Here is a 115343-nt window from a genome sequence, read left to right on the forward strand (position 1 = left end):
GGCGCGCGCCACCGGTGCGGCCTGCGCCGCCGTGACCATCGGGTCCGTGCTGGCCGCGCCGTCGCCTTCCGGATTTTGCGTGCTCATGACGCGGAAGCGCAGCAAACGCCCTGCCGTGGCCGGGAAATTGATCGTCTGCATGCCCTGCGCCAGCTTGAGGGTGCCGCGCGCCAGCGGCGCGCCCCATTCGCCGTTGTTGTCGCCGATATAAATCTCGTAGTCGCGCACCTGGCCATGTTTCCAGTGCTGGTCGTTGCGCGGCGCCAGTTCGATGCCGTCCACCAGGCGCCGCTCCGTAAAGCCGATCACCCATTCATGCGGACCGCTCTTGACGGCCGGGCTGCGCACGGTGCGGAACCAGGTCTCGGGCTTGCCGTCGAAGGCGTTTTCCAGCGCATAGCCGCTTTCTTCAAGGGGACGCGCCACCACCTGCATGGCGTCGGCCGGCAAGGCGCGGCCCGGCACCGGGGCGGCCGGGAAATCGGCATCGGTCCTGGCCACGGCCAGCGCGCCGGCGACCTGCAACATCAAGGCCTGGCGGATATCCTGCGCCGCCACCTTCACGTGCAAGGTGCCCTGGCGTTCGGCCGCATCGAAGAACCAGCCTTCGGCCGCCCGGTCGTAGGTGGCGCGGTCGGCTGCGGCGGCAAGCAGGCGCTCGCCGGCATGCACGGTCGCCGGACGCTGGCCCGCCAGCATGCGCAGCGCATAGCTGCGGCGCGCTTCCTGGCCCTGGTACTTGCCGTCGACGGCGCCAATCTCCACGCGCACATCGGCGCCGCTGGCGTGCATGCGCATCACTTGCTGGCTGAAGGCGCCGCCCTGGTACTGGCGCGTGTTGCCGTCGTCTTCATACAGGGTGTATGCCGAGTCGCCGTGCGGATAGATATCGAGCGTGAGTTGGTCCTTCGGCTTCTGGCCGTCGTACAGCATTTCCGGATACATGGGCAGGATGGCGCCGGCGCGCACGAACACGGGCAGCTTTTCCAAGGTCACCTGCAGGTCCAGGTCGCGCCCCCTGGCGCCGGCCGTGGCCTGGCGGCCATCCCAGTAGTCGTACCACGTGCCCTGCGGCAGGTGGATGCCCTTGCGCCAGCCGCCGCTGACGGCCTGGCTGCGGTAGACGGGCGCCACCAGCACGTCGCGGCCCAGCAGGAACTGGTATTTGTAGGCTTCCGTGTAGGCGGCCGGGTCTTGCGGGTAATCCCACATCAATCCCCGCACCAGCGGCGCGCCCGTCTGCTCCGCTTCGCGCGTCAGCGTATACATATACGGCGTGAGGCGCATCTTGAGCTTCAGGTAGCGGCGGTTGATATCGCGGTACGGCTGCTCGAACCACCATGGATGCTTGCGCTCGGCCGCGGCCCAGCCGGACATGCCCATCAGCACGGGCGTGAAGCTCTTCCATTGCAGGTCGCGCAGATAGGTTTCCGGGCTGCCGCCGAAGATGGCGTCGACGTCGCCGGACGCATACGCCTGGCCGGACAGGCCCGAGCCGATCAGGGTCGGGATGTGCCAGCGGATATAGTCCCAGCTGGCGCTCTGGTCGCCCGTCCACGCCACGGCGTAGCGCTGGATGCCGGCCCAGCCCATCACCGTCCACAGGAAGGGACGGCTGTCGGAATTGTTCAGGATGCCGTCGTAGGCGGACTTGTTCGCATCCATGGCGAACTGGTAGCCCTTGCCCGTCCACGCCACGTCCAGCTTTTGCACGCGGCTGCCCGCCTGGCCCACCTCCCAGGCGATCTTGTCGACGCCGTTTTCCGTCCACAGGCCCGTGCGGAAGCCATAGCCGGCCAGGCCCTTCACGGTTTCCGGCAGCTGCGTATAGCCGCAGCCGTAGCCGTCGTTGGGCAGGATCCAGCCGCCCGGCATGTCATGTTCGCGGTACTGGCGCGCCACGGTTTCCACCACGTCCGGCGTCTTGCCCGTCGGGCCATCGCTCCAGCCTTTCGGCACGGAGCCGGGCTTTTTCACGTTGTCGCCATCGTTGTAGCAATCGGCGTCGCCGTATTCCAGCGCCCAGCGTGGCAGCATGCGCGCGCGGCCCGTCAGTTCCGTGTAGCGGGCGACGACGTCGCGCACGTCCTTGCCGACGAAGAAATAGGCGTCGAAACGGCCTTCCGCGTGCTGCAGCGAGATCTGTTCATTGTCGCGCAAGTCGTAATTGCCGTCGGACCAGGTGTTGCGCAGCATGCCCCAGCCCCGTGAGCTCATGAGAAATGGCGCGGGATTCGGGCGGTCACCCTCTTCCCAGCCGCCCGAATAAGAGACGGGCACCTGCCTGCCCTTGAATTCGAAACGGCCGTTTTGCTGGCCGCCGCCGAAATAACGTTCGCCGGGCGCGCTGGACAGCACCTGCACGCCCTGCTTGGCGTCCAGCGACAGCGGCTGCACTTCGCGCCACAGCGGCACGCTGTCGCCGGCGCGGAACAGGGTAAAGCGCAGCGGCTTGCGGTCGATGCGCAGGCTCAGCGCCTCGGTGGAAATCAGGATATGGTCGGCCTGTTCGCTGACTTTATACGCCACCTGCGCGGCCGGCTGGCCGACGACGATGGGCGCGGCCTTGTCGCCAGGTCCCGTCAAGCCCGTTTTCGGCCCGGCCCAGATGCGCAGCACGTCCGCCTGCGGCAGGCTGACACGCAGCTGCACGCCCGTGTCGCTGCGCACATCCCAGCCCAGCCCTTCGCCCTTGGCCACGTCGGCCGCATGCACGGCGCTCAGTGCCTGCAGGTTACCGATGGGAGCGGCATGCGCCCCGTGGAGTGCCAGGGTGGACAGGGCGGCAAGCACGCAGGCGGCGATGGCACGGCGGGGAAGCGGGAGTGGTTTCATCTGGCAAGCTTTCAGAAAAGTGCGATGCGATGGGAATACTTTAAGAAGAAAAATAAACATCGTCAATAAAAAGAAAGTTATTGCGTGAAATTATTCTAAAAAAGCCCAAATATGGCGTATTTATCTTTCGATTCACCAAAATGTCACACTATGCACTTTCGTTATCGTCGTATATCGGCGACAAATCGTCTCGACATGGGCTTGTGCACTGCAAAAAACCGCCATTGCCGGACACATGAACGCAGACATATCGCAAGACAACAAAGTATTTACTTTCGTTTTACTTTCGTATTTGACTTTTCGAAATTTAGTATTTATGCTTTATCACAACAAACACTTTACTGACACTTCCATGACTACCCTTCTTCAGCGTGACATTCAAACCTGGCGCGACATCGGCGGCCTGCATACGGCCGAGGAGATCGCCCATCAGCCAGCCATCTGGCGCGCGCTGGCCGGCATTTTGCGCGCCGAGCAAGCCAGCCTGGCCGCCTTCCTCGGCGACGCGCTGCGCAATCCCCGGCAGCGCGTCATCCTGACGGGCGCCGGCAGCTCGGCCTATGTGGGCGAGATCGTCGTCGATGAACTCAATGCCGCCTGGCCGGCGCAGATCCGCGCCATCGCCACCACGACTTTGCTGACGCACCATGAGCTGTACCTGGAAGCGGATGCGCCCACGCTGCTCGTGTCGTTTGCCCGCAGCGGCGACAGCCCGGAAAGCCTGGCCGCCGTGGAATTGCTGCGCCAGGTCGTGCCTGGCGCGCGCTTCCTCAATATCACCTGCAATGCGGATGGCAAGCTGGCGCGCCAGGGCGCCAATGACGCCCAAACCTACAACCTGCTGATGCCGGCCGGCAGCTGCGACCGCGGCTTCGCCATGACCAGCAGCTTTAGCAGCATGCTGCTGGCGGCCCTGGCGGTGCTGGGCAAGCATACGGACCTGGCGCGCCTGGATACCCTGGCCAGCCTGGGCGAACAGGCGTTGCGCGACTGGTCGGCGCCCGTGGCGGACCTCGGCTCGCAGCCGGTGCAGCGCGTGGTCTACCTGGGCAGCGGCCCGCTGGAAGCGCTGGCCAAGGAAGCGGCCCTGAAAATCCTGGAGCTGACGGGCGGGCGCGTGATGGCGATGGCGAATACGGCGCTGGGCTTCCGCCACGGCCCGAAATCGGCCGTCACCACGGAGTCGCTGGTGATCCTGCTGCGCAGCAGCAAGCCGCTGGCGCGCCAGTACGAGGACGACTTACTGAAAGAACTGCAGCGCGACAGCGTGGCGCAGGCATGCCTGACCGTGGGCATCGGCGGCGACCTGTCGGCCGACGCGCCGGCCTGGCCCGACGCCTGGCTGGCCCCGCTGTGGCTGCTGATGGCGCAGCAATACGCGCTGCACCAGTCCGCGCTGCTGCAACTGCGCCCCGACAATCCATTCGCCGGCGGCATCGTCAACCGTGTCGTGCAGGGCGTCACCATCTATGGCCATGAGCAATTCTAATCCTGAGCAGCACGCGCAGCGGCGCGGCTACCACGGCATCGACATCGGCGGCAGCAAGATGGAGCTGGTGGCGTTTGCTGACCGCGATGGCGCGCTGGAAGAAGTATTCCGCGAGCGCGTGGCCACGCCCGGCGACGATTTCCCCGCCTTCGTGCAAGCCATCGTCGACCTGGTGGCGCATGGCGACGCGGCGCTGGGCAGCGCCGCGCCCGTCGGCATCGGCTTGCCCGGCGTGATCGACAGCGCCAGCGGCCGCCAGCTCAGCTCCAACGTGCCGGCCCTGAACGGCCGCCTGGTGGCGCAGACCTTGCAGCAAACCTTGCAGCGCCCCGTCGCCATCGGCAACGATTGCCAATGCTTCGCCCTGTCCGAGGCGCAGGGCGGCGCGGCCGGCCATGTCGCCAGCATGTTCGGCGCCATCCTCGGCACGGGCGCCGGCGGCGGCTATTGCGTGGGCGGCCAGCTGCTGCGCGGCTTTAACGGCGTGGCCGGCGAATGGGGCCACTGGAGCCTGCCGGCCGCCCTGCTGGTGCAGCACGGCTTGACGGACTACGCCTGCCCCTGCGGCAAGCAGGGCTGCCTGGAGCGCTATGTCTCCGGTCCGGCCATGAGCAAGCTGCACGCGCATTTCGGCGGCGACGGCGCCGAGCCGCTGGCCATCATGGCGCGCGCCAACATGGGCGACGCCGTGGCCCAGCGCACGGTGGCCGTGCACCTCGACATCCTCGGCCACGCGCTGGCCGGCCTGGTGCTGGCCTACGATCCGCACGCCATCGTGCTCGGTGGCGGCCTGTCCAAGCTGCCGCACCTGTACGACAAGCTGCCGGCCGCCGTCAGGCGCCACCTGTTCCCCGGCGTGCACGTGCCGCCCATCCTGCCGCCGCGCTTTGGCGACGCCGGCGGCGCACGCGGCGCCGCCCTCCTGATCCGACAACATACGAAGGCTTGAGAACGATGAACCAAGTGGAAACCCCGTCTTTTACCTTATCGCCCGTCCAGCAAGTGATCAAGGCGCACCGCCGCGGCGAAGTCGTCGGCCTGTATGCCGTCTGCTGCAGCCACCCGAGCGTGCTGCGTGCCGCCATGCGCGTGGCCAGCGAGTACGACACCGTGCTGCTGGTCGAGGCGACCTCGAACCAGGTCGACCAGTTCGGCGGCTACACGGGCATGACGCCGGCCGTCTTCCGCGACACCATGCTGGCGCTGGCGCGGGAACAGGGTTTTCCGTCCGAGCGCCTGGTGCTGGGCGGCGACCACCTGGGACCGAACGCCTGGCAGCACCTCGATGCGGAGACGGCCATGGACCACGCCGAAACCCTGATCGCCGCCTACGCGGCGGCCGGCTTCCATAAAATCCACCTCGATTGCAGCATGCGCTGCTTGGATGACCCCTTGCTGCTCGACGATGAAACCGTGGCCGCCCGCTCGGCGCGCCTGTGCAAGGTCGCCGAAGCGGCGGCCGCCGCGGCGGGCTTTACGCCGCCCGTCTACGTGATCGGCACGGAAGTGCCGATTCCCGGCGGCGAAGCGTCGCTGGCGCAGGCCGGCGCCGTCACCAGCCCGCAGGCGGCGCGCCGCACGCTGGACGTGCACCGCCGCGCCTTCCTCGACAACGGCTTGCATGGCGCCTGGCGCCGCGTGATCGCCATGGTGGTGCAGCCGGGCGTCGATTTCGACCAGAGCAGCATCCAGCACTACGACGCGGATGCCGCCGCCGAACTGTCGGCCTTCGTCGCCGAGCAGCCCGGCCTCGTGTTCGAAGCCCATTCCACCGACTACCAGCGCGAATCGGCCCTGCACGCCATGGTGCGCGACCATTTCGCCATCCTGAAAGTGGGTCCCGCCGCCACCTTCGCCCTGCGCGAAGCGCTGTTCGCCCTGTGCCAGATCGAGGAAGAACTGCTGCCGGCGGCGGCGACCTCGCAACTGATGCAGGTGCTCGACGACGTCATGCTGGCCAAGCCGAAGAACTGGATCAAGCACTACCTGGGCACGCCGGAAGAACAGCGGCTGATGCGCCGCTATGGCTTGAGCGACCGTTGCCGCTATTACTGGGGCGAGCCGGAAGTGGCGGCCGCCGTCGACAAGCTGCTGGCCAACCTGCAGGACCTGGCGATTCCGCTGCCGCTGCTGAGCCAGCACTTGCCGGAACAGTACCTGGCCGTGGTAGAGGGCAGCCTGGCCGTGGCGGCGCCGGCCTTGATCGAGCACAAGATCGGCAGCCTGCTGGCGCAATATGCGCGCGCCTGCAACCGCAATGCGGCGGTGGCCATCGTTGCCGAAGCGGCAATCTGTTAAGCTCGGCATTTTCATTTTTTACTGAGCCCGCCACCATGCGAAATACCAGCCAACGCCGTGAATCCATCCTCCAAATGCTCGCCCAGCAGGGCTCGGTGCAAGTGACCGATTTGGTGGAAAAGCTCGGCGTGTCCGCGGTCACCATCCGCAGCGACCTCAATGCGCTGGAAGCGCAAGGCATGGCCACGCGCAGCCACGGCGGCGCGACGTTGACGCGCACGCCGCCGCCCGAGCACACGATACGCCAGAAGGACGCCATCAACCACGAGCAGAAGGAGCGCATCGGCGCCTATGCGGCGCGGCTGGTGCAACCGGGCGACAACATCATCATCGACTCGGGCACCACCACCATCTCGCTGGCGCGCCACCTGCGCGACGCCACCGGCGTGACGGTGGCCACGAACGGCCTGAATATCGCGTGGGAACTGGCCGATGCACCGGGCGTGGACCTGATCCTGACGGGCGGCCTGCTGCGCAAGCAGTCGCTGTCGATCCAGGGCAGCCAGGCCGAGACCTGCCTGCAAGCCTACAGCTTCGACAAGCTGTTCCTCGGCGTGGACGGCTTCGACCTGCAGTTCGGCGTCACCACCCACCACGAGGCGGAAGCCAGCCTGAACCACAAGATGGTGGAACGGGCAAAGAAAATCATCGTCCTCACGGACGCCTCCAAGTTCGGCCGCGTCAGCCTGCACCGCATCGTGCAGCTGGACCGCGTCGATACCGTCATCACCGATGCCAGCATCAGCCAGGAGTACCGCGAAGGGCTGCAAAAGCTGGGCATCGAACTTTTCATAGCGGAATAACACATGCTGAGCGGCAGAATCCTTACCCCATCTGGCTGGATCACGGGCACCATCACTTTTGACCAGCGTATCGTCCAGATACAGGAAGACCCTGCCGCCGACAGCGCGCTGACCATCCTGCCCGGCTTCATCGACCTGCACGTGCATGGCGCGGCCGGCGTCGACATCATGGAAGGCGGCGACGCCGGCGCCACCGTGGCGCAAGTGCATGCGCGCCATGGCACCACGGCCCTGCTGGGCACCACGCTGACGGCAAAGGAGCCGTCGATCCTGCGCGCCCTGCAAGGCTTGGCCGGCGTCATCGCGCAGCGCCCGGCCAACGGCGCGCGCATGCTGGGCGTGCACCTGGAAGGCCCGTTCCTGAATTTGCACCGCCTCGGCGCGCAGCCGCCCGACGTGGTGCAGGCCAGCCTGGCGCTGGTGCAGCGCTTTCACGCCATCGCCCCCATCAAGGTGCTGACCATGGCGCCGGAAATCCCCGGCCACCTGGAGCTGATCCCCCAACTGGCGGCGATGGGCATCCGCGTGCAGATCGGCCACAGCGCCGGCACCTATGACGAAGGCGTGGCCGCGCTGAAGGCCGGCGTCTCCGGCTTCACGCACCTGTACAACGGCATGACGGGCATGACCCATTACGATCCCGGCATAGTGGGCGCGGCGCTGGCACATGCCGAATACGCGGAAATCATCCCCGACCTGCAGCACGTGGCCAAGGGCGCCCTGCGCGCGGCTCTGCGCGCCATCCCGCGCCTATACGGCGTGACGGACGCCACCTCGGCCACCGGCATGCCGGACGGCGAATACGGCCTGGGCACGCAGCGCGTCTACAAATGCATGGGCTGCGTGCGCCTGGCCACGGGCTCGCTGGCCGGCAGCGTGCTGACCATGGACCAGGCCCTGCGCAATTTCGTCGACCTGGGCCTGGACCTGGCCGACGCCTCGAACCGCCTGTCGCTGTACCCGGCCGACTACCTGGGCGAATCCGAACGGGGCCGCCTGGCGCCCGGCGCCTGGGCCGATATCGTCGTCCTTGACGCCAGCCTGCAGCCAGTGTCCGTCTTCGTCGAAGGCACGGCCATCGATCTTTCCACCCGCTAGACCACTTCAACCCCACCTCCGGAGTTTCCATGCACGACACGTCACACAAGGCCCCCGTGTGGGCCATGCGCTACCTGCTATTTATTGCCGGCATGGGGGGATTGCTGTACGGCATAGACATCGGCATCATCGCCGGCGCCCTGCCCTACCTGGAATCGACGGCCTCGGTGGCGTGGAAACTGACGGCCCAGCAGCTGAGCTTTATCGTTGCCGCCGTGCTCCTGGGTTCCGTCCTGTCGTCGCTGTTCGCCGGCGCCCTGGCCGACCTGCTGGGGCGGCGCTGGGTCATGTTCTGGGCCGGCGCCCTGTTCAGCGCCAGCATCCCCCTGATCGCCCTGGCCGACGGCTACACGCCGCTGCTGCTCGGTCGCTTGCTGCAAGGCATCAGCGGCGGCTTGATCGGCGTCGTCGTGCCCCTGTACCTGGCCGAATGCCTGCCCGCGCAACAGCGGGGACGGGGCGCGGCCCTGTTCCAGCTGCTGCTGACCATCGGCCTGGTGGCGGCCGCCCTGATCGGCCTGGTGCAGGCGCAGACGGTGGAAACGGCCACGCAGGTGGCGCAGGCGCTGCCCGAGGCGGGCCGCATTGCCGCCATCTTCACGGCCAAGGACCACGCCTGGCGCAGCATCTTCTGGGTGTGCCTGACGCCGGGCCTCGTGTTTACCATCGGCGCCCTGCTGCTGGCCGAGTCGCCGCGCTGGCTGGCCCGCCGCGGCCGCGTGGAACAGGCGCGCCAGTCGCTGCTGCGCACGCGTTTGCCCCATGAAGCGGACGCGGAACTGCGCGAGATCCTCGATACCCCCGAAAATGCGGCCAGAGTGGACGGCAAGGGCAAGGCCAGGGACCCGCTGCTGAGCCGCCGCTACGTGCTGCCCTTCCTGCTGGCCTGTCTGATCCTGGCCTGCACGCAGGCGACGGGCATCAATTCCATCCTCGCCTATGTCGTCAACATCCTCAACCAGGCCGGCCTGTCCGGCGCCTCGGCCAACATGGCCGACGTCCTGCTGAAAGTGCTGAACGCCGTGATGACGGTGGTGGCCGTGCTGCTGGTGGACCGCAAGGGCCGCAAGTTCCTGCTGATGCTGGGCACGGGCGGCATCATCGTCTCGCTGCTGGCGGCGGGCCTGCTGTTCCGCGGCGCCGAAGCGGGCCTGGCCGACGTGCGTCCCGCCATCGCCGCGCAGATCCGGAACGATGGCCTGGCCCTGCGCCTCGATGCGGCCACCCTGAGCGCGCTGGGCGCGGCCGCCGACGGCACGCCGCAGCAGCTGACCATCGCCTACGCCTACGGCCCGTTCACCAACGTGAAGAGCCTGCGCAGCGACGATCCCGTGCTGCGCCAGGTGACGATCGCCCGCGAGGATGCGGTGCAGGCCGACAGCGTCATCGGCGTGTTCTTCCGCAAGCTGCACCTGAATCCGTTCGCCGACCCGGCCGCCGGGCGCGAGGCGCCGCTGCGCATCGAGAAGGCCAGCCTGGGCCCCGTGCCCTCGTCCACGCACGGCTGGCTGGTGGCGGTCGCCATCTGCGTGTTTGTCTCCAGCTTTGCCGTGGGGCCGGGCGTGTGCGTGTGGCTGGCCCTGTCCGAGCTGATGCCGACGCGCATACGCTCGAACGGCATGAGCATCGCGCTGCTGGTGAACCAGTTCGTCTCGACGGTGATCGCCGCCATCTTCCTGCCGACGGTGGGCTTGCACGGCTATTCGACCCTGTTCTTCTTCGGCGCCGGCTGCACCGTCGTGTACTTCCTGGCCGCCGCGTTTTTGTTGCCGGAAACCAAGGGAAAGACCCTCGAGGAAATCGAAGCGCACTTCGCCAAGTAAGTCATTAAGCAGGCAAGGCAGTCTCCTTTACGGCCCCGGTCCATCATCCCGGGGCTTTTTTTTGCCTGCTGGACAAGCTTGCAGCGCTGGCGTGCACGGCAAAGTACATATTTCCTTCTAGAATGCCTGCAGGCTGGGCTAGAATCTGGCTGCGTCGTGCTGCCCACGAGGCGGCAATGGCGCCATGACAAAAACACACAGGAGAGACAGTGAGCTTATTTAGAACCAAGAATTTGGATGATATGATCGCCCACAGCAAGAAGCCGGGAGGACTGGCAAAAGTGCTGGGCCCCTTCGACCTGGTGCTCATGGGCATAGGCGCCATCGTCGGCACCGGCATTTTCGTGCTCACCGGCACGGGCGCCCTGACGGCTGGCCCCGCCCTCTCGCTGTCCTTCGTCGTGGCGGCCGTCGCCTGCTGCTTCGCCGCCCTGTGCTATGCGGAATTCGCCTCCACCGTGCCGGTGGCCGGCTCCATCTATACCTACAGCTATGCCACCCTGGGCGAGCTGGCCGCCTGGATGATAGGCTGGGACCTGCTGCTCGAGTACGGCCTGGCCGCGGCCGCCGTCTCCGTCGGCTGGTCCGGCTACTTCCAGTCGCTGCTGTCGGGCTTTGGCATCGTGCTGCCCGTGGCCTTGACGGCCGCCCCCGGCGCCCTGCCTGGCGTGACCACCTTCATCAACCTGCCGGCCCTCGTCATCATGCTGGCCCTGACAGCCATGCTGGGCTGGGGCGTGCGCGAATCGGCGCGCCTGAACAACATCATGGTGGCCATCAAGGTGGGCGTGGTGCTGCTGTTCATCATCTTCGGCGCGCGCCACGTGCAGCCGGCCAACTGGCAGCCTTACATGCCGTTCGGCTACCACGGCATGCTGAGCGCCGCCGCCCTCGTGTTCTTCGCCTTCATCGGCTTCGACGCCGTCACCTCGGCCGCCGAGGAAGTCAAGAAGCCGGCGCGCGATCTGCCGATCGGCATTATCGGCTCGCTGGCCGTGTGCGCCGTGCTGTACGTGGTGGTCTCGGCCATCATGACGGGCATCGTGCCATACCAGAAATTCCTCGGCGTCGACCATCCCGTCTCGCTGGCCCTGCAATACGCGGGCGAAAAATGGATCGCCGGCTTCGTCGACCTGGGCGCCATCCTCGGCATGACCACCGTGATCCTCGTGATGGCCTTCGGCCAGACGCGCATCATCTTCGCCATGTCGCGCGACGGCTTGCTGCCCAAGCGCCTGTCGACCGTGCATCCGCGCTTCCACACGCCGTTCTTCGCCACCTGGCTGGTGGGCATCGTGTTCGGCCTGATCGCCGCCGTGATCCCGCTCAACATCCTCGCTGAGCTGATCAACATCGGCACCCTGGCCGCCTTCACCATGGTGTCCGTCGCCGTCGTGGTGCTGCGCAAGCGCCGTCCCGACCTGCCGCGCGCCTTCCGCTGCCCTGGCGTGCCGTATGTGCCGGCGCTGGCCGTGATCCTGTGCGTGGGCCTGATGACCTTCCTCAGCTGGGTCACCTGGGTCGCCTTTTCCATCTGGCTCGTGCTGGGCCTGATCATCTACTTCGGCTACGCGCGCCGCCGTTCGCTGCTGCACCCGCCGCAGTAATCCTTCACGCCGGCGACACGTTTCGCCGCCGGCGCCTTAAGATGGCGGTCTCGCAACCCAAGCAGGCCGCCATCCATGCAACGCTCCCCCGACCTCATCGAACAGCTGGACCGCAGCACGGACCAGCTTCAGCGCGCGCGCCTGCGCAATATGCAGCTGCTGGCCGCCGGCTTGCTGCTGCTGGCGGCGCTGGTGTTTGCCGTCGCCCGCGCGCAGCGCGGCGGCCACCCGGCCTGGGGCTATGTGGAGGCGTTTGCCGAGGCCGCGATGGTGGGCGCGATTGCCGACTGGTTCGCCGTTGTCGCCCTGTTCCGCCACCCGCTGGGCATTCCGCTGTGGCACACGGCCATCATCCCGAACAGCAAGACGGAAATCGGGCGCAGCCTGGGCGCCTTCGTGGAAAACCATTTCATCACCGAGCAAGGCATCGCCGAGCGCATCGCGCAAGCCGATCCGGCCGGACGGCTGGGCGCCTGGCTGGACGACCCGCAGCATGCGCGCCAGCTGGGCATGGCCAGCGCCGGCGTCGCCAAGCAGCTGCTGGCGATGGCCGACCATGAAAAACTGGGCCGGCTGCTGCGCGCACAGGCCAGCGCCTACCTGGGCCAGTTGAACGTGTCGGACGTCGCGGCCGACTGCATCGATGCGCTGGTCGCCGACGGCAAGCCGCAGGAACTGGTGGATTTCCTGCTCGACCGCAGCGCCGCCTACCTGGCCGACGAGCGCCACCACGCCGCCATCGGCGACTTCGCGCTGGGCGCCTTCCAGATCGAGAACGCGCTCGTGAAAAAGGCCTTGAAGGCGTATGAACCGCGCATGATCGCCTCGCTGCAAAAGTTTGCCCTCGCCGTGCGCCTCGACCCCGGCCACCCGCTGCGCCAGCGCATCGCCGGCTGGATCGCCGACAGCGCGCTGCACCTGAAGGCCGATCCGCACTGGCAGGAGACCGTGCGCCGCTACCAGCAGCAGCTGGTCGCCAGCGACACCGTGCAAGCCATGCTGGGCGAGCTGTGGGACACCATCCACGCGCGCCTGCTGGCCGACCTGCACGCCGACCGGCCCGTGCTGGCGGAGGCCATCGCCGGCCTGGCGCAGAACACGGGCAAGGTGCTGGGCAAGGACGCGGCCGCGCGCGCCTGGCTGAACGACGCCATCGTCGCCGGCAGCGGCACGCTGGTGCGCCGCTACCGGGGCGAAGTGGGCGCCTTCATCGAAAACCGCCTGGCCCTGTGGAGCAAGGAAGAAATGAGCAGCCGCATCGAGCTGGCCATCGGCCGCGACCTGCAATTCATCCGCATCAACGGTACCGTCGTCGGCGGCCTGGCCGGCCTGCTCATTTACGCCGCCAGCCAGGCGTTCTAGCGGCCCCTCACCACTGCGGGCCGCGCGCCGGCACGCCCGCATGCGAGGGAAAATGCGGCAGCACCTCCTCGGCCAGCTCCTGCAGCACTTGCGCCGCCGGCCGCTGCCCGTGCTGGATGCCCAGTGCCGCGTGGTTGACGCCCGCGTCGCGCCACTCGCCCAGCAGGTCGATCAAGCCCTTGCGCCCCGTGCGCAGCACATAACCGCTGCGCACGGGCGTGCGCGGGTAATCGGCGTCGTCCACCAGGTCCAGCCATTCGTTGCACATGTGCGGGCGGAAGCCGCCATCGGGGATGCAGGCGCGCCAGGCGCGGATCTTGTCCGCCAGGCGGCGCGGGCCGTCCGGCGTATGCGTCGCTTCCGGATACGTCAGCCAGCCATCCGCGTGGCGTCCTATCCATGCCAAAGGCTGACCCGAGGAACTGGTGACGACCAGGGGAATGGCGCCGGCGGCCGGTTTCGGCAGCAGTTCGAGGCCATCGAGGCTGCCCAGCGGGCCGCTGATCTGTGCCGGGCCGGGGCGCAGCAGCTGGCGGAACATGTGCACCGCCTGCGCATAGCGTTCGCCGCGCGTCGCGTGCGGCACGCCATACGCGGGAAATTCGCTGGCGCGGTCGCCCGCGGCCGTGCCCAGCACCAGGCGTCCGCCCGACAGCTGGTCGATGCTGGCGGCAGCCTTGGCCAGGTCGACGGGATGGCGCAGCGTGAAGATGGCGCTGCCCGTGGCCAGGGCCAGCGTCTGCGTGCGCGCCGCCAGGTATGCCAGGTAGGTCCACGGGTCGAACAGCTGGCCCGCATCGCCGAAGCGGCGGTCGTACAGGGGAATGTCGCGCACCCAGGCGGCGGCAAAGCCTTGCCGGTCCATGGCGGCGACAAGGTCGGCCTGGCCGGCCAGCGCCCGCATGTCGCCCTGGTAAAAGCGCAGCGGCAGGAAGATGCCGAGCGTGAGCGCGCCGGGCGCGAACATGCGGCGGTAGCCGGGGTGATGGGCAAACGCGTGCGAGGACGCGCCGGAGGTGTCAATGGTCATGGGGTTCCTTGTCGTGGATCAGGCGCCCGTGGCGGGCGCGGGAATGGAGATGCCCAGCCGGACGGCCGGGCGGGCCGCCACGCGGGCGTACCAGGCACGCACGTGCGGCCAGGCAGAAAAGTCGAAGCCGACCAGCCGCGCGATGTGCAGCCAGCCGAAGCTGGCGATATCGGCCATCGAATACTCGTCGCCGGCCAGGTAGGCGCAGGCGGCCAGGCGGCCTTCCATGGTGGCGAAGGCCGCGTCGCACAGCTGGCGGAAATGCGCCGCCGCGGCGGCATTCGCGCCCGCTTCGGCAATCTCGAAATGCACGCGCTGGCCCAGCAGCGGCCCCATGCTGGCCGCGTGGAAGGCCAGCCAGGTGATGGCGGCCCAGCGCTGCGCGGGGTGCGCCGGCAGCAGGCGCCCCGTCTTCTCGGCCAGGTACAGCAGGATGGCGGCCGATTCGAACACGGTGATGCCCGCCTCGTGATCGACCAGTACGGGTATGCGGCCGTGCGGATTGAGGGCCAGGAAAGCGGCTTGACGGTGCTCGCCCTGCTCGATGCGCACGTGGCGCAGCCGGTACGGCAAGCCCAGTTCGGCCAGCGCGATGGTGGCCTTGAAACCGTTGGGCGAACTGTCGGTGTACAGCTCGATCATGGCGTCGCCTCCTGGCGCGCGGCCCTGCCGGGCAGGATGGCCACGGCGCAGGCCAGGCCCGCCGCCACCAGGCAGGCGGAAACGAGGATGGCGCTGCTGTAGCCTTGCGCGGCCGTGCCGCCGCCGGCCAGCACGGCGATGCTGACGGCCACGCCCACGGCCAGTCCCACGGCGGAACCGACTTCCTGCGTGGTGGTCAGCATGCCGCCCGCCAGGCCATGGTCCGCTTCCGGCACGCCGTCGATGCCGGCCACGGTCCAGGCGGGAAAGGCCAGGCCGTAGCCGATGCCGGCCAGCACGGTGCCGGGCAGGATGGACGCGCCCCAGGCGGACAATGTGGCCAGCGCGCTGCCCAGCAGTGCCAGGCCGCCGATGAACAGCAGCATGCCGCCGACGATGACGGGCTTGGTGCCGCAGCGGGCGATCAGCGCCGGCCCGGCCCAGGCGCTGGCCAGCGTAAAGGCGATGGCCATGGGCAGCAGTCCCAGCCCCGTGCGCGTGGCGGAAAACCCCAGCACTTCCTGCATGGCCAGCGCCACGACGACAAAGGTGGGGCCCAGCGCCGTATTGGCCAGCAACGACACCACGTTCGCACCGCCCGTCGAGCGGCGCCAGAAGACGGCCAGCGGCATCAGCGGCGCGGCCACGCGGCTCTCGACCCAGACGAACAAGGCCAGCAGGGCCAGCGCCGCGGCGACCAGGGCGAACGTGAGCGGGTGCGCCAGGCCCACATGTTCGCTGTTGGCAAAGGCAAACACCAGCATGGCCGCGCCCGAGGCCACCAGCAGCGCACCCCACACGTCGAGCGTACCGGACGCCGCGGCGGCATCGGGTTTGCCTGCCGGCAAGGCGGGCGACAGCGCCAGCACCAGCGCGCCGACGGGTACATTGATCCACAGCACCCAGCGCCAGCCCAGCAGGTCGGTGATGAAGCCGCCCAGTATCAGGCCCGCGACAAAGCCGCTGGCCGCCACGGCCGTCCAGGCGCCCAGCGCCCGGTTGCGCTGCGCGGGCTCGGGAAAGACGGCCAGCAGCAGCGAGAATGCGGCCGGCGAAAACATGGCGGCGCCCAGGCCCTGCAGCGCGCGCGTGGCCACCAGCATGGCCGGGCTGTGCGAAAAGCCGCCGAGCAGGGACGCCGCCGTAAACAGCAGCACGCCGGCGAGGAAGACGCGGCGGCGGCCGAACATGTCGGCCGCGCGCCCGCCCAGCAGCAGGAAGCCGGCGATGGCCACGCCATAGGCGTTGATGACCCACTGCAAGCCGCCCGGGGTGAAGCCCAGGCTGTGCTGGATTTGCGGCAAGGGAATCATGGTGATGGAAAAATCGAGCAAGGCGACGAATTGCGTCGTGCACAGCAAGATCAGGCAAAGTTGCCGATGTGAAAGTAGCATAGCCATCCTATTGATATAGTTTTACTCAACGTCGAAATGAGCGTCGCAGGCCCGTATAATGCGTTGCTGTCGAATAAAACTGAAACGATGCTTTTTGCCTCATGACTATAGAAAAACTATACCGATGAACCATCCTTTACCGCTCCAGGCACTGCGCGCCTTTGTCGAAGTGGGCCAGCGCGGCAGCATCAAGGCCGCCGCCGAGGCGCTGCATGTGACGTCGGGTGCCGTCAGCCAGCAGATCCGCTTGCTCGAAGAGCGGGTCGGCATGGCGCTGTTTACGCGCGAACGCCAGGGTTTGCGCCTGACGGAAGCGGGCGGCAAGGTTCACCCTGCCCTGCTGGCCGCATTCGCGCAGATCGCCAGCGCCAGCCAGGCGCTGGAAGACATTGCCGGGCGCCAGACGCTGACCATCAGCACGGTGGCCACCTTTGCCGCCGCCTGGCTGGTGCCGCGCCTGGGCCGCTTCAACCAGCGCCACCCGCAGATCGAGGTGCGCGTGGAAGCCACGTCGGCCCTGGTCGACCTGCGCCGCGACCGCGTCGACGTGGCGCTGCGCCACGGCCTCGGCGACTATCCGGGCCTGCTGGTGACGCGGCTGATGGCGCCCGTGCTGGTGCCCGTCGCCAGCCCGGCCCTGGTGGCGGGCCAGCCACCGATAATCGCGCCAGCCGATTGCCTGCGCTACCCGCTGCTGCACGACACGGACCGCGCCGACTGGCCCCTGTGGCTGGCCGCGCACGGCGCGCCCGATGAGGAGCGTGCGGCGCGCGGTTCCGCCTTCGAGGACGATTTCCTGTTGATACGCGCGGCCGAGGCGGGCCAGGGCTTGGCCCTCGTGCCGCAGCTGTATGCGCAGGAGGAAATCGCCGCCGGACGCCTGGTGCAGGTGCTGGACCTGCCGTGGCCCGCGCGCTTTGCCTACTACCTGGTGGCGCGTCCCGATGCGGCCGCGCGCCCCGCCGTGCAGGCGTTCATGGCGTGGATCATCGAAGAGGCACGGGCGGCAGGCGTATCCGGCCAAACTTGATGTAGATCATAATTTTTTGAACAAGCTCTTGCTATCCTGTAAAAAAATGACGGGAGTTCCGGATGAGCAAGAAGCCGCAGCTAGCAACGGCACATGAACGCGCAGGCAGCGCCTGGCAAGGCGCGCCCGTGCCCGATTACCCGGAAAGCGCGCCGGAAGGCGCCACCCTGGACCTGCTGCTGAATGCCTGGCTGGGCAAGTTCACGGGCGGCATCTCGCCCGTCGCCCTGGGCAATGCCTATGCGGACTGGCTCGGCCACCTGGCGCTGGCGCCATCGAAACAGCAAACCCTGCTGCTGGAAGCGTGGAAGAAGATCGACCGCTGGCAGCAGTACGCCATGCATGCGGCGCTGCCGGGCGCCAGCGCGCAACCGCCGTGCATTGCCCCGCTGCCGCAGGACCGCCGCTTCGACGACCCGGCCTGGCAGCGCTGGCCCTACAACCTGGTCTACCAGGGCTTTCTGCTGCAGCAGCAGTGGTGGCACCGCGCCACGACGGGCGTGCGCGGCGTCTCGCCGCACCACGAGGATGTCGTCACGTTTACCGTGCGCCAGTGGCTCGACATGCTGGCGCCGTCGAACTTCCCGCTGACCAATCCCGTGGTGCGGCAGGCCACGCTGGAGAGCGGCAGCGCCAACCTGGCGCGCGGCATGGCCCGCGCGGCCGACGACTGGCAGCACGCGGCCATGGGACCATATGCGCCCGATGCGCGCCGCTATCAAGTGGGCGGGAACGTGGCCGTCACGCCGGGCAAGGTCGTGTACCGCAACGACTTGATCGAATTGATCCAGTACGCGCCAACGACGGCCAAGGTGCACGCGACGCCCGTGCTGTTCGTGCCCGCCTGGATCATGAAGTTCTATATTCTCGACCTGTCGCCGCACAATTCCCTGGTGCGCTACCTGGTCGGGCAGGGCCACACGGTGTTCATGATTTCGTGGAAAAACCCGGGCGAGGAAGACCGCGAGCTGTCGCTGGAAGACTACCGCCAGCTGGGCGTGATGGCCGCGCTCGACGCGGTGGCGGCCATCGCGCGGGCGCCGCAGGTGCACGCCGTCGGCTATTGCCTGGGCGGCACCCTGCTGGCGATCGCCGCCGCCAGCATGGCGCGCGACGGCGACACGCGCCTGGCCAGCCTGACGATGCTGGCGTCGCAGGTGGACTTCAAGGAACCGGGCGAGCTGTCGCTGTTCATCGACGAGAGCCAGGTCAGCTTCCTGGAAGCGGCCATGTGGAAGCAGGGCTATCTCGATACGCGGCAGATGGCGGGCGCCTTCCAGCTGCTGCGCTCGAACGACCTGATCTGGTCGCGCCGGCTGAACCACTATCTGCTGGGTCTCGATGAGCAGGACAGCGACCTGATGGCGTGGAACGCGGACGCTACGCGCATGCCTTGCCGCATGCACTCGGAATACCTGCGCCGCCTGTTCCTGCACAACGACCTGGCCGAAGGCCGCTACCGCACGGCGGGCCGCCACATCGCCCTGCCCGACATCGACGCGCCCATCTTCGCCGTGGGCACCTTGACGGACCACGTGGCGCCGTGGCGCTCCGTCTACAAGCTGCAGCTGCTCACCGACACGGACGTCACCTTTCTGCTGACCTCGGGCGGCCACAATGCGGGCGTCGTCTCGCCACCGGGCCAGGCGCGCCGCAGCTACCAGCTGGCCACGCACCGCCACGACGATGCGTATATCGACGCGGACAGCTGGCAGCGGGACGTGCCGCACCAGCAGGGTTCATGGTGGCCTGCCTGGCAGGCCTGGCTGGCGGAACGCTCGGGCGGGCGGGCGACGCCGCCGGCGATGGGCGGCGCCCTGGGCGACGCACCGGGCAGTTATGTGCTGCAGCCTTGAGCCGAGTCCTCCCTTCCCCCTTTCCCCACTTTCCAGGACGATGCCATGCCCTACACCACCCTGCTGGTCCACGTAGACAATTCTAGCCACTGCCCGCGGCGCGTCCGCCTGGCAGTGCGCCTGGCCATCGCCGAAGGGGCGCACCTGATCGGCTCGGCCATGAGCGGCATCTCGCGCTACGCGTATGGCGGCGGCGTCAACGCCTTGCAGTTCGCGCCGGCGCAAATGCAGGCGCTGCGCGGCCAGGCCAGCGACGCCTTGCACGACTTCGAGTGCATCGCCCGCGAAGAAGGCTTGTCGGCGTATGAAACGCGCTTCGTCGACGACGACGCGCAAGGCGCCCTGCTGCTGCAGGCGCGCTATTGCGACTTGCTGATCCTGGGCCAGACGGACGCGCAGGACACGCCCTCGCGCGTGATCGCCGGCACGGCCGAGTACCTGATGCTGCATTGCGGCCGCCCCGTGCTGATGGTGCCGCACGCGCCCTCGCCCACGGCGACCGCCGCCATCGGCCAGCGCCCGCTGCTGGCCTGGAACGGCAGCGCCGAAGCGCTGCGCGCCATCACCGATGCGCTGCCGCTGCTGCGGCGCGCGCAGCAGGTGACCCTGGCCGTCGTCAATTCCCACGCGCAGCCGGCCGCGCATGGCGAACAGCCGGGCGCCGACCTGGCCCTGTACCTGGCGCGCCACGGCGTCAACGTCGACGTGCTGCAACACGACACGCCGCCTGGCCAGGACGTGGGCGCGGCCCTGCTGGCCATGGCCGCGCAACGCCGGTGCGACCTGCTGGTGATGGGCTGCTATGGCCACATGCGCCTGCGCGAAACGTTGCTGGGCGGCGTCACGCGCACGGTGCTGCAGGAGATGACCTTGCCGGTGCTGGTGTCGCACTAGGAGGCGGTGCCGGCCGGCGCCGTCTTCAGCCTTCCTTCACCCCATCCTCAGCGGCGCTTCATGCGCGGCGCCGATACTGGCCATGCCCTCATCCCTACAGGAGTACCGCATGACCGGAACCGACGACGCCATCCCCCATTTCCACGCCCGCCGGCGCCTGCTGTTCGGCATGGGTGCGCTGGCCGGCCTGGCCGCCTGCGGCGGTGGTGGCACGCTGCCATTCGCCGCCGCGGTGACCGACCGGCGCATCGCCGTCGCCCCCGGCGTCAGCCTGCACGTGCGCGACTGGCGCGGCGCTCCTGGCAGCGAGGACGATGTGATCGTGCTGCTGTCCGGCCTGGGCGGCAATGCGCATGCATTCGACAGCCTGGCGCCCGCGCTGGCGCGCCGCCACCGCGTGCTGGCCGTCACGCGCCGCGGCGATGGCTCTTCCAGCAAGCCGCTGCCCGTGGACGGCGCCAGCTACGCGCCCGCCACCCTGGTGGCCGACCTGCTGGCCGTGCTCGACGCCTTGCAGGTCCGGCGCATCATCCTGGCCGGCCATTCCATCGCCGGCAACGAGGTGACCTTGTTCGCCGGCCGCCATCCGGGCCGCGTGCGCGGCGTCGTCTACCTCGACACCACGTTCGACTACAACAATCCCCTGCCCTGGCGCGGCGAACCGGAACCCGACGAGGATGAGCTGAACCCGCCCGCGCCGGCGCCGGCCGACATGGCGTCGATGGACGCCTCGATCGCCTATGCGCAGCGCATCCACAAGCAGTGGTGGCCGGCCCTCGATGCCTACTGGCGCGATACGCTGCAGGTGCAGGCCGACGGCTCGGTGCGCCCCGCTACGCCGGCGGCCATCGCCACGGCCATGGCCACGGGCGCGTACGCCCATGCCCCCGACTACCGGGCCGTGCGCGCACCGGCGCTGGTGATCGCCGCCCAGCCGGGCAGCCTGCGCGACGTCACGCCCTGGCTCACGGCGCAGAGCGAACCGCGCCTGCTGGCGGCGACGCGCACCTTCCTGCGCATCTACCCGCAGGCGCACCAGGCCGACTTTGCGCGCACCGTGGCGGCGCTGCCGGGCAGCACGCTGCTGGTGCTCGACAACGCCGCCCACGCCGACTTCTTCATCGAGTATGAGACGGCCGTGGTCCATGCCATCGAAGCCATGCGCTGGGAAAAGTAAAACGCCGGCGGCCATGTGCGCCGGGAAGGTCTACAATGGATGAGCACCTGCCGCCGTGTCGTTCCTTCCAGGCAACTGCACGGTATACGTCCTTCCCTACACCACAAGGAGTACCCGTATGAGCAAGCAAGCCACCATCGTCCTCGTCCATGGTTTCTGGGGTGGCGCCGCCCACTGGAGCCGCGTCATCCTGGAATTGCGCCGCCAGGGCCATACGGCCATCCGCGCCGTCGAACTGCCCCTCACCTCGCTGGCCGACGACGCCGAACGCACGCGCAAGATGGTGGCGCAGGTGCAGGGACCGGTATTGCTGGTGGGCCACTCCTACGGCGGCGCCGTCATCAGCGTGGCCGGCAACGCGCCGAACGTCGTCGGCCTCGTGTACATCGCCGCCTTCGCCCCCGACGCGGGCGAAAGCCCGGGCAGCATCACCCAGGAACACCCGCCCCTCGGCGCGGCCAACCTGGAAGGCGACAGCGACGGCTACCTGTGGGTGAAGGCCGAGCAATACCACGACAGCTTTTGCCAGGACCTTGATGCGGAAGAAGGCGCCGTGCTGGGCGTGGTGCAAAAGGCGCCGCTGGCCAGCACCTTCGGCGACACCGTCAGCGACCCGGCGTGGAAACACAAACCCAGCTGGTACCAGATTTCCAGCGCCGACCGCATGATTGCCCCCGTCAACCAGGAACGCATGGCGGCGCGCCTGAACGCGAGAAAAGTCATCACCCTGAACGCCAGCCACGCCTCGCTGGCCTCGCGCCCCGCCGAGGTGACGGCGCTGATCCTGGAAGCAGCGGGCGCCGTGGCGCCGGCATAGGCGGCATAGGCGGCACGGGCGGCACGGGCGGCACGGGCAAAAAAAAGGCTCCTGGAAACCAGGAGCCTTGTGGCGTCGGACAGACGATGTGGTCCGCACCGGCGGCTCTGGGGTACAGCGCCGGCCGGACCGCTATCCACGCCAAGGAGGTTCAGCCACCTGCCATCAACCACCTTCACTAAGACCATTTCATCGTAGCAGCTAATTCGGCGGGAAAACTCTCCAATATTTGCATGCCGCCCGCCGCCGCTACAGCCAGCCGTCGCGCTTCAGGCGGCGGTGCAACAGGTAGCAGCCGACGAAGATGCCGACGATCACGGCCGGGTAGCTGCCGCGCCATTTCAGCTCGGGCATGAATTCGAAATTCATGCCGTACAGGCTGAAGACCATGGTGGGCACGGCCAGGATGGCGCCCCAGCCGGCCAGGCGCTTGACGACCTCGTTCTGGCGGATCGAAATTTGCCCCAAAGCCACTTGCATGGCGGAATTGACCATCTCGCGCATCTGGCCCGCCGTGTGCGTGACGCGCTTCACGTGGTCGAGGATGTCGCGGTAATAGATGCGGTTTTCCTTGGGCACGATGTCGCCATGGAAACGGATCAGCTGGGTGCAGATTTCATGCAGGGGGTTGACGGCCGCGTCGAGTTTCAGCAGTTCCGTCTTGAGCTGGTAGAAATCCTGCAGCTTGTCTTCGCTCAGGCTGGGCTTGAACAGCTGGGTTTCATACTGCTGGAACCTGGCCTGCAGATGGTCGATGCAGGGCTGATACTGGTCGACGATGAAATCGATGATGGAATACAGCACATAGCCGGGACCGCTGGCCAGCTTGTCCGGCACGCTTTCCTTGCGTTCGCGCAACTTCGCATAGCCGGCCGAGGTGCCATGGCGCACGGTGATGATGAAGCGGCAGCCGAGAAAGACGTGGGTTTCGCCGTAGACGATGGCGTCGCCGTCAAGGCTGGCCGTATGCAGCACCATGAACAGGGTGTCGCCGTACTCCTCCAGCTTGGGCCGCTCGTGCGCCCCTTCCGCATCCTCGACGGCCAGTTCGTGCAGGCCGAAAGCCGCCTGCAGCGCCTGCATGGCCGTGGCATCGGGGCCGGCCAGGCCGATCCAGACGAAGCAGTCGGGGTCGCCGAGAAAATCGCTCACCTTGTCGATATCGAAATGCGCGATCTTCTTGCCGTCGCGATACGCTTCGCAATTGACGACGGCGGCGTGGGTACTGAGGTCCATGGTGGTTTTCGGGCTACGATGTCGGGCCGCCAGTATAGCGGAATGGCCTTTGTCACTCTGTTAAGTTGACCGCTCCGCCCGCAACAGCGCTTAAAACAGGCCGAACAGCGATTTTTTCGGCGCCGCGCAGCTGGCGGTGACGGGCGCGGCGATTTCCTGTTTCGCCGCCGGGTCCGTCACGTCGAGCAACACCTGCCTGCACTTGTTGTCACCGAGGAAACGGAACTCCACCTGGTATTTCTTGCCCGCTGCCGGCGTCAGCTGCAAGGTCAAGGGCCCGCAGGAACCGGCGCGCAAGCCATGTTCGGCCGGCCAGTCGGCGTAGGCCTGCACCCACACCGGCTCGCCCGCCGTCAGCGTCTTCTCCACTTCCGGCAGCACGCCCGTCATGCGCCGCGAGCGCTCGACCATCTTCGAAATAAATGGCAGCAATTTCTCGCGCAAGGTCGTGGCGTCGTACACCTTGCCCGCCGGCGTAAAATCCTTGCACTCTTCCGCGCTGCCGCTGGTGCCGTACTCCACCACCATCTGCTCGCCCGACGATACCAGGCTCAGCTTCGCGACGACCGGCGCGGCGGCCGCTCCGGCCACGGCAGGCGCCGCCGCCGGGGTTTCCACCACCGGCGCCGCCACGACCTCGTCACCCGCCTGGCTTGCCCCGGCACTCGCGCCGGCCGCAGCCAGCAAGACACTCAATACACCACGCACACTATGTTTACGCACAAGAAATCCAGATTCAAAGTAAGTTTCATCGAAATATTAGTTGATTCAACACAATTAATATTGCCATAAAAGATAATATATTAAATATTTCCACATAGCAACTCCATGCCATCGAGCCATGCTGCCGCCCATGGCGCCTCCATTGACATTCAGGCACGTCAATGTAAAATGAGAACCATTCGCATTTAAGAAGCACCTGCACGCCTGCGGCATGGGGACTTCCGCGCCAACCTGGAGTGTGCCGTGACGTATGCCGTATCCCCCGCCGCCGATCCCGTCGCCCGACTGTACGGCGAACACCATCCCTGGCTGCTGCGCTGGCTGCGCGGCAAACTGTCCTGCACGGACCACGCGGCCGACCTGGCGCAAGATACCTTCGTCAAATTGCTGGCCACGCCAACGGAGCGCGCCGTCGGCCTGCGCACGCCGCGCGCCTACCTGACCACCGTGGCGCGGCGCCTGCTGATCGACCATTACCGCCGCCAGTCGCTGGAACAGGCCTGGCTGGCCACCCTGGCCCAGTTGCCCGCGCCCGTCACTCCGTCGGCGGAAGAGCGCTTGCTGATCCTGGAAACGCTGCACCAGATCGATACGCTGCTCGATGGCCTGGGCGCGAAGGTGCGCACGGCGTTCCTGCTGTCGCAGCTGGAAGGCCTGGGCTACGCCGAGATCGCCGCGCGCCTGAACATCAGCGAGCGTACCGTCAAGCGCTACATGGTGCAGGCGCTGGCACAATGCATCCTGCTGCTGGCATGAGCACCGCCATCGATGCGCACGCCGCGCATGAAGCGGCGCACTGGATGATGCGCCTGCAAGGCGGCGAACTGGACGACGCGTCACGGCAGGCGCTGGCCCGCTGGCGCGCCCGCCATCCGCGCAATGAGGCGGCCTGGCAACGGGCCGAGCAGGTGTGCCGCACCTTCGGCATGCTGTCCGCGCCGCTGGCCATGCCGGTACTGGACCGCCCAGCCCGCGTCCAGCGCCGCGCCACCCTGAAACCCCTGGCCGTGCTGATCGTCGCCGGACCTGCCGGCTGGGCCATGCTGAAGGTGGCGCCGTGGCAGGAATGGACGGCCGACCTGCGCACGGCCACGGGCGAGATCCGCCACCTGACCCTGGCCGACGGCAGCCGCCTGAGCCTGAACACGGCCAGCGCCGCCGATATCGGCTTCAGCGCCGCGCTGCGCCTGGTGCACCTGCGTGCCGGCGAAATCCACGTGGCGACGGCCCCCGATCCCCATCCTGGCCGGCGCCCATTCATCGTGCGCACCAGCAACGGCAGCGTGCGTGCCATCGGCACGCGCTTCACGGTGCGCCAGGACGCCAGCCTGCTGGGCGCGCGCACCCATGTGGCCGTGGCGCAGGGCGCCGTCGAAGTGCGGCCCGCCGAAGGCCGTCCCGTCATTCTGCAGGCCGGCTGGCAAGCCAGCTTCGACGCGGCGGCCGCCAGCACGCCGCAGCCGCTGGCGCCGCATGCAAACGCCTGGCTCAAGGGCTTGCTGTACGCGGACGACACGCCGCTGGCCGACGTGCTGGCGCAGCTGGCGCGCTACCGCCACGGCGTCGTGCGCTGCGATCCGGCCGTGGCGCGCCTGCGCGTCTCGGGCGTCTACCAGCTGCGCGACACGGACGCGCTGCTGGCCCTGCTGCAAGCGTCGCTGCCCATCCGCGTGCGGCGCCCTAGCCGTTTCTGGATTTCGGTCGAGCCCGCATAAAACTTTTACAAAGAATGTCCCTTTCCGCCATGTGCCCCGTCAATCCACACAGGACCAACACATGAACGAAGGGAAACACGCAATGAAGCACTACCGCAACACCAGCATCACCCTCGCCCTGCTGGGCAGCCTGGCCCTGGCACCGCTCGCGCACGCGCAGCAGCTGCAGCAGGATGGCCCAGCGCGTCACTACCAGGTGGCCGCCGGCCCCCTCAGCACGGCCCTGTCCGCGTTTGCGGCCGAGGCCGGCGTCAGCATTTCCGGCGCCGCCAGCCTGTACACGGGCTTGAGCAGCCGCGGCTTGAACGGCCATTACAAGGTGGCCGACGGTTTCGCCCGCCTGCTCGACGGCAGCGGCCTGATCGCCATCGACCAGGGCGGCGGCCACTACGCCGTACGCCAGCAGCCGTCGGCGGCGGACGCCGCCACCCTGCCCGGCATCGCCGTGCGCGCCACGGCCGAGCGCAGCACCAGCACGGAAGGCACGGGATCCTATACGACGCCGGCCACGGCCAGCGTCACGGGCCTGGTGCTGTCGCTGCGCGAGACGCCGCAATCGGTCAGCGTCATCACGCGCCAGCGCATGGATGACCAGGACTTGCTGACGGTGCGCGACGTGCTGCGCAACACGCCCGGCATCGCCGTCAACCAGTTCGACACGGAGCGCAGCACCTTTTCCGCGCGCGGCTTCGACGTCGACAATTTCCAGTACGACGGCGTGCCCACCACGTATAAAGTGCAGTATTCGGGCGGCGAGTCGGAAATGGATTCGTTGATCTATGACCGCGTGGAAGTGACGCGCGGCGCCACGGGCTTGCTGACGGGCGCCGGCTACCCGTCCGCCTCGATCAACCTCGTGCGCAAGCGGGCCAGCGCCAGGCAGTTCGAAGGCCAGCTGTCGCTGGCGGCCGGCTCGTGGAGCGATTACCGCGGCACCGTCGACCTGGCCACGCCCCTGAACGGCGACGGTTCCGTGCGCGGCCGCGTGGCCGGCGCCTGGCAAGACCGCAAATCATTCACCAGCCACTATGCGAACCAGCGCCAGCTCGTCTACGCCACCGTCGAGGCGGACCTGGCGCCCGGCACCGTGGCCAGCGTGGGCGCCAGCTACCAGAAGAACGACCCGAAAGGCAGCAACTGGGGCGGCTTCCCGCTGTGGTACAGCGACGGCACGCGCACGCATTTCGACCGTTCCGTCTCGACGGCGCCGCGCTGGGCCGCCTGGGCCACGGAGCAGACGAATGTGCACGCCACCGTGGAGCACGCGCTGGGCCAGGGCTGGAAGGCGCAGGCGCAAGCCATGTACAGCAAGCATACGGAAGACACGCCGCTGCTGTTCCTGGCCGAGCGGCCGGACCGCATCACGGGTCTGGGCATGCTCGGCTATCCGAACCGCTACATCGGCCAGCGCGAGCAGAGCAGCGCCGACCTCAAGCTGTCCGGCCCGTTCACCTTGGGCGGACGCCAGCACGAAGTCATCGTCGGCGCCAATTACACGCTGCAGCGCGCCGAGTTCAGCGTCAAGGAAGCACTCGATCCCGAGCCGATCGGCAATTTTCTCGCCTGGGACGGCAGCTACCCGCAGCCGGCCTGGGGCGAGCCCGTGCTGTCGGAAAAATATACCACCAAGCAATATGGGGCGTATGGCGCGGCGCGGCTGAACCTTGCCGACCACACCCGGCTGATCGTCGGCGGGCGCCTGAGCCGCTGGGACAAGGACCGCATCGGCTTCGATGGCAGCGCCCGCTTTGCCTTCGCCAAGAGCAAGTTCGTGCCGTATGCGGGCCTGGTGGTCGACTTGAACAGCGTGTATTCGGCCTATGCCAGCTACACGGACATCTTCCGCCCGCAGGAAAACCAGGACCGCACAGGCGCCTGGCTGGACCCGCTGACGGGGCAAAGCATGGAAGTGGGCTTGAAAGGCGAGTTGCCGGGTGGACAGTTGAACGGCGCCATCGGCATCTTCGAGATCAGGCAGGACAAGCTGGCCCAGCCGGACGGCGCACACAAGATTCCCGGCACCACCACGCAAGCGTATTACGCGGCGCGGGGCGCCACCAGCCGTGGTATCGACGGGGAACTGTCGGGTCGTCTGGCGCCGGGCTGGAACGTGACGGCCAGCGCCAGCCACTTCCGCGCCAAGGACCGCGAACAGCAGGATATCAACACCCTGTCGCCCCGCTCGACGGCACGACTGTTTACCACCTGGAAAGTGCGCCCCGACCTCATCGTGGGCGGCGGCATCAACTGGCAAAGCAAGTTCTACTTTGACGACGAGGGCCCGGACGGCAAGGAAAGAATCACGCAGCAAGCCTACAGCACGGTCAGCCTGATGGCCACGTATCAGCTGTCGCGCCAGCTGACGGCCCAGCTGAACGTGGAAAACCTGCTCGACAAGCACTACATCAACATCAACACCTATGCGCAAGGCACGTATGGCATGCCGCGCAGTGTACGGGGGACGTTGACGTACCGGTTTTGACGCGCAGGCAAGCCGGGCTAGCCGCGCCCGGCTTGCGCTGCATCAAACGGTCAATGACGATCAATACCGGTAGTTCAGGCTCAGCATCGCATTGCGCGGGTCGCCGTAACTGACGCGGCGGCCCGTGCTGATGCCGTAGTAAGTACGGTCGGTCAGGTTGTTGAGATTGAACGACAGCGCCAGGCGATCGGAAATCTGGTAGCGCGCCATGGCGTCGAAGATGGCGTACGAGCCCTGGTGCACAGTGGTCAAGCCGCCGCGCACGGCCCGGGTTTGCTGCCAGGTACGCGATTGCCAGCGGGCGCCGCCGCCCACCGTCAGGCGCGGCATCGGCTGCCAGGTGGAATACAGGCTCAGCTGGTCTTCGGGCGCCAGGGTATTGACCTTGCCGCTGCCGTCGCGCGCGATCTTGTGCGTGTAGCCTGCCTGCAATTGCCAGCCTGGCATCAGCTGGCCGGCCACTTCCAGCTCCACGCCGCGCGAGCGCACGCCGTCGATGGCGCGGTAGGCCTCCATGCCCGTCACCTTGTTGACGACATCGACAGACTCGGCAAAGTTATCCTGGCGCACCTCGAAGGCGGCCGCGCTGGCGTTCAGGCGGCCACTCAGGAACACACCCTTCACGCCTGCCTCGATATTCTTGCCCAGCACCGGGTCCAGGGTCTTGTTGTCGACGTCGCGGCTGTTTTGCGGACTGAAGATATCGCTGTAGCTGGCAAACGCCGTCAAATTCGGCGCGAAATCCCACGTCAGGCCCGCATATGGCGTGAAGATCGACGCTTCGTCGATGCCGGCCGTCGGGTTCTCGTATGACGACAGGCGTCCGCCCACGATCACGTGCACGCCCTGCGGCAGCGAAAAGCGGCCCGTCGCATACACGGCCTTCTGGCGGATGACTTCCCGCGCCGTGTCCAGTTCCCAGCGCGGCTCAGCGACTATGCCACGGTAGGTATAAATATTATCGACCTTGATGAAGGAATACGGGCTGAAGACATCGTCCGACTGCTTGCGGTAGGCGTTCGCGCCCACCACCAGCTCATGCGTGCGGCCCAGCAGGGAAAACGGCCCCTTGGCGTACACGTCCAGGCCATTGCTGGTGGCGTCGCTGTTGTACTGGCGCGCCGTGACGGAAGTGCCGCTGCCGTCCGCCTTCGGGAAGCCATCGAGATAGGCGACGGGCGCGTACAGGGCGTTTGCCTGGTGAATCAGGCGCAGATTGGCCAGCCAGCCATTGTCGAACGTATGCTCGAGCGAGGCGAAGACGGATTTGGCTTCCGTCTGCTGCGTGCTCCACGTGGGGGCGCCATTGAACGAGCGGGGCATGGTGAAGCGCTTGCCGTCCGCGTCGAACAGGGGCGCGCCGCCCCAGTCGCTATTGCGCGGCACCGTGTGCTGGTAATCGGCGCCCACGGTCAGCAAGGTGCGCGGCGACAGGTCCGCTTCCACGGTGCCGTACGCCAGCTCGGAGCGACGCTGGTAGCGGTCGACGAACGAGTGCTTGTCCTGGTACGCCGCGACTGCCCGCGCGCGCACGGAGCCGCTGTCGTTCAAGGGGCCGCCCACGTCCGCCATGGCCCGGTAATTGCTCCACGATCCGACCGACAGATCGGCCAGCGCACGCAGTTCGCGCGAGGGTTTCTTGCGGATCAGGTTGACGGTGGCGCCCGGCGTGCCGGCCCCGCTCATCAATGCATTCGCCCCCTTCAGCACCTCGATCCGGTCGTACAGATCCATATTGGCCAAGGACTCTCCCAGGTTCAGCGAGGCATCGCGCGTCCACGGCAAGCCGTCGTAGCTGAAATTATCGAGCGAAAAGCCGCGCGCATAATAAATCGTGCGTTCGCTATCGATGTGCTGCACATACACGCCCGGCGTATGGTTGAGCACTTCACTGAGCTGCACCAGGCCGAAATCGTCCATCTGCTGGCGCGTGACGACGCTGATCGCGTGCGGCGTCTCGCGCGGCGACAGCACCAGGCGATTCGCCGTGCTGACGGCGCCAGTCGTGTAGGAACCCGTGTCTTCCGTCACCTGGCCCAGGTAATTGGTGGTGATGACGACTTCCGGCATGGTCGCTTCCGGCTGCGCGGCGGCCTGGGGCGCCGCTTGTGCCGCTCCTTGCGCGGCCGCTTGCACGGTATAGACACCGCTGTCCGTCTTCAGCAAGGCCAGCTGCGTGCCCTGCAAGGCGCGGCGCAAGGCCTGTTCCGCCGTGAAATCGCCCTGCACGCTGGAACTGCTCACGCCGCGCGCCAGGTCCGCATCGATGGAAATGCGCACGCCGCCACGGCTGGCAATGGCGATCAGGCTGGCGTTCAGGACTTGAACGGGCACGTCGTAGCGTATGGTGATGGACGCCATTTGCAGCGCTGGCGCCTGTGCAAAAACGGTGGGTGCGGTGCAGGAAAGTAACATTACAGCCAGGGGAATCTGGCGCATCAACAATGGTGGCATGCTGGGACTCTATAGGGTGGTGAAGGAAAAGTGGGGCTACACCAGGTATGAGCCGCGGCGCCTCAAAAGTGACAGTGCCGGCGCAAAATAAATCAGCTTTGTTTCAAATCAATGCCAGACCACCAGCCGGCGGGGCCTTGCCGCAGGGTCACCGGCAAGGTTTCCGCCAGCGCCAGCAAGGTGGCGCCGCTGTCATCGAGCGAGTAATTGCCGGACACGCGCAGCGCCGCCGCCTGCGGCGTGATGTCGATGTAGCCGTGGCGGTACGGACGCAAGGCGGCCACGAGATCCCCCAGCGTCTGGTCGACGGCCACCAGCATGCCCTGCTCCCACGCCGTCGCCTGCCCCGCCGCCATGCCGGGCAGCATGCTCAAGCGGCCCTCGTCGAACCATGCCGCCTGGCCCTGACGCAGTACGCGCGCCAGGCCGGCGCCGGCGGGGCGTACTTCCACATCGCCGAGCACGGCAAGCGCCACAGTGCCGTGTGCTTCGCGCCGCAGCATCAGTTGCCGCCCCAGCGCCTTGACCGTGCCGTGCTTGCTGCGCAGCAAGAAGGGGGAGGAAGCCGCCGCCACGCGCGCCAGCAACTGGCCCTGGCGCAGGGTGACGCGACGGTGTTCATGGCTGACATCCGTGTCGGCCGAGGAACGGGCATCGAGGGTCAGCACGCTGCCGTCGGCCAGCGCAAAGCGGCCCCGTGTGGCGGTGGCCGTGTGCAGGTCGGCGCTCCAGTCCGGCAAGAAGGGGCTGCCGCGCAGCAGCCAGGCGCCGCCGAACGCGGTGCCGGCCAGGCACAGGGCGCCGCGCAGCAGCTGACGCCGCTGCTTGTCGTGCCGGGCGGCACGCGCCAGGGTCTGTCCGACGGCCGCCGCCCCGCCCGCCCCCTGCACGGTGCCGACGCTGTGCTCCACGGCCTGACCCAGGATTTGCCACGCGGCCGCATGGCGCGCATCGGCCGCCAGCCAGCGGGCGAATGCCTGGCGCTGCCCCGCATCCGCCTCGCCCGAACTGAGTTCGACCAGCCAGCCGATGGCGGCATCCTGCACCGATGGTGCGGTCGTGGCGCCTGAAACGTTCATGCCGCGTCCGCGGCGGCCAGGCAGCAGCGCAAGCCTTGCGTCATGTACTGGCGCACCATGCTGGCCGACACGCCCAGTTCAACGGCGATCTGCGCATACGTCAAGCCATCAAGCTGGCTCATCAGAAAGGCGCTGCGCGCTTTGACGGACAAGGTATCGAGCGCCCGCGACAGCCGCTCCAGCGCTTCGAGCAGCACGGCGCGCTCTTCCGGCGACGGCTGGACGGCGTCCGGCAGCTGCGCCAGGGCTTCGATATACGCTTGCTCGATATCGCGCCGTCGCCACTGCTGCAACAAGACGCTTTTCGCCACCGTCGTCAGATACGCGCGAGGTTCGCGAATGGCGGCCAGCCGTCCCGCATGCAGCACGCGCACAAAGGTTTCCGACGCCACATCCTCCGCTTCCGCGCGGTTACGCAGGCGCAACAGCAAGCGCTGCAACAGCCAGCCCCGGTGGCCCGTGAACAGGCTGGCGGCCAGGGTGGCGTCATTCGAGGGGAAAGGCAAGGCAGACAAGGAGCGATCCGGCGACTTTAATGATAATGATTCTCATTATATTGCAGCTACCCGAACATGTCTTCGATTTTTGCTGTTCTTGTCATACACTGGCAACGCTTTCCTGCCCCTGCATGCAGGCTCGCCACCTCAGGCATCACGACCTTTGCGGGAACAGGAATGGACACAGGACGGCAAGCATGCAGGCGCGCGAACGCATGGGCAAGGTCATCGACGATGCCGATAGCCTCATTCGCACAAGCGGTGCAGCGCTTCCTACGACATAATCAACCAAGCCACAATATCCCCCATGAAAACTTCTTCCGCTGACAGCAAAACGATTTTTTCACGACAAATATTGACGATGTCTTTTGTATTGACTCTCTCCACCTTCGTGCATGCCCAGGCCGGCGATCGGTCGTCGGCAGCAAAGACCGATGACTACTCCGCCAAAATTGACCGCCTGGTACAAGCAACCAGTCCAAGAAATTTCAACGGCGTCATCCTCATCACGCAACATGGCAAAACGAAATACTCAAAAGCCTACGGCTATGCGGATATTGCAAATAAAACCCCATTAACGCCCGAAGACAACTTCAGGATCATGTCGAACAGCAAGCAAATTACGGCGGTGCTGATTTTAAGAGAAGTTGAAAAAGGCACAATAGACTTGCGCAGTCCCGTCAGAAAGTACTTGCCTGACTTGCCGCAAGCCTGGGCCGACGAAGTGACCGTGCATCAGCTGCTCAACTTTTCGGCAGGCATCAGCGCAATCGACCAGCCACTGAATTTCAAACCCGGAACGGACTTTTTGTATGGCGTGACCACCTACAGCATGCTGGGCAGTATTTTTGAAAAAGTCTCCGGCAAAACGTATATCGAGGCGGCCAATGACTTGTTCAAGGAACTGGGCATGAAAAACAGTTTTTGCTATGAGGAAAACAAAAGCAATAAGGTCATCAATGGCTATGTCAATGCGAAAAATGCATTCGAATTGCGCGAGCATCCAGTGCAGGGAAAAGACTGGATCGGCTTCATTCCAGCAGGTGGCATTGTTTCAAACGCCAGGGACTTGAATATCTGGGATGAAAAGCTTCACAAGGGAAAGATTTTAACGCCGGAGACCTATCAACTGATGACGAGTTACGACATCTCCAGCCAGCATGTGGCTTTTGGCAGCGAAAAACACGGCTATGGTTACGGTGTCTATGTGAGCGACAAGACGCCCGTCACATACATAGGACACTCTGGCAAAGGCCTGGGATTCGCATCGATCAAGGTGTATTTTCCTGAAAAAGATGTCGATGTGATTGTCCTGGAAAACCAGTACAGCGAAGACAGCGCCCTGCATTACTATTTTGAGATAAAAATAAGAGAAATCGTCATGAATAGCAGTCTTTTACGATAGCGCGGGCCACCTCTAGTACAGCGTTTCCGTCACGCCGCGGAGGAAAAAACACCCGACGGTGCCAAACGATGCCAGGTGACATGGCGCAGCCATCGCGCCATGCTCCCCACGCGTCCGGTTACGCCGTCAGCTTGCCATCGAGCTTGCCAATCAGCTTGTCCAACGTTAGCGGATACTCGCGCACGCGCACCCCCGTCGCGTTGTACACGGCATTGGCGATGGCGGCCGCCACGCCGCAGATGCCCAGCTCGCCCACGCCCTTCGCCTTCATGGGCGAGGACATGGGGTCCGTTTCGTCGAGGAAGATGACGTCCTGGTGCGGGATGTCGGCGTGCACGGGCACTTCGTAGCCGGCCAGGTCGTGGTTGACGAAGTAGCCGCGGCGCCGGTCGACCACCAGCTCTTCCATCAGGGCCGCGCCCACGCCCATGGTCATGGCGCCGATCACCTGGCTGCGCGCCGCCTTCGGATTGAGGATGCGGCCGGCCGCGCACACGGCCAGCATGCGGCGCACGCGCACTTCGCCCGTGTCGCGGTCCACGCCCACTTCGACGAAATGCGCGCCAAACGTCGATTGCTGGAATTTCTTGTCGAGGTCGCCGTATTCCATGTGGTCTTCCGCGACGACGTCGCCATGGTAGGCGGCGGCAGCGAGCGGCACGCTGCGCTCGCCCTGGCTCACCTGGCCGTCGGCAAAGCGCGCGTCTTTCTCGTCGAAGCCCAGCTTGCCGGCGATGGCCTGGCGCAGGCGCACGCAGGCCGCGTACACGCCGGCCGTCGAGCTGTTGCCGCCCCACTGCCCGCCCGAACCGGCCGAGACGGGGAAATCCGAATCGCCCAGGCGCACCACGACCCGGTTCAGAGTCACGCCCAGCATTTCGGCCGCCGTCTGGGCGATGATGGTGTAGCTGCCCGTGCCGATGTCCGTCATGTCCGTCTCCACGGTAATGATGCCCTTGCCGTCGAGGCGCACCCTGGCGGCGGACTGCATGACGAGGTTGTTGCGGAAGGCGGCCGCCACGCCCATGCCCACCAGCCAGCGGCCGTCGCGCCGCGCGCCCGGGTGCGCCAGGCGCTCCTTCCAGCCGAACTCCACGGCGCCCGTGCGCAGGCAGTCGATCAGGCGGCGCTGGGAAAACGGCCGGCCGGGCTTTTCCGGGTCCACTTTCGTATCGTTGAGGATGCGCAAGACGATGGGATCCATTTTCAATTTCTCCGCCATCTCGTCCATGGCGATTTCCAGCGCCATCAAGCCCGGCGCCTCGCCCGGCGCGCGCATGGCGTTGCCCTCCGGCAAATCGAGCACGGCCAGGCGCATGGCCGTCATGCGGTTGGCGCCCGCATACAGCAGGCGCGTCTGCAGCACGGCCGTTTCCGGCTGGCCGCCCTTCAAGTCGCCCGACCACGATTCATGGCCGATGGCCGTGATCTTGCCGTCGCGCGTGGCGCCGATGCGCAGGCGCTGGATGGTGGCGGGCCGGTGCGTCGTGTTGTTGAACATCAGGGGCCGCGTCAGCGCCACCTTCACGGGACGCCGCGCCGCGCGCGCACCGAGCGCCGCCAGCAACGCTTCGGCGCGCACGAACAGCTTGCCGCCAAAGCCGCCGCCGATGTAGGGCGAGACGATGCGCACCTGGTCTTTCGGCACGCCCAGGGTGCGCGCCAGGTCGCCACGGCCCCAGTCCACCATCTGGTTCGCCGTCCACAGCGTCAGCTTGTCGCCTTCCCAGGAAGCAATCGAGGCGTGCGGCTCCATCATCGCGTGCGACTGGTCGGGGGTCGCATACATGGCATCGAGGCGCACGGGGGCATTGGCATAGGCGCCGGCAAAATCGCCGGCGCGGCTGTCGGGCTTGCCGTCTTTCGGCTTGCTGGCGCCGCCCCTGGCCTTGGCCAGGTCGAATGCGCCCTGCTGTTCCACATATGTCACGTCGAGCAACTGCGCGGCCGAGCGGGCCTGCTCGAAGGTTTCCGCCACCACCAGCGCGATGGCCTGGTGGTAATGCTGGATGTCCGGGCCGCCCAGCAGATGGGCCGTATTCATCTTGCCCTTGCCCAGCTTGCCCGCCGACTCAGCCGTGACGATGGCCAGCACGCCTGGCGCGCGCCGCGCGGCGCCGGTATCGATGGACGCGATGCGGCCCTTGGCGATGGCGGCGCCGACGACATGGCCGTAGGCGGCATGCGGCGCGGCGGCGTGCTGTTCATACGCATACGGCGCCGTGCCCGTGGTTTTCAGGGGGCCGTCGATGCGGTCAGTGGGACGGCCCACGACTTTCAGCTGGTCGATGGGATTGGTGGTCGCAGGTGTCGTGAATTTCATGGCCCTAGCCTTTCTTCGCTTGGACTGCTTGTGCTTCCCTCAGCACGGAGGCTATCGTGCGCTCGGCCAGGGTCACCTTGAACGCATTGTCGTCCGTCGGCCTGGCGCCGGCCAGCAACTGCCGGGCCACGGCGGCGGCGCCATCGGGCATGGCCTGTTCCGCGCCTGCAACCCGCCACGGCTGCGGCGCGACACCGCCCAGGGCCAGCCTGCCCGTGCCGTCCGGCAAGATCACCGCCGCGACGGACACCAGCGCGAACGCGTACGAAGCGCGGTCGCGCACCTTGCGGTACATATGCGTGCCGCCCGGCGGCCGTGGCAGCACCACGCCCGTGATCAGTTCGCCTGGCTGCAAGACGGTCTCCACGTGCGGCGTATTGCCCGGCAGGCGGTAAAAGTCGGCGATCGGTATCGTGCGCACGGCGCCGTCGGCGCGCACGGTGTCGATGCTGGCGTCGAGCACGCGCATGGCCACGGCCATGTCGCTCGGGTGCGTGGCGATGCAGGCGTCGCTGCCGCCCACGATGGCCAGCGGCCGGCTGAAGCCGCCGATGGCGGAACAGCCGCTGCCCGGCACGCGCTTGTTGCAGGCCTGGTTCGTATCATAAAAGTAAGGACAGCGCGTGCGCTGCAACAGGTTGCCGGCCGTCGTCGCCTTGTTGCGCAGTTGCGCCGACGCGCCGGCCAGCAAGGCGCGCGACAGCACGCCGTAATCGCGGCGCACCGTGGCATGGGCCGCCAGCGCCGTATTGCGCACGAGGGCGCCGATGCGCAAGCCGCCATCATTTGTTGCTTCCACCTTGTCCAGGGCCAGTCCATTGACGTCGATCAGATGCGCGGGCGTCTCGATCTCGAGTTTCATCAGGTCGAGCAGATTCGTGCCGCCGGCGATGAAGCGGGCACCCGGCATGCGCAGCGCGGCCGCCGCTGCCTCGGCCGGCGTGGCGGCCTTCTGGTAAGTAAACACTCTCATGCCGGCCTCCCCGCCACCTCGGCGATGGCGTCGATGATGTTGGAATAGGCGCCGCAGCGGCACAGGTTGCCGCTCATGCGCTCGCGCAATTCTTCGGGCGTCGCCTGCGGCGCCGCGTTCAGGTCCGCGCTGACATGGCTGGGGATGCCCTGGCGCAGCTCTCCCAGCGCGGCCACGGCCGAACAGATCTGTCCCGGCGTGCAATAGCCGCACTGATAGCCGTCGTGTGCGATGAAGGCTGCCTGCATCGGATGCAGTTTGTCGGGCGTGCCCAGGCCCTCGATGGTGGTAAGCCTGGCGCCGTCATGCATCACGGCCAGGGTCAGGCAGGCATTGATGCGCTGGCCGTCGAGCATGACGGTGCAGGCGCCGCACTGGCCGTGGTCGCAGCCCTTCTTGGTGCCCGTCAGATGCAGGTGTTCGCGCAAGGCGTCGAGCAAGGTGGTGCGCGTGTCCAGTTCCAGGCTGTGGCGCTGGCCATTGACCTCCAGCGTGACGTTCATCAACACGGGCGGCGGCGCCTGGCCGGCCTGGGCGGCCGTTTTTACCGCTTCCGCCGCGCCGGCGACGCCGGGCACGGCCACGGCGGTGGCCGACAGGGCGCCGGCGATCAGCAAGCCGCGCCGGCCTGTATCGATACGATGGACCTGCTTGATCTCGCTCATGTCGCGCTTCCTCCTGGCAGTTGGCTGGGTGGGCGCATGCAGGCCCGAAGTGCCAGTCTGGCGGCAGGACATGTACGCGTCTGTACGCGAACGTACGCAGAACCCCGCTTAACTCCCCATTTGCGCCTGTCCCTGGCGCACGCGCAAACTGCGCCGGGGCGTGCCGACGCCGCCCAGCGCCGCGTAGCCCGTGTGGCGGGCGCAGTGGTCGAGCGCCTGGCGCAGGGCCGTATCGACGTTGCGCAGCGACATGTCGTGCCGCTCGGCCACCTCCTGCCGGGTCAGCTCATCGACGCGCAGCGCTTCGAGCACTTGCCGGTGACGCCGTGGCAACAGTTCGACGGCCTGCGCCAGGCGCCGCAGATCCGCATGCAGCTCGGCCAGGCGTTCCGGCCCCGCCGCCGCATCGGCCAGGCGCTCGATGCCCTCCTCTGCCCCATCGCCCGCGTCCGCATACAGCCAGGCTCGGTTGCGGCGCAGGCTGTCCGTGGCCGCATTGCAGGCGACGCGGAAGACATAGGCGACGGGACTGTGCGCCAGCGGCGCGCCATTGCCCGCCCCCAGGCGCAGCCAGGCGTCGTGCAGGCTGTCGCTGGCCAGCTCGGCGCAGCCCAGGTGCCGCGTCAGGCGACGGTGCAGGCCCGCGTAATGGCTTTCCAGCACCGCCTGCAGCTGCGCGCCCGGCCCTGGCGCCGACGCCATGTCGTTGGCGGCCCGCAAACGGGGCCGCATGGCTGGCCAGCAGCGGGCCATGCGCGCATGCCCCACAGCGCCCGCTGCCATGCGCAATGGCAACATTTCCACCATGCCGGCCATCATGGCGACAGCCTGCTGCGCTCTTGCGCCGTCAACTGGCGCGTGGCCGATTCCGGCAGCGGGCCCAGGCCCAGCACGCGCACGGCGCTGCGCGGGTTGTAGTCGGCCGCCTCGATGCGGGCGCCGTCCTGCGGGGCCGCTTGCGCGCTGTCGGACGGCGCGTCGCCGCCAAAGCCCAGCACGCGCACCGTGAACACGGATGGCTGCGCCGAGCGGGTGGCGGCGCGCTCGCGCTGCACCACGTCCTGCGCCGCCGCCGTGGCCTGGGAAGCCGCCGCGCTGGCGTTCGTCATGGCCGCCACGTTGACGGACGCCACTGTCGGCATGCCTTTCGCTTCGCCCTTGACCTGGATATTCGCGGCGTTCATCACCTTCAGCGCGGCCAGGTTGACGTTGCCCGAGACGCGGATGCCCGCCTCGCCCGCGTCGATGGTGCCCAGCGGCGCCAGCAAGTCCACGTCGCCGGCCGGCACTTCCGCGATCGGCGCCAGCGTGGCGATGCCGGCGCCCGTGCTGGGCACGTCGGACGACAGGGTCACGTTGCCCCAGTTGTCATACACGCGCTTGGGCGGCGTGTAGACGATGGTCGACTTCGAGCCACGGCCCGCGTTGATGTCGCCCGTCGACGACCAAGCGAGGATGTCGCCGCCAAACGTCGTCATGATGCGGCTCTGGCCCAGCAGGATGCTGCCGTGTGAGAACAGGTCGATATTGCCGCCGCCCTTGGTGATGACGCCCGAGGTCGACGGCGGCGCCTCGCCTTCGATGCCCAACACCTGCTGGCCGCCCGGCGTCAGCAGCGCGATATCGCCGCCGAAATTCGTGTGCACGTAGCCGCTGCGGGGAACGATGCGGTCATAGTTCAGCGAAAGCGGGTTGTAGGCGGCATACGTGCCGCGGTACATGACGATATCGCCCGCATACGAAATCGCCTTGCCGCTGGCGTCCGTGGCCGGCGCCAGGCCCGCGATGGCGTTGCGGCTGCGCAAGAAGCTGCCATAGCGCGAGCTGTCCGCATCGTTGTACTCGCGCCCGCCTGCCTTCAGTTCCGCGAAATACACGGTGCGGGCGAACACGCGCTGCTGCGGCTCGGGCAAGGCCAGGTAAAAGGCCAGCACCTCGGCCGCCGTGCCCTTGAAGCCGTAGCGCTCACCGAGCCAGGTTGCCAATTCACTGTCGTACGATTTCACCACCTTGCCCGCCTGGTCCGCCAGCGGCACGCCCTTCTGCGCCACGTTCGCCGGGTCCAGATACGGCTTGACGAAGCGCAGGTAATCGAGACCGGCCGCGCCCACGCCCGCCTGCATGGCGATGCCGGCGCCCGGACGCTTGTCGCCCGCCACCACGGGACCGAGGCTGACGACGCTGCCTTTATCCTGCATCAATATGTTGCGGCCCGCGCTGATGTCCAGCGTGCCGGGGCCGGCCACGTTGAAGGAACTGCCGAGGATGTCGCGCCCGGCCGAGACCACCGATACGTCATATGCATTGTTGTGCACGAAAAGGTTGCTGAGTATCCTGAAGCGCATCTCGCCGGCGGCGGTGCCATCCAGGGCTTCCAGCTGCGCCGTGCCGCTGCTGACGATATCGCGTCCCGCCTTCATCCACACGGGTTGCGCCCCCTCGTACCAGGTGATGCCCGCATGCGCGGCATCGGTGAACTCGATGATGCGGCCGCTATTCACGCCCACCAGGTCGCCCGTGGCGGCATAGATGCGGGCGGCCTGCGTACCGCCGTTCGCAGGGCCGGCCGAGGAATTCGGTCCGAAGGCAAACAGCGGGAAGTTCCATTTCGTTGCTGGCGTCCCCTTGCTTGAGACATTGGCAGCCAGGGGATCGGTCACGTAAGTCCTGATATCCCAGCCCGTAAAGCCAGGCTTGAACGGCGTAACGATGCTGTCGGCGGCGGCACCGGACTGGCTGACGGCATAGCCGCCCGCATAGATGGAATCGCCGGCAAGCCACTGCAGCTGCGCATTGGGCGATGGCGCCAGCACCAGCGGATCAGCATAACTGGTGGCGCCATTCGAGTCGACAACTGCTTTGCCGTAATACAAGCTGCCATGCGGCGCCGCGGCCCGCACGATGGACGGGTAGACGATGGCCAGGTCGGTGGCCGTGCCAAGCGACCCGCTCAGGGGAGTCATATTGCCGCCGGCAGAGAACAGGTCGAGCGCCGTGCGCGGCGTCCACAGGCTGAACCAGCTGTAGCCATAGCCCTGCTCTCCGGACGGGCCGGTGAATGGCGTGGCATTGGGCAGGGTCACGCGGCCGGGGTCGGCCACATCCTGCAGCGCCTGGTCGCCCAGGGTCGCCACGCTGAAGGTGGCGTCGCCGGGTACCAGGAGCATGCCGCCGCGCGGCGTGGCGCGCGTGGCCGTGAAGGCATCATAGGCCCGCGTTTCCAGCGGTACGTGCTGGGTAGGCTGCGAACCGTACTCCAGCGCCAGGCTGCCCAGCTGTGCGGCCGACGTTTCCGCGTGGCCCCGCAAGTCGACCAGCGCGCCATTCAGATAGCCGCCACCGGGCGTGCTGGCGGGATTGAGCGCACCGCCCACGCGCAGGTCGAGGTCGCCGCCGCCCGTTAGCAGCAGGCTGCCGTCGGCCTGCACGCGGCCCGTGCTGCCCACGGCCAGCAGCAAGCCCTGCGAACGGGGATTGATGTTGGCGTTATAAGAACTGCCTGTCAGCAGTGTCTGCACGCCCGCATCCCCCGCCACCTCGGCGCGCACATTGCCGCCGCCTAGGGTACCGAAGCCCGTAAAGCCCAGCACGGTGTCGGCCAGGGTATCGCGGCGCATATAGCTGCCGAAGTTGATCCACCACGCCGTCGGCTGGGCCGGACCGCCCGTGGCCACGCCGCCGCTGCCCTGGCGCCACAGCCAGTTGCCCACCGGCACCGAATCGGCCAGACCATCCTTGCTGACGGGACGCTCGTTGCTGGCGCTCGACGCGTTGAGCAACGCGCCGCTCAAGTTACCCGCCACCTTCAGCAGCAGATTGCCGCCCTGGTCCGGATACCATGCCCGGTAGATGCTGTCGGCGCCGCCATCGACCAGGCCCTCATGCGCGCCGTCGGGGTTGCCCAGCACCGTACCGTTCGCATTGCGCGAGCGCGGCAGGTTGTACGGGTCGCCGGCCGCCGTCGGCGAAGACGACATGCCCGCCGTGTATACGCCATACAGGCTGTCCATGCGCAGGTCGCCGCCGCTGACGAGGTCCAGGTCGCCCGTGCCCGTGCGCAGCACGCTGTGGCGCAGGCTGCTCGCCTTGTAGTCGAACGTGGGGTTCGGCGTGCCGCACCAGGTGGGATTTTCCTCGCAAATGGTGGGCCAGCCCAGCGCCACCGGATCGAGCAGGTCGCCCTCCTTGGTTCTGGGGTCGGCAAACTCTTCCGCGCCTTCTTTGGTCCACACGTAGGACACCCTCAGATCGCACCAGCTGGCGGTGTCGGCGCAGAACTTCGCAATCGTGGTGCCGTTCTGATTGAGAAATTCCTCGGAGATCGGTTCACCCGCCACGATGCCTTCGATGCCCTGCTCTCCCGCTTCCTTGCTCCAGTACTGCACGCCCTTCGGCGGCACCAGCACGCCATACATGCCGTAGTGGCTGTCGGCCAGGCGCAGGGTGCCGCGCGCGGGATGCGCCTGCGCGCTGCGCGTGTCGGCCCCGTCCAGGTCGGCGCCCGCCACCAGGCGCATGCCCCACGCTTGCGAACCTTCGGCCAGCATGGGCGCGATGGCCCACAGCTTGCCCTGGCTGCCCGCCACTTCCGGACGCAGCTCGATTGCCGCCACATTGGGCAACAGCTTGACGTCGGTGCCAGACGGGATCAGGGAGCCCACGGCCAGCGCCAGGTTGCCATCGAGTACAAAGACCGAGCGTTCACCGGCCACGCCAGGCAGCGGCACGCCCTTGGGCCAGGTCATGGCGCTCACTTTCACCGCTTGCTTGAGCACGCTGCCGGCGTCGAGGCGCATGCCGGCCGTAAAGGTCTGCTCCGTGGCCAGCAAGGTGCCGGCCGCGTGGACGATCTTGCCGGCGCTGTCGCGCACGGCAGCGGCCAGCACCGTGCCGGCCGGCGCGGTCATGGCCTGGTCCAGGGTCACGGCCACGGGCAGGCGCGTATTGGCCATCAAATTGAAACCCTTGATGGGCAGGTCGTAATTGAGCGCGATTCCGCCCGGGAACAGCGTGCCATCGGCCACGGTCACGCCCTTGCCCGGCACGATGACGTCGCTGCCATTGATGTCGCGCCCCGGCAGCAGGCGCCAGCCGTTCTCGTCCTTGGTGGCGGGCGGCGGCGCGAAGCCGTCATTGATGCTGCCGTAGACGCTCAGGTCGCCGCCGGCGCGCAGCAGCAGGCTGCCCACCTCGCCCGAGCCGCGCACAGTCGTGCGCTGGAAGCGGGGATTGAGGCTGGCGTAGCGCATGCCCGACAGATCCACGTCGCCCTGCACCACCAGGTCGCCGTCCGCCGTCTTGCTGACGATATCGACGCCGGGACGCACATGCAGCGCATCGGCATACGCGGCCGTGGCCAGGCCCGCCAGTTTGCCGTTGCGCAAGTTCGTGTTGGCCAGCGCCGCGTCGATGAAGGCCGTGCTGTCCCCGTGCTTGCTGTCCAGGTAAGCCTGGTTGATCACCTGGTACGGCCGGCCGCCGGCGGACAGGTCGGGCGCCAGCACGCCATTGGCATCGGGCGTCATGGCGTAGGCCGCGTCGTCGTAGCGCTGCATGGCGTTGACGGCGATGGATTTCGCGCCGCGGATGGTCAGGCCGCCGCCGGCAGCGACGGCGATATCGCCAAAGGTGGCCGCGTCGACGTCCGTGCGGGCGCCGCCGCTGCCCAGGCGCGGCGCGCTCAATTCCAGCGTGCCGCGCGCGGCGCCGTCGTATTCGCCCTTGCCCTTGCCGGCCACGGCGGCCGTGCCGTGGCGCACGTCGATCTGCGCGCCGCCGGCCAGGTTCAATGCGCCCTCGCCCGCATTCAGTTCCACCATGGCCCGGTTCGGGCTGTCGATGATCTTGCCATAGCTATCGACGCGCAAGACCGTGCCATGCGCGTCGAGCACGGCGTTGCCGGCCAACGTCAATCCATGCTTGCCGGCCAGGCGGATGCTGCCCACGCGCTCGCCGCTGGCGTCGATCACGCCAGCGACGGTCAGGCTGCCATTGTCGACGGAGACCTGCACCTCGCCCGCCTTCAGCTCATTGCCTATCGTCAAGTCGCCCCGTTTCAGCTGGAAGCTGCGCCCGCCCGTCACGCCGCCTGCCGTCAGGCGCGTGTTCAGCGACGCGAACTGGCCGTCCAGGTTGCCGCCTGCGCCCAGGGTTTGCGCGCGCACGTCCACGCTGCCCTGCTTGTACGGCACCATGGTGCCGCCCGCGTCGTAGCTGCCGCTGGCGCTGCCCAGTATCTTGCCCTGCAAATCCACCATGCCGGCCCCGCCGTCGAGCGCCACCGCCTTCAGGCTGCCGGCGCGGTTGTGCTCGGCCGACAGGTCGATCACGGCACCGCTTGCTGCGTGGATGTCGCCGGCGCGGCTGTCCAGGGTGACGTCGCCGCCCCAGCTGTATTTATCCACGTCGAAGAAAGTGCTCTTGCGGCCCGCCAGGTCGAGGCGGGCGCCGTCGGCCACGGTGATGTCGTGCTGCGCGCTGACGGTGAGCTTGCCGCTCGGCAGCACCACGGCCGTGGCCACGCTGACGCTGTCGCCCTTCAGGCTCAGCAGAGCACCGAGCCCATCGTTGTTCTTGACGGGTGCCGCCGGCGCCACGCCGGCCGGCGCCGCCACCGTCAGCGCGCCGCCCGCCGTGTAGCTGTGCACGGAGCCGGCGTCGCCCGTCAGCAGCGGCGTGATGATGTTCAGCTTGCCGCCGCTGTACTGGTAGCCCTTGCCCGTCTCATAGCCGTCCTGCGCCTGGTAGACGGACAGGCTGCCCTTGTGGTTGGCCGTGACTTGCCCGCTGGCCTTCAGGTTGACGTTGGCAAAGCCCAGTGCCAGGCGGTCGAACGAGGCGACGCCGGCCGGCTGCGTGAACGGGCCGAAGCCGAAATCGATGCGTTCCGCTTCCAGGTTCAGGGTGCCGCTGCCCGTGCCGGCGCCATGCGTGATCACATTGCCGGCCGGCGACAGGGCGCCGCCCCAGATCAAGTTGGCCGTGCGGATGGTGGCCACCGCGCCGTCGCCGCCCTGGCCATACATGGCCGGCGTGGTCAGCACCAGGCGCTCCAGGGTGGACTTGCCCGTCGTCTTGTCGTAGGTATCGAGCACCACGTCGCCATAGAAATTGACGCTGTCGGCCGCGCTCAGCATCAGTGCCTGCAGGGCCGGCGCGCCCGTGCTGGTGTCGCCGCGCAGCAGGCGCTCCAGCACGCCCTGGTTCATGGCCAGGCCGCTGGAGCGCGTGCCGCTGGCCTGGGCCGCCGCCAGCGCCTCGCTGCTGCCCATGTTGATGGCGCCCACCGCCAGGCTCAGGTTGCGCGTGCCGTAGCGGGCCGAGTTGTCCAGCTCGAAACTGCCATTCGTCGACATCAGCAAGGTGCCTTCCGAGTACAGGCTGGCCGTGCCGGCGCAGGCGTCGCCGCACACGCCGATGCTGATGCCGCCGCGCGCCGAACCGCCGACCGGGGTCACATTCATCAAGCCGTTCGAGGCGGCCAGCATGTGGATGCCCTCGTTGCTCTGGTAGATAAAACCGTCGTTGGAGTCATAGGCGGCCTTGCCGCGTCCCAGCGTGTTGATGCCCGCGCCGGGCGCAACATCGATCAGGCCGGCGGTCCATTCCGTATTCCAGGGATCGCGCGCCAGCAGCATCACTTCCGGCGCCGCCAGGATGGCGCCGCGGCGCAGGTGGATATTATGTGCCTGCGCCGTGCCAAAACTGATGTAGTTGCCGCCCTGTCCGTAATTGATGATGGGCGTGGAACCGATGACGATGCGCGCCGCGCCGATCGCGTTCAGGCTGCTGGCACGCAGCGTGACGCCGCCAAAATCCGGCGTGGCGGGCGCGCCGTCGGCGATGATTTCCAGATCCTCGGGGCCGCCCGCGATCACCGAGACGGTGCCGCCGAAGCCGCCCGTGGCCGCGCCGAACTTGCCCGTGCCCTCGAACTGGAAGGAATCGATGCCGGCGCCGGGTGCCAGCTGCAGCTTGAACGTCTTCGCATCGGCCGGCAGCAGCGGGCGGGGAATGCCCCGCGTTTGCGCGTCGGCCAGGGCAAACGCCGTATAGCCCATTTCGTTGTACTGCGAATACGTGCGCAAGACCTTGGCCGGCGTGAGTATCAGCTGGCTGGCCAGCGGCGCGCGGATATCCGTGCCGGCGATCGACAGTGTGCCGGGCGCGGCCCAGGAACCGTTGCGCAGCGGCTGCGCCGGGGCGCCGCCACTCGCCTGCCCCGCCAGGCCGTTCAGTTCCACGCGGAAGGCGCCCGGCAGCAAGGCGTAGGTCGATGGCATCAGGGTGTAGGTGCCGGCGGGCAAGCCCGGCACGCCGCTGCCTATCGTCACCTGCCGGCCCACGGCCGGGTCGGCAGCGCCCTTGTCGCCGCCCACGGGCGCCTGCGGCGCCTGCACGCCCGGCACGATGGCGTACACGGGATTGGTCGCCAGGCCCGGCAGGACAAAGCCGCCGTTCGCCCCCACCTGCAGCAGCGGATGGTAGCGCGCATCGGTGGAGCCGCCGCGGCCGGCGACAAAACCGGCGCCCGTCAGTTCGCCGCCGCCGGACAGATCCAGCAGCGCGCCCGGCCTGACGGCCACGGCCACGCTGGCGATATCGACGCCGATGCGCATGGCGCCATTGGCGCTGCTGCCGCCGACGCCGAGAAACTCCGTCTTCTTGCCGTCGACGTTCCAGTTCTGGCCATCGGCCGTGCCGCCATACGGCATGACCATGCCGGCGGCGCTGACGGAAGTAACACTGCCAGGCAAGAAATTGATGCTCAGGCTATTCTCGTCCGCGCGCAGGCTGAGACCCAGGTTAAGCAGGCCCAGCGGCGCGCGCACGATGCCGCCCTGCTCGATGTGGGCGGCGCCCAGCTGCAGCATGCCAAAGGCCGAGTACGGCACGGCGGGAATGCTGTCCGTGCTGCGCGCGATGGTCAGGCTGCGCTCGGGGTCGTAGACGATATTGCCATCTTTTATGTCCATGCCCACGCGCACGGCGGCGCCGGCGCCCGTGGCCGGATACAGCTGGGCCGCCTTGAGGGTCATGTCGCCCGGCGCCGACAGCACGGTCGTCGGCTGGTTGCCATCCCAGCCCAGCGGCGACAGCAGGAAGCGCAGGTCGCCGCGGCTGGTCAGGCGCACGTCGTTGGCCGCGACGTCGACCATGCCGCGCACGTCGATCAGGTCGCCCGCAATGCTGATCTGGCTGGCGACCGGCGACTGTCCTGCGCTGCCTGGCGTCGTATAGAAATCGCGGCCGGCCGGCTTGATGCTGGCCAGGCGCACATACGGCGCCGCCACGCTGACCTTCGCATCGGGCGAACTGCCGGGCGAGAGCACGGGCGCGCCGTACAGCTGGAAGCTTTGCTGCATCGTCAGCGCCACGTCGCCATCGAAGCTGGCGGCGCCCAGCAGGGCCAGGTTGCCGAAACCGCCCGCTTCCACTTGCTCCACAGAAAAACGGCCATGGCCGTACTGCAGCGCCTGCGCCCCGTCGCGGGCTGTCACATTGTCAGCCAGGTCGCTGGCCGCCTGGCGCTGCGTCAGCCGCAGCTGGCGGCCCTGCAGCACCCTGGGCGTGGCCAGCACTTTCAGGTATTCGGGCGTGCCCGTGGCCACGGACAGGGTGCCGCCCGCCGCGCCCGCGCCGCCGGCCCTGGCCCGCAGCTGGCCGTCCAGATACAGGCCATTGTTCGACGCCAGCGCGATGCTGCCGCCTGCGCTGGCCACGTCGATGGCGTCGCCATCGACATCGAGCACGGCGTGCGCGCCGGACGCATCGAGCACGGCGCCGTCGCGCACGACGACGAACAGGCTGGCGGCCGAGGTGCTGCCCTGCGCATGGTCGATCTCGCCGCCGACGACGATGCTGCCGCCGTCCACCACCTTGCCGTAGCGCCGGCCCTGCGCATCCGTGGCGCTGACGGCGCGCGATGCCACGTCGAGCACGGCATTCTCGCCGAGCCAGATGGAGCGGCCATGGCCGGCCGCCTCCACCGCCTCGGCGACCGGCCTGTCGACGCCCACGCCGCCCAGGCTGATCTTGCCGCCCCAGGCGTTCAACCGGCCTTCCACCGTCAGCTGGCCGACGCTGGACAGCTTGATGGACTGGCCCGCATCGACGCTGAGCACGGCATTCTTGCCCACCAGCAGTTCGGCGATGGCCATGTCGGCCGCGCCGGACTGCATGTCGCCCACCTGCAGGGCCAGGCTGGCGCCCTTGCGCTGCGTCAAGATGCCCTTCAGCGGATTTTCCGTGACCTGCTCCGGCATCCACAGGGCCAGTTTTTCATTGTCCACCAGGTGCAGCACGGGCATGCGCACGTCCACCTGCGTGCCGTCGGCTACCGTCACGCCCTGCTTGCCGACCAGGCTGTAGCTGGAAAAACCCTTGTCGAAGAAGCCGCCGCCCAGCTGCACGGTGCCTGCCTCGGTTTTTTCCATTGGGCCGATCATGATCTTGTTGGCCTGCAATTCCAGCTTGCCGCCGCCCGCCACGCCATGGCCGCGCACTTGCGCGCCTTCGCCCAGCGCCAGCTCGGCCTTCGCGCCATAGCCGGCCAGGGTCATGCTGCCGCCCTTGCCGCCCTGCTGTTTCGCCTGCGCCAGGATGGCCGCGCCGGAGCTCACGTCGACCAGGCTGCCATTGCCGATGCGTACGTCGCCAAACGCGCGCAGGGACACGCTGCCGCCGTTCACGTAAGGCAGGCCGGCGGCGGCCAGCGGATCGCGCAGCACGTTGCTGAACAAGCCGCTGGCATCGAGCGTGACGCCGTCGGCCAGCACCAGCGTGCCCGGGGGCGCGCCCGGATTGACGTAGGTATCGAGCATACCCAGCGGGCCGATCTGGTTCAGCACGTTGCCGGCCGCGATGCTGCCGCCACGGCTGCGCAGGCTGGCATTGATGGCGACGTCCTTGCCGAACACGGTGATATTGCCGCCATCGGCCACCTGCAGCGCGCTGTCGATGGTGATCGCGCCTTTCGCGGCGAGGCGGATGGCACCCAGCTGCTGCTCATTGAGCAAGCCCGTGTCGAGCAGCAGCCTGCCCTGGCGCTCGGGCGCCAGCACGCTGTCCACGTCGAGTCCGGCGGCGATGCCATCCTGCACGCGCGTCAGGCGTACCTCGTCCATGACGGCCGACAGCGCATGCTGCAGCACGCCCGTGCGCTTGTCGAACATCGGCTGGTACTGGCCGACGATCAGCTGGCCGCGCTGCGCGGCCGCCAGCTGCGACTGCTGGTAGCCGTCGAGCAGCGCCTGCGGCGCCTGGGTCTGGCGTTCGCCCTGGAAGACGTCGCCCGCGATGCCGCCCTCCAGCACGGCCGAACCGGTGGCCACCACCAGCTTGCCCGCATCGCGCCCCACCGTGTAGCCGTTTTCCAGCCGCTGTTGCGCGGCGATCAATGGACTGGCGTAAAACGCGCTGGCATCCTTGCCCCAGCGCGCATGCTCCTCCTCGTAGCCCTTGTACAGGCCCGCATACGCCAGGTCCGCAGGCGCGCTGCCCGCCTCGTGCAGCTTGCCGTCCGCGCCTTTCAGCCAGGTCTGGCGCAGCGCGCCCGTCTGCACGTCCAGCGTGCCGCCCGACAGGTTGATGCTGGAGCCAAGCTGCGTGACGACATCGTGGCCGCCGAAGGTCACCGTGCCGCCCTGCGCCATCCATTCGCTGACGGAGTGGCCCTGCGTGCCCAGGTAACCGGCCACCTCCAGCAAGCCGCCGGCCGTGTACCAGCGGTCGCTGTCGTAGCCGTTCGTGCCTTTCGGTACGAACACGAGCTTGCGGCGGTCGACCCAGATGCTGTTGTTGATCAAGGCCTTGCCGTCGCGGTTGACGGGCGCATCGCGCTGCTCGTTGCCCTGCACATTGATCTCGACATTGTTCGCCGCCATGGCCACCTTCACGCCGACGGCGCCGGCAACGTCAAGCCGGGCGCCGTCGCGCACGAGGCTGCGGCTGGCCGCGTTGACGGCGATCTGGCCGCCCGTGGCCAGGGTCAGCGAATCGCCGAGGAATTCCACCGTGCCGGCGCTGCCGATTTCGATGCGCGACTGGTCGCGGCGGTCGCTCACGGCGGCGATGTTTTCCGTCGCCACGGCCGGCCCGCGCATGGCGTCGCGCTGGCTGTCGAGCGCCGTCGTCTTGCCGTCGTCCTCGATGACGATGGCCGTGGCGGCGCCCCGTCCCAGGGTCACGCCGGCGTCGCTGCCCAGCGCGTTCAGGTGGATGGTGCCGCGCGTGGCCGTGGTGGTCGTGGCCAGCAGCACGCCGTCCTGGCGCACTTCGCGGCCCGCCAGCGTCACGTCGCCTTCGCGCGCCTGGATCAGGCCCGTGTTGACGACCTTGCCCGCCGTGCTGCCTGCCGCGAACTGGGGCGTGACTTCGCTGCCGCGCGTGGTCGACAAGGGGTTGCCGTCCGTGCCCACGCCTTTCTTGATGGCAAAACTGTCGCCGGCGGCCAGCAGGGCCTGGCCCTTGGGTGTGCTGATCTCGCCCCCGTTGTGCACTTCCTTGCCCAGCAGCATCACGTAACCGCCGCCTTCCGTGCTGCCCTTGGGCGCGCTGCTGCTGATGCGCGCGCCGGCCAGCACCTGCACCTTGCCGGCCGCCTCGGTAAACGTCGCGGCGCCGGCCGTGCCGGGGCTGTAGATGCCGCCCTTTTGGAATTGCGCGTCGCCGATGCGGGCCGCGGCCGCCACCAGGCTGCGCGTGTCGACCTGGCTCGTGCCATTGAAGACGATGCCGTTGCGGTTGACGATCAGCACCGTGCCGTCGGCCTTGATCTGGCCCTGGATCTGGCTGGGACGGGCTTGCGGATCGTTGACCCGGTTCAGCACGGCCCAATCCTTTTGCTGCTGGAAGGTCAGGCTCGTGTCCTTGCCGACGTTAAACGTTTCCCAGTTCAGGATGGCCTTGTCCGCCGTCTGCTGCACCACCACGGCCGTCTTGCCCGCCGCCACCGTCTGCACGGGCGCCTGGGCGTTGAGCCAGCCGGCCGTCAGGCTGTTGGTGTCGACCTGCAAGCCGCCTTTCACGAGGCCATCGGGCGCACCGGGCACGCCCGCCGCCTGCTGGCGCGCCTGCGCCTGGGCCGCCTGCTGCGCGGCGATGGCGCGCGCGGCCAGGTGCAGATTGTTGAGCGAGCGCTGTAACTGCTGACTCACCTGCTGGCCCTCGGGCCGGCTGCCCTGCGGCAGCGGCTGGCCGCTCGGCAAACGGCCGGCCGTGCTAGCCGTATTTTGCGCCGCGCCCTTGGCCGCGAACCAGCCGCCGCTGAACGCCTGCTGCGCGCGCGCCGGCGTCGTGAAGGCGCCCGCCATCAGCATGGTGGTCAATGCATAGGCGAGCGGCGTGAGCCGCAAGCGGCTGCCCAGCGTGGAACAACGCTGCGCACCCATGTCAACGTGCGGGACGGGGCGCTGGGCAGTGTGAAGCTTGGTCATGGCAATGGTTTCCTGGCTAGAGAGAAGGGAACGGAGCCTGGCTGTCGCACAAGCGTCCACACCTCCATGACGTAGCTGGATGGCGGAAGGGATAATGTTTTTTGAAAAATATTTTCTATCAACCAGGCCGCGAAGAAAAACGCATCAGCTGAGCAGCACGATGCCGCCCGGCAAGCTGGTCATTTGCGCGCCGTACAGGTCGCGTATCATCGCCAGCGCGCCATCGGTCTGGCCGATGGAAAAGCGCATGCGCACGAGGCGGCGGCCCAGCTCGGCATTGCGCAGCAGCACCTTGCCGGGCCGGTAGCGGTTGATTTCATCGACGACGTGGGACAGCGGCTTGCCGGCGAACGACAGCGCCCCCGTGCGCCAGGCGCTGGCCTCGCCCGCCGGCGCCGCCGTGGCGGCCAGCATGGCCTTGTCGTCGTACACCAGTTGCTGTCCCACATCGAGGGTCTGGCGGCGGTGTTGCCAGGCCACTTCCACGGCGCCCACCAGGCAGGTGACGCAGACGGCATCGTCCGTGTGACGCACATTGAAGCGGGCCGATTGCGCCAGCAGGCGTCCCTCTCCCGCCACCACGGTCACGGGCGTGCTGGCGCCGCTGGCAACGATTTCCGCCTCGCCGGCCAGCAGTTCGATCGCTTCCTGCGTCCGCACATTGATGCGCGTCTGCGTGTTCATCTGCACCGTCAGCTGGCGCGACAGCGCCACTTGCCGCTGCTCGCCCGTACCCGTGCGGTAATCGGCGCTGAGCTCCTGCAGCGATGGCCAGGCGCCCAGCGGCGGCCGCAGGGCCAGCACGGCGACGCCGGCGGCCAGCGCGCCGCCGAGGAAGGCACGGCGTCCCGTCCGCACGGGGAAGGTCAGCACGGCCGCCCGCTGCGGTGCGGCCGCCTGCGCCTCCCCTTGCAGCGCCGGGTCGAGCGCCTGCCACAGCTGCCTGAGCTCGCGCCAGGCGCGCGCATGCGCGGGGCTGCGCGCGCACCAGGCGCGCAAGGCGTCGGCGTCGGCCCGCGTAAAGTCGTCGCCGCGCAGCCGCGCCCACCAGGCATCGGCTTGCCGGCCGATGGCCGCGTCGCTGTCATCGGCGCTGGCGGCGGGGCTGCGTTGATCGGGGTCAGGAGCATTCATGGGTTTCATCAGTATTTACGGCGGCCCGACACATCGCTGCGCTGGACGGCCTCGGCGTCGGCCATGCACGTTTTACAGTGTTGCATGGCGGCCTGCAATTCTTTCTTCACCATCGCCACGGAAATACCGAAGCGCTCGGCAATCTCCGCGTTGAGCAAGCCGTCGACCCGGGCCGCCGTCAGGATGGCGCGACGGCGCGGCGACAGGCCGGCCAGCGCCGCGTCCAGCGCCTGCACGTCGAGACGCGCAGAAACGATGCGCGCCGGGTCGCCGATATCGTCGCCGCTCTCGTCGGCCATGTGCATCAGCTCTTCGCGTTCGCGTTCCGTGACGATGATACGGTCGCGCCGATAGGCGTCGGTGGCGATATTGGCCGCCATGCGCAGGAGATACGCGTCGGGATTGTGGACGGGAGCGGAGGCCGGCCCCGGCGACACCATCGCTTCGAGGCGCAGCCAGGTTTCCTGCAGCGCATCGGCCGCATGGTGCTTGCAGCCGACCACGCGCTCGAGGCGCCAGCGCAGCACGGCGTAGCGTGAACTCAGGTGCCGCTTCAGTTTGGTGCGCAGGTCGGGCATGCTCATGGCGCGGCCCCTCCCGGCGCGCTGGCGGCGCAATCGACTTCGCTGCCCGGACCCTGCGGCAGCAGCAGGATGGAAACGGGCTGCGGCATCGACGGCAGCGGCGCCGCGCCCACGCGCATGCCCAGCACCAGGCGCGCGATGGCCGTGTCGCGCGCGCGCAAGCCCGTGCTGTCGAGCAGCTGCACCCGGTCCACCACGCCGGCGCGGTTCAGGTACAGCTGCAGTGCCAGGCGGTAGCCGCCGGGACGCGTCTGCGCCGCGCGGCACAGCAGCCCCAGCAAAACGTGCTGCAGGCGGCTGACGTAGGCCGCATGGTCGCCGCCGCCGTGCAGGGCGCCAGGAATGTCGGCGGCCGCCACCACGGCGGCCTGCGGCAAGTCGGCGCCGGCCGGGGCATACACGATGACGGCTTGGGCATCGGACTGGCGCGCCTGCAGCCCCGTGCCCTCGAGCAAGGCTTGCAGGGCCACGCCGGCGGCATGCGCGCCGCGCACGGTGCCCGACTGGCGCTGCGCGTAGCGCTGCTCCATGAGCACGGCGATGCCCGTGCGGCGGCTGTAGAGATCGAGCGCGTCGCCGAGGTTCTGCGCGGCGATATCGAACTGGAAGACAGGGGCGTCGGCGGCCTGCGCCCGCACGGGCCCCGCCGCGGCCAGGAAGCCCAGCAGCACCAGGTATCCCGCCAGCGCAAGCACATGGACGGATGCCGGGCTGCCTGTCATATCGCTATCTTGTCGCTATCGTGTGAAGGGGGAACTGCGCAAATTGGGGTATTGCCAAGTTACAATTCTTGCGTCAACTGCAATAGACTACACAGCAAACATGACGGCTTCGTGACATGCCGGCCATCAATAAATTTCGTCATGCGGGATGTCGGGAACGCTGCTGATTTCGGCTACACTGGCTGTCACTCTCCTTTTCCGACGCCGAATGATCGAAAAGAATTTGCCCGAACTGGTCATGCTGAAACGCCTCATCGACGAGGGCGGCAAGCACCTGGAAGTGGCCGCGCCCTGCACTGTCGCCATGGACGGGCGCGAATTTCCCGTGTACACCATTGCGCTGGGCAACCCCGGTCCGGACGTGCCCGTGCTGGGCTTTTTCGGCGGCATCCACGGCCTCGAGCGCATCGGCACGCAAGTGCTGCTCTCCTTTTTGGAAAGCCTGATCGCGCGCCTGCGCTGGGATGCCACCCTGCACCAGCAGCTGGAAACGATGCGCCTCGTGTTCATGCCGCTGGTCAATCCGGGCGGCATGTGGCAAGCCACGCGCTGCAATCCGAACGGCGTCGACCTGATGCGCAATGCCCCGCTGAGCGCGCGCGAAAGCGTGCCGTTCATGCTGGGCGGACAGCGCTACAGTCCGCGCCTGCCCTGGTACCGGGGCGCGCAAGACGCGCGCATGGAAGCGGAAAGCCAGGCCGTGTGCGACTTCGTCGAGCGCGAATTGCTGTCGCGCCAGTTCAGCATCGCCCTCGATTGCCATTCCGGCTTCGGCTTGCGCGACCGCATCTGGTTTCCCCACGCGCATACCAAGGTGCCAATACAGCACCTGGCCGAGATCGGCGCGCTGGAAGAGCTGTTCAGTCAAAGCTATCCGAACCACGACTATGTGTTCGAGCCGCAAAGCCGGCAATACCGCACGCATGGCGACCTGTGGGATTATCTGTACCTGAACGGCACCGGCTACAGCGGACGCGTGTTCCTGCCGCTGACGCTGGAAATGGGTTCCTGGCGCTGGGTCAAGAAAAACCCGCGTCAGCTGTTCAACCGGGTCAGCATCTTCAACCCGACGGCCACGCACCGCCTGCAGCGCGTGCTGCGGCGCCACCTGGTGTGGTTCGACTTCCTCATGCGCGCCGCCAGCAGCCACGGCCGCTGGGTGCCGGAAGGCCTGGCGCACAAGGCCCAGCGCCGGCGCGCGCTGGCGCAATGGTACGAATCATGACGCAGATCAATACGCAGGAAAACTGGATCCTGCTGCGCGGCCTGATGCGCGAACAGCGCCACTGGGGCGCCTTCCCCGCCACCCTGGCGCGCGCCCTGCCCGGCGCCCATATCGTCACGCCCGACTTGCCCGGCAATGGACAACGCCATGCGCAGGACAGCGCCACGCGCGTGGCCGCGATGGTGGAGTCGTGCCGCCAGGATTTGCTGGCGCGCGCAATCGCCCCGCCCTACCGCCTGCTGGCCCTGTCGCTGGGCGGCATGGTGGCCGTGGAATGGGCGCACCGCTATCCGCAGGAAGTGGCCCGCTGCGTGCTGCTCAACACCAGCATGCGGCCCTACAGTCCGTTTTACCGGCGGCTGCGCTGGCAAAACTACGGCGCCCTGCTGCGCCAGCTGCTGCTGGGCGACCAACGCAGCCAGGAAGCGCTGATTTTGCGCCTGACCAGCCGCCGGCATGGCGCGGGCAACGCGGGATTGCTGGCCGACTGGCTCAGTTATCAGCAGCAATACCCGGTCAGCCGCCGCAATGCGCTGCGCCAGCTGCTGTCGGCCGCCCGCTACCGCGCCCCTGCCACTCGTCCCGCCATGCCGGTGCTGGTGATGGCCGGCGCGCAAGATCAACTGGTCGACCACCGCTGCTCGCTGCGCCTGGCGCGGGCCTGGCAAGCGGACTGCCTGATCCACGGCGACGCGGGCCACGACTTGCCACTCGACGAGGGGCTATGGGTGGCGCAGTCGCTGGCACGCTGGCTCGGGGTGGCAGCGGCAGACCATGACCAGGCATGCACGACACCGTCAACATGCAAATAACACACCAGACAGATCCTGCAGACCAGCTGGCCGCGCTGGTGGAAAGCGGCGTGCACGACCAGGTTTTTCCAGGCGCGGCCTGGGCCATGGGCTCCGTCCACCATGGCACGGCGGGCGCGGCCGGGCGGCTCACGCCCGATGCCGCCAGCGCCGCGATGCGGGCCGACACCTTGTTCGACCTCGCTTCGCTGACCAAGATCGTCAGCGTATGGGCGCTGACCGGCAGGCTGGTGGGCCAGAAACGGCTGCGCCTGGACAGCCGCCTGGCCGACGTGCTGCCCGGCACGGCAGGCTATGCGCTGGGGCCGGTGACGATTTTCCAGCTGCTCACCCATACGGCGGGCTTGCCGCTGCGCGCGCGCCTGCGCGCCAGCTACGGCGAGGTGCGCGAGGACATCGTGCGCGGCGTACTGCGCGAGCCGCTGGAAGGCCGGCCCGGCGTGGCCGTGGACTACACGGACCGCGCGGCCCTGATCCTCGGCTTTGTCATCGAGCGGCTGCTGGGCATGCCGCTGGACGAGGCGCTTGCAGAGTACATATTGCGGCCGCTGGGCATGGCCGCCACGGGCTTCGGCCCGGTGGCGCCGCGCCACGGCCAGCTGGTCGCGCCCACCGAGTACTGCGAGCAGGCCGGTGCCCACCTGTGCGGCGTCGTGCATGATTTTTCGGCCCGGCTGCTGGGCGGCGTGTGCGGCATTGCCGGGCTGTTTTCAAACGTGTTCGACCTGCAACGCTTCCTGCAGGCAATGCTGGCGACATCGACAGGGCAGCATGGCGAGGCATTCGATGCCGGCTGGGTAAGCGCTTCGCTGACAGTGCAGACGGGCACGCTGCATCCCGCGCGCGGCCTGTTCTGGCATCCGGCGGCAGGCACGGAACCCGGGGACGACATCTGGTGCCACCTGGGTTTCACGGGCACGGCAATGTGGCTCAGCCCGCGGCGCGGCCGCTATGGCGTGCTGCTGACAAACAAGCTGTATTACACGCGCGATTCCGCCAGAATCAACGCGCTGCGGCGCGACTTCATGCGCTGCGTGTTCAGCGGATGAGCAGCCAGCGGATGAGCAGCGGATGAGGCGCGACCTGCCGAGCCGGCGGCGCCGTCGCCGCCGCCGTTCCCATGCAAGGGACGGACAACGACGCGCCTGCCGGCCTGGCCCTCACGCCGGCTGCTGCTGCGTGGTGCAGTGGATGCCGCCGCCACCGGCCGCGATGGCGTCGATATTCAGTTGCACGATGTCGCGCCCCGGGAATTGCTCGCGCAAGATGGCCTTGGTATTGCGGTCGGCTGTCGCATCGCCGAATTCCGGGCACAGCACGGCGCCGTTGCAGACATAGAAATTGATGTAGCCGGCGGCAAAGTCCTTGTTTTCATACTGCGGGCGCACATGGCCTGGCCCCGGCAAGACCACCACGTGCAGCGGGCGGCCGCGGGCGTCGGTGGCCTTGCGCAGGATGTCGAGGTGGCGCTGCGTGACGGCCCGTTCGGGCGACGTCGGGTCGCTTTCAAAGCCGGCCGCGACGACGCCGGGCGCGCAGAAGCGCGCATAAAAGTCCGTGTGGCCATCCGTGATGTCCTGGCCGGCGATGCCGGGCAGCCAGATGACTTTTTCGATGCCCAGCAGCCGGCGCAGCTCCCGCTCGCATGCGGCCTTGCTCACGCCAGGGTTGCGGTTGGCGTTGAGCACGCAGCTTTCCGTGATGATGGCCGTGCCCTGGCCATCGACTTCGATGCCGCCCCCTTCGAGCACCAGGCTGCTTTCCAGCACGGCCACGCCGGCGCGCCCGGCAACAAAACTAGCCACCAGCGCATCGTCGTCATAATCCTGCTTTTCGCCCCAGCCATTGAAATTGAAATTCACGCCGGCCAGCGCGCCGCCCGCCTGCTTGACGAAGACGGGCCCCGTGTCGCGCATCCACAGGTCGTCGATGGGCTGCACCAGCAGCCTGACCTTGCTGCCGCACAGGCGCGCCGCCACGTCGTAGTCTTCCTCGTTGACGAGCATGTGCACGGGCTCGACGCTGGCAATCGCCTGCGCGATGCGCGCCAGGTTCGCTTGCGCGCCCACCTTCAGGCGCTTGCCCCACACCTCGTCGTTGGCGCCGAACGCCATCCAGGTGGCGGAGTGGCGCTCGCCTTCGTCGGGCATGCGCCAGCCCGCGCCCGCCGCCAGGGCGGGCATGGCAGGCAGGCCGCTGGCGGCGCCGGCCGCCAGGCCCAGGGCGCCAGTCAGGAAGTGTCGTCGTAGCATGCTGTTCTCCTTTTATCCAATTTCCTGCTGCGTGGTGCAATGGATGCCGCCGCCACCGGCCGCGATGGGGTCGATATTGATCTGGATCACGGCGCGCCCCGGATACAGTTCCATATATTGCGCCCTGGCCCGGGCATCGGCCTGCGCATCGCCGAATTCGGGGATGAAAATGGCGCTCCTGGTGGCATAGTAATTGATATAGCCGGCGGCGAAGGTATTTGGATTGTTTCCTGGCCGAATCTGGCCGGGACCATCGACGACGACGATCTGCAGCGGCTGGTTATCCGCATCGGTGGCGCCGCGCAGGATCTCCAGGTGGCGCCGCGTCAGCGCATGGTCGTACGATTCCGTGTCCATCTCGCGGTGCGCCGCCACCACGCCGGGACGCACGAAGCGGGCGTAGAAATCCGTGTGGGCGTCCGTGATGTCCCGGTTCTTGATGCCAGGCAACCAGATCACCTTGCGGATGCCCAGCAGGCGCAACAGTTCAGCCTCGCAATCGGCCTTGCTCCAGCCCGGATTGCGGTTGCTATTCAGCACGCAACTTTCCGTGATGATGGCCGTGCCCTTGCCGTCCACTTCCAGCGCGCCCCCTTCCAGCACCAGGCGCGTGGACAGCAGCGGCACCCGGGCCTGGGCGGCGACGACGTCGGCCACCACGCCATCCTTGCCCGACTGCTGCTTGTTGCCCCAGCCATTGAAGTTGAATTTCACGCCGGCCCGCTCTCCGTTCGGCTTGCGCACGAAGACGGGACCCGTGTCGCGCATCCATAAATCGTCCAGCTCGGCAGGAATCAGGGTGACGCCCGCATCGAGCAATTGCCGCGCACTGGCCAGTTCAAATGGACGCACCAGCATGTTGACAGGTTCATGCGCGGCGATGGCGTTGGCGATGCGCACCAGCGCCAGCTGCACCTGCGGCACTTGCGCGCGCGTCCAGATGGCGTTCGAGGCGCCGTACGCCATCCATGTCGCCTTGTGGGATTCGGCCTCGTCGGGCATGCGCCAGCCGTCGGCCTGAGGCAGGCCTCCGTTGCCGCCACTATTGATCGGCGGCAATGGCGCGGTGGGACCTGTACCCGGCCCGCCCTCGGCGCCACCGCCGCAGCCGGCCAGCAAGCCGCCCATGGCCAGCGCGCTGCCGCCCACCATGCAATGACGCAAGAAATATCGACGTGTGTGCATATCCATCCTTTATTCATTAACAAGATTGCCGCGCGCCATAGCTGGCGTCTCGGGATGGAGAGCATTGTCGGCCGATCAAGACATGAAAACAAATGATATGATTTGCCTTAATTCATAAACTTTTCTCATATGTCAGAACATCGCATTCCTTCGCTGAAGTTGTTGATGGGCTTTGAGGCGGCGGCCCGTCACGGCAATTTCTCGCGCGCGGCCGACGAGCTGCACGTGACGCAGTCGGCCATCAGCCACCAGGTGCAATTGCTGGAAGAACAGGTCAAGCAGCCGCTGTTCCGTCGCGCCGGACGGGGCGTGGAGCTGACGGTGGCCGGCGAAGTGCTGCTGCGCAGCGTGCAGCGCTCGATGACCGTGCTGCGCAGCGGCCTGGGACGCATCGCCACCTACCTCGATCCGGGCCTCGTGGTGCTCGTGTGTCCGGCGCCCCTGCTGCACGGCTGGCTGCAGCCCCGGCTGCGCGCGCTGGAGGCGCAGCTGCCCGAACTGTGCCTGCTGCTGTCGGTGGACGAGAGCGCCCGCTTCGTCGATGAAATCGACGTCGATCTCGCCATCGGCGACCGTCCCCTGCTGCAGCAGGACTTGCAGGAAATCCCCCTGCTGCACGATGAATGGGTATTGGTCGCCAACAGCGAGCTGGCGGCGCGGCTGGCCGGCGTGCCGCAGGAGGCGCATCACCTGCACGCGGATCTGGTGTGTCTGGAAGAAAGCTTGACGGGCGACGCCACGGCGCCCCTGTTCCTGGGCCCGCTGGCGCGCTTCCGCAAGCGGGCCATCTACGACGACGCGCGCCTGTTGCTGGACGCCACCCTGGATGGGCGCGGCGTCGCCTGCCTGCCGCGCCTGCTGGCGGACGCCAGCCTGGCGCGCGGCCTGCTGCACGTGCTGCCCGACTACCCGAGGGTGCCCGGCGCCACCTGGTGGCTGTCGGGCGTGGCCGAACACCCGCGCTCGCCCATCGTCAGGCAGGTATTCGACTGGCTGCGCGCACAGGGAGCGGCGCCAGCGCCGTGAGCGCTGATCTCTCATGGGGAAAAAATTTCCTTGTGGATATTTCAAGATTCATTTAATGTTATCTTGATTTCTTGGCAAGCCGTCGTGACGCCCCAAGCGGGACGCAGCTTGCCGGAAGCCATCCATCGAACATGAAGGCAAATCTGAGGGGGAGCAAGCATGCCTGACGAAGATCTGTGGGAAGTACCCGTTGAGCGCCGCGCGGGGCTGGCCACGCATAACGAGCGCGTGCGCAGCGGCGGACGCGACGAGGCCGTACTGTATTACCCGGGATCCGGCGCCGACATTCTGCACGCACTGTTCGCCACCAGCGCGAAGACGCGGTATTTCATTTTTGTCGATCCGGTAGACCTCGATCAATCGTTGCGGACCCATATCAAGGCCAAGCACAGCCGGCTGGACATGCACGAGTCGCTGCCCATTACCGGCAGGCTCGGCATCCGTTCGCGGCCAGCTAGCGGCTGGATGTTCAGCATGCAGGGCAAGATGCGCTTCTTGTTCCATTTCAATATGCAACACGACGCGTTTTGCAAGGAAAACCGCGGCTTCATCTGCGACACCGTGTTTGAAAAAGACTTCTGGGAAACCGAGGACGAAGTCGAACTGAGCGACGTACTGGCAATGCTGCGCGTGGGTGGCCACTATTCCACGAATGCCAGCCTCGGCTTGCTGATACCCATCCTGTCGCTGGTCGGGCTCGACTACGTCGATACCCAGATCATCAACGGCAACCAGTATCTTTTCAAGCGGCGCACCGCGACCCTGATGACCTGGCCCAACCTGAGACTGGCGCTGGACGAAAGCCTGAGAGTGGTGCAGGAACTGATTTGCGAGGAAACGAGCTCCCTGTACTATGGATTGCAGGCCTTCAACAGTGCGGCCATCAATATCGAGTTGCGCGCCAATCAGGCGGCCATACTCCAGCCCTTCCTGAACAAAGGCATCACCTTGACGCCGCCCATCAACACCCAGCTATGCCGCCAGCTTGCGATCAAGGCGGCAGGCAGCGAAGTGGCGCAATACCTGGATGGCATCAACCTGGCTTTCCCTACCGTGTAAGCGGCCGGTCGCCGGCACGCGGCTCGCGCACGATTACGGCAGCCGGTGGCGGAACGTCGGCTCGATGTTGCGCGCATGCAGCCAGCGCACGATGTCTTCCAGCGTGGCGTCCTGCAGCAGCAAGCCTGGCGCGGTGGCGGCAGATGCAACGGGCGATGCGGCCACCGGCACAGGCGCGGGCGAAGACGCCGAAAGTCCCGCATGCCCCTGCAGCTGCGGCAGCGCCTGCGCGAACTGCGCCGGATTGATGCTGCGCAAGCTTTCCAGGAAGCCCAGCTGTGCCGTCGGCGGCGGCGGCATGTCCAGGCCCGGCTCGTCGACGAAGGCGGCGCCCATGCTGGGGTGGATAAAGGCAGCCCACTTGCCGGACGGCTGCAAGCATGGCGGCAGCGCCGCCTGCTCCACGTAGGCGGGCGGCGCCACGGCGAGGATGTCGGTCGATGCGGGCAAAAAAGTCGCGCGCAGCAGTTGCACGAACTGGCGCGCCTGGGCGACGGGCACGGGCGTGGCCAGCGATAGCCATAACTGGAACGCCGTGCCCGAAATGCTGACGGCAGGCGCCGGCAAGTCCAGCTCATGCTGCACGGCATTGGCGATCGTGCACAGCGCGCTCCAGTGCGCTTCGCCGCCGCCCTTGCCGCCAAACTCCAGCACCAGCGCGCGCGCCAGGCCGCTATCGGTAACCAGCCGCACCGCTACCGTCTGCTCGCCCGACAGATGGCGCGCCAGCACGGCCGGCGTCAGCGGCTGCGCGCCGCCCTCCGCGTCCAGATACTGCTGCTGTGCATCGAACAGATACAGGCGGTTGAGTTCAGAAATCAGTTTGTGCATGTGCGGCTCCGTAATGACGTTGCGCAACACTTGCCAACGTGCGCAGATTATAGCCGCCCGCACGCTAGCGCATGGGCAGACCGGCCACGCGCTGCGCCCGCCCGGCGCCGAACACCAGCCAGCTGGCGGCGGCAAACAGGCAGGCGGCCACGCCGCCGTACAGCATCACGGCGCCGAAACCCTGCGTCAGCGCCAGCCGCACGGCGCCAGCCGACAGCGTCAAGCCCAGTTCGCCAGCGCCCTTGCCTGCCGACAAGCCTTCCGCCACGGCCCGCAACGCGGCGGCGTCCAGGCCGGCAGGCAACTGCGCGCGCACGGCGGACTGGATGGCTGCGACGAGGATAAAGCCCATCAGCGCGATATTGATGGACAGGCTGACCATGCGCGCGCTGATGTCGATGCCCGAGGCCATGCCCGCGCGTTCGTTCGGCACGGCGCCCGTCGTCGTGTTGGTGACGGGCGTATTCGTCAAGCCCAGTCCCGTGCCGGCCAGCAGGCAGCCGGGCAAGATCGTCAGCCAGCTGGCGGCGTCCGCGCGGCTGCCCCACTGCATCAGCAGGAAACCCGCGCCGATGGCCAGCAAGCCGGCGGGGATCACCGCATCGGCCCGGTAGCGCAGGGCCAGCCGCTCGGCCAGCGGCGGCACGAGCAAGGTGGGCAAGGTGTAGGCCAGCAAGGTCAGGCCCGTGCCCACGCTGCTGTAGCCGAGGCAATTTTGCACGTACAGGGGCAAATACATCATGAAAGGCCAGAAACTGAAATTCATGCCTGCCGAACCGAGCAAGGCGCCCGAAAACCGGCGCAGGCGAAACACGGCAAAATCGACCATCGGTTCCGCCCGGCGCCGCTCGATGACGGCAAACAGCATCAGGCTGAACAGCGCCACGGCCAGGCTGGCCACGCTGCGCGGATCCGTGAGACCCAGCGCCGGCCCCTGCGTGATGCACCACGCCAGGCTGAACACGCCCAGCGACAAGCTGGCGATGCCAGCCACGTCGAGCTTGCGCCGCTGCGGGTCGCGCGATTCGCTCACGCCCAGCCACACCAGCAGCAGCGTCACAATCGCCAGCGGCCCGTGCACGAGGAACACCCATTGCCAGTTTGATAGTGCGACGATGGCCGCGCCGATGAGGGGACCAAAGCCCAGGCCGATGCCAAAGACGATGCCCCAGGCACCAAACGCCCGGCCCCGCGCGGCGCCCGCCTGGAATTGCTGCGACAGCACGGCCACCTGGCAGATCAGCATGGCGCCCCCGGCCATGCCTTGCAGGAAGCGCGCGGCGATCAGCACGCCGGTGCTGCCGGCCCAGCCGCACACGAGCGAACTGAGGCCGAACAGGGCCAGGCTGGCGAGAAACAGGCGTTTGCGGCCATAGCGGTCGGCCAGGGTGCCGGTGGCCATCAACACCGTGGTGCAGGCGATCGTGTAGGCGTTCATGATCCATTGCAACTGCTTGAAGTCGCCATGCAGCACGGTTTCCAGCGTCGGCAGGATCACGGGCACGCTGGAAATTTCCAGCCCAAACATGAGCGAGGCCAGGCACACGGCGGCCAGTGTCATGCGATTTTGTTGCGTAGAAGAAAGTAGCATCGGAGCCCAGTCAAAGTCAGTGGTTAAGGCACCCGGCAAGAGATGCCTGTGCCGCGCCATTCTAGGCAGCCCCAATTCATGAGGGAAATGATAAAATTTTGTACAATTCATTCATTTTCATCATGAATCACCAGGATCACAGGCCATGGACTTCGATACCGCATTGCTGCGCGCCTTTGTCGCCGTACAGGAAACGGGCGGTTTCACGCGCGCGGCCGAACGGCTGCACCTGAGCCAGTCCGCCATCAGCCACCAGATCCGCCGCCTGGAGGAACAGGCCGGCACCGCGCTGCTCGTGCGCACGACGCGCCGCCTGCGCCTGACCGAGGATGGCGAGGATTTCCTGCGCCACGCGCGGCAGGTCCTGGCGGCCCACGATGCGCTGTCGCGGCGTTTCCAGCGCTCCTCGATTGCCGGCGCCGTGCGCTTTGGCGTGCCGGAAAATTTCATGGGCACCCGCCTGCCTGCCCTGCTGGCGCAATTCGCGCGCCTGTTTCCCGCCGTGCGCATGGATGTCACGGTGGGCACCTATCTTGACCTACAGAAACTGGTGGCGGCCGATGCGCTGGACCTGGCCGTCGTCATGGCCCTGGCCGGCAGCCAGGAGGACGCGGCCGTGCTGCGCCGCACGCGCTTCGTCTGGGCGGCGGCGCAGGATTTCAGCCATGACGGCGCACTGCCGCTGCCGCTGGCGTTTTCGCCGGCGCCCTGCATGCACCGGCAAGTGGGCGTCGAGGCCCTCGAAGGCGCCGGGCTCGACTGGCGCGTGGCGTTTACCTCGCCCAGCCAGCAGGGCTTGCGCGCCGCCGTGCTGGCCGGACTGGCCATCACGGCCCTGCCGCAAGGCGACCTGGAAGCGGGCATGGTGGTCATCGATGGCCAGCATGGCTTGCCCGCCCTGCCCGCCGCCCAGTTCCAGCTGCTCTGGCGCGGCACCAGCAAGACGGCGGCGGCCGAGGCGTTCGGCCAATTGCTGCGCGAGTGGTCCGCGGCCAGCCACGCTGCCTGAGCTCAAGCCGTCCGCTGTCCCGCCTCGCCGGCGCCCTTGTCGACCGTATCCGAACCGCCCAGGTCCCCCCGCCGCCGGCCGCTGTGTCGTTCCGGTCCGGCGCCTGGCGCGCGGCGCGCACACGGTTTCCCGGCCATCACCGGCGCCACCATCCCGCGGTTTGAGCCAGCGCAATCCTTTACTGGGCGTGAACAAAGAATTGAACGAACACGCATTTACCGTGCGGCAGCGCAGGACTATAGTGGCATCTTTCCCACCTGTTCAAGGATCGCCATGAAACTCTTTTATTCTCCGGGCGCCTGCTCGCTGGCTCCCCACATTATCCTGCGCGAAACGGGCACGCCGTTCACCCTGGTGAAAGTCGACCTGGGCCAGCACCGCACGCAGGAAGGCGGCAATTACTACGAACTCAGCCCGAAAGGCCAGGTGCCGCTGCTGGCGCTCGACGATGGGACTACCTTGAGCGAAGGTCCCGTCATCGCCCAGTACATCGCCGAACAGGCCGGCAAGCAGGAGCTGTTGCCGCCCGTGGGCAACTTTGCCCGCTACAGGGTGCTGGAATGGCAGAACTACATCACCTCCGAGCTGCACAAATCGTTCAGCCCCTTGTTCGATCCCCGCCTCGACGCGGCCGCCAAGGCCTTGTTCACCCAGCAACTGAGCAAGAAATATGCATGGGTCAATAGCCGCCTGGAAGGCCAGTCCTACCTGACGGGCGACGCCTTCACGGTGGCCGACGCCTACCTGTTCGTCATCACGGGCTGGGCGCCGCACCTGGGCGTGGATTTGTCCGCACTGGCCAATGTGCAAGCCTTCCTGGCGCGCGTGGGGCAGCGCGACAGCGTCAAGGCGGCGTTGGCGGCCGAGAAAACGGCGGCCTGACGCCGTCTTGCTGGCCGGGACTCAGGTTCTTTCCGCCTTGCCGTGCATCACCATGATGGTTTGCTGCATCAGCGCGCACAAGGTTTCCCGGCCCTCCTTGACGGCGAACACTTCAGCCTGCGTGACGATCAGGGTGCGGCCCGGCCGCACCACCTTGCCGCGCGCGATCAGCTTTTCGCCATCGGCGGGCGCCAGCAAATTCATCTTGTATTCCACCGTCAGCACGGACGCGCCGTCCGGCACCAGCGTCATGGCCGCATAGCCGGCGGCCGAATCGGCGATCATGCCCACCACGCCGCCATGCACGAAGCCATGCTGCTGCTCGATGCCGCTCCAGTGCGGCACGTGGATTTCCGTGCTGCCATGCGCCACCACGGGCAGGCTGGCCTGGATCAAGGTCATGGCATTTTGCAAGTCAAAACTGGCGCGCACGCGCTCGGCGAAGTGCGGATCGGGAAGATGGGCCATGGTTGTATGCTTTCAGGATAGGCGCTGCGTGGCAAGAGATCATGCGACTGTACCTGCTTATGCCCGGCCGCGGCAATGCTCACCGGTGGCGGCGCACCAGCGGCGAACCACCCCGAACCACCCCGTATACGCCGCACTATGCGAAAATGCCCGCCTTTGCCATTGCCGGACCTTGCCCATGCCGCACGCTGCCATAGCCCCCCTTTCCGAGCGCGACGCGCGACGCATCGCGCGCCATGCGCCAGCGGCCGACGCCGCCCGCTTCCTGCACCCTGCCCAGCAGGCGCTGCTGCACCGGCGCGGCTGGCTGAGCATGCTGGCGCCGCGCAGCGCCGGCGGCGCCGAGCTGCCCCTGCCGCAAGTGGTGCGGCTGGAAGAAGCCGTCGCCGCCGTCGACGGCAGCATGGGCTGGGTGCTGACCCTGTGCGCGGGCGCCGGCTGGTTCGCCGGTTTCCTCGCCCCCGGGATGGCGCGCAGCATCATCGGCACGCCGCGCGTGTGCCTGGGCGGCAGCGGCGCGGCCACGGGCCACGCGGACGAGGAAGGCGACGGCTACCGCATCACGGGCAGCTGGGACTACGCCAGCGGCGCGCCCATGGCGACCCACTTCACCCTGAACGCCCAGCTGCGCGCCAACGGCGTCCCCCTGCTCGATGGCGCAGGAAAACCGCGCATCCGCGCCTTCCTCGTGCCGGCCGCGCAGGTGCAGCCGGTGCCCTCGTGGAACAGCCTCGGCATGCGCGCCAGCGCCTCGCACAGTTACCGCATCGACGGCCAGTGGCTCGGCAAGGAGCATGGTTTTACGATCAGTCCCGACACCGCGACGGCCGATGGCCCCCTCTACCGCTACCCGTTCTATTCGCTCGCTTACGTGACCCTGGCGGCGAACGTGGCCGGCATGGCCAGCCATTTCATGAAATTGGCCGAAGAGTGCATGCGCCACCGCCGCCACGCGCGCGCAGGCTTGCCACTGCTGCAGGTGCCGGCAGTGGCGGACTTACTACAAAGCAAGCAGGATGCGTTTGCGGCCGCCCGCGCGCGCTTTTACGCTGAACTCGACGGCAGCTGGGCCACGGTTGCCGCCGGCTCCTCGCTGGAGGCGGACGCCATGCAGGCCGTGCAGGCCAGCTCGCTGGCCCTGGTGGCCGCCGCGCGCGCGGCCGTCGACGATCTGTATCCGTACTGCGGCCTGTACGCGGCCCGCGAAGACAGCACCATCAACCGCGTCTGGCGCGATTTCCACACGGCCAGCCAGCATGCGCTGCTGCTGCCGTAGCTTTCAGCCGTCAACGCAAACAGCCCGGCCGCCATGCTTGACATTCATCATGGCCCGTTCGGCAGCGAAACGCGTGCCGGCGCGCATAGCCTGATAATATTCAGCATTGCTATTTCGCGGCCCCTATCCATGCACGTCAACACCCTCAGCAGCCTGGCGCAACTCCTGGCCAGTGCCGAAACGGAATCCCTGGCCTTTCCCACCAGCGTCAATACGGCCTTGCTCCTGCAAAAGGAACTGGCCAATCCCGATTGCCATTCGGCCGAGATCAGCCGTTTGCTGCTGTGCGAACCGACCTTGTCGGCACGCGCCGTGGCCCTGGCCAACTCGGCCCTGTTCGCGCCCGGCATGGCGCCCGCCATCACCAGCGTGCGCGCGGCCGTGGAACGGCTGGGCCACCGCAACCTGTATTCGCTGGCGACGGCGGCCGTCATCCGCCAGCTGAACGCGGGCATCAAGGACCCCGAGCTGCGCGGCCGGGCCACCCAGCTGTGGGCGCACACCGTGCACGTGGCCGCGCTGTCCCATGAAATTGCCAGCATCGTCACGGACACGGATGCCGATACGGCCCTGTTTGCCGGCATCGTGCATGAGGTAGCCGGCTTTTATTTGCTGGCGCAAGCCGACAAGACGCCGGGCCTGTACGCGCAGCTGGAAACGCAGATGGCGCCCGCGCTGGAAGTCATCGGCCGCGGCCTGATGGGCCAGCTGGGCGTGCCGCCGTCCGTGGCCGACGCGATCGTCGCCTTGCCCGGCTCGACCATCATGCTGCCGCCGGAAGGCTTGCGCGACACCCTGCTGCTGGCCAAGGCGCTGGCGCCCGTGCCCTCGCCCCTGCCGCAGGCGTCCGTCACCGTCAGCGCGCCGCTGCAAGCTTACCTCGACAGCGACCCCGTGCTGCAGACGCTGCGCGAGCAGCCTTCGGCCGAGGCCAGGGGCCTGATCGCGGTACTGCTCAGCTGATGGCCGATCTGCTATGATGCGCAGGCCGGGACGACCCCGGCTTGCCCCTTATTTGCAATTACTAATGCGTCATCCGCTCACTGGAAAACTGCCTTGACTACCTCCTTACGCATGCTCGGCCTGGCCGCAGCACTGACCATGGCGTGCAACGCCAACGCCGACAGCTTCGTTTCCTCGGCCTCCAGCGCCGGTTCCCAGTCGAGCGGCAGCATTTCCGATTCGCTCAATGGCTCGAGCAACAGCTCGTCGCGCGACAACAAGGTGGCCAATGGCCCTTACCGCATCATCGACGTGGCCGCCATGCCGGGCCGCGACGGCATGACGCGCCTCACCCTGCGGGCCGACGCCACGCAAGCGCCGCTGGTGCTGGACTTGCCGCAAGCGGCCCTCGACAAGCAGCAGCTGGCGCAGGGCGACATGGTGTATGCGCAAAACCGCGCCTACGGCATCGAGTTCTCGCGCAACGACACGCGGGCCGCCTTCTTCCTGGTGCTGGCCGACGACTGGTACGGCGAACTGGCCACGCGTCCCGTCAGCCTTTGATTCGGCGTTTGAGGTCAAGCGTGCCCCCGCGCCGCCTGGCGCTGCTGCTGGCCGGCTGCGCCGCATTCAGCGGTGCCGGCGCGGCGCATGCAGGCACGTCGCCCGCTTCCGCGCGCTTCTGCGACCGCGCGCAGGAACTCACGGCCGCAGAACAGGACCGCCTGCTGCGCTTTGCCGCCGTCGTGCGCGAGGAGCTGTCCGCCACCGAAGGCAGCGTGGCGCTGATCAGCCGCTCGGGCCTGGACCTGGCGCGCTTCGGCATCCGCTATTCGCACGCGGCGCTGGCCTGGCGCCATGACGATGACGGCGGCTGGTCCGCGCGCCAGCTGTACTACGCCTGCGACGAAGGCCGTCCGCGCATCTTCGATCAGGGCACGGCCGGTTTCGCCATGGGCACGGACAATCCCTCGCTCGGCTACATCGCGCTGGTAAAACTGCCGGCGGAGACGGTGGCCCCCCTGCGCCGCGCCCTGCTCGACCCCGTGCGCGTGCAGCAACTGCTGGCGGGACGCTACAGCGCCAACGCCTATGCCTATGATTTGAAATACCAGAATTGCAACCAGTGGGTGGTGGAATTGCTGGCCTCCGCCTGGGGCGAGCTGGCCGCAGGCAGCGACTTGCGCGCCCGCGCCCAGGACTGGCTGCGCGCCGCGCCGTATGCGCCCGCGCCCGTCGACGTGGGATCGCGCTGGCTGATGCTCGGTTCCGTCTTCGTACCGCTCGTGCACATGGACGACCACCCGCGCGAAGCCATCGGCACGATGCGGCTGCAAGTGAGCCTGCCGGCCAGCCTGGAAGCGTTCGCGCGCCAGCGCCTGCCCGCCAGCGAACGCGTGGAAATCTGCCACGACGGCAAGCAGGTGGTGGTGCACCGGGGCTGGGAAGCCATCGCCGACGGCTGCGTGCCGGGCGCGAACGACCGCGTCATCGCCCTCGATTGATTACACAGCCGCGTCGAGCGCCTCGCCGATCGCATAGAAGCGCCCGCCCGCGATGTAATGCAGGCTGCGCCACTCCGGACCGGCATCCTCGAAATGCCAGTGGCCGTCGCGGAACACGCGCGTATCGGCCCAGGCGCCCACCACTTCGCCGATGAACAGGTCGTACGCTCCCTGGTTATGCGGCTCGGGGATCAGGCGGCAGGCCAGCCACGCCGAGCATCCGGCCACGAATGGCATATCGAACCCCTCGCGTTGAAACAGCTGCACGCCGGCGCGCGCCAGCTTGTCCGGCTGCGCGTCGAGGCTGTGCGTGCCGACGGCATGCGTGAGCTGCAGCTGCGCCGCCGTCGGCACCTGGATCACGAAAGTGCCGCTGCCTTCGACCAGCGCGCGCGTGCGCGTGGCCTTGTCCAGCACCACGGTCAGCTTCGGCGGCGCGAAGTCGAGCGCGCAGGCCCAGGCCGCCGCCATCACGTTGTCCACGCCGCCATGGCGGGCCGAGACGAGGATGGAGGGGCCATGGTTGAGCAATCGATACGCCTTTTCCAGCGGCACCGCAGCGACATGGCTGTCGGCGGCGGCCATCTACGCCCGCTCCGCGGGCAATTGCAAGACCATGTCCCACTGGTCGAGGCCGGGCCCGATGCCATCCGGCGTCACCTTCACGGGCACGAAGCCGAAGCGCGCATAAAACTGCTGCGTGTGCTGGCTGGTATTCATGTTCACGCTGCTCACCTGCGGCATGGCGCCGATGGCATCGAGGCGCGCCTGCGTCAGCGCGTGGCCCAGCCCCTGGCCGTGCAAGTGCTGCGCCACCATGCCCCAGGACAGGCTGGCCACGCTGCCGTCCGCCTCGAGCGCATGGCCGCCGCAGGCGACGATGCGCGCCTCACCGTCGATGACGCGCTCGATGACAAAATAGGGGTGCGTCGATGCATCGAGCCAGGCGGCAAAGCGGACGCGCTCCGAGGGGTCGAAAAAACGCGGCGTGTTGCCGTCGAAGAGGGCCAGGCAGGCGTCGCGGTCGCTGGCCAGGTAAGGACGTACTGTCTGCATAGTCTGTACTCGCAAGTCAAGGAACGGGAATTATACGGCGCGCGTTCACAGCAATCTGTCCGAGGCCACCACGTGCACGCCCGGCGCGGCGGCGATGGCCGCTTCCAGCAAGGCGCTGGCGATGCGCGGCGCCGGATTGATGCGCCAGCGCGGCGGCAGCATGGGGCCCAGCACGCGCAGGATGCGCAAGGCGGCGCCCTCGCCCGCGCGCGCCACCTCGCGCTCGCCGCCGATCAGGCCGGGACGCACGTGCGTGAGCGAGGCAAAGCCCAGCTGCTCGAGGTCGCGTTCCAGCTCGCCCTTGACGCGGTTATAAAAGATGCGCGAAGACGCGTTGGCGCCGGCCGCCGAATTCAAGACATACGCGCGCGTGCCGGCCGCCAGCGCCAGGCGCGCCGCGGCCAGCGGATAGTCATGGTCGACGCGCCTGAACACCTGCCGCGTGCCGGCCGCCTTCATGGTCGTGCCCAGAGTGCAGATGACGGCGTGCGCCTGCCACCACGGCGCGTCGGCCGGCAAGCGGTCGAAGTCGACGACGGGCGCCTGCAGTTTCGGCTGCGCCGGCAAGGCCCGCCGCGACGGCGCCACGACGCCCGTCACGCGCGCATCGGCCAGCGCCAGGCGCAGCACTGCGCGTCCCACCAGGCCCGTGGCCCCTATCAGTATCAATTGCATGCTTTCCTCGTTGTGGCGGCTTCTCAAGCGCCACCATACACGGAACTCAGCCCAGGCGCAGCGCCAGCGCCGCCAAGGTCACGAGCAGCACGGGCACGGTGAGCACGATGCCGACGCGGAAATAATAGCCCCAGGAGATGTGGATATTCTTGCTGTCGAGTACATGCAGCCACAGCAAGGTGGCCAGGCTGCCGATGGGCGTGATCTTCGGCCCCAGGTCGCTGCCGATGACGTTTGCATAGATCATCGCTTCGCGCACGGTGCCCTGCGCCGTCGCCGGGTCGATGGCCAGCGCCCCCACCAGCACCGTCGGCAGGTTGTTCATCACGGACGACAGCAATGCCGTCAGCACGCCCGTGCCCATGGCCGCGCCCCACACGCCCCAGGCGGCAAAGTGGTTCAGCATGGCCGTCACATAGCCGGTCAAGCCCGCATTGCGCAAGCCGTAGACGACCAGGTACATGCCCAGCGAAAAGACGACGATGTGCCACGGCGCATGGCGCAGCACGTAGCGCGTGGAAATCACGTGGCCCTTGCCCGCCACGCCCAGCAGCAGCGCGGCGCCCACGGCGGCGATCAGGCTGATGGGCACGCCCAGGGCTTCCTGCGAGAAGAAGCCCACCAGCAGCAGCGCCAGCACCAGCCAGCCGGCGCGGAAGGTGGCCAGGTCGCGGATGGCGGCGCCGGGAAGCTTGAGCTGCGTGGCGTCGTAGTCGCGCGGGATATCCTGGCGGAAAAAGAGCAGCAAGGCCGCCAGGGTGGCCAGCACGGCCACCACGTTGACGGGCACCATCACGGACGCGTATTCGGCAAAGCCGATCTTGAAATAGTCGGCCGAGACGATATTCACGAGGTTCGACACCACCAGCGGCAGGCTGGCCGTGTCGGCGATGAAGCCGGCCGCCATGACGTAGGCCAGCGTGGCTTTCGCGGAAAATTTCAGGGCGCGCAGCATGGCGATGACGATGGGCGTCAGGATCAGCGCGGCACCGTCGTTGGCGAACACGGCGGACACCAGGGCGCCCAGCAGGACCAGCAGCACGAACAGTTTTCTGCCGCTGCCGCCGCCCCAGCGCGCCACGTGCAGCGCAGACCACTCGAAGAAGCCGGCCGCGTCCAGCAGCAGGCTGATGATGATGACGGCAACGAAGGTGCCAGTGGCGTTCCACACGATATGCCAGACGACGGGAATATCGGCCCAGTGGATGACGCCGGCCAGCAAGGCCACGCCGGCGCCGATGACGGCGCTCCAGCCGATGCCCAGGCCGCGCGGCTGCCAGATGACGAGGGTCAGGGTGGCGAGGAAGATCAGGAAGGCGGTGAGCATGCGATAAAGGTCCCGTACGATGCGGCGTCGCGGGCACCATGCGCCGCAGCCTGTGAATGTCAACAATACTTCCATGATACTGGAATTATTGAATCAAAGCAAAGCTGCGGCGGATTGACGTCACTTGAGGGCGATGGCGAGATCGGCCAGCCCCACCGCCCCGTTGCCGATGGCGGACAGGGCCGGCGTGGCCGCGCCGCCGCTCGGCACCGCGGCGCCCGTCGCCAGGTCGATGCGGTACAGCGAGCTGGGGCCCGTGGCCGACGTGCGCAGGGCCGCCAGCGCCAGGCCGTTGGCGCCGCCCGCGATATCGAAGCCGGCGTCGCCCATCACGGCCACGCCGAGCGGCCCCACGTTCGCCAGGGCGCCGTCGTTGGGCGGATTCTGCAGGGCCAGGGCAGCGCTGGCCGTGTCGATATCGAACAGCATGGTCGCCGTCGTGCCCGCATAGCTGTTGGTGTAGGCGGCGGCCGTGACGACGGGCGCCGCGCCCGCGCGGTTGATGGCGCCATCGGTGGTAGTGGCGCCCGTGTCGGCATTGATGCGCAGGCTTTGCCCCGTGTTGCTGATCACGCGCAGGCGGTCGGCGACGGGGTTGAAATCGACGCCGAAGGCCGTGCCGGCAAGGCCCGTGTAGGGCGCCGTCACGTCGGCCGCATCGGCCGCCAGGGTTGCCTTGACGGTGGCCATGCCCGTGGCAGGGTCGATGGTGACGAGGCGCGCGGCCGAGGAAATACCGTACAGCACGCCATCCTTGGGCCGGATGTCAAAACCCAGCAGGCGTTCGCCCGTTGCCAGGCCCGTCACGGCCACGTTGGCGTCGAGGGTGTTCGGCGTGGCCGTCTTGAAGGTAACGATGCGGCCGTCGTCCGTCAAGCCGTAGGCGATGGGCGCCGCCTGGGCCTTCAAGGCGATGCCGCGCAGCTCTTCGCTCGCGCCGATGGCCGCCACCAGGGTCGCCGGCGCGGCGGTCGCCGCCAGGTTCAGGGTGTACAGGTTGCGCGCGCCGGCCACCGTCATGACGGCGTAGCCCGTGTTGCTGCGCGCGTCGATGTCGAAGCCCGCCACGCTGGTGGCCGCCACGCCCAGCGGCACGGCGCCGGCCAGGGTGCCGTTGTTGGGCGGATTCTGCGTGTACAGCGTGGCGTTGGCCGCGTCGATGACAAATAAGGTCGTGCTGGCCGTGCCGGCGAAGCTGTTGGTGTAGGCGGCGGCCGTGATGGCCGTATTCGCGGCGCCGCCATTGATATTGCCGTCCGTGGTGGTGGCGCCCGTGTCGGCATTGATGCGCAGGCTCTGTCCCGTGTCGCTGACGATGCGCAGGCGGTCGGCGAGCGGGTTGAAATCGACGCCGAACTGCGTGCCGGCCAGCGCCGTGAATGGCGCCGTGGCGTCGGCCGCGTCGGCCGCCAGCGTCGCTTTCAGCGTGGCGACGCCGGTCGCGCCGTTCAGGGTGTACAGGCGCCCCGTGCTGCCGAGGCCATACAGCTGGCCGTCGGCGGGCCGGAAGTCGATGCCCAGCAGGTTTTCGCCCGCCTGCAAGCCCGTGACGGTGGCCGTGGTGCGGATGGTGGCGGGCGTGGCGCGGTCGAACGACAGCAGCTTGTTGCTGGCGGTCAACACGAAGACGTCGCCGGCGACCACCGCGGGCGGCGGTGGTGTGACGGAATCATCGTGGCTGCTCCCGCCGCCGCAGGCGGACAAGCTCATGGCGACGGCGGAAACAAGCAGCAGCTTGGCAAATGGCAAGGTTGGCAAATGTGGCATGGTCGTGGCCCCTGTAAGAGTGAATGGACGTGCCGCCATGCCGCATTCGCGGCGAGCGCACCCCTGTACTACGCGCCATGCCCGCATTTGGATGCAGCGGTGCAAAAAAAGTTTTCCCTCGCCCCTATTGTGATTGTCTTTAGGCAACTAAACCGGTGTATAGTGCCAGGGCGCCCGACACGCGCATCGACCCACTCACGACAGGAGAAGCAGGTGGCCCGTATCTACCATACCAGCAACATGGGCGAAGCCACGGTACGGGTGGCCCTGGTGGCGCGCGACAACGCCGAGCTGCTCGTGCACCGCCCGGCCAGCTTGGGCATGGCGCACGGCGACGCCATGTGGTTCTTCATCGACGACCGGAAAAGTGCCTCGGCATGCGTGTACTTTTGTTCGCCAGGCATGGCGCACCTGAGCATCTGCTTTGTCGACCGCGCCGCTGACGCCGGCTGGCAAGTGGCGCGCCCGAAACATATCCACCTGTAAGCGCACACCGCCCCCGAGCATCGACAAGAGAGAGCATCGCCATGGATTTGATCTTATTGGAACCCGGCAACGGGGAACTCGTATTCGGCAAGGCGCCGGACGGTGAAAGCAAGGGAATCGACGCCATCTGGCGCGACGCCGCTGCGCTGCAGGGCATGGGCCCATGCATCGAACTGGTCTCGCTGCACCAGGGCATGAAACAGCAAGTGACGACCGACGTCGGCAACGCGGCGCGCACCGCCGGCCGGCCCGTCATCACCGAATTTACCTGTGTCAAATATGTCGATGCGACTTCGGTCAAACTGTACGAGCTGTGCCTGCTGGCGCGACCGCTGGGCACCGGCGCGACCCAGCCGACCAGGCTGTACATCGCCCGCCATTCGAGCAGCAAGACGGCCAACGTCATCACCATTGCCCTGCGCGACGCGCTGATCAGCGAAATCCAGCTGCAAACCCATGCCGACGACATGCCGACCGAGCAGTTCAAGCTGAGCTTTACGGAAATCCTCTGGAGCCACAGCGTGCAGCAGGCCGACGGCCAGCCCGGCGCCCAGCACACGACGGGCTGGAGCCTGGCACGCAACCGGCCGATTGCGGCCTTTACCGGATAATTACATGAACGACACCATCCATCCGCCAGCGGCGCCCGCCGGCGCGCCCCCGGAAGTCAGCTACGTCAACAACGCCGGCCTGGTGCTGTTCCATCCTTTCCTTGAGATGATGTTGCGAAAAATCAATGTGCTGATGCCCGCGGAGCCTGGCGCGATGCGCGTGCGCAGCGAGGACGGCGCGCGTGCCGTGCACTTGCTGCAATACCTGATCGATGGCAGGAGCGACAGGCCAGGCTCGCAATTGGTGCTGAACAAGCTGCTGTGCGGCCTGGATCCCGACTTTCCGGCGCCACCCGTGCACCTTGCGGCAGAGGATATGGCGCTCGGCGACCACCTGCTGGCCGCCGTCATTGGTAACTGGCTCAACATGCAAAAGATGTCGTCAGCGGCCTTGCGCGAAACCTTCCTGCAGCGCGAAGGCCGCCTGGAATGGCGCGACGGGCTTTGCACGCTGACCGTCCAGCGCAGGACGGTCGACGTGCTGATGAACCAGCTGCCATGGAGCCTTGCCTTCATCGGGCATCCCTGGATGCCGCAGCCCCTGCACGTGAGCTGGTAGGCGCGCGCCGGCCAAAGTTCCCTATTCTTCCAGCCCGCCCCCCAGCGCCTTGTACAAGGCCACGGCCGACTTGAACTGGTCGCGCCGCACGTCGAGCAGGGTTTGCCGCGCCGCATACGCCTGGCGCTGCGCGTCGAGCAATTCCAGGCGGCTGTCCTGGCCCGCGTCGTAGCGCAGCTGCGACAGGCGCTGGCGCTGCTGCGCCGCCGCCACCACGCGCTGCTGGGCGTCGATCTGCTGCGCATACGTGGCGCTGCCGGCCAGGCCGTCGCGCACTTCGCGGAAAGCCGCCTCGATCGCCTGTTCGTACTGCAGCACGGCCACGTCCTTGCGCAGCTGCGACAGGCGCAGTTCCGCGCGCAGCTGGCCGCCCTGGAACAGCGGCTGCGTGAGCTGGGGCGCGAACGACCAGCTGCGCGCGCTGCCACGGAACAGGTCGCCGAGCTCCGGGCTGGCCAGGCCTAGCTGCGCCGTCAGCGACAAACGGGGGAAGAAGGCGGCGCGGGCGGCGCCGATTTCCGCATTCGCCGCCACCAGCGCGTATTCGGCCTGCAGGATGTCGGGACGGCGCGCCAGCAAGTCCGACGGCAAACCAGGCGGCAGCTGCGTCAGCACGGGCTGGCCGTCGAGGGGATGGCTTGCCGGTAAATCGCCAGGCAGCGGCGCGCCGAGCAGCAATTCCAGGTTGTTGCGCGCCAGGGCACTGGCCCGCATGCGGGCCTGCACGTCCGCCTCCGCCGTGGCGGCCTGCCCTTGCGCTTGCGCCACGTCCAGGCCACTGCCCTGCTGCGCGCCATGCAGGCGCTGCGTCAGAACCAGCGCCTGGCGCCAGTCGGCCAGGGTTTGCCGCGCCAGCGCCAGCTGCTCTTCCGCCAGTCGCTGTTCCAGGTAGGCATCGGCCACGCCGCCGATCAGGGCCATGCGCGCGGCGCGCTGGCCCTGCTCCGTGGCCAGGTAGCGCGCAAACGCGGCGTCCGACAAGGAACGCAGGCGGCCAAACAGGTCGATCTCGAACGCGCTCATGGCGACGCCGGCCGAAAACTGGCTTTGTACCGCGTGATTTTGTCCCGCGCCATCGGCAGCGCGCTGGCGCGTGCCGCCGCCGTTGAGGCCAATGGCGGGATAGCGGCCCGCATCCTGGATCTGGTACTGGGCCCGCACGGCTTCCACGTTGAGCGATGCCACGCGCAAGTCGCGGTTGTTTTCCAGCGCCAGCGCGACGAGGCGCTGCAGGCGCGCATCGAGCAGCATCTGGCGCCAGCCCAGGTCGGCGGCGGTGCCGGCCATGCCTGCCGCCGACGGCGCCGCCGCTTCATAACTGGCGGGGATGGGCGGCGCCGGCTTGACCAGCGGCGGCGTCAATGAACACGCCGACAACAGCGCGGCGACGGGTAACAGATAAAACCAACGCATTACGACTCTCCTTCCACCGCCTTGGCGGCGGTGTGACTATTGCGTTTCTTGACATAGCTGCCCACCTTGTCGACGGCGCCCAGCACCACGACAAAGAACACGGGCACGAAAAACACGGCCAGCACGGTGGCGGTGATCATGCCGCCGAACACGCCCGTGCCGATCGCGTGCTGGGTTTCCGCGCTGGCGCCCGTGGCCAGCATCAGCGGCACGACACCCAGCGCGAACGCCAGCGAGGTCATCAAGATCGGGCGCAGGCGCAGCCTGGCCGCTTCCACCGTCGCCTCGACCAGTCCCTTGCCCTGCGCCTGCAGCTGGCGCGCATATTCGACGATCAGGATGGCATTCTTCGCCGACAGGCCGATGATCGTGATCATGCCGACCTTGAAGAACACGTCGTTCGGCATGCCGCGCATCATCACGGCCAGCACGGCGCCGAGCAAGCCCAGCGGCACCACCAGCATGACGGAGACGGGAATCGACCAGCTTTCATACAGGGCCGCCAGCACGAGGAAGACCACCAGCATCGACAGCGCCATCAGCATCGGCGCTTGCGAGGCCGATTCCTTCTCTTGCAGCGACTGTCCCGTCCACGCCAGCGCGAAGCCGGGCGGCAGCTGTTTCACGAGCCGCTCCATTTCCAGCATGGCGTCGCCGCTGGACACGCCGGGCGCGGCGCTGCCCGAGATGCGCGCCGCCGGATAGCCGAGGTAGCGCACCAGCTGCAGCGGCGATTCGCTCCACACGGGACGCACCAGCTCGCCCATGGCCACCATGCCGCCCGCGTTATTGCGGATGCGCAAGGCCAGCACGTCGTTCAGCTGCATGCGCGCGGGCGCATCGGCCTGGATGATCACCTGCTGCATGCGGCCCGCATTGGGGAAGTCGTTGACATAGGTCGACCCCATGGCCGCCGTCAGCATGTCGGCGATGGCCGTAAACGACACGCCCAGCGCTTCGGCCTTGGTGCGGTCGATATCGAGGCGCACGCTGGCGCCGGGCGGCAAGCCGTCCGGATACACGCCCGCCACCTTGCTGCTGTGCGCGGCCAGTCCCAGCAGCTGGTTCTGCGCCGCCTGCAGGGCGGCGACGCCCTGGTTGGCGCGGTCTTGCAGGCGCAGGGAAAAGCCGGACGAGTTGCCCAGTTCATCGATGGCCGGCGGCATCAGGCTCATGATCACGCCCTCCTTCGCCTGCGCCATGGCGGCCTGCGCCAGCGCCACTTCTTCCTGCGCCGTGGCGCCGTTGCGCTCCTTCCAGTCCTTCAGCATGGTGAACGCCAGGCCCGCGTTCGGCCCCGCGCCGGAAAAGCTGAAGCCGAGGATCGACTGGTTCACTTCGATGCCGGGCCGCGTGGCCGTATGCGCCTCGAACTGCTTGACGACATCGAGCGTGCGCTCCATGGTGGCGTCGGACGGCAGCTGGATCGAGGTGATGAAGTAGCCCTGGTCTTCTTCCGGCAGGAAAGCCGAGGGCAGCTGCAGGAAGGCCACGCCCAGCGCCGCGACGATGGCGCCGTACACGAACATCGAGCGGCCGGCCCGTTTCAGCATCGCCACCACGCCCTTTTCGTAGCGGGCCGTCATGCGGTCAAAACAGCGGTCGAACCACAGGAAGAAGCCCTTCTTGTCGTGGTCGTGCGGGCCGATGGGTTTGAGCATGGTGGCGCACAGGGCCGGCGTCAGGGTCAGCGCCAAAAAGGCAGAGAACAGGATCGAGACGGCCATGGCCAGCGTGAACTGGCGGTAGATCGCGCCGACGGAACCGCTGGCCAGCGCCATCGGGATGAACACGGCCGTCAGCACCAGCGTGATGCCGACCACGGCGCCCGTGATTTCGCGCATGGCCTTCGACGTCGCTTCCTTCGGCGACAGGCCCTCGGTCGCCATCAAGCGCTCGACCGCTTCCACCACCACGATGGCGTCATCGACGATGATGCCGATGGCCAACACCATGCCGAACATGGTCAGCACGTTGATGGAGTAGCCGGCCAGCAGCATCACGGTAAATGTCCCCATCAGGGCGATCGGCGCGACGATGGCGGGAATCAGGGTATAGCGTATCTTTTGCAGGAACAGGTACATGACGAGGAACACCAGCACCATCGCTTCGAGCAGGGTGACGATGACCTTTTCAATCGAGATTTTCACGAACGGCGCCGTATCGAACGGCACCGAATACTTGATCCCGGCCGGCATGGTGTGCGCCAGTTCGGCCATGCGCGCGCGCACGGCGGCCGCCGTCTGCACGGCGTTGGCGCCCGGCGACAGCATGATGGCGGCGCCCGAAGCGGCCTGGCCGTTTTCGCGGATGCTGAAATTGAAGCTTTGCGCGCCCAGCGAGACGCGCGCCACGTCGCCGATGGTCACTTTCGAGCCGTCCGCATTCGCCCGCAGCACGATGGCGGCAAATTCTGCCGGCGTCTGCAGCTGGCCCTGCACCGTCAGCGGGATGGTCACGCGCTGGCCCTCCACGGCCGGCGAATCGCCGAGGCGGCCCGGGGCGATCTGCGCATTTTGCTGCGCCACGGCCGCCGTGATGTCGCCCATGGCGATGTTGTAGGACACCAGCTTGGCCGGGTCGACCCAGATGCGCATGGCCCGCTCGGAACCGAACAGCTGCACCTTGCCCACGCCGGGAATGCGGCGCAGCTCTTCCGTCACGTTGCGCGCCAGGTAGTCGCCCAGCGCCACTTCATCGTGGGCGCCATTGTCGGAGATCAGACTGACGATCATCAGGAAGCCGGACGACGCCGATTCCACGGTCAGGCCATTTTGCCGCACGGCCTGCGGCAGGCGCGGCTCGATGGCTTTCAGGCGGTTTTGCACGTCCACCTGGGCCATTTCCGGATTCGTGCCCGGCTGGAAGGTGACGGTGATCGACGCCGACCCCGAGGTATCGGTGGACGACTCGAAATACAGCAGGTGCTTGACGCCGGACAGTTCGCGTTCGATCAGGCCCACCACGGAATCGTTCATGGTTTGCGGCGTGGCGCCGGGATAGTTGGCGCTGATGCTGACGCTGGGCGGCGCCACCGAGGGGAAGCGCGCAATCGGCAATTGCGGTATGGCGATCAGTCCGAACAGGACGATGAAGACCGCCACCACCCACGCAAAGACGGGGCGGTTGATGAAAAATTGAGGCATGTAATTAAACTTTCAACAAGTACGCTTTCAATGAATACGGATCAACGCGTCTTGGCGGCAGCAGCGCTTGCCACGACGGCTGGCTTCCACGGTTGCGGCGCGGCCGTGGCGCCCGGCTGCAGGCGTTCCTGGCCTTCGATGACGACGGTTTCGCCCGCCTTCAGTCCGCCGTTGACCACATACTGGTGGTTGACGACGTCGCCCACGGCGATCGGTTTCAGGCTGGCCTTGTTCGTGCCATCGAGCACCCAGGCCTGCGCCTGGCCATCGCTGCTGCGCAAGACGGCCTGCTGCGGCACGAGCACGCCGTCGGCCTGCACGGCGCGGGCGATGCGCGCGCGCACGAACATCCCCGGCAAGAGCTGGCGCTGCGGATTGTCGACCAGCACGCGGATGGTGGCGTCTCCCGTGCCCGCATCGATGCTGATGCCGGAGAACAGGATGCGTCCCGTGACGGGATGCGGCCGGCCATCGGCACCGAGGATGGTCACGGGCAGCTTGTCGGCGCCGCCCGTACCGTCCGAACCTGCGGCCTGCAGCGCGGCCAGCGCGGCGGCCGGCTGGCGCACGTCGACATACACCTTGTCGATCTGCTGGATGCGCGCCATCGGCGCCGCGTCCGCCAGGCCAACGAGCGCGCCCTCGGTCACCAGTTCGGAGCCGATGCGCCCGGCAATCGGCGCCTCGATGCTGGCAAAGGCCAGGTCCAGGCGGCGCCGCGCCAGGGTCGCGCGCGACTGCGCCACGGTGGCCACGGCTTGCTCGCGCTGCGCCACGGCGTCGTCATACGCCTGGCGGCTGATGGCGTCCGCCTCGACCAGCGGCTTCAGGCGCTCGGCCTGGCTGCTGGCGCGGTTCGCCGTGGCCACCGCATGCTGCAGGGCGGCGGCGGCCGAATCGACGTCGGCCTGGAATGGCGCCGGATTGAGCTGGAACAGCTTCTGCCCCGCCTTCACGTCGGCGCCCTGCTCGAACTGGCGGCGCAGCACGATGCCGCCCACCTGCGGGCGGATGTCGGCCGTGCGGAACGCGGCCACCCTGCCCGGCAATTCGTCGCTGAGCACCACGGGCGCGGCGTGCAGCTTGAGCACCGTCACGGCGGCAGGCGGCGCGGCCCCTTCCTCGGGCGCGGGCTGGGAACAGGCGGCCAGGCTGAGCAGCGCCGCGGTAATCAAACTATTTTTCCTGGTGAAGTACTTTACTGGCATGACTTTTCTCTATGGCTGATCCCAACCGGCGGTCCGGTCGACAGATAACCAGAGCATAAAAGGCCAGCATGGATGTTCCGTCAAAGAAATGTGGAGATTCGATGGAGAGCGCGAAGAATGCTAGACTATTTGCATGAACTATCTCCACAGCTCCAGCCAACCATCGTTCCTTGCCACCACCCCGCCCGCCGCCCTCGTCCTGATCGCCGAAGATGAACCGCAGATCGCCCGCATCCTGGCCGGCTACCTCGAGCGCGACGGCTACCGCACGGCTTTCGCGCTGGACGGGCGCGAAGCGCTGAACCAGCACCTGGCGCTGGCGCCGGACCTGCTGCTGCTCGACGTGCAGATGCCGCAGGTCGACGGCTGGGGCGTGCTGACGGAAGTGCGGCGGCGCGGCGAGACCCCCGTCATCATGCTGACGGCGCGCGACCAGGACGCCGACAAGCTGGCCGCCCTGCGCGTGGGCGCCGACGACTACATCATCAAGCCCTTCAATCCGGCCGAAGTGGTGGCCCGCGTGGCCGCCGTGCTGCGCCGTTCGCGCGTGCGCCATCACCCGGTCGGCGGCCAGCGCCTGCGCTGCGGCCCCATCGATATCGACCAGGAAACCTATGTGGCCAGCGTGCTGCGCCACGGCACGCCCGTGCCGCTGAGCCTGACCCTGACGGAATTTCGCCTGCTGGCGCACCTGGCGCGCACGCCGCGCCGCGTCTGCAGCCGCCTGGAACTGCTGGAAGCGTGCATGCCTGAAAGCAATTCGCTGGAACGCACGGTGGACAGCCATGTCAGCAAGCTGCGCAAGAAGCTCGAGGAAGCCGGCGTCATGAACATGCCGGCCAGCCTGCGCGGCGTCGGCTACCGCCTGGAAAGCGACGCCTGATGCGCTTTACCGGCCTGAACCGGCAGATCGTGCTGTCGATGTCCGTGCTGATGGTGTGCAGCATCCTGCTCATCTGGATCGGTTCCTGGATCTTCTTTGCCGTCGCCTTCAAGATCGATCCCGGCATGCTGTCCGAGCCGGACGACTGGTCGCCGACGACGGCGGAATGGCTGTGGATCTTTGCCATCACCATCTTCGGCTTGCTGCTGGCCGCCTTCTTTGCCATCAAGCTCGCTTCGCGTATTTTAAAACCGATCAATTCCGTGATGGACAGCGTGCGCCGCGTGGCCCATGGCGACCTGTCCGCGCGCGCTTTCGCGGGCGACCGCAGCCTGGGCGAAACGGCCATGCTGGTCGATGACTTCAACAGCATGGCCGAACGCCTGCAGCGGGCGGCCAAGGAAAGCGAAACGTGGAACGCGGCCATCGCGCACGAACTGCGCACGCCCGTGACCATCCTGCGCGGCACCCTGCAAGGCGTCGTCGATGGCGTCTTCAAGCCCGAGGAAGTGCCGTTTTCCAGCCTGCTGGCGCAAGTCGAGGACCTGGGCCGCCTGATCGAGGACTTGCGCACCCTGAGCCTGGCCGACAGCGGCTACATGCAGCTGCGCATGGCGTGGACGGACCTGACCCTGGAAATCGAGGAAGTGGGCCGCCTGCTGGCGCCGGACATGGAAGCGGCCGGCTTTGTGCTGCAATTGCAGCTGTCCGACCATCCCGTCTGCTGCGACGCGGCGCGCATCCGGCAAATCGTGCTGGCCCTGCTCGACAACGCGCGCCGCTATGCGCATCCGGGGCTGCTGCGCGTGCGCACCCGCGTGCAGGCCGGCCAGTATTTCCTCAGCGTCGAGGATGCGGGTCCCGGCATCCCGGACGAACTGGCGCCGCATGTGTTCGAGGCGTTCCGCCGCGGCGACAGCGCGCGGGTCGACCTGCACGCGGGCAGCGGCCTGGGACTGGCCGTGGTCGAGGCCATCGCCCGCGCGCACGGCGGCAGCGCGGCCTGCGCCCGCGGCGCGGCAGGCGGCACCCTGTTTACAGTGAAATGGCCGGTCGAGCATGGCGCGCCGCCAGCCGCTGGCTGAGCACGCCGGCTACGCGCCGCCGTCCGCGCGCAGCATGTCGACAAAGGCGCGCAACACGGCCGGCATCTGCCGCCGGCTCGGGTAGTACAGGAAGTAACGGGGCGGCGGCGGCAACCAGCCTTCCAGCACGCACGCCAGCCGCCCGGCCGCGATGTCCGCGCGCGCATCGGCCTCGTACACATACGCCAGCCCGGCGCCGTCGCGGGCCGCGCGCAGCATCAGCTCATCGTCGTCAAATACCAGCGGGCCGCCGACGGCGATGCTGACGCCCTCGCCGGCCTGTTCGAACTCCCACGCATACTCGCGCCCGCTGGGAAAGCGCCGGACAATGCAGGCATGCGCCAGCAGCGCGCGCGGCGTGGCCGGCGCGCCATGGGCCGCCAGATAGGCCGGCGACGCCACCACCACGAAAGGCTGCGGCGCACCCACGGGCACGGCGATCATGTCCGCCGCCACGTACTCGCCGAAGCGGATGCCCGCATCGAAGCCGTCGCGCACGATATCGATCATGCCGTCATCGGTGACCAGCTCGACCTGCACGCGCGGATGGCGCGCCACGAACGACGCCAGCATGGGCCCCAGCAGCAGCCGGGCGGCCGGGCGCGGCACGTTCAGGCGCAGCTTGCCTGCAGGAACATCCTGCAGCGTGCTCAAGTCCAGCAAGGCATCCGTGATTTCGCGCATGGCCGGTTCCAGCCGCGCCAGCAGCTGCTGCCCCGCCTGCGTCGGCGTGACGCTGCGCGTGCTGCGGTTCAGCAGGCGCACGCCCAGGCGCTCTTCCAGCGCGCGCAGCGCATGGCTGAGGGCGGAAGCGGACACGCCGCGCTCCAGCGCCGCCTTGCGAAAGCTGCGCAGGCGGGCGACGGCGGCAAAAGCCGTCAATTCATTCAGGTCGGCCATTATTCATGAGAAAAATTCAGTAATACATGCAGGATAAGCGATCTTATCGCATGCTGTTGCCTGCTCCATACTCATTGCATCTTTTTTTGAAGAGGAATGACCATGGAATACCGCACACTGGGCACATCGGGCCTGAGCGTCGCACCCATCGGCCTGGGCTGCATGGGCATGAGCTTTGCCTACGGCGGCGCCGACGAGGCAAGCGCCTTGCGCGTGCTGCACCGCGCCGTGGAACTGGGCGTCACCCTGATCGACACGGCCGAAGTATACGGCCCCTACGCCAACGAGGCGCTGGTGGGGCGCGCCCTGAAACAGCTGCGCGGCAAGGTCAGCATAGCCACCAAGTTCGGCTTCCGCATCCTGCCGCACGGCCAGGGCGTGGAACGCATGGCCGGCGTGGACAGCCGCCCGGAACACATCGTCCAGGTGGTGGAAGCGTCGCTGTCCCGGCTGGGCGTCGACTGCATCGACCTGCTGTACCAGCACCGCGTGGACCCCGCCGTGCCCATCGAGGACGTCGTCGGCGCCATGGCCGGGCTGGTGCGGGCGGGCAAGGTGCGCCACCTGGGACTGTCGGAAGTGTCGGCCGCCACCCTGCGCCGCGCCCACGCCGTGCATCCGATCGCGGCCGTGCAATCCGAATATGCGCTGTGGAGCCGCGACGTGGAAGCGGACGTGCTGCCCGCCTGCCGCGCGCTGGGCATCGGCTTCGTGCCCTACAGCCCGCTGGGACGCGGCTTCCTGACCGGCAAGCTCGCTTCCAGCGCCGCGCTGGCGCCCGACGACTATCGCCATAGCTTGCCCCGTTTCCAGCCGCAAGCCATGGCCGCCAACGGGCGCCTGGTGGCCGCGCTGCAACGCCTGGCCGCCGCGCGCGGCGCCACGGCGGCGCAGCTGGCCCTGGCCTGGCTGCTGGCGCAAGGCGGCGACATCGTGCCGATTCCCGGCGCCCGCAGCCTGGCGCACCTGGAAGAGAACGTCGCCGCCGCGCAGATCGTCCTGAGCGACAGCGAGCTGGCCGCCATCGGCGCCGCCATCGCGCCCACCGCCGTGCAGGGCGCGCGCTACCCGCGGCATGAGCTGGACATGCTTGGCCTGTAGACAACCATGCTTGAGTGCGCTATACAAGTTTCTTTTTACCCGCCGCACTTGAAATGGCTGAATCCGCTATCATTTCCAATCTGAACTATTCATTATGAAAGGGATTTATATGTCCGATTTGCTCGAAACACTGCAATGGCGCTACGCCACCAAGAAAATGGACCCGACGAAAACGGTGCCGCAAGACAAGGTCGAGCGCATCCTGGAAGCCGTGCGCCTGACGGCCAGCTCCAGCGGGCTGCATCCCTATGAAGTGTTCGTGGTGACGAATCCGGCCCTGCGCGAGCAGATCAAGCCGCATGCGTGGAACCAGTCGCAAGTGACGGACGCCTCGCATTTGCTGGTGTTTGCCGCCTGGGACAATTACACGGTCGAGCGCATCAACAAGATGTTTGACCTCGTCAACACCGTGCGCGGCTTCAAGAACGAAGGCTGGGAAGCGTACCGCCAGCAAATCCTCGCCACGTATCCGCAGCGCGACGCCGAGACCAACTACCAGCACGCGGCGCGCCAGGCCTACATCGGCGTGGGCACGGCCCTGATCGCCGCAGCGCAGGAAAAAGTCGACTCGACGCCGATGGAAGGTTTCGACCCGGCCAAGGTCGATGAAATCCTCGGCCTGCGCGCAAAAGGCCTGCGTTCGGTCGTCATGCTGCCGCTCGGCTACCGCGCCGATGAAGGCGACTGGCTGGTCGACCTGAAAAAAGTGCGCCCGGCGCGCGGGCAGTTCATCACCGAACTGGCGTAAGCACACCGCGCCTCTCGAAAAAGCGGATGCCGGCAACGGCATCCGCTTTTTTTTCGTTCACGCCGCCTGCGGAAAGCGCACCGTCACGCACAGTCCCCGTCCCGCCTCGCCGTCGGCCAGCGCGATGTCGGCCCGGTGGTGCTCGGCGATGTGGCGCACGATGGACAGGCCCAGGCCGCAGCCCCAGGCATCGTTGCCATCGGGCCGGAAGAAACGATCGAACAGGCGCGCATGGTGCTGCAACGGCACGCCGGGACCGTTATCGCGCACGCGCAGCAGCGGCCGGCCATCTTCCTGCGCCGCCTGCAGGTCGACCCTGCCGCCCTGCTGCGTGTAGCGCAAGGCATTGTCGATCAGGTTGTTCAGCAAGACTTGCAAGCCATCCGGGTCGGCTTTCACCATCACCCTGGTCGGCAATGTTTCAACCACACCCAGGTCGATGTCGCGGCTGTCGGCCAGCGCGCTGTGGTCGGCCACGGCCGCTTCCAGCAATTGCCCCAGATCGACAGACTGCAGCTGGCTGGCCGTCAGCGCCGTCTCGTGGCGCGCCAGACTCAGCAGCTGGCGCACGAGGTGGGTGCTGCGGTCGAGCCGCTCGTGCAGCCTGGCCAGCGCGGCCGCCCGCGCCGCCTCGCCGCTGGCCCGTTCGGCCAGCTGCAACTGCAGCTTCAGCGCCGTCAGCGGCGAGCGTAATTCGTGCGCGGCATCGGCGACAAAGGTGCGCTGCGCCGTCAGCGCCGCCTCGAACTGCCCCATCAGTCCATTCAGCGCCAGCGCCACGGGCCGCAGTTCGGGCGGCATGTCGTCGGCCGCCAGCGGCGTGAGCGCATCCGGCGAGCGGCCCGCCACCGATGCGGCCAGCCGGTGCAGCGGCGCCAGCGCCCGACCCACCACGGCGACGATCAGCAGCGCCAGGATCAGCGCGAACACCAGCAGCGGCGCGCCGGCGCGCATGGTCATCTGCCACGCCAGCTGGTCGCGCACGGCCTGCGCCTGCGCCACCTGCACGTAACGGCCGCGCCGCGTCTCGCCGTACAGGCGCCAGTCCTCGCCCTGCACCAGGACGTCGGCAAAACCGGCCAGCGCATAGCGCGGCAGTGGTGACTGGCCCGGCAAAACGGGCAATGGCTGGCCCGCCTCGTCCCACGCCTGCAGCACGAATGCTTCTTCCGGATCCTGCGCGGCGGGCATGCCCGTCTGCGGTTCGAACTCGTCGGGCAAGGCCACGGCCAGCTGGCGCAGCTGCAAGTCGGCCAGTTCATTGGTTTCTTCCAGCAGCGAGCGGAACAGTGAAATGCCCGCACCGAGCACGCACAGCAAGGTGGCGGCCAACAAGCCGAGCAGCAACTGGCGGCGGATGCTCAGCATGGCGCCACGCGCATCTTGTAACCGACGCCGCGCACGGTCTGGATGCAGTCCGCGCCGAACTTCCTGCGCAGCTGGTACACATACACGTCGACGGTATTGCTTTCCACTTCGCTGTCCCAGCCATACAGCTTTTCGCCCAGCTGGCGCTTCGACACCACCTTGCCCGGATCGTCGAGCAAGGCGCGCAGCACGGAAAACTCGCGCGGCGGCAGCTTGATCTGCTCGCCTTCGAACGTGACGTCATGGCTGGCCAGGTCCAGCGTCAGCGCGCCGTGCTCGATGATGGAGCGCGAACGGCTGACCCTGCGGCGCAGCAGCGCGCGTATGCGTGCCAGCAACTCGTCGAGGTCGAACGGTTTTACCAGGTAATCGTCGGCGCCGCTGTCGAGCCCCTCGACGCGGGCCGGCGTGTCGTCGCGCGCCGTGATGATCAGCACGGGCAAGTCGGCGCCGCGCCTGCGCGTGGCGCGCAGCACCTCCATGCCCTCCTTGCCGGGCAAGCCCAGGTCCAGCAGCATCAGGTCGTAGGCGAAGCCGGCCAGCGCCAGCTCCGCATCGTGGCCATCGCGCACCCAGTCCACGGCATAGCACTCGCCAAGCAAGCCCTCGACCATGCTTTCCCCGATCATCGGATCGTCTTCCACCAGCAACACGCGCACCCCGGTCCCTCACACAATGGCTAAAAATGCCCATATCTTACCGTGGATGACGCCAGGCCGTTGCCGTGGCGCCCGCTCGCAGGCCTCATGCCGCCGCGTTTTACAGGCGTATGCCCAGCACATTCACCAGGCGGTTCAAGTCGCCCTCCTCGCGGATGATTTCCGCGATCACCTCGGGCAGCGGCATGCGGCCCCAGTTGACGGCGCGGCGGATGAGGAACGGGGTCGGGCTGTGCGGCTCGATCTGCGCCAGGTATTCGGCCAGCGCCTCGAGCGTGGCGTAGGCTTCCGTGCGGTTGCGCCAGCGCGCGGCCATGGGCGCCGGGCCGGCGGCCGGCGCGGCCGCCGGTGCCGCATCGCCGCCGTCCGGCGCGGCGCAAGCGGCCAGCTCCGCTTCCGCCTCGTCCGGCACCGGGTCCAGCGCTTGCTCGTCCTGCAGTTGCAGCAGCACGCGCTGGACGGTTTCCAGCACGCCGCGCAGCTTCAGCAGCCGTGGCGCCTGTTCGCCCAGGCGCGTGTCGAGGAAGTCCGCCATGCCGTCGAGGCAATCGAGGCCGTGCGCGACGGCGGCGCCCACGCGCGCCAGCTCGCCGCCCATCTGCGCCGCCGCGAACACGATGTCGGCGCGCGTCAGCGGCGCATCCTCGCCCGCGCCCGCATCGGCGCGCTCGCCAGGCACGGGCGCCACGTCCTGCGCCGTCATGCGCTCCCAGTCGGCCAGGGTCAGCGGCGGCAGCTTGCCGCCCAGTACCAGCAGGGGCGCATGCAGGCGCACGCTCACGCTCAGCGACTCATTCAGCCACTCGAGCGGCGCCAGGCGCGCATCGGCGTCGCCGTCGTCGTCGATCAGCGGATGCACGTCCGGCCAGTAATCGCGCAGCAAGGCGTCGACCAGGCGCAGGCCGTGATACAGGCCGGCAAAGCCGCGCTGGCGCAGCCACGCCTCGGCCAGCCAGGCGGCGATCTGCACATCCTTCGAGCGCGCCGTCAACACCTCGCCGCAATGCTGTTCGATCAGCGCCCAGTCGGCGCGCTTGAGCGGGCGCTCCCATTGCCCCATCGGCAGGCTGGGGTCATCCTCCTCGCGCAGCAGGCGGATCTCCATGCAGACGGCGTCGTAGCGGGCCGACTCGCCGCACGGCGCCTCGGGCGACAGGGGGGCCAGCAAGGCGTCCAGGCGTTGCTGGTCGGCGGCGCTGAGCAGGAAATCAGGAATGGCGTGCATGGTCGTGTCTTTTCGGTTGAGCTGGCGTGTCAGGAACAGCCGCGCCAGGAAGGAGGAAGCGGGCGCCATCGTCAGGCGGCTGCATGGCGGGCCTGCGCGGCGTCGATCAGCCTGGCCACCTGCTGCGCCAGGAACTTGGCCGCCAGCGGCGAGGTACTCTTGTGCAGGTCGACCACCGAGGCGGCCGGCGGAAAGTAGATCTTGTCCGACAGCGCCACCAGCCGGCCCGTGTCGAAGCCGTCGTCCACTTCATGCAGGGCGATGACGGCATGGTCGGCGCCATCGTCGAGCAGGGCCTGGAACGGGTTCGGTCCCGCGTAGGCCGACGGCCAGCCATCGTCCACGCACGGGTGCAGGTTGTAGAAGCCATGGCGCGGGAAGCGGTGCAGGCGCGCGTCGAACTGCTGGCCGAAGGTGGCCGCGATGCACAGCTCGGGGCGCCACTCGCGCTCGTACAGGCGGTAAAACTCCTCGCTCTTCACGCGGCCCCGGTAGGCCGGCAAGCCGTGCGCGGCCGCCAGGCGCGCCACCATCGCCTCCTCGTCCGCGCTGTGCGGATACGACCAGACGCGCCGCTCGCGGCTGACAAAGCCCACGCGCGGGTCATCGGTGGCCACGCCGACCACCTCGATGCGCGGCGCCAGCGGGCCTTTCAGCAATTCGCTGAGCACGTGAAAACCCCGGTAAAAGCTGCCGAACACGGCCACCCGCACGGGCGCCCCGCCCGCATGCCCCCGGTCGGCGGCGCTCACCGCTCGCCCCTGTCGGCCTGCATACTGAGCCTGTCGGCGGCGCCGCCCGTGGCGGGCAAGGCCGCTTCCTGCCAGGCCGGCGCCTGGACCGGAAACACGGCCGGCCAGGCCAGCGGCGTGCGCTTGCCCGGCGCGCTGACGGCCAGGCGCACGAAGACGCGGGCGCGGCTGTCGGCGGCGGGCACTCTGCCCGTGGCGTCGGTATTGGCCAACGGAAACTCGAAACGCAGCAGCGGCGCACGCCCGTCGCTGCCCGGCGCCTCTTCCTCGCGATACGCGCCGATGAACGAGAACAGGGCCCACGGGTCGTCGAAACGGTAACTGACCGTGCGCTCGGCCACGGCCATGTGCGACTGGCCCGCTTCAGCCTTCGGCGTGCCCGTGCCGTCGCGCGCCAGGCGCATGGACAGCAGCACGGCCATGCCCGGCTCCCAGCGCAGCGCGCGCGGGGCCTCGTTCTGCCGCACGCTGGCGCCGCCGATGCTCAGGGTCCATTCGATGATCTTGTTGCCTTCCGCCTCGGCGCCGGGATTGGCGCGGAACTGCGCCGTCACGTCGAGGCCGCCCGCCTGGCCCTCCTCGGCCGGATACAGGGGCGCCAGCACGTCGCGCACGCGGCGCAGCTGCAGGTTGGCCTTGCGCACGGCGGCGCTGACGGCGGGCCGGCCCGGCTCGCGCTCGGCCTGCGCGCTGGCGGCGCTGGCCCGTTCATACAGCTTCATCACGGCGCCCACTTCCTCGCGGTCGGCCGGCACGGCGTCGCTGGCGCGGCCGCGCGTCCCCGCCGCGCCGGACAGCGCGACGAACGGCAGGCGCCGCCCCAGGTCGCGGTTGTAGACCTCGGCGAAACGCTCCCACTCGCCCTGGTAATGGCTGGCCGACAGTTCGCGGCAGCGCGCCAGCAAGCCGCTTTGCAGGCCATGCAGGCGCTCGGCAAACACGTCGGCGCCGCGCCGCTGCGCCATGCGCGCGCCCAGCTTGTCGGCGCAGTTGGCCAGGTCGATGTCGGCGCTGCCGTTGAGGATGAACTGTTCCACCGCCAGCAGCGAACTGGTGGGACTTTTCAGGCGGTAGCGGCGCAAATCGGCCAGGATGGCTTGCCAGCGCGCCACCAGCGGCTGGCTGGCGGCCGCGCCGGACAGCTGCGTCAGCACGCCCTCGACCTGCTTGCCGAGGATCTCGATGAATTCCTGCTGCTGCGCCAGGTAAGCGTTCAGGCCGGCCCCGTCGCCAGCCGCGAAAGCCTCGACCAGCGCACCCTTCTCGCCCTTCCAGCCCTGGAACGCGCGGTCGCGCGGCACGAACACCTCGCCCGCCGTGAACACCTCGTCCAGCCGACGCAGGCGCGACATGGCGTCGCGCGCCAGCGCCGTATCGACTTCGGCCACGGCCTGGCGCGCCCCCATCTCCTCCAGGCGGGCGCGCACGCGCAGCACGCTCGCATAGTCGGCGTCGCTGGCGGCGCTGGGCAATTCCGCCGCCGCAATCGTCAGCGCCTGCGCCAGCGCGCCATGCACGCTGCCGGCCAGGGCCTGGTCGACGAGGGCGCTGGCCGGCTGCTGCAAGCGGCTGGGCAAACGCGTGTACGGCCCCGCCTGGAACGCCTTGCGCGCCTCGGCCAGGCTGGCGGCCCGCTCCAGCTGCGCCTTGTCCCAGCGGATGGTGGCGCCGGCTGGCACGTCAGGCAGGCGCACGGGCGTCTCGGCCCGCATGTACGGCGGCGCCATCAGCGCCGACACGGCTTCATGCAAGGCCTTGCGTTCGGGCGTGAAGGCCCAGCTGGCGGTGGCGCCGGCCCAGGCCAGGCCGGGGCCGCCCGCGTCGACGGGGTTGGGCGCGGCCAGGGTGGCGTCCCAGGCCATGACGAAGCGGCCGAAGCCCTGCGTCGCCAGCTGCCGGCTGTCCTGTGCGCCCACCTTGCCCAGCAGCGAATTGGCACCGATGCGTTCGAGCATGGCGTCGTGCGCGGCGCCCAGGTTCAGGTTACTTTGATGCATCCAGCCGCCCTTGCCCACCATCAGCTGGCTTTGCTGCGCATCGAGCGCCGCGCGCAGGGTTTGCCACTGGCGCAGCTGGGTGTCGAGGTCGCTGCTGCGCTGTGCGCCGTCGAACAGTCCGCCCGTGCTGGCGGCCACGGCCTGCTCGGCGCGCAGCAAGCCATTCTCGTCGAACAGGCGGCGGTACATGGCGCCGCTGGCCAGGTGCAGCGAACAGCGGGCCGCCTCCTGCATCGGCTCGATGGCCAGCGACGGCACGTTTTGCGCCACTTCGCGAAACAGCGCGGCCGTGCGGGCCGGCGTGCCGTTCAATTCCGTGCCCAGCAGCACGCGCACGACGAGCGCCAGGTCGTCGCCCGAGGCCGGCACGGAACTGGGGCCCTTCAGGCGCAGCATGGCGCTGACGACGCGGTCCAGTTCATCCATGCGCGCCAGGTATTGCAGCATCGCCAGGTAGTGCGGCAAGTCTTCCAGGTTCAGCGCGCTGGGCGCCGGCACGCCCGCCTGCTCATGCCAGCGCGCCGGCAAGGTGCACTGGGCGCCCGCGATCAGGCTGCCCGTGGCCGGGTCGCGCGGCACGCCCGTCAGCTGGCTCAGCTGCGCGAAGGCGGCACGCCTCAGCGCTTCGAAGGCGTTGTCGGCGAAGCCCTGCTCCAGGCGCTGCTGCACGCGGTCGTGCAAGTCGTCGAAGATGGGCCAGGAACCGGGCATGAAAAGGGAGCTGAAATGCGCCTCGCCCAGCTGTTCGATGTTGAGCAAGGCGTCGACGGCGCGCTGCTGGCTGCGCTGGGCATTGGGAGCGCCGCCGGCGGCCGCCGTCCAGCCGGCCGCCGCGCGGCCACTTTGCAGGCTGGCGCGGTCGTCGCCGTTCAGCGCATCGAGATAGACGATCATTTCGCCGGCCAGCCGGTGCAGCTGGAAGCTCGAAACAATCAGGCCCAGCGCCCACAGGGCCGGCAACAGCAGCGCCGACCAGTAGGCCAGGCGGCCGACGGCCGGCCGGCGCATACGCTGCGACGACGCCTGCACCAGGCCCACTTCGGCAAAGATCTTGCGTTCGAAGATATCGCGCAAAAAGACGGGCATGCCGTCCTGCGGCGCCGCGACGGCCGCGTCCTGCGCCCCCGCGCCGGCCAGCGCCAGCTGCGTGTGCTCCGCCCCGTCTGTCAATGCGGGCGCCGCGGTCGCGCCGGCTGTGGCGGCCAGCAGCGCGGCTTCGTCGCTGCAGTCGCCCGTCAGGTAGATGCCGCGCAGCAGGAAGGGCTCGTGATAGGCGCTGGGCCGCATCAGCTCCTCGCAAAACACCTTCAGGCCTGCGCGCAGCCGCTCCACCTCGCTGGGCAGGAGGAAATACGCGCGGCTGTCGGCGTCGGCCTGCTCCAGCGCGCACAGTTCGGCGCAGCTGTCGGCCACGGCGCCGACGATCTGGTCCATCGCCGCGTCAACCCACTGCACGCGAAACGGCGCCACCAGTTCATATGGCGATGCCCAGCCCAGGATGGAACGGCGCATCGGCTCGGGCAAGGCCACGCCGAACGTGGAAAAGCCCGGCAGCACCTCGCACTCGGTCACCACCAGGTGGATGGGAAAGCGCAGCGCCAGACGGTTCTGCGCCAGCCACAGGCGCCGGTGGATGGCCTTGGCGCGCGCCACCAGTTCCAGCTGGCCCTGCGGATCGCTGGCCAACAGGGCCGCGCACGGCATGGCCAGCACGATGCCGTCGAAGGGCCGCTGCGGCCGGTAGGCGCGGCACAGTCCCAGGAAATCGTCCCAGATGCCGTTGCTGGCGGCGCTGTCGGGATCGGGCGAGCCCAGGTACTCGGACTGCAGCTGCACCACCACGCCCTTGTCGAAGAAATTCCAGGCGATGCCCTGGGCGGCCGCCGTCAGGCTGCTGTCGGCGCTCAGCGCGCTGGACAGGCCGGACTGCGCCAGCGGCACGGCGCGGCCCGTGCTTTCATTGAGCAGCAAGGTCCACGACAGGTTGTAGCGCTCGGCGCGCTCGGCCAGATTGGCTTCGATCAGCTCGATCGCATGGCGGAAGGACAGGCGCAGCGATTCGGAGCCCAGCAGGCGCAGCTTGCTGCCCGCATTCGCCGTGGCGGCCTGGCCGCCGCTGCGCAGCGCCGCGCTGATGACGACGGCCAGCAGCACCAGCACCAGCAGGGTCACCAGCAGCAGCACGGCGATGGCCAGGTTATCGGAGAGGAAGTTCAGCATGGCGCCACCTCGCCCTGCGCGACAGCTTGCAGCGCCAGCGGCGGCGCGGGCCGCAAGTGCACGATGGCCGGCGAGACAGGCGCGCTGAGGGCCTTGCGCACGGGCCACGATTGCCATAGCCACAACACTTCCGATATCCCCAGCAGTATCAGCAGCACCAGCACCAGGATGGCGCCGCGCCGGCTCAGCCGGGACAGGCGCCGCCCGCCGCTGTACGACAGGGTGCTCGCATACGGCTGCTCGGTGAGGACGGCGTCGCGCGCGCGCATGTCGGGCGCGCGCTGGTAGACGAACTGGAACAGCTCGCGCCGGTAGTCGGCGATCTGCGCCAGGCCCGCGCCGTCGCGGTAGCGGCCCTGGAAGCCCAGCGACAGCAGGTACAGGTACAGCCGCGCCACGGCCCGGCGCGCCGGTTCGCGCTCGCGCAGCAGCTGGTCGATATCGGCGAACACCTGCTGGCCGGCGTGGCCGGAATTGAACAGCGTCGCTTCGAGCAGCACGTGGCGCCAGTGCGTGCGCCCGGCCCAGTCCGTGTGCAGCAGCACTTCGTCGGCCAGGGCCGCCTTCAGGAAGCGTCCCTGCAATTCCGCCTCGGCGCCCGCCTTGCCGCCCTGCCGCCCCGCCTCCAGGGTTTGCAGCTCGATCAGCTGGCTCAGCTTGCGGCTCAGCGCTTCCGCGCCGGCGCGGCCATCCGCCTCGCCCAGGGCCGCGCCCTCGGCAACGGACTGGTTGAGCAGCGCCACGAAGGCGCGGAACTGGACGCTGGCAAGGTCGTTGCCATCGCCGCCGAGAGGGCGCGCGGCGCCTGCCGCCGCGCCGCTGGCGCCGTGCGCGCCATGGACAGTATCCTGGAGTGTCATGCTTCAGCCTTTGATGAACAAAACGACTTCCTGCGGGCGCTGTGCCTGCAGGTGTTCGTTGATGTTGCTAATGAGCAAATCCTGGCCGGCGACGATGAACTGGTCGGTGACCTCGATGGCGAACAGGCTGCAGCCCTGGCTGCCGCGCAAGCCCAGTTCCGGCGCGCCGTCGATGGGGCCGCGCGTCGCGCCCAGCACGCGGCGGTCGCCCAGCGACGCCGACACCGTGCGCGAGCCGATCACGGCGCCCGCCATCCACGCCGCCAGTTCGCGCTCGCGCTGGCCGCGCAAGCCCACCACCAGGCGCGTGCCCTGCCCGCCCAGCCATTCCGGGCGCAGCGGCAGGGAAAACACCTGGCCGTTCAAGTTGAAGGTGCAGGTCTTCCATTCCTGGCTCACTTCGCCGACCAGGTCCAGCAGGTTGCCCAGCACGCTGTCGAAAGCCGCATAGCTGTCGCCATGCACGTAGGCGGGCGGCGCCAGCGGCACGGCGCCGGGGCGCAGCGCCGACAAGGGACCGAGCTGGGCGCACAGGGCCAGGTACAGCGGCAGCGGCTGCACCGGCCCCGCATCGAGCGCCGCTTCCAGCAGCGGCAGGTGCAGGGTCAGGCTGGACAGGCGCGCCCGCTGTTCCAGCATGGCCAGCCGGTCTTCCAGCCGCGACGAGCCCGTGGCCGTCTGGCGCGCGAGGAAGACGGCCTTGTTGCGCATCAGCGCGGCCAGCGCCTGCGCGCGCTGCAAAATGGCCGAGGCGGCGGGCACCTCGAGCTGGGCCGGCCAGAAGGCGCAGCGGCGCACGCTTTCGTTTTCCTTGCGCAAGATCATCAGCTGCAGATGCACCCAGGCCGGCCCCGGCACCTTGCCGGCCATCAGGCACAGGTTGGCGGCCATGCGCGGCACCTCGTCGGCCAGCGCTTCGGACACTTCGTCCTCGACGAGCGGGCTGTCGACGCGGCGGAACATGGCCGGCTGCCCCGGCAGGCGCAGCGAACGCGCAGTGCCGACGGCCAGGTAGACGGGCAAGTCGTGCTGCTCCATGCCGGCGGCGTACGGCGCCAGGTCCAGTTCCAGCACGTAGTCCTGCGCCTGGCCGGCGTCGTACGCCACCGCCATGCCGTTGGGCAAGATGGCTTGCAGCGCCGTGATGCGCAGCTTGCCGCTGCTCAGCCTGGCCTCGTCGATGGCCAGCACGCGCACGCCCCAGGCGGCCGGCTGGGCGGCCAGCGCCTGCCAGCCCACCAGGGCGTCCACGCGGGCGCTCTCCTGCTGGAAATGCTGCGGAGTGAGCAGCATGCCTTCATGCCACTGGATACGGTCATACAACATTGCTTCGGCCATGGCAGATGCTTCCTCGGTTAGCGGGCGGCGCCCGTCTTGATGTCGCTGGCGGCGAACCCCTGCGCGTTCAGCTGCAGCACATAGGCGCTGCTGCCGAGCAGCAAGCGCTCGCGGTGTTCGCCGGGATTGGCATAATTGGCAAAGACCAGCGCGGCCCAGACGCGCTGCTCGCCGAAGCGTTTGGCGTCCAGCTGCAGCGCCTGGCCCGGCGTGATTTCCACGGCCAGCACCGTCAGGGCTTCGGGAAAGGTGCGCTGCAAGTCGCCCTTGGCGGCAAAATAGCGGCTGGCCGGCATGGCGGCCAGGGTGTCGAGCACGGCCTTGTCCCTGACCAGCACCACGTCGACGGCCAGCGCGCTGTTGCCGTTCGCATCGTTGGCGGCCACCAGGGTCACCGTTTGCCAGTCGGGCTTGACGGGCCGCGGGTCCCCGCGCATCAGTGCCAGCGCGCCGCAGCCGGCCAGCATGCTGGCCGCCAGCAGGGCCAGCGCCAGCTGCGTCATCGCGCGGTGTGCGCCGGCCTGCGTCGATTCGGGCTTGAAAGACATGGAATATCCTGTACGTAATGAGTAAGAAAACCTTAGTAAGTCAGCATCAGCATCTTGCGCAGGCCGGCGCCCAGGCCCGCGCCAAACACCGACAGCAGGGCCGCCGCCAGCAAGCCCGCGCCGAGCCAGGCCTGGCGCCGTCCCAGCACCAGCAGCAGCGGCGCGGTCGCAGCGGCGCTGGCCGCCACCGCCTGCTGCGGCAGCGCCGCCTCGCTGCCCAGCGCGATCAGGGCGGCGGCGGCCAGGTAAGACACCAGGTTGCGTGCGCCCTCGCACAGCACTTCGAGCATCAGCAGCACGGGCAGCATGGCGTCCAGCGGCAAGCCCAGCGACGCCTGCAGCACGCCGGCCCACAGCACCGCCTTCACGCCGGGCACGCCGATAGCCCACAGTGCCGTCCAGGCAGCCAGAAAACCGATCAGGAGAATGTCCGCCGCGCCCGGCGGCTGGCCGTACACATTCGCCACGAAAACGGCCAGCACGGCGAAAAACAGCGCCTCGCCCGTCTTGATGAAGACGGGGCAGATCGAGGCCATCAGCTCCACCACGCCGCGGCTGAAACCGAGGCGCACGCTGAGCGCCTCGATGAATTCGGGCAGCGCCGCCGCGCCGACTGGCGCGAACAGGCAGACGGTGACGGGCTCGCGCAGCGCCGTCAGCACCTGCCACGGGTGCGTCTTCAGGCGCCAGGCCAGCAGCCCCACCACCAGCGCGCAGCACAGCAGCACGCTGCCGTACCAGGTGAGCAGGAAGCCCGTCAGCAGGCCGATCGACTCGCCGCCCGCGCTGCTGGTGGCGGCCGCGGCGAGGATGAAGGCCGTCAGCGGCAAGCCGATATTCACGGAGCGGATGGCCAGCTCCATGCCGCGGTACACGGCTTCGAGGATGCTGCTCAGCTGATTGCTGGCCTCCGGGCGCTGCACGGCCACGGCGGCGCCGAACAGCAGCACGCCGATCAGCACCGACGGCGCCGAGCCGAACGCCATCACGGCATACAGGTTGCGCGGCACCAGCGGCGGCGCCGCCACCGCGCCCGCCGCCGCCTCCTCGGCATGCAGGCTGACCACGGGCGGCGCCTCGGCGCGCATGGCCAGCCGGCCCAGCGACGCTTCCTGGCCCGCATCGAGGCCGGCGCCGGCCGCGCCCAGGCTGGCCAGCACGGCGCCGCCCAGGGCGCACAGCAGCATGAGCAGCAGTCCCAGCAGCGCCAGCACGCCGAGGCGGCGCCACTGCTCGCCGGCGGCCGCCATCCGTTGCAAGCCGAAATACACGGCCAGCACGAGGAAGGGCAAGGCCGCCACCTGGATCAGCGACAGATAGATGGTCGACAGGGCGGCAAACAGGGGTGCGCCCTGCGGCCACAGCATGCCGACCCAGGCGCCCAGCATCACCGCGCCAAGCAAGGTGGCGGGCTGGTGCAGGATGTCGCGCAGCAGCTTCATGGCTGCAGGGTCACGGGACGCGCGCAGATCAGCGACACGGCCGCGCAGTTGGCGATGACGGTAAGCGCCGTGCGGGCCATGGCGCAGACGGGATCGACCGCCACGAACAGCACGAAGGCCGCCTCGAACGGCAGCGACAGGCTGGCGCACACCACGCCCATCAGCGACACCGTCACGACGCCGGCCATGCCGGACGAGGCAAAGCCCGTCAGCGCGGACAGCCCGGCCAGCAGGGCCAGGTCGGACGCCGACAGCGTGCGGCCGTACAGGGCGGCGATGAACATGCTGCCGCAGACGAAATACGCGACCGGTCCGGCGCGCAGCAGGGCCACGCTGAGCGGCACCAGCAGTTCCACGCGCGAGCGGGCAAAGCCCAGGCGCCCCACCAGCGCATTGACCATGGCCGGCATGCAGGCGGCGCTGTTGTTGGTCGCCACGCCCAGCGCGAACGGTTCGCGCATGGCCTTCATCACCGCACGCGCACCGACCCCGGCGCGGTGGCGCACGACGGCCATGGCCACGCCGACCAGCAGTACGCTGACGGCCAGGAAGCCGCCGACGAAACCGGCCATGGCCGCCATCGGCGCCAGGCCCGTGCGCGCCACCTGGCCGGCCGCCATGCACACGAGGATCAGCGGCAGCGGCAGGTTGATCCAGCCGGTCAGGGTCTGGCACGCCTTGTAGACGGTTTCCAGCGCATCCTGCAAGCCCGTCGAGATGCGGCTCGGCACCTGGCCCACGGCAAAACCGAACAGCAGCGCGAAGACCAGCGCCTTGAGCGTTTCGCCATTCGCCAGCGCGGCGAAGATATTCGACGGGATCAGGGTGCGCAGTATCTCTTGCGCGCTGGCCGAGGCCGGCGCCGGCTCCGGCGTCAGCAGGGCCATGGCCGTGTTGCTGCCATCGGCATCGCCGCCGACGATATGCCCGAGCGCGGCGCGCGTGCCCTCGGACATGCCGCCGCCCGGATGCAGCAGCCAGGTGGCGACGGTGGCCAGCACGGCCGCGGCCAGCGCCAGCAGCACGAACACCACCACCACGCGCTGCACGATCTTGCCGGCCCCGCCCTCGCGGTACAGGTTTTGCAGGCTCAGCACCACCGCCGACATCATGAACGGCAGCACCACCATCGTCAGCAGGTCGACGTAGACGACGCCGACCAGGCCCAGCGGACGCGCCACGCCGGGCGCCGCCCAGCCGATGCTCGCGCCCAGCAGCACGCAGGCCAGCACCATGAAGGGATTGATGGCCAGCGCGCGGAAGCGGCGCAAGACGGCGCCCGGCTGCGGCGCGGGCACGGCGGCCACGGTGTCGATGTCGGCATTCACGGGGGTATGCATGGTCTACCTCGCCAGTTTCAGAGCGCTGGCCACGCTGGGCTTGTCGGCGCGCGTGCCGATCACCTCGTTGACCAGGGACAATAATGTCGTGTCGCGCACGCCCACCATCACGCTCAGCACGGATTGCGCATCGCTGAAGGTCACCGTGCGCAGGGTCAGGGCCAGGCGCGGATCGCGCTCGAGCACGGCGCGCACCTCGAGCTCGTCGCGGTAGGCGCCGGCCACCTCGCCGCGGCTGACGGCATCCACCAGCGCCGGCCAGGTGGGATACGGCTTCACGGTCGCCTGCGGGAAATGCCGGCGCGCGTATTCCTCCCACGAAGTGTGGGCGATGACGCCGATCTGGCCCTTGAAGTCGCGCATCACCTGCTTCAGCGGGCGCTCGCCGGCCATTTCCGCGAAGCGCACGCGGTTGATCAGCATGGCGTGGCCCAGCAGCATGTACGGCGTCGAGAACAGCACCATCTGGCTGCGCCGGAGCGTGCGCCCCAGGCGGCCGATGGCGATATCGGCCTGGCCGACGCCGACCAGCTCGACCACGCCGTCGATGCTGGCGCCGCTGCGGTCGAAACGCACGGGCACGCCCAGCTCCTTGCCGATGCTGCGCGCCAGATCGACGTCAATGCCGCTCAGCACGCCATTTTTCTCCGTGTAGAACGGCGGGCTGTCGGCCTTGAACATGGCCACCACCAGTTCGCCGCGCGCGACGATGCGGGCGATGTCGGGCGCCATCAGGCGGCCATCGGCGCCGCGCACGAGGGGCGAGCCGGCCGGCAGCGGCGGCAGGCCGTCCGTGGCCAGCGCGGGCGCGCAGGCGTAGGCCAGCGCCAGCGCCAGGGCGCGGCAGCAGTGTCGCAGGCGCATCATGGCGCCTCCCCTGCCGGCGCGGCAGCCGCCACCGGCGGCGCGACCGCCACGGCCGCTGGCGTTGCAGCGGCGGCGCCATGGCCGCGCGCGACGCCATGGCCGCGTGCGACGCCCGGCGCTTCCCCGGCGGCCAGCCTCTGGCCCAGCTGGAAACCCAGCGCGAACAGCAGCACCAGCAGGGCCACCACCGCAAAAAACCCGACGGCCACCAGGCGCGGGGTAAGGCTTAATCGGTATTCCATCGGCTCACTCGGCAAAGTCAAGGTTCATCGGATGTATCGGACGTTCAAGGCACGGCCACGGTCATCTGGCCCGGCATGCAGATTTCAATCACGCCGCCGAACATGCACATCAGCTTGGAAGCGTTGTTCAGGGTCGGCATATTGCCCAGCAAGACCGTGGGCGAACCGGGCACCCACGGCGCAGTGGTCATGGGAATGCACGGCATGGGCACCAGCACGCCCAGCGCCGCCGCCGTGGCCGCTGCCACCTGCGGGTTGGCCATCGACATGCACATGCCGAAGGGCAGGATGTTGACCATGGGCTTGTTGTCCATGATGTTGGCGTCCGGCATGATCGTCATCACCTTGTTCAACGGCAGCACCATCAGCGTGCCGGGCGCCATGCCGAACGAGCATTTCAGCATCGCCCCGGCGCAGACTTGTTGTCCCATCAGTCCCCCCTTAGCAGTTTTTTCAGGCGTTCGAACAGGGCCGGCGCCGCCTCGGCATTGCCCTGGCGCCTGCCCTGCGCATCGAAGCGGGCCGGCGCCGCCAGCGGCACGCCTTCGCGGTAAATCACTTCTTCCATCAGCGCGCCGCCGGGCCAGTAGCGGCGCAGCGGCCCATGCAGCAGGTTGGCGCGGTAGGTGCAGCGCTGCAGCACCTGGCCTTCGGCGTCGTAATCGGCGCTCTCGCCTTCGAGCAGGCCGGCGCGGTACCAGGCGCTGCGCACCTGGCGTCCCTCGTGGTAGAACAGGGCCTGGCCGTCGAGCTGACCGTCGGCCAGCTGCAGCCGCGCCGTCATCTGGCCCGCCTCGTCGAACGACAGCGACGGTCCGCTGGCGACGCCGCCCGACATGGTCTGCGCGGCGATCCGGCGGCCGTGGAGGAAGGTTTCGATCAGGCCGTGCGCCAGGCCGTGCTGGAAGGCGCTGCGCTGCACCACCACGCCATCGTCGCCATACAGGGCCACCGTGCCGTGCAGCTTGCCATCCTGGAAATGCGCCGTCATCGCCGGCTGGCCGCCCGGCCCGTACTGTTCCAGCGGGCCGTGCAGCACGCCGCCCGCCATGGTGCTGCGCAACAGCAGGATGCCGGCATCGTCGTGCTCCTCCACCACGCGGCTTTCGCGCACGGCGGCGGGGGGAGCGGCGGCGGTTGAAAAGTCGCTCGTCATCTAGTTCACCTTCGCCATGGCGCCCTTGAGCGTGAGCATGGCGCCCGCTTCCACCGTCTGCGTGGCGTCGGCCTTGCTGTTGATGACGGGCGCCTTGTGGTCGATCTGCACGCCCGCCTTGGTACTGAGCTTGGTGCCCGCCTCGCAGGCCAGCTCCGTGCCGGCCTTGTTGCTCAGCGCGGTGCCGGCCTTGGCCGCCAGCGTGGTGCCCGCTTCCAGCGCGACGGCGCCGTCCGAGACGATCTTGATGGCGCCCTTCACCGTGATGCTCAGGCTGCCGTCGATGGTCAGCGCATAGTCGCCCTTCACCGTGTGCTTGAACGCCGCCTCGTTGGCGTGCGTCTCGGCGCCCGTCACGGTCACGCCGCGCGTGCCGGCCACCGTGTGCGTTTCCTTGCCCTTCTTGACGTCGACCGTGCGGTCGCCCTCGTCCAGGGTATGGATTTCGGCGCCCTTTTTGACGGTCGTCGTCAGCGCATTCTCGATTTCCGTCAGCATGTCCTTCTGCGCGTGCAGGTACAGCTGCTCGGCGTCCTTCTTGTCTTCGAAGCGCAATTCGTTGCCGGCGCTGCCCTGCTTCGACGACAGCGTGCGCAGGATGGACTGCGTCTGGTTGGCGGGCAAGGTGGCCGGCGTGACGTTCGTGCCGTTGTAGACGCTGCCCGTTACCAGCGGCCGGTCCGGGTCGCCGTTCATGTAGCTGATCACCACTTCGTGCCCCACGCGCGGCAGGAAGAAGGCGCCCACGCCCTTGCCCGCCGTCGCCTGCGCCACGCGTATCCACGGCGCGCGCTTGTCGTCGGCGGCGTCGCGGTCCCAGGGAAAGCGCACCTTGACGCGGCCATGCTTGTCGGTCCAGATTTCCTCGCCGGCCGGCCCCACGACCTTCGCCGTTTCGCAGCCGGCCGCGCGCGGACGCGTCGTCACCACGGGCGCGCGGAACGGCACGGCGGCGGGAAAGGCTTCGAAACAGTTGCTGTAGCCCTCGCTGTTCGCCGTATGCTGCACGCGGCGCAGCACGAAGCTGGCGTTCAGCGCCGCCACGAAATGGCCGGACAGCGCAAAGCGCGTGCCGGCCGCGAACGGATAGCAATAGCTGTCGCCGCGCAGCACCTCGGCCGTGGCCTGGTCCGCCTCCACGCGCAGCTGGGCCAGCGCCTTGGCGGCGGCCACCGTCGGATGGCCGCTGGCAAACTCATAGCTCTTGCCCTTGCCGCCCGTGGCCGCGAAGCTGCCTTCGAGCGAGGTGTCCGGCGTGACGAAGTCATAGTCGTTGACGGTCATCTGCTGCAGCGCGATGCGGTGCTCGCTGGCGAAGCGCGTCACCGTGTCGGCGGGCCGCTGCATGCCCGTGTCGGGCCAGAAGCGGGCCGTGGCCGCGCCCGCGCAATCGGCGCAATGGGCCGGCGCGTCGGCCAGCACCATGGTGTGGCCGCTGCTGCTGAAGGTGAAGAAATAGAAGATGCCGGCCTGCTCCATCAGGCGCGAAATGAAGTCGAACGCCGTCTCGTCGTACTGCACGCAATACTCGCGCGCGGCATACGTGCCCGCCAGCTTGGAATCGAAGGCGATGCCAAAGCTCGTCAGCACGGCCTTGATGACGGCGTCCACGCCCTGGTTGGGGAAGATCTTGCGGTCGCGCGACAGGGTCAGCAGCCACAGGGCCGGCGCCAGTTCCGCCTCGTAGGCGGCGAAATCGCGGTCCTGGCCGCTCTGGATGAAGCGCGTGACGATGCCGCTGACGTAGCGCGACGGGCCGTCGGGCAGCGCGATGGTCACCGTCATGTCCTTGCCCACGACGGCTGCGGCGCTGAGGCTGGTGCTGGGCGAGCGCATGTGCAGGTGGAAGCGGAACAGCTCGGACAGCCCCTCGCTGCCCGTCATGCTGTCGAGCAGCAAATCGTCGGCGCCCAGCGGCGAACTGACGCGCAGCAAGCCCGCCTGCTTGAAGTTGGCCTTCATGCAGCCCCCCGCACGGGGCTGTCCCGGAAGCCGTAGACGAACTGCTGGCCGGCGCCCATGGCCATGTGCACGGCCGAGAACGCGGAGGCCGTGGCGATGCGCTCGAGCACCAGGCCCGACAATTGCGGCAAGACCGTCTGCGTGAGGATGTAATCGATATTGCGCGCGCCGCTGTCGACTTCCGTGCAGCGCGCCGTGATGGCAGCCGTCACGGCATCGTCCCAGCTGAAGCGCGCGTGGTGGTTGGCGGCGAAGCGTTCGGCCAGGCGCGCCAGCTTCATTTCGACGATGACGCTGATTTCCGCGTCGCCCAGCGGGTAGTACGGCACCAGCACCACGCGCCCCAGGAAGGCGGGGCTGAACTGGCGCAGCAGGGCAGGACGCAATTGCGCCACCAGGGCTTCGGGGTCGGGCAGGCGCTTGCCGCGCGCATCCTGGCAGGCGCGCGTGATCACATCCTGCGCCGCGTTCGACGTCAGCAAAATCAAGGTGTGCTTGAAGTCGATGCTGACGCCCTCGCCGTCCTCCATCGTGCCCTTGTCGAAGACCTGGAAGAACAGCTCGAGCACGTCGGGATGGGCTTTTTCCATTTCATCGAGCAGCACCACGCTGTACGGACGGCGGCGCACGGCTTCCGTCAGCACGCCGCCCTTGCCGTAGCCGACATAGCCGGGCGGCGCGCCCTTCAGGCTCGAAATCGTGTGCGCTTCCTGGAATTCCGACATATTAATCGTGATCATGTTGCGCTCGCCGCCATACAGCATGTCGGCCAGCGCGCACGCCGTTTCCGTCTTGCCCACGCCGCTGGGACCCACCAGCATGAACACGCCGACGGGCTTGCCCGGATCGTCCAGCTCGGCGCGGAAGGTGCGCACGCGGCGCGCGATGGCGTCCAGCGCCTGGTCCTGCCCCACCACGCGCTCGCACAGGCGCTCGTGCAATTGCAGCACCGTGTGCACCTCGTCGGCCAGCATCTTGCCGACGGGTATGCCGGTCCAGCCCGAGATGACGCCCGCCACCATGGACGAATCGACGCAGACGGGCACCATGGCTTCTTCGTCCTGGATCGCTTCGAGTCCCTTTTGCAGGCGCTGCAGCTGGGCCGCCTGCGCCGCATGTTCGTCGGCTTCGGCACCGGTATCGCCGCCGGCGTCGGCCCCGCCCACGCGCGCGGCGATCGTGCGCCGCAGGGCCAGGATTTCCTCCACGGCGCGGCGTTCTTCCGCCAGCTTGGCCACCAGGGCCGCGTGGCGCTCGCTCATGCGCGCCAGGCTGGCCGCCTGCCGTTCGCCTTCGGCCGCGTCGCCCTCGCCGCGCCCCAGCTGCTGGCGCACGATGCGCAAGCCTTCCGTGGCCTGCACCATGTCGTATTCGAGCGCCTCGAGCTGCGGCGGCGTGCCGGCCAGCGCGATGGCCACGCGCGCGCACGCCGTGTCGAGCACGCTGATGGCCTTGTCCGGCAGCTGGCGTCCCGTGATGTAGCGCTGCGACAGGCGCACGGCGTCGCGCACGGCTTCGTCGAGGATTTCCACCTGGTGGTGGCGCTCGAGGGTGGCCACCATGCCGCGCAACATGCCGATGGCCGCTTCCGGCGTCGGCTCTTCCACCTTCACCACCTGGAAGCGGCGCGCCAGGGCCGGGTCGCGCTCGACGTGCTTCTTGTACTCGGCCCAGGTGGTGGCGGCGATGGTGCGCAGTTCGCCGCGCGCCAGCGCCGGTTTCAGCAGGTTGGCGGCGTCGCCCTGCCCTTCGCTGCCGCCCGCGCCGATCAGCTGGTGCGCCTCGTCGATGAAAAGGATGACGGGCGTGGCGGCCGCGCGCACTTCGGCGATCACGGATTTCAGCCGCTGCTCGTACTCGCCGCGCACACCGGCGCCCGCCTGCAGCAGTGCCAGGTCCAGCGAGCAGACGCGTACGTCGGCCAGCACGGCCGGCACGCTGCCTTCGGCCACGCGCAAGGCAAACCCTTCCACCACGGCCGTCTTGCCGACGCCCGCCTCGCCGGTGAGGATGGGATTGTTCTGGCGGCGGCGCAGCAGAATGTCGATGATCTGGCGGATTTCCGCATTCCGGCCGCGCACGGGGTCGATGCGCCCGGCGCGCGCCTGCGCCGTCATGTCCACCGTGTACAGATCCAGCGCCGGCGTGCCGTTCGCCCCGCCGCCGGCGCTGCCGGGCATGGCGGGCGCCAGCGGCGCGCCCGGCGCGGCGCCGGCGGGACCGGCGTCCTCGCTGGAGCCGGCCAGCAGCGACGCCAGCTGCGCCTTCAGCGATTCGCGCGGTATCGTCAGCAACGCCGGCGCCGTCTCGATCAGCATGCCGCGCAGGCTGTCCAGTTCCAGCAGGGACAGCAGGACGGTGCCGGAGCGGATCTGCTGGCTGCCCAGCAGCATGGAACTGGTGAGCCAGGCCTCGCGCAGCAGCGGCACGAAATGCGGCGACATGGCCGGCGTGCGGCTGTTGCCGCGCTTGAAGCCATCGATGCAAGCCTGCACCTGCGTGCGCACGGCGTCCGCATCGACGCCGAAGTGCGCCAGCAGCAAGACCCAGTCGGGAGCGCCCGCGTCGAGCAGCGCCAGCAGCAGGTGTTCGACTTCCACATTGAAGTGCGTCTGCTTGACGCACAGTTCCGCCGCACCGCCCATGGCCCGCTTGCACTCGGGATTGAGGTGGGACAGCAAGGTGCGGATATCGATTTCCATGGCGCTCAGTTCCAGTCGTCGGCGTGGGTGGGGGTGGTGCCGGCATGGGCGCCGGCCGCGTTCAGCACGAAACGCACCGGCTGCACATGCGCGGACGATGCGCCGCCGGCGCGGCCGCACAGCCAGGCGCTGTGGCCGAGCCGGGGCGCCAGCGCCTGGGCCGCGGGCCGTTCCAGCGTGCTGGCCGGCGGCGTGGCCAGGGTCAGTTCCAGGGTCGCCGTCATGCCGCGCTGCAGGTGGCGCGCCACCAGCCAGGCCAGCAGCGCGCACTGCGCGCCGCCGGGCAGCAGCGCGGCAAATTGCGCCGGCGCCAGCGCCGGTGCCGTGAGCGCGATGCCAGCCGACTGGTCCCAGGCGCGCGCGCCCAGGCAGGCGCCCATGCCCAGGGTCTGCGCGCCCAGGCCGCGCCGCGCCTGGCGGCCTTGCAGGCGGGCGCGGTCGCTGGCGGCCAGTTCCTGCCAGGCGCCGATGAATTGCTGGCCGCGAAAATCGATGCCCATGCGGTCGCGCAGCAGGGTCAGCAAGGTGGCCATGGAACGGGGGGCGGCCCCCTGCAAGCCCGCGTGGCGCAGCCAGGCCAGCTCGCCGCCGGGCGCCTGCGCGCCCTCGGCGCGGCCCAGGCCGGACAAGGCGTCGAGGCTGCGCGGCAGCGGCGCCGTCGGCCGCTGCCCTGGCTGCGGCACGGGCGAAACGCTGCCCGGCTGCAGCGCCAGGTGGTGCTTGCCGCGCCCCCGGTACCAGAAGCCCAGCAGGCGCTGGTTGAAGATGTCGAGGAAATCGAGCCCGGCGCCGTCGCGCTGGCGGCGCCCTGCCAGCAGCAGTTCCGTGAATGGCGCGGCCAGCGGGCCCTGCGCGCCGGCCAGCGACAGCGCCGCCGTGCGCAGGGTCAGGGCCGGTCCCGGGCGCGCGCTGTCGCCCAGGCTGGCGATGTCGCTGGGGGCAAACGCCATGTCCACGTGGGCGCCCAGGCGCAGCGCCTCGTCCAGGCCCTGGCCGTGGCCAACCTGTGCGCGCGCGGGCGCACTGCGTTCGAGCAGGCTGATGGCCTGGAACAGGTTGAAAGTGTGCGGCGCGCGGCGCAGCAGTGCGATCAGATCAGGCATTGTCGTCCCGTCATGGCAGGCCATTGCATCCAGGGTTCGCCGTGGCGCACGACGGACAGGCGCACGAAGGAATTGGCGGTCGTGTACAGGGCGAAGAAGCGCGCCAGCACGCCGGCCAGCACCAGCGGCGACGTGCCGGCGAAGGCGTCCGTGTCGAATTCGAGCACGATATCGGTGCCGCGGCAGTGGCCGCGCCAGCCCTCGCTGCCGACGCGGGCCGTGCCGGCGCGGGCCGCCAGGCGCTTGATGCCGCGGATCTGCACCTGGTCGCGCGCGCTGCCGCCGGCAAACAGCAGCAGCATGTCGCGCAGCGTATCGGCGCCCGTGCTGCCATCGACGAGCGAACGGTGGTTCAGGCGCAGCAGCGACACGAGCGACCACAGGGCGTGGTTGGCCATGGTGGGCGGGCGCTGCACGCTGGGCTGGTACAGCGCGCGGATGGTCGTCGAGGCAGCCACGCCGTCGCCGTAAAAGCGCGTGCCGGGGCCGATCTGCTCGGCCAGCAGGCGGTTCGTGCACAGCAGGCGCGCATACGCCACCGGCTCGCTCAAGGCTTCCCGCACGTCGCCCCGGTCGACAAAGCCCAGGTACACATCGGTGCCGCTGATGCCCTTGCGCAGACTCGTTTCGCGGCGCATGGTCCAGGATAGCGCTGGCGCCTCCGCGTCAGCGCCCTCGCCGCCCGCCTGCGCAAACGCGCTGGGGATGTCCACGCTGCGTTCGCCGCGCGGGTCGGACACCGTCACGCCGAGGACCGAGTGCACTTCCATGACGGCGTCGCGCCGGCGGTCGGGCACGAGCAGGTATTCATAGTGGCGCCGGTCGAAGACGACGGGCTCGCTGGTGACGGGGAACAGATTGAGGGCCGGTACGCAGCCAAGCAGCACGTTGCCGGCGTCGAGCAGCGCCAGCACGGGCGCGCTGTGGCCGAACACGAGGCGCAGCGCGAAGCCGGCGCCGCTGCCCAGGCGCCCGCGCAAGCCGCTGACGTCGAAAAACTGGAACTTGCGGGGAAAGGCGAAATACTCCTGCAGCAGGCCGTACGCAGGATGCGCGTGGGCCGGGCCGCCCAGCATGGCCTCGTCCTCGGCGAAGCCCACCTCGGCCAGGTGGCGCGCCGCCAGCCGCTGCACGCCGCCACTGGACACCACTTCCAGGTGATCGAGGCTGCTGATCAGCATTTCATGCAGCGGCATGGTGGTCAGCAGATCGCCCGACAGGTGCAGGCGCACGGTGTCGAGTTCCAGCTCGGCCACGTCGACGCCCTCGTCGCAGCGCACCTCGAGGCGCAGGGTGCGCGGATCTTCCTGCACGATGGCATGCACGCGCAACGGCCACAGGGTCGTCTCCCACGCCACCTGGAAGCGGCACTGCTCGCCCGTGGCGGCCGTGGCCGACAGCATGGTGCCGCGCGCCACCCGCGTGCCGGCCGTGACCTTGCCTTCCGTGGGGTCGAGCGTCATCTGCATCACCGTCATGGCCGGCACGGGCTGCGTCAGGCTGGGACACAGGTTATCGAGCATGGCCGCGGCCACGCTGGGGAAATCGCGGTCGAGCTCGCGGTGCACGCGGGCGTTCAGGAAGGCGACGGACTGGATCAGGTGTTCCGTGTGCGGGTCGGCCGTCTCGGCGCCCGTCAGCACCAGGCGCTGCGCCACCTTCGGGTAGCGGGCGGCGAAATCGGCCGACTGCGTGCGCAGGTAGGCCAGTTCGCGCCGGTAGTATTCGAGCAGCTCGTCCTGGGGATTCATGCGCATCGCGTCGCCCCCTGGGCGGCCCGGTCGTCGAGCACGACGTCGAACTGCACCTGGCACAGCTGGCGCCCCAGCATCGCCGTCGCCGCGATGGCCACGCGCGCCGCCGTCGGCTTGCCGGCATCCGGCGCGACCCGCACGCTGACGCGCGACAGCCGCGGCTCGTACAGGGCGATGGCGTGCGCCAGCACCTGCTGCCACAGGGCCAGGTCGGCGGCCGACTGCGGCGACAGCGCCAGGGTGTCGGGCAAGCCGTAGTCGAGCACCGTGGGCGCGTCGCCGAGGAACTGCGCGATGCTCATCCCGTTGCGCACATTGAACAGGCGCGCCAGATCGAGCTGCAGCGAGTGCCGCAAGCCATCCACGTCGAGCACCCTTCCATCGGCGGACGCATCCGGCTCGCCGCCGAGGCGGTCGAACAGGGGAACTAGCGAGCCGGCTGGCGTGGCGTGCATGGAAAACCCATTCAGGTGGTTACTGGAAAGTCCGGCGCCCTGCCATGGCAAGGCGCGCCCGCGGAAACGGAGAGTGCGGATTGATGGTAGGACCGGGGGATGGCGTAACACAAGTAACAGGTGGGTATCAGGGACGGGAGTCGTTGCCGGGCGGATGGATCAAGGACAGCCGGGCGACTAGTCGAACAGATGCATGACTGCCGCCGCAACTTTCTTCATGTCGGCCAGCTTGAATGCATTCGACAGTTTTGATGCAATCTCGGCCATCGCAGTCACCTTGCCCTTGCTGCCAAACGTGGTCTTGAATGCGGTGGGATCACGACGCCGCTGCGCTTCGATCGCCTTGCCCATCGAGGTCGGCATGGCACTGATCGTCACCGGGACAATATTCTGCGTGTGCCAGGCTTCGACCCTGTTGATCGTTACCTGTGGCGACGTCAGGGTATCCATAAAGACCACTTTCTGCCCCCACAATCCCAGCGCGTCCATGCCGCCGCTTTTCATGCCGACGTGCACCACGTCGCAGTCATAGAAGGTGGTCATGTAATTGAAAAAACCGTTCTCCTGGAATCGCCCCATGAAGCCTTCCCGCCGGCTGCGCTTCCAGAATGCGCCGAGATTGAAGACAAAGGGCAATGCCACGGTTTCCTCGTTAAAACCATCGCCCACGAGAAAAATGGCCTTCACGTTACAGAACGCGTACAGCGCGGCGCACAGCTGAAAATTGCCTGTTTCGGAGGAATCATAGTGCGGGTTGGCGCCGCCCAGTGCGCGCGACGGATTCGGCGCGCCGGACGTGCGGCCCCACATGCAGATGAACTTTTCGCGTCCGGTGGACCTGCCGAAACGGTCTATGTATTCCTGCATGAACGACATGCAGATGTCGTTGTAGGCCTTGGACTGCACTTGTTCCCCGCCGCGCACGATATCGGCCCAGACCGGACTCAAAGGCTGGCCCCTGGCCATCTGCTGCACCGCGTCTTTCGCATAGAACGTGGCGTCATACGGTGTGCGGGCATTGTCGAGATTTGCCACCGCCGACATACCCACCATCGCCCAGTTCTTCGTGAGCGGGTCCGTGTGGTACAGGGTAAACCGGTTGCCGACCTTGAGAATCGGCTGTATCGCGAAATGAATATCGTTGAACAGGCCTGCCGCGCCAAATTCTTCCGCTACCACGAGCAGTATCGCAAATGGCCTCGATGGATCGACCGAGAAATGGTGAATCGCCGCCGCGTAGATATGGCAAAAATCACCGGTTTGCCAGCTGCCGATGACGAAAACCGGGCCATCCCTGTGCGCCGCCAGGCAATCCTTGAAACGGTCACAGATGACCGCCCTGTCCTTGCGCTCGTCCGGGGTGAATGTGATGGGGATTTTATACATGGATGCAATTTAATCAATCAATGAGCAACCTGCCTGGGACGCCTGGACGGGAGCAGCACAGGCACCATGAACACATACGGGAACGCTTGCCGTGGCCCGCATCCGCTTGTTTTATCAGCGTGTAATCAGCGCGTAACAAGGCGCTGGCTGCGATGCGCACGCGCAGCACCGCCGTCACTCTCGTACGTGGGGGCACGAACGGCTGCCTTGCCGCCTTCATTGACCTGACTTGCGCCGGCATGGCCTTTGACACTGCAAAGTACCGTGCGCGTTGCCATGGCATATTGAAAGCGCAATACATATTGCAGGCCATGGCCGTTTTCAGATTGACAACCGTTCAATACGATCTTCCCTTGAAACGTGCTCTTCAAACCTTTGGACATGAGCAAATGTGCAAGCTGTTCTGGCGTCACCTGTCCGAAAAATTGCGCTGCCTGTAGCACGTCGGCAGGCACTCCCGCAGCGCCATGCGCATCGATGTACAGCGTGCCATCGTCATCTAGCGTATTGAGCAAGTGTGCTGGCGCCGTCTCCAGCTCAATCGACGTATTTTCTGACGCGTCAGGCAACGGGCATCGTCGCATGCCCTCGGCTGCTTGTTGCATCACGGCGTCTGCATGGCCGGCGACGACGATTAATTTGGCAACCATGTATCATTTCTCCAGTGTATGTCCGTGAAGCGGCGAAGCCCGCTTCAGTGAAAGAAAGGGATGGAGCATTACCTCATCGCTTGCCTGCCAGCTTCCACCGCCCCCTTCACCGGGGTCAGACCCGGCATCCGGACATCCAGCCCGGGTCATGTCGGATGTTGGAACTGCGCCCACGAAGATTCAAAACGCGCCATGGGCTGGAATCGCAATACAGTAGTGGGCCGCCGGCACATTCACGACGGGACATGCCGCCCATTCCACCTGAACGATCAATTCATGGTTGGTCGGGTTGGTGAAGGGCCCCATGTAGACACCATTTGTAAACGTGCCGCCGACACCGATTGCCTGGCGAAAGAAGCGAATTAATAATGCTTCGACATTCACGTTGACTCCATCAATCGCAGTGATCACCTGGGGAGCCGCATAATTGATGGCACCGCCCATTGCCCCTATCACGGCGTTTGGCAGCGGTAGCGGTGCGCCGCCGGCATTTCTGATCACCTGGAAACCCATGGCGGCCGGAGCGACAGGTGCCACCAGGGTGTTGATCAAGGGCGCGGGTGCGCCCATGATGGGTGCGGGCGTGTTCCAGGTATCGACTTCCCCCCAGAAGACGCCGATATTCGCCAGATTTCCCTGGCTCAAACCGAATTCATTGACTGTCAGCATCCGGCCGTCAAAGCGCTGGCGCAGGTTCCCGGATTTGCCGATATAGCGGTTATCGTTGGCCTGGTTGTAAATCAGATAGAGTCCGCCATTGCCCGGCACACCCGCTGGCAATGCGCCGGCCAGGCCTGCCCCCGCCGATGCGAGCGTGTGCAGGCTTCCCGCATTGGATAGGTCAAAGTTGATGTAGCCCATGTGCACCCTTCATTATCCTGTCCCGGATAGCCGCGCCTGCCCGGCGCATGCCAAATGGCTGCCCACCCCCTCGGCACACCGGGGCATCTGGCACACGGATGGCGGGCCATGCTGGCCCTGCCGGATTGCCGGCCTGTGGAAAACAGGGTGCCAGCAGCACGATGGCCCTCTGTCGGCGACGCTTGATCAATCCGCCTTCATCGTCTCCAGGTTCCAGTTCCACGTGCCCGTGCCCTTGGACGTCGAATCCGTCTTCTGCTGCGTGAAGTCGGCCTTGATCTTGGTGAAATTGATCGAGAACGAATCGTTCGGGATGCCGCCGCCGCCGCTGCAGCTCATTTGCGAGATCATGGCGTTGTCCATGACGTAGGTCATGAAGTTCATGTAGACGCCGTTTTCCACGCGGCCGATGTTCAGCTTGGCCGGACCGATCTTGGTGCCCTGGGTGCAAGCCTTGAACAGTTCCGTGGTCGACAGGTCGGACGACTTGGAGAACGACATTTCCGACAGCACGGCACGGCCCATGGTGCGTTCCGTGTTGCCGGCGTCGTTGCCCATGGGCAGGTAGGCGTTGTGGGAAAACGAGCTGACGATGATCTTGTCGGCATAACCGGTGATGGTGCAGTTGCCCTTGATGGTGGCGCCCAGATCAAGGATGAGTACGTCTGACATGAATAGCTCCGTAAGGTGAGCGCAGCGGCAGCGGCGTCATGCCGCGGCCGTGCGGAGGTGCGTTAGGAAAGGACCATCAAGCGGCCGAGGCCGGCAATTCCGCCACCAGGCGTATCGAGGTGGTCAGCTCTTCCATCTGGAAGTGCGGCTTGAGGAACACGGTGGCCGAGTAGGCGCCCGGCTTGCCGGCCACTTCGGTCACGTCAACCCGCCCTTCGGACAGCGGGAAACGCGCCTTCTCGCCCTGCGAGGCATTGGAACTGAGCAGCACGTAGTCGCTGAGCCAGTTGTTGAGGAAGTTTTCCACGCTCGAACGCGTCTGGAAGCTGCCCACCTTGTCGCGCATGATCACCTTGATGTAGTGGGCGAAGCGCGAGGCGGCCAGCACATACGGCAGGCGCGAGGACAGCGCCGCGTTGGCATTGGCCGTGTCCAGGTTGTACAGCTTGGGCTTGTTGACGGACTGGCCGCCGAAGAAGGCCGCCATGTCCGACCCCTTGGAATTGACCACCGCGATGAAGCCCAGGTCGTTGAGTTCCTTTTCGCGCCGGTCCGTGATCGCCACTTCCGTCGGGCACTTGAGCACCACGTCGCCATCGTCCGTCTTGAACGAGTGCGCCGTCAGGCCCGTGATCTTGCCGCCGCCCTCGACGCCGCGGATGGCCGTCGTCCAGCTGTGCTTGGCGAAGGAATCCGTGATGCGCAAGCCCAGCTGGTAGGCCGCGTTGGCCCACAGGTATTTGCCGTGGTCCTTGCCGTCGACGTCTTCCTCGTAGGCGAACGATTCGACCGGGTTGGTCTTGGCGCCGTACGGCAGGCGTGCCGCGTAACGGGGCAGCACCAGGGCCACGTAGCGCGAATCTTCCGTTTCGCGGAAGCCGCGCCAGGTGGTCAACTCGGCGCTCTCGAAGATCTTCGACAGGTCGCGCGGCACGCCCAGCTCGGTAAACGAGGCCATGTCGAACAGCGACGGCGACGCGGCGGCGATGAACGGCGCGTGGGCGGCGGCCGCCACTTTCGACAGGCGCTGCAGCAGGGCCATGTCTTGCGGATCGCGGCCAAAATAATAGTCGCCGATGAACAGCGAGTACGGGTGGCCGCCGAAGGTGCCATATTCCTCTTCGTAGACTTTCTTGAAGAGCACGCTCATGTCGTGGTCGACGGCGCCTTCCA

At 67.8% G+C, this 115343-nt stretch carries 90 protein-coding genes (2 of these 90 running past the window's edge); 35 read left to right on the forward strand and 55 right to left on the reverse strand.

All coding sequences use genetic code 11. The annotated features are described in order from the left end of the window. Positions 1 to 2835 carry the 5' portion of a TIM-barrel domain-containing protein gene (locus tag YQ44_RS13620; protein ID WP_156894829.1) on the reverse strand. The gene continues 516 nt to the left of window position 1, outside the view, so 2835 of the gene's 3351 nt are visible here — the first part of the coding sequence; its start codon is at positions 2833 to 2835; the stop codon falls past the left edge of the window. A gap of 352 nt (positions 2836 to 3187) precedes the next feature. Between YQ44_RS13620 and YQ44_RS13625 the strand changes: the two genes are divergently transcribed. The 8 genes from YQ44_RS13625 (at position 3188) to YQ44_RS13660 (ending at position 13315) form a co-directional block, all read left to right on the forward strand. Continuing rightward, positions 3188 to 4324 carry an SIS domain-containing protein gene (locus YQ44_RS13625; RefSeq protein ID WP_071323839.1) on the forward strand — a complete coding sequence of 379 codons (1137 nt, stop codon included), beginning with the start codon at positions 3188 to 3190 and terminating at the stop codon, positions 4322 to 4324. Continuing rightward, entirely contained in the window at positions 4311 to 5273 is a 963-nt protein-coding gene (locus tag YQ44_RS13630) for an ROK family protein (RefSeq protein ID WP_071323840.1), read from the forward strand. The genes YQ44_RS13625 and YQ44_RS13630 overlap by 14 nt, the downstream gene beginning before the upstream one ends. A 5-nt stretch (positions 5274 to 5278) precedes the next feature. Further along, positions 5279 to 6622: a D-tagatose-bisphosphate aldolase, class II, non-catalytic subunit gene (locus YQ44_RS13635; protein ID WP_071323841.1), complete on the forward strand. Its 1344-nt coding sequence runs from the start codon at positions 5279 to 5281 to the stop codon at positions 6620 to 6622. Between the two features lie 74 nt (positions 6623 to 6696). Beyond that, a complete protein-coding gene (gene agaR / locus YQ44_RS13640; protein ID WP_232251284.1) occupies positions 6697 to 7425 on the forward strand; it encodes a transcriptional repressor AgaR in 729 nt (242 codons plus the stop codon). 3 nt (positions 7426 to 7428) lie between these two features. Beyond that, on the forward strand, positions 7429 to 8523 hold the full coding sequence (locus YQ44_RS13645) for an N-acetylglucosamine-6-phosphate deacetylase (RefSeq protein ID WP_071323843.1): 1095 nt from the start codon (positions 7429 to 7431) through the stop codon (positions 8521 to 8523). 29 nt (positions 8524 to 8552) lie between these two features. After that, positions 8553 to 10346, forward strand: coding sequence for an MFS transporter (locus YQ44_RS13650; RefSeq protein WP_071323844.1), 1794 nt, complete (start codon positions 8553 to 8555; stop codon positions 10344 to 10346). A gap of 209 nt (positions 10347 to 10555) precedes the next feature. Further along, entirely contained in the window at positions 10556 to 11953 is a 1398-nt protein-coding gene (locus tag YQ44_RS13655; RefSeq protein WP_071323845.1) for an amino acid permease, read from the forward strand. Positions 11954 to 12028: 75 nt separating this feature from the next. Beyond that, complete coding sequence (locus YQ44_RS13660) at positions 12029 to 13315, forward strand: DUF445 domain-containing protein (protein WP_071323846.1); 1287 nt, start codon at positions 12029 to 12031, stop codon at positions 13313 to 13315. Positions 13316 to 13322: 7 nt separating this feature from the next. Here the strand turns inward: YQ44_RS13660 and YQ44_RS13665 are convergent, their stop codons facing one another. From YQ44_RS13665 to YQ44_RS13675, 3 genes are read right to left on the reverse strand one after another with little or no spacing between them, the layout of a single operon-like run. Next, positions 13323 to 14345: an LLM class oxidoreductase gene (locus YQ44_RS13665; protein ID WP_071323847.1), complete on the reverse strand. Its 1023-nt coding sequence runs from the start codon at positions 14343 to 14345 to the stop codon at positions 13323 to 13325. Positions 14346 to 14363: 18 nt separating this feature from the next. Further along, the gene (locus YQ44_RS13670) at positions 14364 to 14987 is read right to left on the reverse strand and encodes a glutathione S-transferase family protein (protein WP_071323848.1); all 624 of its coding nucleotides are present in this window, start codon (positions 14985 to 14987) and stop codon (positions 14364 to 14366) included. Continuing rightward, positions 14984 to 16381: an MFS transporter gene (locus tag YQ44_RS13675; RefSeq protein WP_071323849.1), complete on the reverse strand. Its 1398-nt coding sequence runs from the start codon at positions 16379 to 16381 to the stop codon at positions 14984 to 14986. The genes YQ44_RS13670 and YQ44_RS13675 overlap by 4 nt, the downstream gene beginning before the upstream one ends. A gap of 124 nt (positions 16382 to 16505) precedes the next feature. On the opposite strand from YQ44_RS13675, the gene gcvA reads away from it, so the two are divergent. From gcvA to YQ44_RS13700, 5 genes are all read left to right on the forward strand, one after another. Beyond that, the gene (gcvA, locus tag YQ44_RS13680) at positions 16506 to 17411 is read left to right on the forward strand and encodes a transcriptional regulator GcvA (RefSeq protein ID WP_071323850.1); all 906 of its coding nucleotides are present in this window, start codon (positions 16506 to 16508) and stop codon (positions 17409 to 17411) included. Between the two features lie 62 nt (positions 17412 to 17473). Further along, positions 17474 to 19267: a PHA/PHB synthase family protein gene (locus YQ44_RS13685; protein WP_083411833.1), complete on the forward strand. Its 1794-nt coding sequence runs from the start codon at positions 17474 to 17476 to the stop codon at positions 19265 to 19267. 45 nt (positions 19268 to 19312) lie between these two features. Then, positions 19313 to 20161 carry a universal stress protein gene (locus YQ44_RS13690; RefSeq protein WP_071323851.1) on the forward strand — a complete coding sequence of 283 codons (849 nt, stop codon included), beginning with the start codon at positions 19313 to 19315 and terminating at the stop codon, positions 20159 to 20161. Between the two features lie 109 nt (positions 20162 to 20270). Next, positions 20271 to 21338 carry an alpha/beta fold hydrolase gene (locus YQ44_RS13695; RefSeq protein WP_071323852.1) on the forward strand — a complete coding sequence of 356 codons (1068 nt, stop codon included), beginning with the start codon at positions 20271 to 20273 and terminating at the stop codon, positions 21336 to 21338. A 118-nt stretch (positions 21339 to 21456) separates the two neighbouring features. Further along, a complete protein-coding gene (locus YQ44_RS13700; RefSeq protein WP_071323853.1) occupies positions 21457 to 22155 on the forward strand; it encodes an alpha/beta hydrolase in 699 nt (232 codons plus the stop codon). A 249-nt stretch (positions 22156 to 22404) separates the two neighbouring features. On the opposite strand, the gene YQ44_RS13705 is transcribed toward YQ44_RS13700, so the two are convergent. Both YQ44_RS13705 and YQ44_RS13710 read right to left on the reverse strand, forming a co-directional pair. Then, complete coding sequence (locus YQ44_RS13705) at positions 22405 to 23391, reverse strand: magnesium and cobalt transport protein CorA (RefSeq protein WP_071323854.1); 987 nt, start codon at positions 23389 to 23391, stop codon at positions 22405 to 22407. Between the two features lie 90 nt (positions 23392 to 23481). Then, the gene (locus tag YQ44_RS13710) at positions 23482 to 24114 is read right to left on the reverse strand and encodes a hypothetical protein (protein ID WP_156894831.1); all 633 of its coding nucleotides are present in this window, start codon (positions 24112 to 24114) and stop codon (positions 23482 to 23484) included. A gap of 243 nt (positions 24115 to 24357) precedes the next feature. Here YQ44_RS13710 and YQ44_RS13715 point away from each other — a divergent pair, with 243 nt between their 5' ends. From YQ44_RS13715 to YQ44_RS13725, 3 genes are all read left to right on the forward strand, one after another. Next, positions 24358 to 24870, forward strand: a complete 513-nt coding sequence (locus YQ44_RS13715) for a sigma-70 family RNA polymerase sigma factor (RefSeq protein WP_071323856.1) — start codon at positions 24358 to 24360, stop codon at positions 24868 to 24870. After that, complete coding sequence (locus tag YQ44_RS13720) at positions 24867 to 25829, forward strand: FecR domain-containing protein (protein WP_071323857.1); 963 nt, start codon at positions 24867 to 24869, stop codon at positions 25827 to 25829. Before YQ44_RS13715 ends, YQ44_RS13720 begins: the two co-directional genes overlap by 4 nt. A 61-nt stretch (positions 25830 to 25890) precedes the next feature. Continuing rightward, positions 25891 to 28311 carry a TonB-dependent siderophore receptor gene (locus YQ44_RS13725; RefSeq protein ID WP_071323858.1) on the forward strand — a complete coding sequence of 807 codons (2421 nt, stop codon included), beginning with the start codon at positions 25891 to 25893 and terminating at the stop codon, positions 28309 to 28311. A 60-nt stretch (positions 28312 to 28371) separates the two neighbouring features. On the opposite strand, the gene YQ44_RS13730 is transcribed toward YQ44_RS13725, so the two are convergent. The 3 genes from YQ44_RS13730 to YQ44_RS13740 form a co-directional block, all read right to left on the reverse strand. After that, complete coding sequence (locus YQ44_RS13730; protein ID WP_198043935.1) at positions 28372 to 30672, reverse strand: TonB-dependent siderophore receptor; 2301 nt, start codon at positions 30670 to 30672, stop codon at positions 28372 to 28374. A 185-nt stretch (positions 30673 to 30857) separates the two neighbouring features. Continuing rightward, a complete protein-coding gene (locus YQ44_RS13735) occupies positions 30858 to 31844 on the reverse strand; it encodes a FecR family protein (protein WP_071323860.1) in 987 nt (328 codons plus the stop codon). Beyond that, positions 31841 to 32359, reverse strand: coding sequence for a sigma-70 family RNA polymerase sigma factor (locus tag YQ44_RS13740; RefSeq protein WP_071323861.1), 519 nt, complete (start codon positions 32357 to 32359; stop codon positions 31841 to 31843). Before YQ44_RS13740 ends, YQ44_RS13735 begins: the two co-directional genes overlap by 4 nt. Positions 32360 to 32648: 289 nt before the next feature. Here YQ44_RS13740 and YQ44_RS13745 point away from each other — a divergent pair, with 289 nt between their 5' ends. Continuing rightward, entirely contained in the window at positions 32649 to 33746 is a 1098-nt protein-coding gene (locus YQ44_RS13745) for a serine hydrolase domain-containing protein (protein WP_083411836.1), read from the forward strand. A gap of 118 nt (positions 33747 to 33864) precedes the next feature. Here the strand turns inward: YQ44_RS13745 and paoC are convergent, their stop codons facing one another. The 8 genes from paoC to YQ44_RS13785 form a co-directional block, all read right to left on the reverse strand. After that, positions 33865 to 36069 (reverse strand): aldehyde oxidoreductase molybdenum-binding subunit PaoC, encoded by a 2205-nt coding sequence (paoC, locus tag YQ44_RS13750; protein ID WP_071323863.1) that lies wholly within the window; start codon positions 36067 to 36069, stop codon positions 33865 to 33867. Positions 36070 to 36073: 4 nt separating this feature from the next. Next, positions 36074 to 37042 carry an FAD binding domain-containing protein gene (locus tag YQ44_RS13755; RefSeq protein WP_071323864.1) on the reverse strand — a complete coding sequence of 323 codons (969 nt, stop codon included), beginning with the start codon at positions 37040 to 37042 and terminating at the stop codon, positions 36074 to 36076. Next, positions 37039 to 37707 (reverse strand): aldehyde dehydrogenase iron-sulfur subunit PaoA, encoded by a 669-nt coding sequence (gene paoA / locus YQ44_RS13760; protein WP_071323865.1) that lies wholly within the window; start codon positions 37705 to 37707, stop codon positions 37039 to 37041. The genes YQ44_RS13755 and paoA overlap by 4 nt, the downstream gene beginning before the upstream one ends. A 108-nt stretch (positions 37708 to 37815) precedes the next feature. Continuing rightward, positions 37816 to 38526 carry a sigma-70 family RNA polymerase sigma factor gene (locus tag YQ44_RS13765; protein ID WP_071323866.1) on the reverse strand — a complete coding sequence of 237 codons (711 nt, stop codon included), beginning with the start codon at positions 38524 to 38526 and terminating at the stop codon, positions 37816 to 37818. Next, a complete protein-coding gene (locus YQ44_RS13770; RefSeq protein WP_083411837.1) occupies positions 38523 to 51143 on the reverse strand; it encodes a filamentous haemagglutinin family protein in 12621 nt (4206 codons plus the stop codon). Before YQ44_RS13770 ends, YQ44_RS13765 begins: the two co-directional genes overlap by 4 nt. 144 nt (positions 51144 to 51287) lie before the next feature. Beyond that, complete coding sequence (locus YQ44_RS13775) at positions 51288 to 52277, reverse strand: FecR family protein (RefSeq protein WP_071323867.1); 990 nt, start codon at positions 52275 to 52277, stop codon at positions 51288 to 51290. Positions 52278 to 52285: 8 nt separating this feature from the next. Further along, positions 52286 to 52861, reverse strand: a complete 576-nt coding sequence (locus YQ44_RS13780; protein ID WP_156894832.1) for an RNA polymerase sigma factor — start codon at positions 52859 to 52861, stop codon at positions 52286 to 52288. Beyond that, positions 52858 to 53583 carry a hypothetical protein gene (locus tag YQ44_RS13785; protein WP_156894833.1) on the reverse strand — a complete coding sequence of 242 codons (726 nt, stop codon included), beginning with the start codon at positions 53581 to 53583 and terminating at the stop codon, positions 52858 to 52860. The genes YQ44_RS13780 and YQ44_RS13785 overlap by 4 nt, the downstream gene beginning before the upstream one ends. Before the next feature lie 208 nt (positions 53584 to 53791). Here YQ44_RS13785 and YQ44_RS13790 point away from each other — a divergent pair, with 208 nt between their 5' ends. From YQ44_RS13790 to YQ44_RS13800, 3 genes are read left to right on the forward strand one after another with little or no spacing between them, the layout of a single operon-like run. Further along, positions 53792 to 54808, forward strand: coding sequence for a M14 family zinc carboxypeptidase (locus YQ44_RS13790; protein ID WP_071323869.1), 1017 nt, complete (start codon positions 53792 to 53794; stop codon positions 54806 to 54808). Then, positions 54805 to 55620 (forward strand): alpha/beta fold hydrolase, encoded by an 816-nt coding sequence (locus tag YQ44_RS13795; protein WP_071323870.1) that lies wholly within the window; start codon positions 54805 to 54807, stop codon positions 55618 to 55620. Before YQ44_RS13790 ends, YQ44_RS13795 begins: the two co-directional genes overlap by 4 nt. Continuing rightward, positions 55611 to 56669 carry a serine hydrolase domain-containing protein gene (locus YQ44_RS13800; protein WP_198043936.1) on the forward strand — a complete coding sequence of 353 codons (1059 nt, stop codon included), beginning with the start codon at positions 55611 to 55613 and terminating at the stop codon, positions 56667 to 56669. The genes YQ44_RS13795 and YQ44_RS13800 overlap by 10 nt, the downstream gene beginning before the upstream one ends. 111 nt (positions 56670 to 56780) lie before the next feature. On the opposite strand, the gene YQ44_RS13805 is transcribed toward YQ44_RS13800, so the two are convergent. Together YQ44_RS13805 and YQ44_RS13810 are read right to left on the reverse strand one after the other, a co-directional pair. Then, complete coding sequence (locus YQ44_RS13805; protein ID WP_071323871.1) at positions 56781 to 57872, reverse strand: agmatine deiminase family protein; 1092 nt, start codon at positions 57870 to 57872, stop codon at positions 56781 to 56783. Positions 57873 to 57884: 12 nt separating this feature from the next. Further along, positions 57885 to 59057 carry an agmatine deiminase family protein gene (locus tag YQ44_RS13810; protein WP_083412145.1) on the reverse strand — a complete coding sequence of 391 codons (1173 nt, stop codon included), beginning with the start codon at positions 59055 to 59057 and terminating at the stop codon, positions 57885 to 57887. Positions 59058 to 59186: 129 nt separating this feature from the next. On the opposite strand from YQ44_RS13810, the gene YQ44_RS13815 reads away from it, so the two are divergent. Together YQ44_RS13815 and YQ44_RS13820 are read left to right on the forward strand one after the other, a co-directional pair. Then, entirely contained in the window at positions 59187 to 60083 is an 897-nt protein-coding gene (locus YQ44_RS13815; RefSeq protein ID WP_071323872.1) for a LysR family transcriptional regulator, read from the forward strand. 159 nt (positions 60084 to 60242) lie between these two features. Beyond that, positions 60243 to 61142 (forward strand): hypothetical protein, encoded by a 900-nt coding sequence (locus tag YQ44_RS13820; protein WP_071323873.1) that lies wholly within the window; start codon positions 60243 to 60245, stop codon positions 61140 to 61142. Positions 61143 to 61175: 33 nt separating this feature from the next. Here YQ44_RS13820 and YQ44_RS13825 read toward each other — a convergent pair whose 3' ends face one another. Continuing rightward, positions 61176 to 61973 (reverse strand): TOTE conflict system archaeo-eukaryotic primase domain-containing protein, encoded by a 798-nt coding sequence (locus YQ44_RS13825; protein ID WP_071326493.1) that lies wholly within the window; start codon positions 61971 to 61973, stop codon positions 61176 to 61178. A 64-nt stretch (positions 61974 to 62037) separates the two neighbouring features. Beyond that, complete coding sequence (locus YQ44_RS13830) at positions 62038 to 63534, reverse strand: MFS transporter (RefSeq protein WP_442905924.1); 1497 nt, start codon at positions 63532 to 63534, stop codon at positions 62038 to 62040. Positions 63535 to 63709: 175 nt separating this feature from the next. Between YQ44_RS13830 and YQ44_RS13835 the strand changes: the two genes are divergently transcribed. Continuing rightward, positions 63710 to 64573 (forward strand): LysR family transcriptional regulator, encoded by an 864-nt coding sequence (locus YQ44_RS13835; RefSeq protein ID WP_071323875.1) that lies wholly within the window; start codon positions 63710 to 63712, stop codon positions 64571 to 64573. 273 nt (positions 64574 to 64846) lie between these two features. Next, on the forward strand, positions 64847 to 65455 hold the full coding sequence (gene gstA / locus YQ44_RS13840) for a glutathione transferase GstA (protein ID WP_071323876.1): 609 nt from the start codon (positions 64847 to 64849) through the stop codon (positions 65453 to 65455). A 21-nt stretch (positions 65456 to 65476) separates the two neighbouring features. Here the strand turns inward: gstA and YQ44_RS13845 are convergent, their stop codons facing one another. Then, a complete protein-coding gene (locus tag YQ44_RS13845; protein WP_071323877.1) occupies positions 65477 to 65923 on the reverse strand; it encodes a PaaI family thioesterase in 447 nt (148 codons plus the stop codon). Between the two features lie 178 nt (positions 65924 to 66101). On the opposite strand from YQ44_RS13845, the gene YQ44_RS13850 reads away from it, so the two are divergent. From YQ44_RS13850 to YQ44_RS13865, 4 genes are all read left to right on the forward strand, one after another. Next, positions 66102 to 67199, forward strand: a complete 1098-nt coding sequence (locus tag YQ44_RS13850; RefSeq protein ID WP_071323878.1) for an acyl-CoA dehydrogenase — start codon at positions 66102 to 66104, stop codon at positions 67197 to 67199. Positions 67200 to 67328: 129 nt separating this feature from the next. Continuing rightward, positions 67329 to 68162 (forward strand): HDOD domain-containing protein, encoded by an 834-nt coding sequence (locus YQ44_RS13855; protein ID WP_071323879.1) that lies wholly within the window; start codon positions 67329 to 67331, stop codon positions 68160 to 68162. 111 nt (positions 68163 to 68273) lie between these two features. Then, on the forward strand, positions 68274 to 68705 hold the full coding sequence (locus YQ44_RS13860) for a hypothetical protein (protein WP_071323880.1): 432 nt from the start codon (positions 68274 to 68276) through the stop codon (positions 68703 to 68705). Positions 68706 to 68725: 20 nt separating this feature from the next. Next, positions 68726 to 69646, forward strand: coding sequence for a DUF2145 domain-containing protein (locus YQ44_RS13865; protein WP_071323881.1), 921 nt, complete (start codon positions 68726 to 68728; stop codon positions 69644 to 69646). Here YQ44_RS13865 and YQ44_RS13870 read toward each other — a convergent pair whose 3' ends face one another. From YQ44_RS13870 to YQ44_RS13890, 5 genes are all read right to left on the reverse strand, one after another. Further along, positions 69647 to 70231 carry a flavin reductase family protein gene (locus YQ44_RS13870; RefSeq protein ID WP_071323882.1) on the reverse strand — a complete coding sequence of 195 codons (585 nt, stop codon included), beginning with the start codon at positions 70229 to 70231 and terminating at the stop codon, positions 69647 to 69649. It abuts the gene before it with no gap. Then, positions 70232 to 70702 carry a GNAT family N-acetyltransferase gene (locus tag YQ44_RS13875; protein ID WP_071323883.1) on the reverse strand — a complete coding sequence of 157 codons (471 nt, stop codon included), beginning with the start codon at positions 70700 to 70702 and terminating at the stop codon, positions 70232 to 70234. 45 nt (positions 70703 to 70747) lie between these two features. Beyond that, the gene (locus tag YQ44_RS13880; RefSeq protein WP_071323884.1) at positions 70748 to 71377 is read right to left on the reverse strand and encodes an NAD-dependent dehydratase; all 630 of its coding nucleotides are present in this window, start codon (positions 71375 to 71377) and stop codon (positions 70748 to 70750) included. Positions 71378 to 71423: 46 nt separating this feature from the next. Next, positions 71424 to 72704, reverse strand: coding sequence for an arsenic transporter (locus YQ44_RS13885; RefSeq protein WP_071323885.1), 1281 nt, complete (start codon positions 72702 to 72704; stop codon positions 71424 to 71426). A 120-nt stretch (positions 72705 to 72824) separates the two neighbouring features. Further along, complete coding sequence (locus YQ44_RS13890; RefSeq protein WP_071323886.1) at positions 72825 to 74471, reverse strand: DUF4394 domain-containing protein; 1647 nt, start codon at positions 74469 to 74471, stop codon at positions 72825 to 72827. A 213-nt stretch (positions 74472 to 74684) separates the two neighbouring features. Here YQ44_RS13890 and YQ44_RS13895 point away from each other — a divergent pair, with 213 nt between their 5' ends. The 3 genes from YQ44_RS13895 to YQ44_RS13905 are packed head-to-tail and all read left to right on the forward strand — an operon-like array spanning position 74685 to position 76127. Continuing rightward, a complete protein-coding gene (locus YQ44_RS13895) occupies positions 74685 to 74957 on the forward strand; it encodes a DUF6150 family protein (protein WP_071323887.1) in 273 nt (90 codons plus the stop codon). 41 nt (positions 74958 to 74998) lie between these two features. After that, positions 74999 to 75568 carry an Hcp family type VI secretion system effector gene (locus YQ44_RS13900; RefSeq protein ID WP_071323888.1) on the forward strand — a complete coding sequence of 190 codons (570 nt, stop codon included), beginning with the start codon at positions 74999 to 75001 and terminating at the stop codon, positions 75566 to 75568. 4 nt (positions 75569 to 75572) lie between these two features. Beyond that, complete coding sequence (locus YQ44_RS13905; protein ID WP_071323889.1) at positions 75573 to 76127, forward strand: contractile injection system tape measure protein; 555 nt, start codon at positions 75573 to 75575, stop codon at positions 76125 to 76127. 21 nt (positions 76128 to 76148) lie between these two features. Here the strand turns inward: YQ44_RS13905 and YQ44_RS13910 are convergent, their stop codons facing one another. From YQ44_RS13910 to YQ44_RS13920, 3 genes are read right to left on the reverse strand one after another with little or no spacing between them, the layout of a single operon-like run. Next, positions 76149 to 77540 carry an efflux transporter outer membrane subunit gene (locus tag YQ44_RS13910; RefSeq protein WP_071323890.1) on the reverse strand — a complete coding sequence of 464 codons (1392 nt, stop codon included), beginning with the start codon at positions 77538 to 77540 and terminating at the stop codon, positions 76149 to 76151. Then, positions 77540 to 80686, reverse strand: coding sequence for an efflux RND transporter permease subunit (locus YQ44_RS13915; protein ID WP_071323891.1), 3147 nt, complete (start codon positions 80684 to 80686; stop codon positions 77540 to 77542). The genes YQ44_RS13910 and YQ44_RS13915 overlap by 1 nt, the downstream gene beginning before the upstream one ends. 41 nt (positions 80687 to 80727) lie before the next feature. Then, positions 80728 to 81894, reverse strand: a complete 1167-nt coding sequence (locus YQ44_RS13920; protein ID WP_071323892.1) for an efflux RND transporter periplasmic adaptor subunit — start codon at positions 81892 to 81894, stop codon at positions 80728 to 80730. 133 nt (positions 81895 to 82027) lie between these two features. Here YQ44_RS13920 and YQ44_RS13925 point away from each other — a divergent pair, with 133 nt between their 5' ends. Beyond that, complete coding sequence (locus YQ44_RS13925; protein ID WP_071323893.1) at positions 82028 to 82777, forward strand: response regulator; 750 nt, start codon at positions 82028 to 82030, stop codon at positions 82775 to 82777. Continuing rightward, entirely contained in the window at positions 82777 to 83862 is a 1086-nt protein-coding gene (locus tag YQ44_RS13930) for an ATP-binding protein (protein ID WP_071323894.1), read from the forward strand. Before YQ44_RS13925 ends, YQ44_RS13930 begins: the two co-directional genes overlap by 1 nt. A gap of 9 nt (positions 83863 to 83871) precedes the next feature. Here the strand turns inward: YQ44_RS13930 and YQ44_RS13935 are convergent, their stop codons facing one another. Next, positions 83872 to 84762, reverse strand: coding sequence for a LysR family transcriptional regulator (locus tag YQ44_RS13935; protein WP_071323895.1), 891 nt, complete (start codon positions 84760 to 84762; stop codon positions 83872 to 83874). Between the two features lie 102 nt (positions 84763 to 84864). Here YQ44_RS13935 and YQ44_RS13940 point away from each other — a divergent pair, with 102 nt between their 5' ends. Beyond that, on the forward strand, positions 84865 to 85863 hold the full coding sequence (locus YQ44_RS13940) for an aldo/keto reductase (RefSeq protein WP_071326494.1): 999 nt from the start codon (positions 84865 to 84867) through the stop codon (positions 85861 to 85863). Positions 85864 to 85972: 109 nt separating this feature from the next. Next, positions 85973 to 86611 (forward strand): NAD(P)H-dependent oxidoreductase, encoded by a 639-nt coding sequence (locus YQ44_RS13945; RefSeq protein ID WP_071323896.1) that lies wholly within the window; start codon positions 85973 to 85975, stop codon positions 86609 to 86611. Between the two features lie 57 nt (positions 86612 to 86668). Here the strand turns inward: YQ44_RS13945 and YQ44_RS13950 are convergent, their stop codons facing one another. From YQ44_RS13950 to tssC, 24 genes are all read right to left on the reverse strand, one after another. Further along, positions 86669 to 87979 (reverse strand): ATP-binding protein, encoded by a 1311-nt coding sequence (locus tag YQ44_RS13950; protein ID WP_071323897.1) that lies wholly within the window; start codon positions 87977 to 87979, stop codon positions 86669 to 86671. Next, positions 87973 to 88638 carry a response regulator gene (locus tag YQ44_RS13955; protein WP_071323898.1) on the reverse strand — a complete coding sequence of 222 codons (666 nt, stop codon included), beginning with the start codon at positions 88636 to 88638 and terminating at the stop codon, positions 87973 to 87975. Before YQ44_RS13955 ends, YQ44_RS13950 begins: the two co-directional genes overlap by 7 nt. 100 nt (positions 88639 to 88738) lie before the next feature. After that, entirely contained in the window at positions 88739 to 89863 is a 1125-nt protein-coding gene (tssA, locus tag YQ44_RS13960) for a type VI secretion system protein TssA (protein WP_071326495.1), read from the reverse strand. Between the two features lie 71 nt (positions 89864 to 89934). Next, positions 89935 to 90615 (reverse strand): formyltransferase family protein, encoded by a 681-nt coding sequence (locus YQ44_RS13965; RefSeq protein ID WP_232251286.1) that lies wholly within the window; start codon positions 90613 to 90615, stop codon positions 89935 to 89937. Beyond that, positions 90612 to 94832, reverse strand: a complete 4221-nt coding sequence (locus tag YQ44_RS13970) for a type VI secretion system protein (RefSeq protein WP_071323899.1) — start codon at positions 94830 to 94832, stop codon at positions 90612 to 90614. Before YQ44_RS13970 ends, YQ44_RS13965 begins: the two co-directional genes overlap by 4 nt. After that, on the reverse strand, positions 94826 to 95692 hold the full coding sequence (locus YQ44_RS13975; protein WP_083411838.1) for a DotU family type IV/VI secretion system protein: 867 nt from the start codon (positions 95690 to 95692) through the stop codon (positions 94826 to 94828). The genes YQ44_RS13970 and YQ44_RS13975 overlap by 7 nt, the downstream gene beginning before the upstream one ends. 3 nt (positions 95693 to 95695) lie before the next feature. Next, the gene (gene tssK / locus YQ44_RS13980) at positions 95696 to 97030 is read right to left on the reverse strand and encodes a type VI secretion system baseplate subunit TssK (RefSeq protein ID WP_083411839.1); all 1335 of its coding nucleotides are present in this window, start codon (positions 97028 to 97030) and stop codon (positions 95696 to 95698) included. Between the two features lie 17 nt (positions 97031 to 97047). After that, entirely contained in the window at positions 97048 to 97578 is a 531-nt protein-coding gene (locus YQ44_RS13985; RefSeq protein ID WP_232251287.1) for a hypothetical protein, read from the reverse strand. A gap of 32 nt (positions 97579 to 97610) precedes the next feature. Further along, positions 97611 to 99020, reverse strand: coding sequence for a cation:dicarboxylate symporter family transporter (locus YQ44_RS13990; protein ID WP_071323900.1), 1410 nt, complete (start codon positions 99018 to 99020; stop codon positions 97611 to 97613). Next, positions 99017 to 100360, reverse strand: coding sequence for a dicarboxylate/amino acid:cation symporter (locus YQ44_RS13995; protein WP_198043670.1), 1344 nt, complete (start codon positions 100358 to 100360; stop codon positions 99017 to 99019). The genes YQ44_RS13990 and YQ44_RS13995 overlap by 4 nt, the downstream gene beginning before the upstream one ends. 3 nt (positions 100361 to 100363) lie before the next feature. Beyond that, on the reverse strand, positions 100364 to 101227 hold the full coding sequence (locus tag YQ44_RS14000; protein WP_071323901.1) for a substrate-binding periplasmic protein: 864 nt from the start codon (positions 101225 to 101227) through the stop codon (positions 100364 to 100366). Beyond that, positions 101224 to 101469 carry a hypothetical protein gene (locus YQ44_RS14005; RefSeq protein WP_156894834.1) on the reverse strand — a complete coding sequence of 82 codons (246 nt, stop codon included), beginning with the start codon at positions 101467 to 101469 and terminating at the stop codon, positions 101224 to 101226. The genes YQ44_RS14000 and YQ44_RS14005 overlap by 4 nt, the downstream gene beginning before the upstream one ends. A gap of 44 nt (positions 101470 to 101513) precedes the next feature. Next, the gene (locus YQ44_RS14010) at positions 101514 to 101900 is read right to left on the reverse strand and encodes a DUF4280 domain-containing protein (RefSeq protein WP_071323903.1); all 387 of its coding nucleotides are present in this window, start codon (positions 101898 to 101900) and stop codon (positions 101514 to 101516) included. Then, positions 101900 to 102625: a toxin-antitoxin system YwqK family antitoxin gene (locus YQ44_RS14015; protein WP_071323904.1), complete on the reverse strand. Its 726-nt coding sequence runs from the start codon at positions 102623 to 102625 to the stop codon at positions 101900 to 101902. Before YQ44_RS14015 ends, YQ44_RS14010 begins: the two co-directional genes overlap by 1 nt. After that, positions 102626 to 104587, reverse strand: a complete 1962-nt coding sequence (locus YQ44_RS14020) for a type VI secretion system Vgr family protein (RefSeq protein ID WP_071323905.1) — start codon at positions 104585 to 104587, stop codon at positions 102626 to 102628. After that, positions 104584 to 107289, reverse strand: coding sequence for a type VI secretion system ATPase TssH (gene tssH / locus YQ44_RS14025; protein ID WP_071323906.1), 2706 nt, complete (start codon positions 107287 to 107289; stop codon positions 104584 to 104586). The genes YQ44_RS14020 and tssH overlap by 4 nt, the downstream gene beginning before the upstream one ends. Before the next feature lie 5 nt (positions 107290 to 107294). Further along, a complete protein-coding gene (gene tssG / locus YQ44_RS14030; protein ID WP_071323907.1) occupies positions 107295 to 108392 on the reverse strand; it encodes a type VI secretion system baseplate subunit TssG in 1098 nt (365 codons plus the stop codon). Continuing rightward, positions 108380 to 110143 (reverse strand): type VI secretion system baseplate subunit TssF, encoded by a 1764-nt coding sequence (gene tssF, locus YQ44_RS14035; RefSeq protein ID WP_071326500.1) that lies wholly within the window; start codon positions 110141 to 110143, stop codon positions 108380 to 108382. The genes tssG and tssF overlap by 13 nt, the downstream gene beginning before the upstream one ends. After that, positions 110140 to 110601, reverse strand: a complete 462-nt coding sequence (gene tssE, locus YQ44_RS14040) for a type VI secretion system baseplate subunit TssE (RefSeq protein WP_071323908.1) — start codon at positions 110599 to 110601, stop codon at positions 110140 to 110142. The genes tssF and tssE overlap by 4 nt, the downstream gene beginning before the upstream one ends. A gap of 177 nt (positions 110602 to 110778) precedes the next feature. Beyond that, the gene (locus YQ44_RS14045) at positions 110779 to 111987 is read right to left on the reverse strand and encodes a hypothetical protein (protein ID WP_071323909.1); all 1209 of its coding nucleotides are present in this window, start codon (positions 111985 to 111987) and stop codon (positions 110779 to 110781) included. Between the two features lie 125 nt (positions 111988 to 112112). Beyond that, complete coding sequence (locus tag YQ44_RS14050) at positions 112113 to 112637, reverse strand: hypothetical protein (RefSeq protein ID WP_071323910.1); 525 nt, start codon at positions 112635 to 112637, stop codon at positions 112113 to 112115. Positions 112638 to 112817: 180 nt separating this feature from the next. Next, complete coding sequence (locus tag YQ44_RS14055; protein ID WP_071323911.1) at positions 112818 to 113498, reverse strand: GIY-YIG nuclease family protein; 681 nt, start codon at positions 113496 to 113498, stop codon at positions 112818 to 112820. Positions 113499 to 113684: 186 nt separating this feature from the next. Continuing rightward, on the reverse strand, positions 113685 to 114170 hold the full coding sequence (locus YQ44_RS14060; protein ID WP_071323912.1) for an Hcp family type VI secretion system effector: 486 nt from the start codon (positions 114168 to 114170) through the stop codon (positions 113685 to 113687). A gap of 76 nt (positions 114171 to 114246) precedes the next feature. After that, positions 114247 to 115343: the 3' portion of a type VI secretion system contractile sheath large subunit gene (tssC, locus tag YQ44_RS14065; protein ID WP_071323913.1), read on the reverse strand. It continues 391 nt past the right edge of the window; only the last 1097 of its 1488 coding nucleotides appear in the window; its start codon lies off the right edge, out of view — the gene reads right to left on this strand; it ends in the stop codon at positions 114247 to 114249.

This window comes from Janthinobacterium sp. 1_2014MBL_MicDiv, assembly GCF_001865675.1.
Classification (GTDB): domain Bacteria; phylum Pseudomonadota; class Gammaproteobacteria; order Burkholderiales; family Burkholderiaceae_D; genus Janthinobacterium.

Coding starts and splice junctions, on each gene's coding strand:
- YQ44_RS13830 (WP_442905924.1), bottom strand. CDS start 63,534: ATGACACTGGCCGCCGTGTGCCTGGCCTCGCTCATGTTTGGGCTGGAA.
- YQ44_RS13775 (WP_071323867.1), bottom strand. CDS start 52,277: ATGAATGCTCCTGACCCCGATCAACGCAGCCCCGCCGCCAGCGCCGAT.
- YQ44_RS13770 (WP_083411837.1), bottom strand. CDS start 51,143: ATGACCAAGCTTCACACTGCCCAGCGCCCCGTCCCGCACGTTGACATG.
- YQ44_RS13690 (WP_071323851.1), top strand. CDS start 19,313: ATGCCCTACACCACCCTGCTGGTCCACGTAGACAATTCTAGCCACTGC.
- YQ44_RS13695 (WP_071323852.1), top strand. CDS start 20,271: ATGACCGGAACCGACGACGCCATCCCCCATTTCCACGCCCGCCGGCGC.
- YQ44_RS13880 (WP_071323884.1), bottom strand. CDS start 71,377: ATGCAATTGATACTGATAGGGGCCACGGGCCTGGTGGGACGCGCAGTG.
- YQ44_RS13795 (WP_071323870.1), top strand. CDS start 54,805: ATGACGCAGATCAATACGCAGGAAAACTGGATCCTGCTGCGCGGCCTG.
- YQ44_RS13890 (WP_071323886.1), bottom strand. CDS start 74,471: ATGCCACATTTGCCAACCTTGCCATTTGCCAAGCTGCTGCTTGTTTCC.
- YQ44_RS13755 (WP_071323864.1), bottom strand. CDS start 37,042: ATGAGAGTGTTTACTTACCAGAAGGCCGCCACGCCGGCCGAGGCAGCG.
- YQ44_RS14015 (WP_071323904.1), bottom strand. CDS start 102,625: ATGACGAGCGACTTTTCAACCGCCGCCGCTCCCCCCGCCGCCGTGCGC.
- YQ44_RS13875 (WP_071323883.1), bottom strand. CDS start 70,702: ATGCAGACAGTACGTCCTTACCTGGCCAGCGACCGCGACGCCTGCCTG.
- YQ44_RS13815 (WP_071323872.1), top strand. CDS start 59,187: ATGTCAGAACATCGCATTCCTTCGCTGAAGTTGTTGATGGGCTTTGAG.
- YQ44_RS13805 (WP_071323871.1), bottom strand. CDS start 57,872: ATGCTACGACGACACTTCCTGACTGGCGCCCTGGGCCTGGCGGCCGGC.
- YQ44_RS13700 (WP_071323853.1), top strand. CDS start 21,457: ATGAGCAAGCAAGCCACCATCGTCCTCGTCCATGGTTTCTGGGGTGGC.
- YQ44_RS14045 (WP_071323909.1), bottom strand. CDS start 111,987: ATGTATAAAATCCCCATCACATTCACCCCGGACGAGCGCAAGGACAGG.
- YQ44_RS13885 (WP_071323885.1), bottom strand. CDS start 72,704: ATGCTCACCGCCTTCCTGATCTTCCTCGCCACCCTGACCCTCGTCATC.
- YQ44_RS13670 (WP_071323848.1), bottom strand. CDS start 14,987: ATGATCGAGCTGTACACCGACAGTTCGCCCAACGGTTTCAAGGCCACC.
- YQ44_RS13925 (WP_071323893.1), top strand. CDS start 82,028: ATGAACTATCTCCACAGCTCCAGCCAACCATCGTTCCTTGCCACCACC.
- YQ44_RS13635 (WP_071323841.1), top strand. CDS start 5,279: ATGAACCAAGTGGAAACCCCGTCTTTTACCTTATCGCCCGTCCAGCAA.
- tssG (WP_071323907.1), bottom strand. CDS start 108,392: ATGCCTGATCTGATCGCACTGCTGCGCCGCGCGCCGCACACTTTCAAC.
- tssA (WP_071326495.1), bottom strand. CDS start 89,863: ATGCACGCCATTCCTGATTTCCTGCTCAGCGCCGCCGACCAGCAACGC.
- YQ44_RS13720 (WP_071323857.1), top strand. CDS start 24,867: ATGAGCACCGCCATCGATGCGCACGCCGCGCATGAAGCGGCGCACTGG.
- YQ44_RS13725 (WP_071323858.1), top strand. CDS start 25,891: ATGAACGAAGGGAAACACGCAATGAAGCACTACCGCAACACCAGCATC.
- YQ44_RS13945 (WP_071323896.1), top strand. CDS start 85,973: ATGTCCGATTTGCTCGAAACACTGCAATGGCGCTACGCCACCAAGAAA.
- YQ44_RS13665 (WP_071323847.1), bottom strand. CDS start 14,345: ATGACCATTGACACCTCCGGCGCGTCCTCGCACGCGTTTGCCCATCAC.
- YQ44_RS13990 (WP_071323900.1), bottom strand. CDS start 99,020: ATGAAGCTGCTGCGCGACATCCTGCACCAGCCCGCCACCTTGCTTGGC.
- YQ44_RS13905 (WP_071323889.1), top strand. CDS start 75,573: ATGAACGACACCATCCATCCGCCAGCGGCGCCCGCCGGCGCGCCCCCG.
- YQ44_RS13900 (WP_071323888.1), top strand. CDS start 74,999: ATGGATTTGATCTTATTGGAACCCGGCAACGGGGAACTCGTATTCGGC.
- YQ44_RS13660 (WP_071323846.1), top strand. CDS start 12,029: ATGCAACGCTCCCCCGACCTCATCGAACAGCTGGACCGCAGCACGGAC.
- YQ44_RS13850 (WP_071323878.1), top strand. CDS start 66,102: ATGCCGCACGCTGCCATAGCCCCCCTTTCCGAGCGCGACGCGCGACGC.
- YQ44_RS13785 (WP_156894833.1), bottom strand. CDS start 53,583: ATGACAGGCAGCCCGGCATCCGTCCATGTGCTTGCGCTGGCGGGATAC.
- tssK (WP_083411839.1), bottom strand. CDS start 97,030: ATGGCCGAAGCAATGTTGTATGACCGTATCCAGTGGCATGAAGGCATG.
- tssH (WP_071323906.1), bottom strand. CDS start 107,289: ATGGAAATCGATATCCGCACCTTGCTGTCCCACCTCAATCCCGAGTGC.
- YQ44_RS13675 (WP_071323849.1), bottom strand. CDS start 16,381: ATGCTACTTTCACATCGGCAACTTTGCCTGATCTTGCTGTGCACGACG.
- gcvA (WP_071323850.1), top strand. CDS start 16,506: ATGAACCATCCTTTACCGCTCCAGGCACTGCGCGCCTTTGTCGAAGTG.
- YQ44_RS13870 (WP_071323882.1), bottom strand. CDS start 70,231: ATGGCCGCCGCCGACAGCCATGTCGCTGCGGTGCCGCTGGAAAAGGCG.
- YQ44_RS13800 (WP_198043936.1), top strand. CDS start 55,611: ATGCAAATAACACACCAGACAGATCCTGCAGACCAGCTGGCCGCGCTG.
- YQ44_RS14010 (WP_071323903.1), bottom strand. CDS start 101,900: ATGGGACAACAAGTCTGCGCCGGGGCGATGCTGAAATGCTCGTTCGGC.
- tssE (WP_071323908.1), bottom strand. CDS start 110,601: ATGCACGCCACGCCAGCCGGCTCGCTAGTTCCCCTGTTCGACCGCCTC.
- YQ44_RS13855 (WP_071323879.1), top strand. CDS start 67,329: ATGCACGTCAACACCCTCAGCAGCCTGGCGCAACTCCTGGCCAGTGCC.
- YQ44_RS13650 (WP_071323844.1), top strand. CDS start 8,553: ATGCACGACACGTCACACAAGGCCCCCGTGTGGGCCATGCGCTACCTG.
- YQ44_RS13935 (WP_071323895.1), bottom strand. CDS start 84,762: ATGGCCGACCTGAATGAATTGACGGCTTTTGCCGCCGTCGCCCGCCTG.
- YQ44_RS13745 (WP_083411836.1), top strand. CDS start 32,649: ATGAAAACTTCTTCCGCTGACAGCAAAACGATTTTTTCACGACAAATA.
- YQ44_RS13820 (WP_071323873.1), top strand. CDS start 60,243: ATGCCTGACGAAGATCTGTGGGAAGTACCCGTTGAGCGCCGCGCGGGG.
- YQ44_RS13950 (WP_071323897.1), bottom strand. CDS start 87,979: ATGCTGAGCATCCGCCGCCAGTTGCTGCTCGGCTTGTTGGCCGCCACC.
- YQ44_RS13645 (WP_071323843.1), top strand. CDS start 7,429: ATGCTGAGCGGCAGAATCCTTACCCCATCTGGCTGGATCACGGGCACC.
- YQ44_RS13970 (WP_071323899.1), bottom strand. CDS start 94,832: ATGCTGAACTTCCTCTCCGATAACCTGGCCATCGCCGTGCTGCTGCTG.
- YQ44_RS14005 (WP_156894834.1), bottom strand. CDS start 101,469: ATGGAATACCGATTAAGCCTTACCCCGCGCCTGGTGGCCGTCGGGTTT.
- YQ44_RS13810 (WP_083412145.1), bottom strand. CDS start 59,057: ATGCACACACGTCGATATTTCTTGCGTCATTGCATGGTGGGCGGCAGC.
- YQ44_RS13630 (WP_071323840.1), top strand. CDS start 4,311: ATGAGCAATTCTAATCCTGAGCAGCACGCGCAGCGGCGCGGCTACCAC.
- YQ44_RS13835 (WP_071323875.1), top strand. CDS start 63,710: ATGGACTTCGATACCGCATTGCTGCGCGCCTTTGTCGCCGTACAGGAA.
- YQ44_RS13730 (WP_198043935.1), bottom strand. CDS start 30,672: ATGGCGTCCATCACCATACGCTACGACGTGCCCGTTCAAGTCCTGAAC.
- YQ44_RS13735 (WP_071323860.1), bottom strand. CDS start 31,844: ATGAACGTTTCAGGCGCCACGACCGCACCATCGGTGCAGGATGCCGCC.
- agaR (WP_232251284.1), top strand. CDS start 6,697: ATGCTCGCCCAGCAGGGCTCGGTGCAAGTGACCGATTTGGTGGAAAAG.
- YQ44_RS13940 (WP_071326494.1), top strand. CDS start 84,865: ATGGAATACCGCACACTGGGCACATCGGGCCTGAGCGTCGCACCCATC.
- YQ44_RS13685 (WP_083411833.1), top strand. CDS start 17,474: ATGAGCAAGAAGCCGCAGCTAGCAACGGCACATGAACGCGCAGGCAGC.
- YQ44_RS13780 (WP_156894832.1), bottom strand. CDS start 52,861: ATGAGCATGCCCGACCTGCGCACCAAACTGAAGCGGCACCTGAGTTCA.
- paoC (WP_071323863.1), bottom strand. CDS start 36,069: ATGAAATTCACGACACCTGCGACCACCAATCCCATCGACCAGCTGAAA.
- paoA (WP_071323865.1), bottom strand. CDS start 37,707: ATGAGCGAGATCAAGCAGGTCCATCGTATCGATACAGGCCGGCGCGGC.
- YQ44_RS13975 (WP_083411838.1), bottom strand. CDS start 95,692: ATGACACTCCAGGATACTGTCCATGGCGCGCACGGCGCCAGCGGCGCG.
- YQ44_RS14000 (WP_071323901.1), bottom strand. CDS start 101,227: ATGATGCGCCTGCGACACTGCTGCCGCGCCCTGGCGCTGGCGCTGGCC.
- YQ44_RS13920 (WP_071323892.1), bottom strand. CDS start 81,894: ATGCCAGTAAAGTACTTCACCAGGAAAAATAGTTTGATTACCGCGGCG.
- YQ44_RS13625 (WP_071323839.1), top strand. CDS start 3,188: ATGACTACCCTTCTTCAGCGTGACATTCAAACCTGGCGCGACATCGGC.
- YQ44_RS13765 (WP_071323866.1), bottom strand. CDS start 38,526: ATGATGGCCGGCATGGTGGAAATGTTGCCATTGCGCATGGCAGCGGGC.
- YQ44_RS13910 (WP_071323890.1), bottom strand. CDS start 77,540: ATGCGTTGGTTTTATCTGTTACCCGTCGCCGCGCTGTTGTCGGCGTGT.
- YQ44_RS14060 (WP_071323912.1), bottom strand. CDS start 114,170: ATGTCAGACGTACTCATCCTTGATCTGGGCGCCACCATCAAGGGCAAC.
- gstA (WP_071323876.1), top strand. CDS start 64,847: ATGAAACTCTTTTATTCTCCGGGCGCCTGCTCGCTGGCTCCCCACATT.
- YQ44_RS13860 (WP_071323880.1), top strand. CDS start 68,274: ATGCTCGGCCTGGCCGCAGCACTGACCATGGCGTGCAACGCCAACGCC.
- YQ44_RS13825 (WP_071326493.1), bottom strand. CDS start 61,973: ATGCACAAACTGATTTCTGAACTCAACCGCCTGTATCTGTTCGATGCA.
- YQ44_RS13930 (WP_071323894.1), top strand. CDS start 82,777: ATGCGCTTTACCGGCCTGAACCGGCAGATCGTGCTGTCGATGTCCGTG.
- YQ44_RS13915 (WP_071323891.1), bottom strand. CDS start 80,686: ATGCCTCAATTTTTCATCAACCGCCCCGTCTTTGCGTGGGTGGTGGCG.
- YQ44_RS14050 (WP_071323910.1), bottom strand. CDS start 112,637: ATGGTTGCCAAATTAATCGTCGTCGCCGGCCATGCAGACGCCGTGATG.
- tssF (WP_071326500.1), bottom strand. CDS start 110,143: ATGAATCCCCAGGACGAGCTGCTCGAATACTACCGGCGCGAACTGGCC.
- YQ44_RS14055 (WP_071323911.1), bottom strand. CDS start 113,498: ATGGGCTACATCAACTTTGACCTATCCAATGCGGGAAGCCTGCACACG.
- YQ44_RS13790 (WP_071323869.1), top strand. CDS start 53,792: ATGATCGAAAAGAATTTGCCCGAACTGGTCATGCTGAAACGCCTCATC.
- YQ44_RS14020 (WP_071323905.1), bottom strand. CDS start 104,587: ATGAAGGCCAACTTCAAGCAGGCGGGCTTGCTGCGCGTCAGTTCGCCG.
- YQ44_RS13995 (WP_198043670.1), bottom strand. CDS start 100,360: ATGCATACCCCCGTGAATGCCGACATCGACACCGTGGCCGCCGTGCCC.
- YQ44_RS13985 (WP_232251287.1), bottom strand. CDS start 97,578: ATGTCTTTCAAGCCCGAATCGACGCAGGCCGGCGCACACCGCGCGATG.
- YQ44_RS13845 (WP_071323877.1), bottom strand. CDS start 65,923: ATGGCCCATCTTCCCGATCCGCACTTCGCCGAGCGCGTGCGCGCCAGT.
- YQ44_RS13705 (WP_071323854.1), bottom strand. CDS start 23,391: ATGGACCTCAGTACCCACGCCGCCGTCGTCAATTGCGAAGCGTATCGC.